This window comes from Corynebacterium liangguodongii, assembly GCF_003070865.1.
Classification (GTDB): domain Bacteria; phylum Actinomycetota; class Actinomycetes; order Mycobacteriales; family Mycobacteriaceae; genus Corynebacterium; species Corynebacterium liangguodongii.
In genome coordinates this window covers 2,095,984-2,211,326 of sequence record NZ_CP026948.1, presented here as the reverse complement: position 1 = coordinate 2,211,326, position 115,343 = coordinate 2,095,984, and the positions used below count along the sequence as shown (strand labels likewise).

Genomic DNA, 115,343 nt, shown 5'->3' with positions numbered 1-115,343 from the left:
AGACCGAGCGTTTACGTGTTGCGACGCGGCTCGTCGGGATCGATGTAGCCGGTGTCTCCCAGGCCGTGCTCGTGCTTCGGTCTCTGCGCTCCGATCGGACGGAACGCCGCGCCGGCAACCTCCGCGCCGATCCCGATGAACACGGCTGTCGAACCGGTCAGAAACTCAAAGGAAAATGAGGCGACGAGAACCAGGATGCCCCTGATAGAGAAGTTGGCAGCAGGGGTGTTCGTCATGGCCATTCAAAATATAGGTTTATGCTGCGGATGATTGGGACGCCGTATTCGCAATGGGCTCGGTAGTCGGCATCGAGGAAGGACTCACCGTATGGTTGACTCGTTACACATGGGGCGGTACTATCGAGTAGAAACTGGCGACAAGTCCTCCAGGGGAGGACTTCCTTCCTATAGGGAGGGATAGCCAGTTTCCTTGGTCTCAGGCGTTCCCCAGGGTGCGAATGTAGTGGCTAGCGTTGGCTTGATGCAGGGCTCAAACCAAGAGCATTTTTTCCTTCTAACGTGCGCTGAATTGCCCACAGTCCATAGTCAGCGACTTGCAGACCCCAGGCTGATTGGGAGGTCCACACGCATAATGTTATATCCCGATCAATTTGTTGGCATACCTCTTCAACGGCTTTAACCGCCGCTCTCTTCGTGCTCTTGGTTCCAAATTCAGCAACAATTACGAAAAGTTCATCCTCAGGTCGGGAAACGCGTAGTGCGATCTCCTTAAGATGCAAGAACCAGGCCATCTTGTATAGCCTCATCGGCCCCTCTCGTTTGACCCTCGGATAAGCGTTTTCCTTATAAAGGAACGTTGCATCAAAACGTGGTGCCTGTTTCTTGATTTCGGAAAACATTTCACTGCGTGTCTTAGCGGAATCATCAACAGCATGAAATCCGCGCTCGAGCTTTATGCCTTCCTTGGCGCAGTGCGCTCGGAGGTGAAGCCCTTCGAGTAGATCCGAGCCATGGTCTGCGGTGTTAAAAGTTGCGGTTCCGAAACCAAAGTATGTGGACGCACCCCCTCCGCGTGGGTTGGGGGATCCGTTGTAGTCCAAGTTCCCCGTTTCATCAGCATAAAGGTATATGCGTTGTGTCATCCGCGAACAATCCTTCCGTCCGGTTGTTAGCAGCACACTGTATGTCACGATTGCCAGAGTGCCGAGTTTTACAAGGAATGGACATTACCTCGTTAACGCCCGTAACGAGCCCGTGCATAACGCTTCCACGCTCAATATTTTCTAGCTTGGTGCCGACTACCCGCGCGCCGGGGAAGTGTCGGGCCTCGCCACCTACTAGTGTTAATTCACCGAGACCACCAGTCGAACCGAAAGAGAGATTCGTGAGCGCCACATTGGCAGTCGACGTCCTCCAGCGCGTGCTCATGCCCCGTAAGGGCGAGCCGCGCGACGTGCAGATGCTCTACCTCGTCGAGGGCGAGCTGAACAAGGCCCGCCTGAGGTGGCCCGACCGCACCAGCCTGAGCGTTCCGGAGGGCGCCGAGGTCTCCTTGGAGACCTACTTCAACGCCTTCCCGGCGTCCTACTGGCGGCGCTGGTCCCAGCTCGACCGCGTGATCCTGGCCATGGACGTCGAGGGAGCGGCGACGATCTCCGTCTACCGCTCGAAGCAGGACGGCGTGCGCATCTCCGTGCTCAACGTCGAAGCCAAAGACGAGCACGTGGAGATCCCGCTTGAGCTGCGCAACTTCGAAGCCGGCGGCTGGCTGTGGTTCGACGTCACCGCCGAGACCGGCGCCACCATCGCGAACGCCGCCTGGTGCTCCGACCGTCTGCCGGAGGCGCAGACCATGCCCGACGGCACCACCACCGGCCCAGAGGAGAAGATGGTGGCTGTGGGCATCCCCACCTTCAACCGCCCGCGCGATGCGGTCAACGCCCTGCACGCGCTCGCCGAGGACCCGGTGGTGCTCGAGGCGATCACGGACGTGCTCATGCCCGACCAGGGCGACCAGCACCCGGCCGACGAGCCGGACTTCGCCGCCGCCGAGGCCGCGTTCGACGGTCGCCTGCGGATCTTCCCGCAGGGCAACCTCGGCGGCTCCGGCGGGTACTCGCGCATCATGTACGAGGCGCTGAACAGCACCGACGCGCCGTTCATCCTCTACATGGACGACGACATCGCCATCGAGCCGGACTCCATCCTGCGCGCCGTGCAGGCCGCGCGCTACGCGAAAAGCCCGATCCTCGTTGGCGGGCAGATGCTCAACCTGCAGGACCGCGCCCAGCTGCGCACCACAGGGGAGGCCGTCGAGCCGGCCACCTTCATGTGGGGCCCGGCCGCGCACGCCGTCTACGATCACGACTTCGCCCGCTACCCACTGGGGTATATCGGGTCGAAGGAGGACCACCTCGACCCGAAGAAGTACGATTCCCGCGCCCTGCACCGGCGCATCGACGTGGATTACAACGGGTGGTGGATGAACCTGTTCCCGCGGGTCGTCGCCAAGCAACTCGGCCTGCCGCTGCCGCTGTTTATCAAGTGGGACGACACCGAGTACGCCCTGCGCGCGAAGCAGGCTGGCTTCCCGACGGTGACCTGGCCGGGTGCGGCAATCTGGCACATGGCCTGGGCGGATAAGGACGACGCGATCGACTGGCAGGCCTACTTCCACCTGCGCAACCGCCTCATCGTCGCCTCGGTCTACGGCCCCGAGGATCCCCGCGGGATCCTGCGCAACATGATGAAGTCCACCTACAAGCACCTCATGTGCATGGAGTACTCCACCATGGCGATCCAGATCGAGGCGATGAAGGACTTCCTCAAAGGGCCCGAGCAGCTCTTCGACATCTTGGAGTCGACCCTGCCGCGCATCCAGAACATCCGCAAGGACTACGCGGATGCACAGGTGATCCCATCGGCCGCGGACCTGCCCGCACCCACCGGCGCGCCGGGCGTGCCCACCAAGAATGTCGGCGGGCGCCTGGGCAAGGTGAAGAAGCTGCCGTGGGCGGCAAAGTCTCTGCTCCACCTGAGCAAGCCGGAGGACCGGGCCCACTGGCAGGCACCGCAGCTGGGCCTCACCGCGGAGGAGGCGCGCTGGTTTACCCTCTCCCGCGTGGACTCGGCCACCGTCTCCACCGCCGGCGGCACGGGGGTAGCCTTCCGCAAGCGGGACAAGCAGCTCGCCAAAGACCTGCTCGCGCAGACGAAGGAACTTCAGACGCAGATCCGGCGGCGCTGGCCGGAGCTACAGCGCTCCTACGCCGGCGCAATGGAGGAGCTGACCAGCCGCGAGAACTGGGGAAGGATTTTCGATGAGCAAGCGTGAGGCCGACCTCTTAGTCGCCATTCAGAACAGGCTGCTCACCGATCAAGCAGCGACCATCGCGCGGGGCTTGAGCCACTTCGGTGAGCACGACCTGGGTTGGCTGGCGATCGCGGCGGTGGGAGTGGGCGTCGATAAGCAAAGGCGCCGAAAGTGGCTCGCGATGGGCGCGGGTACCTTCCTCGCGCACGCGGCCTCCGTGGTGTTAAAACGCATCGTGCGCCGCCAGCGCCCGCACGATGCGCGCATCACGGTCGGCGTATCCACGCCCTCGCGGCTGAGCTTCCCGTCCTCGCACTCCACCTCCACCGCCGCTGCCATGGTGCACCTGGCCGATATTTTCGGCTCGAAGCTGCCGTATGTCGGCATTCCGGTGATGATGACATCGCGTATGGTGCTTGGCGTGCATTACCCGACGGATACGTTGATCGGGTCCCTCATCGGGGCCGGCGTGGCCAAGACGGCCATCGAACTGGAGAAGGAGACGCGTTGAGCGAGTCGCACGAAGAGCCGTTTCTCAAGTCCGAGCCCCACACCGAGGGCGTCGACGTCGCGCGGAAGAAGACCCCTCCGAAGAACCTCCCGGACGCGATGGTCAAGGGCCTGCGGCCGAAGCAGTGGGTGAAAAACGTCCTCGTGCTCGCCGCCCCGCTCGCCGCGGGCCTCGACGAGCTCACTGGGCGCTCGCTTATCGACGTCGCCATCGCCTTCGTCGTCTTCTGCTGCGGCGCCTCTGCCATCTATCTGGTCAACGACGCGCGCGACGTTGACTCCGACCGCGCCCACCCCACAAAGCGCTACCGCCCGATCGCCTCGGGAATGCTGCCGATCAACCTCGCCTACGCCATGGCGGCGGTCCTTATCGCGGCCGCGATCGGCCTGTCGTTTTTGGCCACCAACCCGGCACTGGCCTGGGTCATCGGAGTCTACATCGTCTTGCAGCTCGGCTACTGCTTCGGCTGGAAGCACATCCCCGTGATCGACATTGCGCTGGTGTCATCCGGGTTCATGCTGCGCACGATGGCTGGCGGTGTCGCCGCGGGCATCGAGCTCTCCCAATGGTTCCTGCTCGTCGCCGCCTTCGGGTCCCTCTTTATGGCCTCCGGCAAGCGCTACGCCGAGATGCTGCTCGCGCAGGAAACCGGGGCGAAGATCCGTAAGGCCCTGGAGGGGTACACGGCGACCTACCTGCGGTTTGTGTGGACGCTTTCGGCCACCGCGGTCGTGCTCTCCTACGCGCTGTGGGGCTTCCAGCTCTCCAGCCAGGTCGGTGGCGGGGCCGCGATCTGGTACCAGATCTCGATGGTTCCCTTCGTCATCGCCATCTTGCGCTACGCGGCGAAGGTCGATTCCGGTCACGGCGGGGCGCCCGAGGAGATCGCCCTGGAAGACCGCGTGCTCCAGCTCCTCGCCGGGCTGTGGATCGTCTGCATCGTCATGGCGGTCTATGTCATCCCGGCGGTCGCCGCCTAAAATACTCCGAATGACTCACAACGCTCGCCTCTCGCTGAGGGTATCGATGCTGGTGGCGGGCGTTTTCGCGCTCGCTGGTGGATGGGCGCAACGCTGGATGAGCGACGACGGGCTCATCGTGCTTCGCACCGTGCGCAACATCCTCGCCGGGCATGGCCCGGTGTTCAACGCCGGGGAACGCGTGGAGGCAAACACCTCCACCCTGTGGCAATACCTCATCGCGCTCGTCGGCTGGATCACCGGGGCCAGGTTGGAGAGCGTCGCGCTGTGGCTCTCACTACTCCTCACCGCGGCGGCCTGCGTCCTAGCTACGTGGGCGGCCGGGCGCTACTGGGGGCAGACGGTGCTGCCCTTCGGCGTCATCATCTACCTCGCCCTTCCCCCGGCCCGGGACTTCGCCACCTCCGGGTTGGAATGGGGCCTTTCGCTGTTTTGGTTCGGGCTGTGGTGGGCGCTGCTCGTGCGGTGGGCGCAGCCCCCAAGGACCCACGCGCCCGCCCCGGTGGGCTACTGGCTGGCCGTCTGGAGCGGGCTGTCCTGGCTGGTTCGCCCAGAGCTGGCGCTCTACGGCGGGGTGACCGGCCTGCTGCTGCTCGCCGCCACCCCGCGAGCCTGGTGGAAGATCCTCCTCGTCGCACTTCCCATCCCTGCCGCCTACCAGGTCTTCCGCATGGGCTACTACGGGCTTGTGACGCCCCACACCGCGGTGGCGAAGTCCGCCTCCGACTCCGCCTGGGGTGAAGGCATGGCATACCTGTGGGATTTCGCCGGCACTTACGCGCTGTGGCTGATCGCCGCGGCGGCGCTCGCGGTGGGTGCTATCGCCGCCCGAACGAGAGCCGCCCGGACCGGAGCGCGCGCGATCACCGCCGAGGCGGTCTTGCCTCGGGACGAGGTGAGCCGCGGCACCGCGATCGTCGCCCTTGCGCTCGGGTGCGGGTTCCTCCACGTCCTCTACGTGTTGCGCGTGGGCGGGGACTTTATGCACGGGCGCATGCTCCTGCTACCACTTTTCGCCCTGCTCCTGCCGGTCATGGCGGTGCCGCTGACGAAGCGGATCACCGCGGTGTGCCTCGCGGTGTTCGTTTGGGCCACCGTCGTGGTGGCCAGGGGGCATGCCTTCGAGCCGCTGCCGCCGGATTCGAAAGCGCAGCTTGGGGTGGTGGACGAGCGCGGCTTCTGGGTGTGGGCGACGACCGGGCAGCTCGGATCTCGCGGCCGCGCCCCCCTCTACGCGGAGGACTTCTTGAGCTGGCGGCTCATGAGCAACTACCACGAGGCGATCGCGCAGGCGCAGCGCTCCGGCGCCGCGCAGATCCACCTCGTACAGGTCGCCGCCGACCCCGCGGCGCCCGGCGCTTACGAGTGGCTCCCGCGCCCGCGCACGCCGGAAGCAAGTGATCTAAACGTCCAGCCGCTCACGCTCTACCTGGTCAACCTCGGTATGACCAGCATGAATGCGGGACTAGACGTGCGCGTGCTCGATACCGTGGGCCTGGCCACGCCCCTTGCCGCGCGGATGCCGCGGCTACCTGACGCGCGCATCGGCCATGACAAGCTCTTGCCGCCCGAGTGGCAGATCGCCGATACCGGCGTCGACGTCGCCGCGCTGCCGGAGCCGGCCGATCGCATTAAAATCATGCAGGCGCGGGCCGCGCTGCGCACACCCGAGATCCGCGAGCTGCTCGCGACCTCGCGGGAGCCGCTGAGCTGGTCGAGGTTTATCTCCAACATCAAGTTCTCTCTCACGGCAGGTCGGCACCTCTCGCTTGACGACGACCCCGCCGCCTACCTCGATGAATCCACGCTGAGTCGGATCAACGCCGGCGAAGACGTCGGGCTGGTGGGCCCCCGGGTCGCCTGGCCCCGGGATCTCTAGCGGCCTTGACGGATGTCGATTTATTGGCGCGGATGACAACGACTTGATAACGTAAACATCACTATTCCATGACAAACCCGAGGGGGTCCTGTGAACGCGAGCATTTCTTTCAAGCGCGCCGTGTATGCGCTGCTCGTCATCTTTGCCCTGGCTGCGTCATTGGTTGTCGCGGCGCCGAAGGCGCACGCGACGAACCGAGACTGGCTGCGCCCAGACGCCACCGGAGCCTGCGAGTGGGACCCGGGTGTTGCCTACTGGGTCCAGCGCTGCGACGTCTACTCGGCGGCGATGGGGCGCATCATCCCGGTGCAGATCCAGCCCGCCGAGCGCGGCGGAAACGCCGCACTCTACATGCTCGACGGCCTGCGCGCCACCGAGCGCTCCAACGCGTGGGTCAACGACGTCAACGCCGCGAAGACCTACGAGCACTCGAACATCACCCTCGTGATGCCGATCGGCGGGCAGTCGTCCTTCTACGCAGACTGGCGCGCGCCTGCCACCTACGACTTCAACAACCCGGTCGTCTACAAGTGGGAGACCTTCCTCACTAGCGAGCTGCCCGCATACCTGGAGCAGCACTTCGGCATCGCGCGCAACAACAACTCGATCCTCGGCCTGTCCATGGGCGGCACGGGCGCGATGAACCTCGCAGCGAAGCACCCGGATCAGTTTCGCCAGGTTCTGTCGTTCTCGGGCTACCTCACCACCACGCTGCCGGGCGCGCAGACCTTCATGCGCTTCGCCCTGCTCGATGGGGGCGGCTACAACATCAACGCGATGTACGGCTCGACGTTCAACCCGCGCCGGTTCGAAAACGACCCGTTTTTGAACATGGGCAACCTGCGAAACACCGACGTCTACGTCTCCGCCGGTTCCGCGGTGCCTGGCCCGGCCGATGCGCGCTACCGCCCGGAGCACGTCGCTTCTGCCGTGGCGCTGGAGACCGCAGCGAACTTCACCACCCGCCTGTGGGCGCTCAAGGCGCGGGCGAGCGGGCTGAACTTCACCGAGGTCTTCACCCCCACCGGGGTGCACAACTGGGAGCAGTTTGGTAGCCAGCTCGAGGCGACCAAGCCGCGCGTGCTCGATGTCATGAACGCCTGGTAGTGGGTGTCGCTAAGAGCGAGGTGAAGCCGCTCGCCGTCGTCACCGGTGCCAGCTCCGGCATCGGGCGCGCGACGGCGCAGCGGCTTTCTCGCGATTTCAGAGTTGTGGGCACAACCCGCGATGCCTCCGCTGTGCGCGATCGCCTTGAGGGTGTGCGGTACCTCTCGCTCGACCTCGCGGATCCTGCCTCCATCGCGCGGTGTAGCGCGGATATCCTCGCGCTAGGCGCCCCCGCGGTTGTGGTCAACAACGCAGGGGAGTCGCAGTCCGGGCCCTTCGAGGAGCTGCCGCGCGAGGCTATCGAGCGGCTTTTCCAGGTCAACGTCATCGGCCAGGTGGACTTCACCCGCCGCCTAACCCCGGCCATGCGCGCGGCTGGGCGCGGGCGCGTCGTGATGGTGGGCTCGATGTTGGCGAGCTTCCCGCTGGCCTACCGCTCGAGCTACGTCGCCTCCAAGGCCGCGATCAAGGGCTTCGCGCTCGCTGCGCGCCGCGAGCTCTCGCCGTTCGGGGTGTGGGTGTGCGTGGTCGAGCCCGGGGCGATTGCGACAGGTATCTCCGCCCGCCGCACGAAGTACGTGGACGATGCCGGGCCGTTCGCAGACGAGTTCCGCGTGATGCAGGACAGGCTTGATGGGAACGAGGCTGCCGGCATTCCGGCGGAGCGGGTGGCAGAGGTGATTTGTCGCGCGATTAGGGTGCGTAGGCCCAGGCCCGTCTATGCCCAGGGGTCTTCGGCACGCGTGGCGTACCCGCTTTCCCGGCTCGTGCCGCAGCAGTGGATGCTCCGCATGATCTCGCGACGGCACGGGCTGTGAAAGAAATGTGAGTGTTGTGGCACATGTGGCGGCGTGTCCTCTTGGCAAACTCTCAAGTACAACTTAAGATTTCGGGTACCGTAACAACGACAGTGACGTGACCGATAGATCTGCTGTGCACGTGCACCGGGGGAGGGGAACCCTCGGTGCGGCGGTGCGGCAGTGAATATTCGACTCGACAAATGACAAGAAGGCAGGACATCCATGCGTGAACTTCGTTCCCCGCGACCCTTCAAGGGCCGCAATTGGCTCATCGCGGCAGCGCTGCCGACCGTGCTGGTCGTCGGCGCCTCGGCTACCCCGGCCAACGGCCAGAGCAGCATCCCCGGGTTGTCCAGCTCCGGGTTATCCGACAACATCCGCCCGTCGGACCCGCCGAAGCGCACACCGATCGAAGTTGACCGAAACCCGCAGATTCCTGGCCTGCCCGCGGGCGTCTCCGTTGACCGCATTGAGTGGCTGACCAACCGCCGCGTCGCTGTCTTTATCCGCTCCGCCGCCATGCCGGAAGAGCTCATTCAGGTCCAGATCCTGCTCGCCCGCGACTGGCATTCCAACCCGCAGGCGAAGTTCCCGGAGGTCTGGGCGCTTGACGGCCTGCGCGCGCGAGATGACGAAAACGGCTGGACCATCGAGACCAACATCGAGCAGTTCTACGCCGACAAGAACGTCAACGTCATCCTCCCCGTAGGTGGCGAATCCTCCTTCTACTCCGACTGGCAGCGCCCGAACAACGGCAAGAACTACAAGTGGGAGACCTTCCTCACAAAGGAACTCGTGCCGGTGCTCGACAACGAGTTCCGCTCCAACGGCAAGCGAGCGCTCGTCGGCCTGTCCATGGGTGGAACCGCCGCGGTCAACCTCGCCGAGCGCAACCCGCACCTGTTCAGCTTCGTCGGATCCTTCTCCGGCTACCTCGACACCACGACCGCGGGCATGCCGCAGGCCATCGCGGCCGCGCAGTTGGATGCGGGCGGCTACGACTCGACCGCCATGTGGGGCCCGGCCGGCTCCCAGGACTGGATCGACCACGACCCGAAGCTCGGCATCGAAAACCTCAAGAACATGACGGTCTACGTCTCCTCCGGCTCCGGCCGGGACGATTTTGGCGAGGCAAACTCCGTGGCGCGCGGCCGGGCGAACCTGGCCGGTGTTGGCCTCGAGGTTATCTCGCGGATGTCCACCCAGACCTTCGTGAGCCACGCCGAGAAGGCCGGCGTGGAGCCGATCGTCCGCTTCCGCCCCTCCGGCGTGCACTCCTGGGAGTACTGGCAGTTCGAGATGACCCAGGCGTGGCCCTACATCGCCGACTCCCTCCAGCTCTCTCAGGCCGACCGCGGCGCGGACTGCCTGCCCATCGGCGCGATCGCCGAGGCGACGAAGTCCGGCATCATCGGCACCTGCGTGAACAACGAGTACGACGTGCCCGGAGGCAAGGCCGAGGACTTCCGTGGCGGAACCGCGTACTGGAGCCCGGAGACCGGCGCGCACGCACTCTTTGGCGCGATTCTTGCGCGCTACGCCGAGTTCGGCGGCCCGCAGGGCTGGCTCGGTTTCCCGCTGACCGGCGAGACGGTCGCCCCAGATGGGAAGGGCCGATTCGTGCACTTCCAAAACGGCTCCATCTACTGGACTCCGGAGACCGGCGCGCACGCCATCCCCGGCGACATGTTCAAGGAGTGGGGTCACTCCGGCTACGAGCGCGGCCCGCTGGGCTACCCGGTCGAGGAGGCCAAGCAGGTCGGCAACGGGTTCGTGCAGAAATTCCAGGGTGGCTACCTCACTCGCAACCCCGATGGCAGCAACGCCATCGTCCACGGCGCCATCGGCGCGAAGTACGCGGAGATGGGCACGGCGACCTCCGAGCTCGGCTACCCCAAGGGCGGCGAGCGCGCGGTGAGCGGCGGGTTCTTCCAGGAGTTCGAGAAGGGCAACATCTACTGGTCGCCGTCGAGCGGGGCCCACGCTATCTACTACGGCGAGATTTTCGATGCCTGGGGCAAGGAGCGCTGGGAGCAGGGCCGCCTCGGCTGGCCGACCTCGGATATGAGGGCGATCCCGGCCGGCGGGCTCACCATCGACTTCCAGCACGGCTCGCTTGACCAGGTCAACGGCCGCGTCGTTGAGCGGGGGCGGTAGGCCATGGCGCGGACCCGCGCACCATATGCCGCCGCGCTAGCGCTCGCGGCAGCGACCCTGACCGCGTGCGGCTCGAGCACGGTGGAGAGCTCCGAGGTGGCCGGGACGACGGCGAGCGCCTCGCCGTCGGCGGAGACGCCGGCGCCGGCGTCAACTGGGGCGTCGTCAAGCACGGCACCCTCGAGCAGCACATCGAGTAGTCCCCGGTCGAGCGCGGCGCCGGCACCTGCGGGGGCGGACCAGCCCGCCCAGGAGGTCGACTCCGTGCCCGAGCAGGCCTCGGCCTACACGCCGGAGGAGCAGGCCTACCTGGAAGCGCTCAGAAATAACGGAATCAACGTCGACGGCGTTGAAGACCAACTCACAGGCACGGGGTTTAGTGTCTGCGAAGGAAATACCATTACTCGTGACGCGGTGTCGGGCCAGCTCGTCGAGCAGCGCCGTACCGACCAAGCGTTCGACGCGTTGAACAAGCTTATCGACGACTCCGCGCACGAGCACCTCTGCTAACCGCGGGCCCCGCCCGCCTGTGTAAGGAGCATTCGTGCGAAAGCTGCTCATCGTGGTCTCCGCCATCGTCGTCATCGCGCTCATCGCCGTCGGCATCGCCCAGTGGCGCGCGGGGCGCGGCCCCGGCGTCGAGCCGCCGACGGCGCAGCCCCCGGCCCCGGCGCCTGAGGTCCCCGCGGAGCCCGAGTGGTGCCCGGCCGTGCAGTTCGTCGCCATCCCGGGCACGTGGGAGAGCTCGCCTGGGGACGACCCCTTCAACCCCCAGGCGAACCAGCTCAGCTTCATGCTCTCGATCACCCGCCCGCTCCAGCAGGCCTACGACATCAACCGCGTGAGGGTGTGGACGACGCCGTACACGGCGCAGTTCCGCAACATCCAGACCGAGCAGGGGCGCCGCGAGATGTCGTACGACGACTCGCGCAACGAAGGCACCGCGCGCACGAACGGCGAGCTCGAGTTCGTTGCAGCGACGTGCCCGACGACGAAGTTCATCATCGCCGGGTTCTCCCAGGGCGCGGTGATCGCGGGCGATATCGCCAACCAGATTGGTACCCGCCAGCACGCCGTGGCCCCGGAGCGGCTGCTCGGGGTGGTCATGATCGCTGACGGCCGCCGCGAAAACGGGGTGGGGATTAACCCCGGGGCGCCCGTGGGCGGAATCGGCGCGGAAATCGCCATGAAGCCCCTGCAAGGGCTGGCCAAGGCGGTCACCCCGGGGGCGACGATGAGGGGCCCGCGCCCCGGTGGGTTCGGGGAGGTCTCCGACCGCGCGTTTGAGATCTGCGCGCCGAACGATTCGATTTGCGACGCACCCCAAGATTTGGGCACGCTCGCCGCGCGCGCCGGCGATTTGATGCTGGCCAACGGCATCCACGCCCAGTACGCGACCAACCCGGATGTGATTCCCGGGACAACGGCGCCGGCATGGACGGTAGATTGGGCGCGTGGGGTGATCGACGCCCAGTAACACGTTTTACCGAGAAACAATATACTTACCGGGCCGCGCGCGGCCCGAGAGCACCCGCAACCGCACCGACCGAAGGAGTTTCATGGACCTCGATGTGATCATCCAGCGCTTTATCAACGAAGACGGCGACATTGTGCTGCCCGACAACTTCACCATCCCGGCGCTCGCCGAGATGCTGCACTTTATGGGCGCCCAGATGGGCAAGCTGGACGAGCCCAACATCAGGTACTGGGACTATTCGGGCAGCTCCGAAGGGGAGCTGCGGATCTACTCGCGCCGGGAGGTCAACACCCGCATCAAGGCCGTCGCGGCGCGCCTCATGCAGGTGGGCCAGCCCGGCGACCGCGTGGCCATCCTCGCCCCCAACTCGCCCGAATACCTCTTCGGGTTCATGGGCGCACTCTACGCCAGCCAGGTGCCCATCCCCCTCTACGACCCGAACGAGCCCGGCCACGGGGAGCACCTCAAGGCGGTGCTGGGGGATTCGCGCGCAAAGACCGTGCTCACGAACAAGGCCGGGGCGCCCGCGGTCCGCGCATACTTCGCGGAACAGCCGGCTGCCCAACGCCCGCGCATCCTCTCGGTCGATTCCCTGCCCGATTCGCTTGCGGAGTCGTGGGTGCCCATCGAGACCCCGGAGGGCACCGATACCGCACACCAGACGTCTTTCCTGCAGTACACCTCGGGTTCGACCCGTATGCCCGCCGGCGTGGTATTGACCAACCAATCCGTGGTCACCAACGTCATTCAGATCTACACCGCGGCGAAGCTCAAGCAACCGCTGCGCGCCGCGCTGTGGCTACCGCTGCACCACGACATGGGCATCATCGTCTCCATGCTGCTCGTCGTCTTGGGCAACGAGGTGGAGATCATGGCGCCGCGCGATTTCATCCAGCAGCCGAAGCGCTACATCGACCAGCTCTCTCGCCGCGAAGACGATCCGGAGGATATCCACGTCTACTCCGTCGTGCCCAACTTTGCCCTCGACCTCGCGGCGCGCTACGCCCGCCCGGGCGAACCCGAAGATATTGACCTCTCCGTCGTGGAGGGGCTCATCATCGGCTCCGAGTCCGTTACCCAGGCTGGCGTGGACGTGTTCATGAATGCCTTTGGGCCCTCCGGCCTGCGCTTGGGCGCCTTGCGCCCAGGCTATGGTCTGGCGGAGGCGACGCTGATTGTCAACCTCGCCGACGAGCCGCGCTTTACCACATTCGACCGCGCCGAGCTTGCGGCCGGGAGGATCGTTGAATCCGCGGACGGGATCCCCATGGCCTCCACGGGCCGCCCGGTAAAGTGGATGCACTTGGCCATCGTGGACCCCGAGACCCGCAACGAGGTGCCGGAGGGCGCGGTCGGCGAGCTGTGGATCCACGGCGCTAACGTCGCCGGCGGCTACCTCGACCGTGATGAGGAGACCCGCGAGGCCTTCGACAACACCATCAACGAGACGATCCAGCCGGGCCTGCCGAAGGAGAAGTGGCTGGCCACCGGCGACCTCGCCGCCGTCCACAACGGGGAAGTCTATATCACTGGCCGCCTCAAGGAGCTCGTCGTCGTCGCCGGGCGCAACCACTACCCGCAGGACATCGAGGCCACTGTCATGGGGGCCAGCGACCACGTCCGCCCGGATTCCGTGGCGGCGTTCGCAGTGCCGGGCGAGGACGTTGAGCGACTCGTCATTTTCGTCGAGCGCGCGGAAGAGGCAGGGGAAGACGGCGACGCCGCGGCCGAGGACGCGATCCGCGCGGCGGTGACCTCGACCCACGGGATTTCCCCGGAGACCATCGAGTTCTACGCCCCGAACGAGATCGCGCGCTCGTCCTCGGGCAAGATTGCCCGCCGCGTGAACATGAAGAAATTTCTGGAGCGATAGGCTGAATGCTTGTGAATGACACCGAACTGACTACCTGGCTGCGTAAGTGGATCGCCGGATCCACGGGACTAGACGTGGAGAAGGTCGATCCGACCCAGCCCTTGGAGTCGTTCGGGCTGTCCTCGCGCGACGCGGTGGTCATGTCTGGTGAGCTTGAAAACCTGCTGGGTAGGCGCGTCGACCCGACCATCGCTTACCAGTATCCCACGATCGCGGCGCTCGCCGAGGCGCTCACCACGGCCCCGCCCGATCGGGGGTTGGGGGCGTCGGTGGGGCGTCGATACGCGAGCGCGGATCCCGCCGAGCGCGACATCGCGATCGTGGGCACCGCGGGCCGCTTCCCCGGCGCGGCGAGCGTGCCCGAGTTCTGGAACGTGCTTATCGACGCCACAGTGACCACTGGCCCGCTGCCCGAGGGCCGCTGGTCCGAATACGACGGCGACCCCGTCGTGCGGGCGCAGCTGGCCGAGGCCAACACCGCGGGTGGCTACCTCGCCGACATCGCCTCGTTCGACAACGAGTTCTTCGGGCTCAGCCCGCTCGAGGCGACGAACATGGACCCGCAGCAGCGGATCATGCTCGAGCTGGCCTTCGAGGCACTCGAGGACGCGCACATCCCGGCAAGCCGCCTGCGCGGCCTGCCCGTCGGCGTTTTCGTCGGCTCCTCCAACAACGACTACGGCATGCTCATCTCCGGCGACCCCTCGCAGGCGCACCCCTACGCGCTCACGGGGTCGTCCTCCGCCGTCATCCCGAACCGCATCTCCTACGCGTTCGATTTCCGGGGCCCCTCGGTCAACGTGGACACGGCGTGCTCGTCCTCGCTGGTCTCCACCCACCACGCGGTGCGGGCGCTGCGCGACGGCGAATGCGATGTCGCGCTCGCCGGCGGGGTCAACATCCTGGCCAACCCGTTCGCCTCGTTGATGTTCTCCGAGCTCGGCGTGATCTCCCCGACGGATCGCATCCACGCCTTCTCCGACGACGCCGACGGCATCGTGCGCTCGGAAGCGGCCGGGTTTGTCGTGCTCAAGCGGGTGGCGGACGCCATGCGCGACGGCGACGAGATCCTCACGGTGATCAAGGGATCCGCCACGAATTCCGACGGCCACTCTAACGGGCTGACCGCCCCGAACCCGGACGCGCAGGTCGACGTGCTGCGACGCGCCTACGCCGACGCTGGCATCGACCCGGCGCAGGTCGACCTCGTTGAGGCACACGGCACGGGCACCATCTTGGGCGATCCGATCGAGGCCACCGCGCTCGGCACGGTCCTCGGCCACGGCCGCACGTCGGCCACCCCGCTGCTGCTGGGATCGTCGAAGTCAAACATCGGCCACTCCGAATCCGCCGCCGGCGCGGTGGCGCTGATCAAGGTCGTCGAGGCCCTCAAGCATGACACCATCCCGGCCTCGGTGAACTTCGCCGGCCCCAACCGCTACATCGACTTCGACGCTGAGCACCTCGAGGTTGTGGAGGATCCCCGCGAGTGGCCGCGCTACTCGGGCCGACGCATCGCGGGTGTGTCCGGATTCGGCTTCGGGGGGACGAACGCGCACGTCGTGGTCACGGATTTCGACCCGGCCGACTACGCCGGGGGTGATGCGCAGGAGGCCGCGCCGGCCGGAGAGCTGGCAGACGGCTCGGGCGTCGCCCTTGCGGTCTCCGGCCACCTGCCGTCGCGGCGCAAGGACGCGGCCGCGGCGCTCGCCGACTACCTTGAGGCGCACCCGGAGGCGGACCTCCCCTCCGTGGCGCGCTCTCTGGCGCGGCGCAACCATGCCCGCTCCGCTGCCGTGGTCCAGGCCAAAGACCGCAAGGAGGCAATCGCCCGGCTCCGCCTCGTTGCCGAGGGCAAGTCCGCCCCCGGCATCGCCGTGGCGGACGCGCCGACCGCGATGGGGCCCGTATTCGTCTATTCCGGCTTCGGCTCGCAGCACCGCAAGATGGCCAAGCGGCTCATCGAGCTCTCGCCGCTCTTCCGGCGCCGAATGGAGGAGCTCGACGAGGTGGTGAAGTTCGAATCTGGCTGGTCGATGCTCGAGATCATTGCAGACGACGAGCGCACCTACGACACTCAGACTGGCCAGGTCACCATCACCGCGATCCAGATCGCGCAGACGGACCTGCTGGCAAGCTTCGGCATTACGCCCGCGGCGACGATGGGCATGTCGATGGGCGAGATGGGCGCCGCCTACGGTGCCGGCGGGCTCACCGCCGAGGACGCCGTGCGCGTCGCCTGCCACCGCGCCCGCCTCATGATCGAAGGCGAGGAGCAGATTGCGGGCACGGATGCGGAAGGCGCGATGGCCGTCGTCGAGCTCGGGCGGCAGGAGCTCGCCGAGTTCGTGGCGGGCCACCCCGAGGCCGCCGGCGTCGAGCCGGCCGTCTACGCCGGTCCCGGCATGACGACGGTCGGCGGGCCTGCGAAGGCCGTCGACGTGCTCGTGGAAGCGCTCGACGGCGCGGGGAAGTTCGCGCGCAAGCTGCAGGTCCGCGGCGCCGGGCACACGAGCATGCTCGACCCCATCATGGGAGACCTCGCCGCCGAGCTGGCCGGGCTCTCCGGGAGCCCGTTGCGCGTCCCGCTGTATTCCTCCGTCGACCGCGGCGTGGTCTACCCCGCGGGAGCCACGGTGCACGACGACGAATACTTCCTGCGGATGACGAACAAGCCGGTCTATTTCCAGGACGCCACGGAGGCCGCGCTTGCGGCCGGCCACACCACCTTCATCGAAATCGCCCCGAACCCGGTGGCGCTGATGGGGATGATGAACACCGCCTTCGCCGCGGGCAAGCCCGATGTGCAGCTGCTCTACACCACCAAGCGCAAGGTCGACGAGGTGGAATCGCTGCGCGAGATCGCCGCAAAGCTCTACGTCCAAGGCGTGGATGTGGACTTCAGCGGCTTCTTCGGGCCGGGCCGTCGCCTCGCAGCTCCCGCAACGCGGTTCAAGCGCAGCCACCTGTGGACGCAGGCGCGCCCGCTCTCCGCGGCGGAAACCCTGCTGGGCAAGAAGGTTGTCTTGCCCACCGGGGAGTCGGCCTTTTCCGTGAGCGCCGACGCCGTCTTTAGCCCGCAGCAGCTCATCGAGGCCGTGGCGGGCGAAGCACATAAAGGCGCGGGTGCGGGTTCAGTTGCGGTCAGGGAGCACGGGGTGCTGCCCGCGCGCGGCGAGCTCACCGCCATCGCCTCCCCGTCGCTCGGCGGAACCGGCGTCAAGCTCTATCACGGCGCAGAGCTCGTGGTGGAAGGCTTCGTCGCCGCGAGCGCAGCGGGTACCGAGGAGAGCACTGCGGAAAACACCGTGGAAAACACCGCGGAGAACACCGCGGCGCAGCCCGCCCCGTCTGCTGCAGGCGGGGCCGGTGGGGGCGACGGCATCGAGGTCGTGCGCTGGGACCCGGCCTCCGGGGAGAGCGTGGAGCAGCGGCTGCGCGCCATCGTCTCCGAGACGATGGGATACGACGCCGACGACCTGCCCGACGAGCTACCGCTGATCGACCTCGGGTTGGATTCGCTGATGGGCATGCGCATCAAAAACCGCATCGAGAACGATTTCCAGATCCCGCCGCTGCAGGTGCAGATGCTGCGCGACGCCTCCGTTGCCGACGTCATCTCCGTTGTGGAGCAGGCGGTTCAAGGCCGCGAGGCGGCCGCGCCGATGGCATATAACTCAGACCACCGGGACCCGGCTTCCGAGGTAGCGAAGGCGAAGGCGGGCGGGGTCGGCGTCGCCCCGCGCGACGCTTCCGAGCGGATGGTCTTCGGCGCGTGGGCGAAGTACGCCGGCGCCGCAGCGGCCGGGGTGACCTCGCCGCTGCCCGAGATCAGCAGCGAGGTGGCCGGGCAGATCGCCGCGCACCTCAGCGAGCGCTCGGGCATCGAGGTCACCGCCGAGCAGGTGCGCGCGGCCGAGACGCTGGAGCCGCTGGCCAACGCGGTCCGCGAGGGGCTGGAGACCCCGGTGGACGGCAATGTGCGGGTGTTCAGGGAGCGCGGCGAGGGCGTCGATAAGCCGAGCGTGTTCCTCTTCCACCCGGCGGGCGGGTCGAGCTCCGTCTACGAGCCGCTCTCGCGCCGCCTCGCCGCCGACGTCCCCGTCTACGGCATCGAGCGGCTTGAGGGGCCGCTGGAGGAGCGGGCTGCGGCCTATCGTGCAGACATCGAGCGGCTCTCCGCCGGCCAGCCCGTGGTGCTGGCGGGCTGGTCCTTCGGCGGAGCGCTGGCCTACGAGGTCGCCCACCAGCTTGGAAACGACAAGGTGGCCTTCATTGCGCTGCTGGATACAACCCAGCCGGCCCACCCGAGCCCGAACACGCCGGAGGAGACGCGGAAGCGCTGGGGGCGCTACGCGCAGTTTGCGAAGGAGACCTACGGGCTCGAGTTTGAGGTGCCCTACGAGCTGCTCGACAGCGCAGGGGAAGACGCCGTGCTCGCCATGCTCGGTGAGTTTCTAGCCACCACGGATGCCTCCGAGCACGGGCTCGCCGCGGGCGTGCTCGAGCACCAGCGGGCGTCCTTTGTGGATAATCAGATTCTTGGCAACCTCGATATGACCCGTTGGGCCGACGTCGAGGTCCCCGTGCTGCTCTTCCGCGCGGAGCGCATGCACGAAGGTGCGATCATGCTCGAGCCGGCCTATGCCGAGATTGACGAGGACGGGGGCTGGGGCATTATCGTGGATGACTTGGAGATCGTCCACCTGCCGGGGGATCACCTCGCGGTGGTGGACGAGCCGGCGGTGGGGATCGTCGGCAAGCATATGAACGATTGGATTGATAATGTCAACCGCCGCTAAGCTCGCCGACCTGCGGGCACGCCTGGACAAGGCACAGGACCCAGGCTCGGAACGCGCGCGCAAGAAGCGTGACGACGCCGGGCAGACCACCCCGCGCCAGAGGATCAACGCGCTGGTCGACGAAGGCAGCTTCGTCGAAATTGGGGCGCTGGCCCGCACCCCGGGCGACCCCGATGCGGTCTATTCCGACGGCGTGGTCACCGGCTACGGCCGAGTCGACGGCCGCCCCGTCGCGATCTACGCTCACGACAAGACCGTCTACGGCGGCTCCGTCGGCGTGACCTTCGGCCGCAAGGTCACCGAGGTGATGGAGATGGCGATCAAGATCGGTTGCCCGCTCATCGGTATCCAAGACTCCGGCGGCGCCCGCATCCAAGACGCCGTGACTTCGTTGGCCATGTATTCGGAGATCGCGCGACGCCAGCTTCCGCTCTCCGGGCGCTGCCCGCAGATTTCCATCATGCTGGGCAAATCGGCCGGAGGCGCGGTCTACGCGCCGGTGACGACCGACTTCGTCGTCGCAGTCGATGGACAGGCGGAGATGTATGTCACCGGGCCGGCCGTGATCCGGGAGGTCACCGGCGAGGACATCAGCTCCGCGGAGCTCGGCGGGGCCGCGCAGCAGGAACTCAACGGCAACGTCTCCGCCGTGGTTGGCACGGAGGAGGAGGCCTTCGACTACGTGCGTGATCTCCTCTCCCTCCTGCCTACCTCGACGTTCGATGACTCGCCGGTGGCCTGGGCGCCCGCGGACGACGAGCTCGACGACTCCGCGCTCGATACCTTCATGCCCGACGACACCAACGCCGGCTACGACATGATGGATCTGCTCGTCCAGCTTGGAGACGACGACGACCTCGTCGAGGTCCAGGCGAACTACGCGGAGAACATGATCTGTGCCCTCGGGCGCATCGATGGTCGGACGGTGGGGTTCATCGCGAACAACCCCATGCACTATGCCGGTTGCATCGACGCCGATGCCGCCGATAAGGGATCGCGCTTTATCAACATTTGCGACGCCTACAACATCCCGTTGATATTTGTCGTGGATACCCCCGGCTACCTGCCCGGCGTGGAGCAGGAGCGGGTCGGGCTCATCCACCGCGGCGCGAAGTTCGGTTTCGCCCTGGCCACGGCCACGGTGCCGAAGATCTCGCTCATCGTGCGCAAGGCTTACGGCGGGGCGTACGCGGTGATGGGGTCGAAGAACCTCACCGGTGATATCAACCTTGCCTGGCCCACGGCGCAGATCGCGGTGATGGGCTCGGCCGCGGCTGTGGTGATGATCCAGGGTAAGCAGCTCGCGGCCGTGGAGGATCCCGCGCAGCGCGAGGCGATGAAGAAGATGTTCATGGACTTCTACGACGAGAACATGACCTCGCCGTACGTTGCCGCGGAGCGCGGGTTCATTGACGCGATGATCCAGCCTTCCGACACGCGCCTTGCTTTGCGACGCGCCCTGCGCCAGCTCTCCACCAAGCAGGCCTCCGACCTGCCGAAGAAGCACTCGATCAGCCCGCTCTAACCGATGTAACGAATCGTTTCGGTGCGGCGATGTAGGGGGAGATTGACATTGCCCACTTCCCAGAAAGGCCAAGCATCCATGCTCTCTAGCGCACTCGATATCGCGGGCGACCTGATCAACAACGTGATCTGGTTCATCGGCGGTCTCTTCTCCGGCAACCCGTTCTACAACTGGGGTTCCTCCTTCAAGTAAGGACCTCGCGAAAAAGAGGGGCAGGGGTTTCCTGCCCCTCTTTTTCGCGCCCGCGAGATGGCACCGGGCAGGCGTGAGCTTTCCGGGTACAGTCTCATAAAGGTGTACCTATTCGGGGTCCTGCGCGGTTCGGCACCCGCCCCCCGAGACGTCGTCGTTGTGTAAGGAGAGTTGTTGTCTTCCACCGCGCCTCACGCAAGGCCTGTGCACGCGAAAGTGAATTGGCCGGTGTGCGCGACCACCGGCGCGCTCGTCGTAGCGTTCGTCGTGTTCTCGGCCGTTTTTCCAGAGCAGGCGGAGCGCTGGATCTTTGGTTCGATGGACTTTATCGCCGCCAACCTCGGGTGGTACTACGTCTTGACGGCAGGCGTCATCGTCGTCTTCGTCCTCGCCGTGGCCCTGAGCCGGGTGGGGGAGACGCGCATGGGGCCGGACCACTCGCGCCCCGAGTATCGTCTCTTTACCTGGACGGCGATGCTGTTCGCCGCGGGCATCGGCGTTGATGTCATGTTTTTCTCCATCGCGGGCCCCGCCACGAACTTCCTCACTCCCCCGGATGTTGCTCCGCTGTCGGAAGAGGCCGCCCGGATGGCCACCATCTGGACGATGTTCCACTATGGCATCCCGGGGTGGGCGATGTATGCGCTCATGGGGGTGGCCTTGGGCCTCACGTCGTACCGCTACCACCTGCCGTTGTCGATCCGCTCGGCGATCGCCCCGCTGTACGGTTCGCGGGTGAAAGGGGCCGCGGGGGACGCCGTGGACGTCGCGGCCACGCTCGGCACGATGTTCGGCATCGCGACATCGCTGGGCATCGGCGTGGTGTTTCTCAACTACGGGCTCACCGAGCTGATCGGGCTGCCGCACGACCTGGGCGTGTGGGCGGCTCTCATCGTCATATCGGTTGCCGTCACGTGCATCTCGGCGGTCTCGGGCGTGGACAAGGGTATCCGCAGGCTCTCGGAACTCAACGTCTGGCTGGCTATCGCGCTGCTGGTCTACGTCCTCCTCGCCGGCAAGACCGCCACGCTGCTCAACCAGCTGGTACAAAACATCGGGGATTTCTTCAGCCGCTTCCCCGGCATGCTTCTGAACACCTTCGGCTACACCGAGGGGCTGGCCGAATACCCCGCGGCGCAGTGGCAGCAGGACTGGACGCTGTTCTTCTGGGCGTGGTGGATCGCGTGGGCGCCGTTCGTCGGGTTGTTTTTGACGCGCATTTCGCGGGGGAGGACCTTGCGCGAATTCATCCTCGGGGTCCTCCTCATCCCGTTCGGGTTCATCGTGCTGTTCATCTCGATCTTCGGGAACTCAGCGCTCGGCTTCTTCCGCGCCGGCAACGCGGAGTTCTTGGAAGAAGCTGTCGCGCAGCCCGAGTCCGGCTACTTCAACCTCTTGAGCCAATACCCGGGCTCGACGGTGCTCATCGCCTTGGCTGTGATCGTTGGCTTCTTGTTCTACGTCACCTCCGCCGACTCGGGGTCTCTCGTGATGGCGAACATGACCAGCCACGCGAGCCTCGAGGACTCCGACGGCGCCCCCTGGCTGCGGATCTTCTGGGCCGTCGTGACCGGCGCGCTCACCTTGGCGATGCTGTTTATCAACGGCGTCTACACCCTCCAGGCGGCAACGGTGCTCATCGGCCTGCCTTTCTCCGTCGTTCTCTACCTCCTCATGGCCAGCGTGGTGAAGGTGCTGCGCACGGAGCGCAAATCCCTCGAATCCCGGTACCGCTCCTTTTCGTACCTGATCGGGGACCGCACGGCCTCCCAAGAGGCCCTCTCGTGGCGCCGTCGGCTCTCCCGTGGGATGACCTTTCCCACGGCGAAGAGGGCCAGCGAGTTCCTGCTCGAGACCGCGGCGCCGGCCGTGGAAGAGGTCGGCGCGGAGCTCGAGCGCCTCGGCACCCGCGCGACAGTCACGCGTGGGACCGCGGAGGATACGGGCCTGCCGTACATTGACCTTTCGGTGAGCTTCCCGCAGCAGGAGGACTTCAAATACCAGCTCGCCCCGGTGGCGCGGCCGATGCCCAGCTACGCCCCCCGCGTCGATGCCGGCCGCGATGTGTACTACTCCGTCGAAGTTTTCACGGCGCGAGGCACGCGCGGGCGCAACGTCATGGGGTATACGAAGGACCAGATCATCGCCGATGTGATCGACGATTTCGAGCGCCACGTCGCGTTCATGGACATCAACGGCAGCGACGGGCCGCTGCTTGCCGACGCCTCTGCGCCGCCCCCCACCACGTGGTGGCAAGTCGGGGAGCCCGTCTCCGAGCAGGCGGGTACCGTGGACCCCGCACAGCAGCCCAGCGAAGCGGAGAAGGAACACAGCTACACAGCTAAGGAGTGGCATTCTTGACAAGCAACAACGCAGAGACGCTGTTTATCGACGGGGCCTGGGCCCCGGCGGAAAACGGCGCGACCCGCACCATCATCTGCCCCGGAACGGGGGAAGAGGTCGGGACCGTATCGGAGGGAACCCCCGCCGATGCGCGGCGCGCCGTCGCTGCGGCGAAGCGCGCTTTCGACGACGGGGCCTGGCGTAGGACCCCTGCGGCGGAGCGGGGCGATTTCTTGCTGCGGGTGGCGGCGGAGATGGGGCGTCGAAAAGCGGAATTCGCGCGAGCGGAGGCCTTGGACACGGGCAAGCGGCTGGTCGAAGCCGAGGCGGACATGGACGATATCGCCTCGTGCTTCAGGTATTTTGGCAAGATCGCCGATTCCCACCCGGGCCGCCTCGTCGATGCGGGCAACCCCGCGGTGATCAGCCGAGTCGTCTACGAGCCGGTGGGGGTGTGCGGGCTGATTACCCCGTGGAACTTCCCGCTCCTCCAGGCGAGCTGGAAGATTGCCCCGGCGCTCGCGGCGGGCAACAGCTTCGTCATCAAACCCTCGGAGCTCACTCCGCACACGACACTGCTGATCGCCGAGGTATTAAACGATCTTGGCCTGCCGCGCGGCGTTGCCAATGTGGTGACGGGGACCGGGGCGGATGTCGGCGCCGTGCTCACGTCGCACGAGGATGTCGGCATGGTCTCGTTCACCGGCGGGCTTGCCACAGGGCGTGCGATCGCCGAATCCGCCGCGAAGACCGTGAAGAAAATCGCCCTCGAGCTCGGGGGGAAGAACCCCAACGTGATCTTCCCCGACGCCGACTACGACGCCGCGCTGGATAACGCGCTCAACGCCGGATTCCTCGATTCGGGCCTCGTGTGCTCGGCGGGGACCCGGCTTATCGTCCACGAGTCGATAGCGCGGCGCTTTGTCGATGATCTCGTGGAGCGGGCCAACTCCATCGTGATGGGCGGGCCGTTCGACGAATCCGCGCAGACCGGCCCGCTCATCTCGAAAGAACACCGCGACAAGGTCACGGACTACGTCAACCGCGGGGTGGCGGCCGGGGCGCGCCTGCGCTGCGGGGGTCACTGGGGTGGGGCCGAGCACGAGGCGGGCTTCTTCTACGCCCCGACGGTGCTCGATGAGTGCACGCGCGATAACCCCGCGGTGCAAGAAGAGGGCTTCGGCCCGGTGATTACGGTGGAGACGTTTCGGACGGAGGAAGAGGCCATCGCCATCGCCAATGATACGATGTATGGTCTGTCTGGGGCCGTGTGGACTACCGATATGGCGACCGCGAACCGCGTCTCTCGGGCGCTGCAGCACGGCACGGTCTGGATCAACGACTACCACCCCTACATCCCCCAGGCGGAGTGGGGAGGGTTCAAGATGTCCGGCATCGGCCGTGAGCTTGGCCCCAGCGGACTTGAGGAATACCAGCAGGCCAAGCACATCTATCACAACACGGAACCGGCCGTGACCGGCTGGTTCCCAAAGGCCTAGGAGCGCGAAAAAGGAGAGATGATACGTATGCGTGATTCCTACGATTACATCGTCGTCGGGGGCGGGTCGACTGGGGCAGTGATCGCCGCCAGGCTCTCCGAAGACCCCTCCGTCACCGTCGCGTTGCTGGAGGCGGGGCCGGACGACGCCGACTGCGAAGAGGTGCTCTCCCTCAAGCGATGGCCCGATCTGCTGGAATCGGGCCTCGATTGGGACTACCCGGTCGAGCCGCAGGAAAACGGCAACTCCTTCATGCGCCACGCGCGCGCGAGGGTGCTCGGCGGGTGCTCCTCGCACAACTCCTGTATCGCGTTCCACCCGCCCGCAGAGGACCTCCAGTTGTGGGAAAAGCTCGGAGCGACGGGGTGGGGGCCGAACGAGATTCTGCCGCTGATCAAGCGGATGGAGTCAAACTCGCGCGAGGGAGATGACTATGGGCACGAAGGCCCGGTCGAGCTCATGGACGTGCCGCAGACGGACAAGGTCGGGCTTTCGCTTCTCGACGCCTGCGAGCAGGCGGGCATCCCCCGCCGCCAGTTCAACACGGGCGAGACGGTAACAACGGGCGCAGACTTCTTCCAAATCTCCTCCCACGCAGACAACACGCGCTCGTCGTCCTCGGTGTCCTACCTCCACCCGATCCGCGATCGCGAGAACCTCGACATTCTTACCGATACCTGGGCCACCCGCGTCCTTTTTGACGGCACCGAAGCGACCGGGGTCGAGTACCGCAAGGACATGTTCAACCGTAAGGCGAGCATCCGCGCCGAGCGCGAGGTCATCATCTCCGCCGGCGCAATCAACTCGCCTCAGCTCCTCATGCTCTCGGGCATCGGGCCGAAGGAGCACCTGGAGTCCTTCGGTATCGAGGCACTTGTGGATTCCCCCGGGGTGGGCTCCAACCTGCAGGACCACCCGGAGGTGGTCATCCAGTTCGAGACGAACGTCGAGATGGTGCGCGATTCCACACAATGGTGGGAAATCGGCATCTTCGCCCAGATCGACGCCGACGCCAGCGACGCCGGCCTGCCGGATGTGATGATGCATTACGGCTCGACGCCCTTCGACATGCACACCGCCCGGGCCGGGTACCCCTTCGCCGATGAGGCCTTCGCGCTCACCCCCAATGTCACCCACGCACGCTCCCGCGGGACCGTGCGCCTGCGCTCGGCGGACTACCGCGACAAGCCGCGGGTCGACCCGCGCTACTTCACGGACCCGGAGGGCTACGACATGCACATCGCGGTGGAGGGGATCAAGCTCGCCCGCAAGATTGCCTCCCAGCCCGCGCTCGCCGGGGTGATCAAGCGCGAGCTTTCCCCGGGGCCGGGCGCTCTTAGCGACGCCGATATCGCCGCCTACATCACCAAGACCCATAACACCGTCTACCACCCCGCCGGCACGGTGCGCATGGGATCGCCCGATGACGAGCTCTCCCCGCTCGACCCGGACCTGCGGGTGAAAGGCGTTCATCGCCTGCGCGTCGCCGATGCCTCCGTCATGCCCCAGCTCACGGCGGTCAACCCCAACATCACCTGCTACCTCATCGGCGAGCGGGCGGCACAGCTCATCGCGGGCGCCCGTTAGCGGGCGCCCGCCCTACGGCGCAGGGCCAGGCGGGCGAGGCCGCGCCAGCCGAGCATGAGCGCGGCGGAGACGGTGGAGGCGACGATGACAAACGAGATGTGGGGCAGCTTGTCGCGGTAGAAGCCCCAGATGACCAGGCCGACGGCGACGGTGATCAGCCAGATCAGCACCCCGCGGTCCCGGCGCAGCACGAGCCATGCCAGGGCGAGCCCGGTGGCGAAGGGAAGAAACGTCTCGAGCCAGCCGAGGAAGGTAAACGGCATGTCCTCGGATTGGTGCGCGGCGCGGGCAAGCAGAGCGAAGGCCGCGATGGCGACGTAGTCGGCCGCGACGGCGTAGCTTTTCTTCATCATGGCCTCAACATTAGCCCCCGCCCGGCGTAGGCCACGAAGTAGACGACCCAGCCGGCGGCGGTGATGAAGGCGAAGGATATGGCGCGGTAGATCAGGGTGGCCGCTGTGGCGTCGACAAGCGAAAAGCCGCTGGCGACGAGCGAGGCGGCGGCGATGGACTCGACCGTGCCCACCCCGCCCGGCGTGACCTGCGCGGAGCCCGCCAGCTTGGTTATGATAAACGCCAGAGTGACCGCGCCGAGCGGTGCGGAGGGCACGATGGCGAGGCAGCACAGCCAAAACACCGAGAGGTCGAAGAGGCGATTGAGCAGCGAATACATGGCGGTGAGGGTGAAGCGGGTGCGCGTCATGCGGATGCGGGCGACCTGGTCGATGACCTCGACGAGCTTCGCCCGGGCGCGCTCGGGGGCCAGGGCGGCCCAGCGCCGCAGCCGCCCCGGGTGGCCGGTGGCCCACCACAGCGCCGCCATGGAGAGCAGGGCGGTGGCGAGCGAGGCGGCCAGGGCGGCGGGGGAGAGCTGGGCGCCGAAGAGCAGCGCGGTGGCCACGCCGATGAGGATGAGCCACACGGTAGACAGCGCGCCGGAGAGGACGAAGAACCAGCCGCACACGCCCTCGGTCGCTCCCCAGCTGCGCTGCACGCGGTAGGTCAGCCAGGCCGAGAACGCGGGGCCGCCGGGTAAGGTGGTGGACCAGGAGTTCGACGCCAGGGTGATCGCGGTGCACGGCCAGATCCCCGTGACGCGGCGCTCGACGTTTAAGAGCAGCTCCATCACCGCGGCCATGGCGAGAATGGAGGCCACAGCGCAGGCGAGCGCGGCGGCCACCGGGCCGGGGTCCGCCCGCCCGAGCGCGTCAAAGGCGTCCGCGATAAAGCCCAGCTTGTCCCGGAAGATGAAGGCGATGACCGCCATGACGGCCAGCGGGGCGCCCCAGCGCAGCCATTGGGCAGCGGAGATCTTCACCGGGACATCCACCCCCTCTAGCGGTCTCTGGATTCGTTCGAGAGCCGTTTGATGAGATCTTCGAAGGCGATGAGCTCACGGTTTTCTTCGATGCTCACGCCGCCGCGCACCGGGGCGGCGTCGACGACGGTGTCGGCGACCATGAGCTCGCGCTGCTTGCGGTGCCCAGGCGGCAGCGCCAGGGGGGAGCCGTCGGCGGGGTCAGAGTGTTCGCCGAGGATCGCGTAGGCGCGTTTGACCCACCGCGGCGCCCACCAGTTGTCCTCGCGCAGCAGGTGCATCACGGCGGGCACGAGCATGAGGCGGATGATCGTGGCGTCGAGGGCGAGGGAGAAGATCATGCCGTAGGCGATGTATTTCATCATGACGATCTCGCTCATCGCGAACGCCGCGGCGACGACGATCATGATCGCGGCGGCGGCGGTGATGATCCCGCCGGTGTGCGCGGTGCCGTAGGCGATGGCCCCGTCCGTGGAGGCGCGGTTGTGGCGCGCTTCCACCATGCGCGAGACGAGGAAGACCTCGTAGTCGGTGGACAGGCCGTAGAGGATGGCGATGATGAGCACGAGCACGGGGCTCATCATGGGGCCGGGGGTGAAACCGAGGAGCCCGGAGCCCAGGCCGCCAACGAAGACGAGGGTGAGGAACCCGAGCGTCGCCCCGATGCCGAGCAGGTTCATGATCACGGCCTTGGCGGGCAGGATCAGCGAGCCGAAGAGCAGTGCCATGAGGATAAACGTCGCGGCGACCATGTAGAGCGCCATCCACGGCAGGCGCCCGAGCAGGGCCTCGATCGATTCGACCTCCATGGCGGGTGTGCCGGCGACGTAGAGCTCAACGCCCTCGGGCGCCTCGATGGCGCGCAGCTGCTTGACGACGTCCGCGCCGGCGTTCCGGTCCTCCAGCGGCGCTGCGAGGATCGTGGTGCCGTCCTTCGTCGGGTGCGACGGCGCCAGCGGGGACGCCAGCCCGGTGACCTGGCGCGCCTGCATGACAACGTCTACCAGTTCGTTGTTATCCGCTCCCGTGACCACGAGCTTGACGGGGTCGGTGCGGAAGGCGGGGAAGGCCTGGTTGAAGGCGTCCTGGGCCTGGCGGGTGTCCTGGCTCGGCGGGAGGTAGGACTCGTTGATGCCGCCGAAGGAGATGCCGACGACCGGGATGGTCAGCAGCGTGAGCGCGAGCGCGGAGCAGGCGACGACGGCCTTGGCGTGGCGCATTGCCCAGCGGGGGGCGCGGTACCACACGGAATCTTCCACCTGGCGGGCGCGCCTTGAGGTCCTGCGCACCGCCCACATGTCGATGCGGGAGCCGAGCAGGCCGAAGAGGGCGGGCAGGACGGTGACCGATATCAGCGCGGCTAGGGCCACCGCGGCGATCGCGCCGTAGGCGACAGATTTGAGGAAGGCCTGGGGGAACATCAGCAGGCCGGAGAGCGCGACGCCGACCATGAGGGCGGAGAAAAACACGGTCTTGCCCGCCGTGGCCGTGGTTACCGCGACGGCTTGCTCGACGTCTCGGCCCCGGTCGAGCTCCTCGCGGAAGCGCGAGACCATGAACAACCCGTAGTCGATGGCGAGGCCGAGGCCGAGCAAGGTGATGACGGATTGGGAGAAGACGTTGACCTGCTGGTACTGGGCCAGGATGGAGAGCAGGCTCAACGAGCCGCCGATGGAGAGCACCCCGACGATCAGCGGCATCGCCGCCGCGACGACGCCGCCGAAGACCCACAGGAGGATCAGGGCGACGAAGATCAGGCCGACCTTTTCGGCGCGGGCGATGTCGTTGGACATGCCGTCGTCCAGCGCGTCGGCGACGGCGGTGGCGCCCGCGATGCGCGCGTTCGCGCCCTCGGGAAGCTCGATGTCGCGCAGCGCGGGCTCGATGGTGCGGAAGTCCTTCAGCGTCTGCTCGCCGTCGCCTGCCAGGCTGATCGCGGCGAATGCCTGTGTGCCGTCCGCCGTGACCTGCTGCTGGTTGGGGGAGTCGAAGTAGCTCGAGATGGAGTCAATCTCGGCGGGGAAGCGCTCCTTGAGCTGGGAGATCTGCCGGTGCGCCTCGTCGAACACGGGGCCCTTGGTCACCCCATTGGGGGAGCTGACGAGCACGATGACGTCGCCGGAGTTGTCGCGGCCGAAGGTCTCGAGCTCGATCGCCGCCGCGGCGGTGGAATCGGCCCCCGGGTCCTCCCAACCCTCCTGGGAGAGCCGCTCGGCGAGCTTGGAGCCGAAGAACACCTGCATCACGACGATGAGCGTGATCACGACTACCGGGATGACCCGGCGGTGCCGGTGGGCGAAGATGCCCCACGTATAAAACATGCTGCGCTCGCACCTCCCCTCTAGGCGTGGTTCGCGCCGCTGCGGGAATTGAGCAGCGAGCTCAGCGGCCTAAACGGCTGCAGCCATGCGCCCTCGTCGGGCAGTGCGTCGAGGTTGACGCGCGGCAGCGGCTCGCGGAACACGCCCGGGATGTCTTCGAGGTCAACGAAGTCGAACCGGGGGTTTGTCACCGCCCAGGAGGCGTGCTCGTGGAAGCCGATGACGGTGACCGGGATCGAGTCCTCAAGCAGGTCCTCGATCATGGGCTGGAAGTTCTGTCCGTCGGCGGAGGCGACGACGAGGCCGCGCAGCACCCCCTCGTCGCGCCGGCGCGTGATGTGGGCGAGCATGTCCTTATCGACGTCGGAGGCGTCGTCGATCTTCGGCTTGGCAAAGACGGCGAAGCCGACGTTGCGCAGCGCCTCGACCCAGGGGCGCACGACGTCCGCGCCCTGCGGCGCGATGTTGGTAAAGACGGTCGCCTCCGGTTCGACCGGCTCGCCCTGGGCCGCGGCGGCCTCGTCGGCCTTAGAGATGAGCCAGCGCCCGATGGCGTCGAAACGCGGGCGGTAGGCGGCGGTGGGCCGGCCGCCGAGGATGGCCCCGAGCCCCATGTCCAGGTTGGGGGCGTCCCACACCAGCAGGTAGCTATCGGGCCCCTTCTGGGCGCCGGGGGAGTACGGGTGGGTGATTTCGTGGAGGTCGTTCATGCTCATAATCCTGCCTACTTTTTCGTCCAAAGGTACTCGCGGATGGTGTGGTCTTTGTCGAGGCCCTTGCCCTCGAACTTGGTGATGACTTGGCGGTCGGTGAGGACGGGGGCCTCCGGCCACGGCCACCCCTTGTACTCGAGCAGCGGTTCGACGTGGGCAAGCTCGTCGATCCAGGCGGCATAGTCGGCGTGGTCGGTGGCGACGTGCAGCACGCCGCCGGGCTTGAGGCGGGTGGCGATGAGGTTGAGCGTGCCGGATTGGATAATGCGGCGCTTGTGGTGGCGGGCCTTCGGCCACGGGTCGGGGAAGAAGATGCGCACCCCGTCGAGCGATGCGGGCTCACACATGCGGGCGAGCACCTCGACGCCGTCGCCGCGGATCATTCGGACGTTGTCGATTCCTTCGCGCACGAGAGAGCCGAGCAGCTTGGCCAGGCCAGGTTTGTAGAGCTCGACGGCAATAATGTTGGTATCGCGCTCGAGCGGGGCCATCGCGGCGGTAGATGTGCCGGTGCCCGAGCCGATCTCGACGATCGTCGGGTGGCCCGCGCGCCCGAACCATGCGTCGACGTCTATCACCGTGTCCTCCAAGACGCGGCCGAGGCGGGGCCAGTGGGCGTTAAAGAGCGCCTCCTGGTTCTCGGTGAGGGTCCCGCGGCGGAAGGTGACCGAGCCGAGGCGTGGGTAGTCGAGGCCGGTGTCGAACTCGGTTTGGAGCGGCCGGCCGGGGGGAAGTTCGCCCGTTGCTGGGCGGGAAGTTTGAGAAAAATTAGAGTTAGGCATCACGTTAATTGTCCATATGACGTGGGCAGATGCAAGTTTGGGTAGGGGCGGGCCTCGGGTCTGTACTTGACGGGCGACATTACCCCTATGTGGGGGTAGAAACCGGTCATCGAGTGCTCCGGGAAATGTTTGACCCGGGCGAGTTTCCCGTTTTCCCTGGGTGGGTGCCGTTTCCCGTGGTCGCGGCCGGTGGGCTCTACCCCCATCCGGGGTTACGGTCCGGGGGTAGACGGGGCCCGGGCCCGTGGGATGCGTCACTGGTTATACCCGTATTGGGCGCGGCAACGCGCGCGGTTGTTCCAGCGAGCAGACGTTTTCGATAGTCTGGTTACCTACGGAAAAACTTTCCGCGTGACGGATCCGGAAATAACCAGTCGGGGCGCCAGTGCCCCGGCGTAAGACGCGACGACAAGTACGGGAGAGCACTATGACCGCCGCTATCAAGGGGTTGACGCAGGACGCGCCAACCGACAACGAGCACCTGATTTCCTGGGTGGCCGAGGCTGAGGAGCTGTTCCAGCCCGACAGGGTGGTCTTCGTCGATGGGTCCCGAAGCGAGTGGGATGCCTTCGCGGCGGATCTGGTGGAGAAGGGGACGCTCATCAAGCTCGACGAGGCCAAGCGCCCTAACTCCTTCCTTGCGCGCTCCAACCCCTCCGACGTCGCCCGCGTCGAATCGCGCACGTTCATCGCCACCGAAGAGGAAGCTGATGCGGGCCCGACCAATAACTGGATGAAGCCCGAGGCCCTCAAAGAGGAGATGCGCGAGCACTTCCGCGGCTCCATGAAGGGGCGCACCATGTACGTCGTCCCGTTCTGCATGGGGCCGATCACGGACCCGGAGCCGAAGCTCGGCGTCCAGCTGACGGACTCGGAATACGTCGTGATGTCCATGCGGATCATGACCCGCATGGGCACCGAGGCACTGGAGAAGATCGAGGGAGATAACTTCGTCCACTGCCTCCACTCCGTCGGTGCGCCGCTCGAGGCGGGCGAAGAGGACGTCGCATGGCCGTGCAACGAGACGAAGTACATCTCCCAGTTCCCCGCGACCAAGGAGATTTGGTCGTTCGGTTCCGGCTACGGCGGCAACGCGATCTTGGCCAAGAAGTGCTACGCGCTGCGCATCGCCTCCGTCATGGCCAAGGAGGAGGGCTGGATGGCGGAGCACATGCTCATCCTCAAACTCACCTCCCCGGAGGGGAAGAGCTACCACATCGCGGGGGCGTTCCCTTCGGCATGCGGCAAGACCAACCTGGCCATGATCACCCCGACGCTGCCCGGCTGGAGCGCCGAGGTTGTCGGAGACGACATCGCCTGGATGCACCTGCGCGAAGATGGCCTCTACGCCGTGAACCCGGAAAACGGTTTCTTTGGCGTCGCCCCGGGCACGAGCTACGGGTCCAACCCGATTGCCATGCGCACGATGGAGGCGGGCAACACCTTGTTCACCAACGTCGCGCTCACGGACGACGGCGACATCTGGTGGGAGGGCATGGACGGCGAGGCCCCGGCCCACCTCATCGACTGGCGCGGCAACGACTGGGAGCCTGGCTCCGGGCGCGACGCGGCCCACCCGAACTCGCGCTACTGCGTGCCCATCGAGCAGTGCCCGACGGCCGCGCCCGAGTTCAACGACCCGCGCGGGGTGAAGATCGACGCGATCCTCTTCGGCGGTCGCCGGCCCGATACCGTCCCCCTGGTGACCCAGGCCCGCGATTGGGAGCACGGCACGACCATCGGCGCGATGCTCTCTTCGGGCCAGACCGCCGCCTCGAGCGAGGCCAGCGTGGGCACCCTGCGCCACGACCCGATGGCGATGCTGCCGTTCATGGGCTACGCCGTGGGCGACTACTTCCAGCACTGGCTTGACATGGGGGCCAAGGGCGGCGAGCGCATGCCGGCGATCTTCCTGGTCAACTGGTTCCGCCGCGGCGACGACGGCCGCTTCCTGTGGCCGGGGTTCGGCGAGAACTCCCGGGTGCTCAAGTGGATCGTCGACCGCATCGAGGGCACCGTCGGCGCCGAGGAGACCGTCGCGGGCTACACCGCGCGGGCCGAGGACCTTGACCTCGAGGGGCTGGAGACCCCGCTTGCGGATGTCCAAGAGGCCCTCTCCGCGGACCCGGAGGCCTGGTCGAGCGACGCCAAGGATTCCCGCCGCTACCTCGAGGGCCTGGGTGGCCGCGTGCCGCGCGAGATCTTCGCGCAGCTCGACGCGCTCGAGGCGCGCATCGCGGCGGCAACCGGCAACTAAGCCGGGCCGCCGCTGCCCCCGGGCGCGCGCAGCACCACCACGAGGTTGGAGGTGGCAAATTCGCGCAGGAGGGGCACCTTTGCCACCCACCACGCCCACCGCGGGTGGTAGCGCGGGAAGGCGAATCGCATAAGCCCCGTGGAGCGCGCCCAGCGCAGGCCGTCCGCGGCGCTCACGGCGAACAGCGAGCTGCCCCAGACGTTTTTCGGCTCTCGGCCGTGCCGCCTCTCGTAGCGGCGCCGCGCGAACTCGCCGCCGACATAATGCGGCCACAGCCCCGTCTCGTGGCCGCCGAACGGGCCCAACCAGACGGTGTAGCTGAGCACGACGAGCCCGCCGGGGGAGCACACCCGGATCATCTCCTCGCCCATCTCCCGCCAGTTCGGGATGTGCTCGGCGACGTTTGAGGAGTAGACGACATCGAAGGAGGAATCGGCAAAGGGGAGGGCCGCGCCGTCGCCGCGCACCGCGCCGTAGCCGCTCAGGCCGGCCGCGGTGAGCTCGGATACGTCCGGTTCGAGGCCGACATAGGAGGCGCCGAGCCTGGCGAATTCTGCGGCGTAGTAGCCGGGGCCGCCGCCGACGTCGAGGACGGAGGCTCCCGGCAGGCGCGAGCCTGTGAGGTCGGTCCACAAGGCGTCGATAAGCTGCGCGGTATCGCGCGCTAGCCCGCCGTAGAAGATGCCCGGGCGATACTGCTCGTAGCTAAACGAGCGCAGGAGGCGAAGCGAACGGGAAAGCGTGGCTAGCCGACGGGTACGGTACACACCTATGAAGATACTGCTGCTGTGCTGGCGCGACATGACCCACCCGCAAGGCGGCGGTTCCGAGCGCTACCTCGAGCGCGTGGGCGAATACCTCGCCGCCAGGGGCCACGACGTTGTGCTGCGCACCTCCTTGCACACCGACGCACCAAAGCGCAGCAGCAAAAACGGGGTGCGCATCGAGCGCGCCGGGGGCAAGTACGGGGTCTATCTCGCCGCGCCGTTTTCGGTCTGGCGCCACCGCCCCGATGTCATCGTGGATACCCAAAACGGCATCCCGTTTTTCGCCCGGCTCTACTCGCGCGCGCCCGTGGTGCTGCTCACCCATCACTGCCACCTGCCGCAGTGGCCCGTGGCCGGCCCGGTGATCGGCAGGCTGGGCAGGTTCTTGGAGTCCCGGGTCGCGCCAAGGGTCTATCGCGGGGCGCGCTACATCACGGTCTCCGATGCCTCCCGGCGGGACCTCGTGGGCCTCGGCGTGCGGGAGGAGGGTATTGAGGTGGTGCACAACGGGGTTGACCCCGTGCCGGCGCGCACCCCGATTCTGGCCGAGGACGGGCGCGTGCACCTGGTGACCTTGTCGCGGCTCGTGCCCCACAAGCGCATCGAGCAGGCGATCGATGCCGTGCGCGGGCTCGACGGCGTCGTGCTCGACGTGATTGGCTCCGGGTGGTGGGAAGACGAGCTGCGCGCGTACGCCGCGGGCCTCGGCGACACGGTGGTCTTCCACGGGCACGTCAACGACGACTACAAGCACGCCGTTCTCGCCCGCGCCGCGGTCCACCTCATGCCGAGCGTGAAGGAGGGCTGGGGGATCGCGGTCATTGAGGCCGCGCAGCACGGTGTGCCCACGATCGGCTACCTCAGCGCCGGGGGGCTGCGCGATTCCATCATCGACGGGGAGACGGGCCTGCTCGTGGGCGGCGAGGCGGACTTCCGCGCGGCCATTGTGCGTCTGCTTGACGACGCCCCCTTGCGCGCCCGCCTCGGCCGCGGCGCCGCCGAATGGGCGGGGCGCTTCTCCTGGGAGGCCACCGGTCGGCGCTTCGAGGAAATCCTGGCGGGCGTCGCGCGGTCGGCGGGGGAGCGCAGGTGAACACCCCAGCGGATCTCCGCTGGGGTGTGGTATTCGGTGAGCCGGGGCTGGTGTTAGGTTGCGCCCTCGAGATCACTCGTGCGCAGGCGCTCCTTCATCTCCGCCTCGACGAGGACCGGGACGAAGTCTTCGACGACGGCCTTGGTCTTGTGCTCGGTCTTGACGGTGTCGAAGGTCTCCTGGATTGCCTCGGCCGGGTAGGTGTTGCCCCACTCGGTGACGAGGTCTTCGCGGATGTTGCGCAGGGCGCGCTCGCGGATGATGCTGAAGTCGATGTTGTTGTTCATGGTCTTTCTCCTTAAACGGTGTGGGTTGTGAGGTTGTGTGTGATGTGGGGCGCTAGCCGCGCATCTGGGTGAAGACGGAGGCTGCGATGAACGCGCCGAAGGTGTCGATGAGCCCTGCCTTGGAGGCCTTGCGCTCCGGCTGGTCTGCCTGTCGAGCCTCGGTCGAGGCGAACGCAGCAGATGGGGCGGAGACGGTGGCCCGGTTGTGCTCGGTGGCAGTCGCGCCTTGTGCTTCAGCGGCGTGATCGGCCTGATCTGCGAGGCGGGCGGGGGTGATCTTCTCCAAGAGTGCCGTGGTCATATATGCTCTTCCTTTCCGCTCTGAGCGGCTACACCTGACGTGTAACCTTTTGTTCAACTGCCGTTAACTTTAAGTGCCGGTCTAGGCGGTGTCAATGCACCTTACGGTTGGAGCGTCCCATTAATGGGAAATGTCCAACTAAAGCGATTAAAAGCGCTGGTAGAAGGCGTGCAGGGTGTCCGTAACCTGGAAATGTGATCTGTGTCACGCCGCGTTTTTACGCCTGAAAACCGGCGCTACTCGGAGTTAATCTTTCGTTAACTTAAGGCGGCTGGCGAGGGGAGCGACGCACCACAGCGCGAGCAAAGCAAGGCCCACAGGCTCCGGCCCGCGGGCGGGCGCCCCGGTTACAACCACGCGCCCGTCGGGGTAGACCACGACACCGATGCCAAGGTCAGCGAGGTAGTCGAGGTCCCCGGGCCGCGCCTGCGCGGCCTGCCAGCGGGGGGAGGGGGCGTCGACGACGCGGGCGTCGATACGCAGCTCGCCCGACTCGACGACGTTGAACGCCTTCGTCGCGGGATCGACCACAGGCACGCCGTCGGCGCGGGAGAGCAGGCCGGGCCTATCGACGAACAGCACGTCGCGGCCGCGATCGTCGATGGCGGGAAGCTCCACGCGCGCGGGGCGCAACTGGCTTACCGCGGCCGGCGCGTCGGGCACCTGGAGCAGCGCACACGCGCAGGCCACGGCGGCGACGCGCGGGCGCAGCGCCCCGGCGGCCGAGACGAATGCGGGGATGGCAAGAATGAGCCACTTCTGCCCGTCGCGCAGCAGCCCCGCGCCGGGCAGCCACCCGATCACGAGCCCGACGAGCCCCAGCCAGGACGCCACGGCGAGGGCGAACCCAACCACCGCCAGCACGCGCAGGCGCGGCGACACGGCGCGCCACCCGCCCGCAAGGACGATAGCCAGGACCACCCCGAACACGGCGAACCCGGCACCGCGCGAGGCCGGGCTGGCCTCCGCATTCCATATCCCACCAAGCCCGGCCATGGCGCCGAGGGTGCCCACCCATCTCTCAGCGCGCGGGGCGAAGGCCGTGCTCGAGGCCGGAGAGGCCGTCCCCGTCCCGGTAGCGAGAAAGCCCGCTATTACCCACGGGGCGCAGCACAGCGCGCAGGCCAGCGCCTGGCCCCGCGTGCGCGCGAGCGCTAGGGCGGCAAGCGCCCCGGTCGGGGTGAGCGAGGCAACCCATGAGCCGACGATGGGGCCGATCCCACGCGCCGCGAGGGCGATAAACGGCACAAGCCACGCCGCGGCGGCTAGCGACCACTGGCCTTGGAGCAGGCGCTCAACGACAAAGGGGTTCCACACCGCGACCGTCATCGCGGCGGCGCGGCCGAAGGTTGAGGTCCCGGCACGAAAACCCGCGTAGGCGGCCGCACACGCGGAGCCGATGACGATGGCGCGGGCCGCGAGCACGGGCCACGGCACCAGCGCCAACACGGCGTCTTGCGGCACGTTGCGCGCGGGCAAATCCCCGAAACCCAACGCCGCATGGGTCAGCGCCATCTCGGGCACCACCACCATGTCGCGTAGTGCGAACGCCTCCCCGGGGACCATGAACGGCCAGGTCAGGGCGATGACCAGCGCGGCGGCGTAGGCCCCCAACGCGCTAGCGGCGCGCAACCGCCACCGCCAGGTAGACCAGCGCCAGCAGGGCGATCCACCGCGTCACCCACGCCAAGACCTGCAGGCCGCGCAGCACCCGGAGCTCGACCACGCTCCGCTGCCGGGCCTCGGCTCTTGAGGCCTCCGAGAGTCGAAACAGGCCCGTGGCCGGGCCCCGCGCCACCGACCACGTCTCGTCTAAGACCTCGCCGGTGGCCACCTGGACGTCGATAATCCGCTCGGCGGAATAGCCCTCGGTGGCCACCTCGGCGCGGTATTGATAGGTATCGAGGCCGCCGACGTTGCCCGGGCCGACGTAGTCCAACGCGACGGGGTGATCCGAGGTCTCCGGCGCGAAGGGGTCGGTATACGGGTAGGACAGCCGCTCCGGGCGGTAGGGAAAGAGGTAAGTCAGCCCGCTCCTGCCGGCGGCCGGCAGCGCTGAGGACGCAGTGGCGGGGTAGCTATCCACGGTCACCCCGCCGTCGAGGCCGCCAAGCTCGGTGCGCCCCGTGATGGTGACCTGGTCGTCCCCCTCACTCGTGCCCACAGTGACCGTGGTGGAAAGGGGGGTGGGCCCATCGAACACGCGGGTGTGTTCTTCGCCGGGGTGGAGCGTGCGCTGCTGGGCGATGACGACGGGGGAGATGAGGTTGAGCGCCGCGCACGTGGCCACCACCACAGCGCAGCGCACCAACGCCCGCTTCAGCCCTACCCCTACACTGTCCATATCGCTACCACTCTACTTCCCGAACTCGCTGGCCTGCGCGCGGTTGCCGCCCTCGGCATCCTCACCACTCATGTCGCCTTCCAAACGGCGACGTATCACCCGGTGCTCGAGCGGCTCGACTACTTCGTCGCGGTCTTCTACGCGCTCTCTGCCTTCCTGTTGGCGCGCGGCGGGTTGCGCCCGGGCTACTACCGGCGCCGCCTCGCCCGCCTCGCCCCGGCCTACCTCGTGTGCGTCGCCGTCGTGCTGGCGAGCCTGCCCGAGCTTGCCGGGATCTCGTGGTCCCAGGCGTTGGCCCAGGTTTTCCTGGTCCAGATCTACGTGCCCGACGGCCTCGTCGCCGGGCTGACCCAGATGTGGTCGCTGTGCGTCGAGGTCGCTTTCTACCTCGTCTTACCGCTCTATCTTCGCTTATCGACGCCCCTGCGGACCCTCGCCCTCGCACTATCCATCCCGGCCTCTCTCGCCTGGCCCTGGCTCGTCGCGGGCGTTGATGCGGTCAACCTGCAGATCTGGCCGCCGTCCTACGTGTTGTGGTGCGCCGTTGGACTCATCCTCGCTGAGCTCGAGCGCCTCGGCATACGCTACCGCGGCCCGCGCTGGCCGGTCGCGGCCCTGGGGCTGCCGGTGGCCTGGATCGCAGGGGTCCTCGGCCCGGAGGGGCTGGCGCACCCCTCCCCGGCGCAGTTCAACGCGCGCATCATCCTCGGCGCGGCCTTCGCGGCGCTCATTGTGGCACCCTTCGCGCTCGGCCCGCGCTCGCGCGGTGTGCTTGCCTCCCCCGTGGCGGTGGCGCTGGGGAGGTGGTCGTATTCCCTCTTCCTCTGGCACGTGTGGGTGCTCGCACTAGTGTTTCCCGTCCTCGGGGTGCCGGTGTTCGGCGGGCACTTCGCGCTCGTGTGGGCCGCGACCGTTGCGGGCAGCGTGGCGCTCGCCTACGTCTCCTACGAGCTCGTGGAGGTACCGGGCGCGCGGCTCGTGCGGGGGTGGCGGCACGGCCGCTTCCCCCTCAACTCGGACACCCCGAACTAGGTCCGGGTTTACGGTGAGCACCCGCATTCTTAGGCATCCGGGTTTGGGGTGAAGGGCACGCCAGCGCCGCTACCGCGAGGCAACCCGCGAAGGTCACCAGCACGCTAAAACCGGCGTACCCCGCCGCCGGCCACGGCGAGCGCGCCAGCCACAGCCCCATGAACGCAGCGGCGCCGGCGCTTAAAGCGCAGGCGGGGATGAGGGTGTAGCGCCTCACCACCCAGCACAGCGCCACCGCCGCCGCGCCGGGGGCGAGGCCGACGCACAGTGCCGCGAGCAGCGGGGATAAGGGCGTTGAGCCTGTAGACGGCGCCCAGTACTCGGTGCGGCGCCACGGAACCCAGAGGCAGGCGGCGACCGTGAGCAGGGAGATCACGGAGCCGAGTAAGAGGCTCCAGCGGTAGGCGGCCTCGCCGGCGAAGTGCATCTCGAAGCGGCCGGTGACCCCGGGTGGGACGCTAAAGGCCTGCGCGCCTGCGTCGATACGCAATGAGGCGAGCTCCACCCCGCCGACGCTCGCGCGCAGCCCCTCGTTGAACGCGCGGGCGGTGAGGATGAGCCGCTCGCCCTCGCCCGGGCCCACCTCGCCGTCGAAGGCTTCCCACGCCGCGGTGAGGGGTTTGGCGCGAGAGATGGTGATGGTCTCGGCATCGGTGAGCACCTCGTGGGGCCCTGCGGCCAGATGCACCCGGCCGGATGCTGGCTCGCCGTCGATGGTGGCCGGTGCGCTCAACTCCCACTCGCCGTCGGAGGCGGTGGTGAAGCGGCGCTGCACCACATCGGTTGCGGGGAATAAGCGCTGGAAGAAGTAGGTATCGGCCGTCCCCGGCACCTCGACGACGCGGCGCACGCCGGTGCCTAGCTCCGCGATGCCGACGCGCTGCGTGAGCTCGACGCGCACGTGGTCGCCGCCCGCCCGCACCGTGCGGGGCTCGCCTCCGACGAGGGAGATCTCGCGGGCACCGTCTCCCGTGGCCACGCGCACCACGGTGTCGTCGGTGGCGGTGATGGTGATCGACCCGCCGGAGACCGTCGAGGAGAGCCACGCGGTGTCGTCTCCCGGGGCGGGCCACCACGCGGTGTCCTCAAGGCCGTCGAACGCCGCGGTGAGAGAGGTCGAGGGCTTCGCCCCGCCGAAGGCGGTGGCATCGGCGGCAGAGCTGGAGGCCGCGGCCTCGCCGCCGGTCATGGACACGCCGACCCGGGAGCCGGCGGAGGGGTAGTCCGGCACGCGGTTGTGCACGTCGCTACCCTCCGCGGGAGAGGCGAGCTGCGCCGAGAGGGGGGAGTCCAGCGTGCCGTAATTGCGTACCGCGGCGGCAGGGGTATCGGTGATGATCTGGGCCCCGGAGTCGACCAGGCGCGCCGGGAAATAACCGTAGCGCTCCCACAGCAACGGCAGCACCTCTCCGCCGCCGTCGACGGCGACGGGCTCCGAGGCGGTGATCATCATGTCTCGAGCCGGGTCGCGCAGGAAGATCTCGACGTCGCCGAAGCGGGCGGTGGGCTCGCCGAGGTCGGGCACCTCGGGCCCCGCGGCGAGGTCACGCCGCACGACGACGGCGCCGACGCCGATGGAGCGCAACGCCTCCCAATCCACGGCGCTGACCTGCCCGTCGAGGCCGCGGATCGCCTCCGGATCGACCAACGGGATGGCGTCGCGCGCCGCGAACCGGGAGGCGGACACGGCCTGGATCGGCTCATCGCGGGTCCACCCCCACGTCTGCCGGGCAAAGGAGGATTCCGGCACGACGAGGGTGCGGGTGCCCGAGGCGTGTTCGTCAAGCCACGCACCCGCGGCGACCCAGTCGGGGGAGATCTCGGTCCACGTGCCTTCGGGAAGCAGCCGCAGAGACCAGGCGGGGGCGAGCGCCACCGCGCTCACGAGCGCGACGCCCACCACGGCGGGCCGGCGGAGGCGGGATGCGCACCAGCCGACGCCTAAGACGAGGGGCAGGCGCACGAGGGGGTCGAACTTGTGGAGGTTGCGGAAGGCGGCCAAGGGGGCGTCGTATAACGGCGCGAGAGCGTGCGCCGTGCCCAGCAGCGCGAAGCCGAGGCAGAAAAGGGTGACCACGTACCCGCGCCACGGCATGTCTCTGCGCGCCAGACCCGCGAGGCCGAGCGCGGCGAGTACCGCGGTGGCCAGCACGAAGACCGGTTCGGAGACCAAGAGGAAACCGGCGGTGCGCTCGGTGTCAACAAACGGTGCCCAGCTCGTCGTGCCCCGCAGAATTTCCGCCGGGTTGAGCCAGTTCGTGGTCACGAACGCGGACTCGATGAAATCCGTAAACGGCGGGGAGTATCGCCCGAGGACGACGAGCGGGCCGATCCACCAGGCGCTGACGAGGAGGCAGCCGAGGAAAAACACACCGGCCTGCGCGGGGCGGCGCCGCCACAGCAGCAGGATAAACGCCGGCACGCAGGCGGCGATGGTGGCCGCGGCGTTGACCGCGCCCATGAGTGCCACGGGGATGAGCGCGGGGGCGAGCTGCGGGCGCCGGCCCACAAGCGGCACGAGCGTCCACGGCACGAGAGCGACGGGCCATGCCTCGGAGGAAATGGCGGTGAGCGTGGTGAGGATGCGCGGGGAGAGTGCGTAGAGCACGGCGGGCAGCAGCCCCGGGATGCCCATGCGGCGCGCGAGCGTGAGCGTGCCGGAGAACGCCAGCCCGAGCAGCAGGGCCCACCACACACGCTGGAGCACCCAGTCGGGCAGGGGGAGGAGGAAGAACGGGCCCTGGGGAAAGAGGTAGCCGTAGGCCTGGTTTTGCAGCTGGCCGAGGGTGAACTGGTCCGTCCACGCGTGGGTGGCCCCGGCGATAAACCGCCCCGGATCCACGGTGAGGTTGAGCTTCGTGTCCGCGGCGACGCGCCCCGGGGGCTGCGCGAAGGCTAAAGCGGTAAGCAGCACCCAGCCGATCGCATGCGCGGCGAGCGGGTGCCTGATCAGGCCGCTCATGGCGGCGGCTAGCTGCGCGAGCCGTACTCCGGGCCGCCGAGAACGGCCTGGTCGGCGGTGACAGCGTTGCCGGCCGGCACGGTGGATTGCCCCGAGAACGCGGCGATGCCGATCACACCGACGATGCCGAGGACGATGCCCACGACGGCGCTAGCCAGAAGCGGGGTAGCGGGGCCGCGCTCGAGGGCGTCAGGGAGCGTGAAGGCGTGGGACATGGGCCAGATTTTAGCAGGATGGTCAGCGCAGGGGCAGTGCCGCGGTATTGTAGGCACGGTGTTTGGCAAGAATGCGCGCCCCGCGGTGGCGGCTGGCCTGCTCGTCTGCCCGCTCGCCGCGGTCGGGTGCGCCGGGGTTGCGGAGGGCCCGGAGGTGGCCACATCTACCCTCACCGTGACGCGGACGCACACCACCACGGCTCCGCCGCCCGTGCCGCCCGCGCCCTCGGCGGCGGACCGGGTGCCCGAGGACCTGCGTCAGAAGGTTGCCTCACTGATGGTGGTGGGGGTGTCCAACTACGATCAGGCCCGCTTCGCGCTCGATCAGGGGGTCGGCGGGCTGATCATCCCGTCGTGGGCGGACCCGGCGTTGCTCACGGAGGAAGGCCGCAATATCAACGCGCTGCGCGCCGAGTATGGGCGCCCCTTTAGCGTCGCGGTCGACTTCGAGGGCGGCCGGGTGCAGCGCCATACCCAGGTCTTTGGGGAGTGGATGCCGCCGCGCGGTCTGGCCCACCAGCCCGATGGCGTGATCCGGGGCACGGGCTACGATATCGGGCGTTCGCTGCGCGCCCACGGGGTCAACGTGGACTACGCCCCCCTCCTCGACCTCGATGTCGCCTCTCTCGACATCGTGGGCGATCGCTCCTTCGGTACCGACCCGGGCGAGGTGGCGCGGGTGGCGGGCCTGTTCGCGCAGGGGCTTGTCGACGCCGGGGTCACCCCCACCTTCAAGCACTTTCCCGGCCACGGCCGCGCCTCCGGGGATACCCACCTCGCGCTCGCCGTCACGCCCGTGCTTGCCGATCTCGAGGCGCTCGACATGCTGCCCTATGCCACAGTGCTGCGGCGCCACCCAGGAGCGTCGGTGATGATGGGCCACGTCATCGTTCCCGGCCTCGGCGGCGGAGACGTGCCGAGCTCACTCAACCCGGAGGCCTACCGCATCCTGCGTGAGGGAGACTACCCCGGCGGCGTGCCTTTCGACGGGGTGATTGTCACCGACGACCTCTCCGGCATGCGCGGGATCACGGACTATCGCCCCACCCCGGATGCGGTGCGAGACGCGATCGCCTCCGGCGCAGACCAGGCACTGTGGTCCTCGGGCGCGGACATCCCGCTAATCATCGACGGGGTGACGGCCGCAGTGCTCGCCGGTGCCATCCCGGCCGAGCGTATCGACGCCGCGGCGGAGCGCACCCAGCGCCAACTCATCGCCGTAGGCTTGTAGCCGTGCGTATCGCTGCCCTCGACTACTCTTTACGGGGTGACTACGGTGAATGAACCTCAAGGTCGTGCCGGCGGGCGCGTGGGCAAGATCCTGCTCGGGGTCATCGTCGGCCTGTTCGCGATCCTGACAGCGATCTACCTCGCCGACCTCGCCTTCAACCGGGGTGACGTGCCCCGCGGCACCGCCGTCGGCGGCGTGGACATCGGCGGGATGAGCCGCGAGGAGGCCGCCCGCGCGCTCGAGGGCGAGCTCGGCGGCCGGGCGGAGAGGCCGGTGGAGGTCCGCGCGGCGTCGGAACGCGCCACGCTTGTGCCCGCCCAGGCCGGGCTCGGCATCGACTGGGACGCCACGGTGGCCAGCGCAGGCGAGGAATCGCTCAACCCGATTCAGCGCCTCGCCGGGCTGTTTCGCACCCGCGAGGTCGACATCGTCTCCACCGTCGATCAGGCGCGGCTCGCCCCGGAGGTCGAGCGCGTCGCCGGCGAGCTGCACCGCGACCCGGCGGATGGCACCATCGCCGTGGAGGCGGGGGAGCCCAAGGTGACCGACCCCGTGCCGGGCCAGGAGGTCGACCGGGCGGTGCTCGCCGAGGAGCTCTCCTCCGGCTGGCTCAACCCGCAGGGCGTGGAGGTCACGCCGAGCGAGCTCCAGCCCGCGATCAACGCCGAGGTGGTGGGGGCCGCGCTCGACGGGCCGGTCAAGGCCGCGCTGTCGGGCCCGCTGAAGATGGAGGGCAAGGACAACGTCACGGCCGTGATTGATAAAAACCAGCTCGGCGAGGTCGTCTCCTTCCCCAACGTCGACGGCAAGATCGCCCCCGAGGTCAACGTTGATCGGGCCCAAGAGATCTTCGCCGAGCAGCTCGCGCCGACGGTGACGGAGGGCAAAAACGCCCGCGTCCTGCCCGGCGGCGGAGTAGAGCCCAGCGTCGACGGGGTCGTGGTGGACTGGGAGAAGTCCATGGGCGGCTTCACCGACCGCGTGCTCGGGTCGAAGGAGCGCGCGTGGGCCGCCGAGTACAAAAACGAGCCGGCAACCTTTACCACCGAACAAGCGCAGAAGGCGACGTTTGACGAGGTCGTCGGGTCGTTTACCACCGGCGGCTTCTCCTCCGCCTCCGGTACGAACATCAGGCTGGTGGCCAACACGGTCAACGGGGCCATCGTCAACCCGGGCGAGACCTTCTCGCTCAACGGCTACACCGGCCCGCGCGGCACCGCGCAGGGGTACGTCGAGTCCGGCATCATCCTTGACGGGCACTCGGACACCGCGGTCGGCGGCGGCATCTCCCAGTTTGCGACGACCCTGTACAACGCCGCCTACTTCGCCGGGATGACAGACGTCGCGCACACCCCGCACTCCTACTACATCTCCCGCTACCCGGCCGGGAGGGAGGCCACCGTCTACGAGGGCGCGATCGACCTGCAGTTCCGCAACGATTCGCCCCACCCTGTCAAGATCGTGACAAACGCCGGTGGATCCGAGCTCACGGTGAGCCTCATGGGGGTGAAGACGGTCAACGTCGAATCCGTCAACGGCGGGCGCTGGGCGCAGACCTCGCCGCGGCCGATGACCGTGAGCGGCTCCAACTGCGCCCCCTCCGGCGGGGCGCCTGGGTTTACCACCTCGGATACCCGCATCATCACGGACCTCTCCGGCCGGGAGCTCTCCCGGGAGACCCAAACAACGGTCTACGACCCGCAGCCCATCGTGCGCTGCGGCTAGCTCCCCGCGCGGCCCCGGGACACCGTCCCCGCCGCAATCAGTGTTGTGATCGGCACCGCGAGCACAAGCGCCATCGCGCCGATTGCCGAGCGCAGCAACTCGGTGGCCACCACGTCCGAGGACAACACCTGCGTCAGCGGACGGTTGGTCACGCTCAACAGCACCGACAGCGGCAGCGCCGTGCCCAGGTAAGCGAGTACCAGGGTGTAGACCATCGAGGCAATGTGGTCTCGACCCACGCGCATCGCGGAGGCAATCACGGATGCGGGGGAGGCGCCGGGTGAGGCGTCGTAAAGCTCGCGCACGGTGGATGCTTGGGCGATGGTGACGTCGTTAAGCACGCCCAGCGTGCCGACGATAAAACCGGCCATGAGCAGACCCGTCACCGAGACCTGCGACAGGTATAGATGGATGAGCAGGTTGTCCTCGTTGCCCAGCCCGCGCAGCTGGGCGGAGGAGACCGCAAAGTTGCCGAGTGCCGCCGAGAGCGCCATCGTCACCAGCGTGCCGGCCAGCGCGGAGGCGGATTTCCAGCTCACACCGTGGACGAGGAAGACCACCGGGAACAAGACCGCCGCGCCCGCGGTGAGCGCCGTCGCGGTCGGGGCCTCGCCGCGCAGCAGGGCCGGGATGAGGAAGGCGAAGACAACCAGCAGCGTCACGCCCAGCCCGAGGAGGCCGAGCGCGCCGCGCCGCGCACCGACGGCCACGATGAGAAGCACGGTGGCGCCGATCCAGAGCCAGATCACCGAGCTGCGATCCATGTCGAGGAAGGTATATGTGGTGCCCGCCTCGTCGGTGGTCATCGCCAGCGAAATCCCCTCGCCCTCCTCGAGCACCACATCGCCGGCCATGCCCGAGCTAGAGAGCAGCGTCCGCTTGCCGACGTCCGGACCCGAGGCCAACTCAACAATCGCGAGCTCACAGGTCGGATCGTGCGCGATGGTGCCAAGGGGAACCGGCTTGGCAGGTGCAGGCCGCGGCTCGCCGTCGAAGACCTTGCCCACATCCGGGGACGCACAGCTGCCCGTGCGGCGCTCAACGACCGTGCCTCCTACCGCGTTCGCCGCCATCGACTGCGATTGGGCGAACCCGGGCTCCGGCTGCGGCGCCGGGCCGGTGGGCCACAGCGCGACCAGCGCCGCCAGCGTGGCCACCGCCGCGGCCGCCAGCGCGACCGCGAGGAGCGTGCGCGGAATGTTCCGGGGTTGTTTGGCGGCGGATTCTTGCGTGGTTGGAGTCGTCGAGTGTTTGCCCACGGGCTAAGGGTACCCTTAGAGGGGTTGGTCGCACCATCGGGTGGGGGTGGCTGGGATGTCACATTTTCGGGGTTGTTTGGTATGGCCACCTGGGGAAACGCGCCCCGAAAACCGTTCGATGTGACATTCAGACCAGCCCCGGTCAGTGAGTTGATTCCCGCTCCAGTCCCCACAACGTCAACTGCGCGACGTAGGGGTCGCCCGGCATCCGCGCGTGGGAGACCCGGGCGGCCCCGGGGTACTTCTCGGCGAGGTTGATGTTGACGACGTCGGCACCCGCGTCGGTCGGCAGCATGGAGGCGGAGTTCGGGGTGACCACGTGGTCGGCGGGGGAGTAGATGGTGGTGTAGACCACGCCTGGGTCGACGACGGGGAGGTCCGCCACGGTCTCCCAGAACGGCGAGCCCGCGATCTGTTGGAGAGCGCCGGGGCCGGCGACGCGGGAGGCTAGCGACGGGAGGCGCTCGGCAAGCGGGAGGATCTTTTCGGCGCGTCCTCGCAGGTCGGTGCCGTGGAAGTTGGCTCCGATGCCGACGACCCGGCGGATGTTGGCGCCTCCGCCGCGCGCGATGTAGATCCTGGTGAGCAGCCCTCCTTGGGAGTGGGCGACGATGTCGACGTGCGGCGCACCGGTGGCGTCTTTGACGTGATCGATGTTGGTGGACAGTTCGTCGACAAGCGAATCGAGCTCCCCGAACCCGTTGATGCCGGGGATCCTGCCGGCGATGCTGGCGATGTCCGTGGCGCCGTAGTTGTAGCCCCAGGTCCAGTAGCCGTGCTGGCGCAGCAGGCGGGCGTTCGGGTTGAAGCCGGCGAGCGCGCTGGCGGCGCCGTGGACGTAGAGCACGGGCGTGGGGTGGCGGGGCGTGAACGAGGCATCGTTGTAGGGCGAGGCCGGGCGGCCTTTCACGCCGAGGTAGGCGCCGGTGGCGATCATCGCGAGCAGGGCGGCTGCATCAAACCTCATACGCTCAGAGTGTACCCGCAGCTAAAATAGACCGAGCTGTCTGTTGCGCGCATGCTTAACGACGACTGGACACCCGCAACCCTCGATAACCCCCACGGCTCGACGCACGAGTACGCGCAGCGGCCCCCTCGGCGGAGGTGAAAAAATGGAGCCGGCGACGAGAATCGAACTCGCACTCTCAGCTTGGGAAGCTGACTTTCTGGGCTACAATGGGATCCATCGAACCGCGTTTATGCAGGTCGCGGATTACCGCTAAATGTTACCCATGGGAAGCAAAAGGAACCGAAAGGAACCGGCGGTGCATGACCTTCTGCATGACCTGCATGACCACCAACGAGAAGGGACCCCATGGCCACTGTCGGCGACATCTACTACAAGAAATCCACCAAACGCTGGGCTTTCATGGTCAACGCCGGAGTTGACTCCACCGGCAAACCACAGCGGCGCGAAATCACCTCAACACGCAAAGACACAATCGCAAAAAAGCGCCAGCAGATCCTCCGCGACCTCGCCACAGGAACCTACATCCCAGGCACAACCCCCACCCTCGCGGCCTGGTGGGACCACTGGTGCGAGACCATCGCCTCCCAGCGGGTACGGCCCCGCGTCCTCGCCAACTACCGCTCCTACGGACGCTGCCACATCACCCCCACGATCGGCGGCAAGAAACTCGACGCACTTACCGTCGACCACATCCGGGCCCTGCACGCCGCCATGCGCGAAAACGGTGCTAGCAGCCGCACAGTGGAGGCCGTCCACAACACCCTCCACAAAGCCCTCGCAGACGCCGTGAGGGAGGGCAAGATCGCCTACAACGTGTGCGACCGCATGGACAGGCCGCGGGTCGTCTCGAGGCAACGGGAGGCGCTCTCTGCCGCCGAGGTGAAGGCATTGCTCACAACCATCGACGGGGAGCCACCCATGTGGCGCGCCAGGTGGCTCATGGCACTACAGCTCGGCGCGAGACAGGCGGAGTGCCTGGGCCTGGAATGGTCGCGCATCGTCCTCACACCGGGGGAGGAAGCAGTGGACATTTCGTGGCAGTTGCAACGCGTCCCGTGGCGACATGGCAGGGAGTGTGGGTGTGACGGCACGAGAAGTGCGGCTCGGTGCCCGAAGCGCGAGCCGGATGTGCGGGAGGACTTCGAGCTACGCCCCTGCTACCTGGGGATGTGGTTCCAGCGCCCGAAAACATCGGCGTCAATCCGACTTACGCCTATGACGCCTGCGCTGGCGCAGGCAATGCGGGCATGGAGGGAAGAATCAACAGGGGAGGGGCTAGTGTTCGCCGATAGTCGCGGCAGGCCGTTTACGTCGCGGGCTGATACAGAGGCGTGGCGCGAACTCTGCTCGAGGGCCGGGGTGAGTGTCGTTGATCTGCACTCTGCTCGTCACACGATGGTGACGGGGTTGCTTGAGGCTGGGGTGGACCCGGAGATCATTAGGCAGCTGGTGGGGCACTCGACGTTGGTGTCGACGCGGCATTATCTGCATGTTTCGCAGGATGCGGCGCGTGCTGCTCTTGATGTGTGGGGATCGTGAGTGTGGAGGTGATGGTGGTGTGGCCGTTGATGATGTGTGCGATGGCCACAGTCCATTTAGCACCGGTTTTCGATTGTGTGGGCGTGTTGCCGTAGGCGAGCCAGGCTTCTTTGGCTTCTTTGGCTTGTTTTGCTGTGAGGTGTGCGCCGGGGATGGTGAGTCCTGCTTGTGGGATGATTAGCAGGTCATGGGTGCTTGTGTTGATGGTTGAGGTGTTTGAACTCATTGATGGCTCTTTCGATGATGTCTTGTTGTTCGAGGGTTAGACTAGTGACGTCAACGACTCGAACACTATCAAACATCGAACGATAGTTCGATAGATCGGGCCATTCTTGCGGAGCAACACGCCCAGCACGCAGCACACTCAACGGATCCACACCAAGCACAGACGCCAACTTGATGGCGATGTCCCCATCGAGCGTGATCGGCTCCGCCCGATCATCCCGCCAACCCTTCTCGACGCGCACGACCCAGATCCGTGACCTGCCTAGTGCGCTCGCGAGCTGATCTTGCGTCATGCCGAGTTTCTTGCGGGCGTCACGCACGAGATTGGCCAACTGGTGATTGGGGGATGTGGCGTATTCCATGCGCGTGATGTTACCCCCAGAAACCGCCGTTGACCAGCGGAAATAAACCACACGTGTGTAATTTATGTAGCCCGAAGTGGCCCACATAACTAGCGGTGGAACACGCCTCTCGCGCACGAACATTGCCCCAAATGTTGCCCTATGTAACCCATGTGGGGTACACTGGAAATCACCGGAAACGAGCGGAACCGAGAGGAACCGAACGGAACCGAGAGACCTACCAGCCACCCGGGCGGCTGCCACCGCCCCCTGCCGAAAGGAACACCATGCAAGCCACACCCCACGACTACGCCACCAGCCTCTGCCGCACCATCAGCGCACTCAACGCCTGCCACGCCGCTAACTGGGCCGCAGGAATCCGCGACTGCCAAAACCAAATCACCACCATCGAAGACATGATGCGCCGCGACGGAATCACACTCGACAGTGACCTTCACGACCTGGCCTACAGCGGCGACATCAGCCAGTTCGCCAGCGCCTAAAAAGAAAGGGATGACACGATGGGCAACCTCGACTACATCACGACCTCCGAGTTCGCCCGGCGCATCAGCTCGAGCGAGAAATACGTCACCAACAACATCAAGGCCGGACGCATCGCAGCCGTCAAACTAGGCCGTGCGTGGCGCATCCGCGAAGACCAGGTCGACGCCTTCATGGAGACCATCGCACTCGAAAACGAACTCCAAGCCACCGCATAAAAAGCGGGTGGCCGCGTGACGCTGGGTCTGCCAACCCAAAAAGCGCGACACAACGACCACCCAATGCACAAGCCCTACCAACCAGGAAGGAACAGCATGCCGCACCACCCTAACACGGTCACAGTGCTGCCGAAAACCACTGACCGCGGCGCATGGATCGGGCAACGGCGCCACGGTCTCGGCTCCTCCGACGCCTCTATCATCATGGGCTTATCCCCCTGGGAATCCCCCTACAGCCTGTGGGAGCAGAAAACCGGCCGTGCCGCCCTCGACCCACCCGTTGACCACGACACCGAGGAACTCCGCGAGTGGGGAAACCGGCTCGAACCAGTCATCCGCGACGCCACCGCCGAAGAACTCGGCGTGACGATCATCAAGCCGGACGAAGCCTGGGCCAACCGGGAGCGCCCCTGGCAACGCGCCAACCTCGACGGGCTCATCCCCGACACGTCGACGTTCTGCGAGTTCAAGAACTCCACCGCCTGGAACGCCGACAAATGGAAGGGCCAAATCCCTGACCACGCCGAAATCCAAGTCCACCACATCGGACTCGTCACCGGCTGGCGTGATGCGATCGTCGCCGGACTTATCGGCGGCAACCATCTCTCCATTCACCGCATCACCCTGAACCAGAACATCCTCGAAATGATGCAGACAGCGGAGGACGAGTTCTGGCGTCACGTCGAGGACGACACTCCCCCCGACGTCGACTGGCACGAACGCACCCGCGACGCCCTCTTCACCGAATGGCGACAGACCCGCACCACCGGCAGCCAGGAAGTCGACCCCGACGAAGCACGGAAGTGGGTGGAGCAGGCCCGCGAAGCCAAGGAAGCCGAGGACGCCGCGAAGCGACGCCGCGCCGAAGCCATGAACCATCTCCTCAAGATGATGGGCGGGCATGAGCAGATCGCCACCGGCGACACCGTGTGGGCCAGAGTCCGCCACGGACAACTCGACAAGCGACGCTTCCAGGACGACCACCCCGACCTGTGGGAGCAGGCACAAACCATGAAACCAGCGGTCGACACAGCCTGGCTGAAAGAGCATCACCCAGACCTGTTCCGCGACTACCAGCACATCACCATCACCATCCCCACCACGTAAGGAGAACAGCAATGAAAGACCTCGAGACCCGCATGGCCGCCAACCAGCAGCCCGCGCAGCAGCGCCCCACCACCCTCGCCGACCAAATCCGCGGCATGGAGCAGCAGTTCGCCCTCGCCATGCCCAAGGGGGCGGAAGCATCCCAGCTTGTGCGTGACGCACTGACCGCACTGCGACAGGCCCCGAAGCTCGCCCAGTGCACTCCACAGTCCGTGCTCGGGTCGCTCATGACCTGCGCGCAGCTCGGGCTGCGCCCCGGCGTCCTCGGGCACGCCTACCTTATCCCGTTCTACGACCGGCGTGCCGGCGGCCTGGTCGCCCAGCTTGTCATCGGCTACCAGGGGTTGGTGGAGCTCGCCCACCGCTCCGGCCAAATCAAGTCGCTGATTGCCCGCACCGTCTACGAAAACGACGTGTTCGACGTCGACTACGGGCTGGAGGACAAGCTCGTGCACAAGCCCTACATGGGTGGCGACAAGGGCCAGCCGATCGCCTACTACGCGGTGGCGAAGTTCACGACCGGCGGGCACGCGTTCTACGTCATGTCCCACCCGGAAATGCTCGACTACCGGGCGCGCTTCGCTAAGAGCGCGGAGCGTGGCCCCTGGGTCGACAACTTCGAAGCGATGGCCTTGAAGACGTGCGTGCGGCAGCTCTCGAAGTGGATGCCGAAGTCGACGGAGCTGGCGACGGCGATCGCCGCGGACGAGTCGGTGCGTGTCGACCTGACCCCGGATGCGATCAACTACCCGGAGCACGTGGATGGGGAGGTCGTCGACGCCCAGGGCACGACCGAGGACACGGCAGGGGAGGGTGAGCAGTCCGCCTAGGAGCGGTAACCGGGGTGGGGTATCCGGTTATCACACCCCCGCGCACCAAGCGCGCACGCTCAACCGTGACCTGCGGAAACACGAAGCGGAAAAGGGAAAACCGCAGGTCAAATATATCGCGCAAAGAACACGAAAACCAGGCGGCTGCCACCGCCCCCAACCATCAACCAGGACATGACACGACAAGCCACGAAATGCCGAAGCCCCCGCTGCAACAACCGCTCATGGCGCGCCGACGGATGGTGCAGCAAGCACGCCCAACACCTCGGCCTGTCAAGGCCAAGTGTGAACGCAGAAGACACGCGCAAAGCCCTCACCCGCCTCTACGAAGATGGGTGGACACAACAGCAGGTCGAGAACGCTGCAGGGGTGAACACCAGAACACAGCGTTTAATCGTCAACCATCGACAAGACACCGTGCGCCATACCACCCACGCCAAAGTGCTAAGCCTCATCGGCAAGCACCCACAAGGCGGGGGTAAGACCATCGCCTGGCCATCGACCCGTAGAATCCAGTCGCTCCAAGCCGCCGGGCACAGTGGACGAGCACTCGCGGCCATGCTCGAGATGTCACCGGAGTTCATCTCCCGCCTCTCCCTCGGCCGCCAAGACACCATCACCACAGTTGCCGCCGACCGCATCCGCGAGCTGTGGGACAACCTCGCCACCAAACCCGTCGCCGGTCCACCAACTGCAACAGCAAAGCGCCTTGGCTGGGCCACACCACTCGATTGGGACAACATCGACAACCCCGATGAACACCGCCCACCACTAGGAAAATACATCGACCTCGACGCTGGGCACAGGCGCGCAGCAGCCTTGATTCTCCGCCACTTCTCCCCAGAAGAACTCCCTGACCACGCCCCTACTCGTAGGCATCTCACACAGATCGCAGACGGACGAGCGGACCGAACGACCGTCAAGTTTTCCCAGTTTCTCTACCTGTGGGGAGAGCGCGCAAACACCCGCAAACGTCACCTTAAGGAGCGCCATGATGCAGCATGACATCGACGTCCGTGACGTCGCCTACTACGCCGAGATCGCGATCCATCGCGGGTGGGATTCTGCCGCGCAGGTTGCGATGAACCACCTTGCGGCTACCGGCAGGCCATTCACCGCGGATGACTTCCGCCGACTCATGGTCGATGCCCCCGACCCGCACCACCCCAACACGATCGGGTCGTTCTTCCGTCGTGCTCACGCCGATGGCCTCATCACACCGACCGGTCGTGTCGCACAGGCAACCACAGCGTCGCGTCACGGCGCGCTGATCCGCGAGTGGATCGGCACACCGCAGCTTGCGGTAATCGATGCCGCCTAGCCCATAAAAACCTGTAATTACACCCACCAGATTCCAAGGAGCACCCATGGCACGAATCCGATCCATCAAGCCGGAGTTCTGGTCATCCCCAAAAATCGGGGAGCTGGACCCATACTGGCGGCTGCTTTTCATCGCCATGTGGAACTGGGCGGACGACTTCGGCCGCGGCACATGTGAACCGCGAGAGCTCATGGGTTTCGCCTTCCCTCACGACGACGACATGACAGTCGGAGAGTTCCGCCGAGGACTCGGGGGAATCCATCGAGTGTTCGGAGTGAAGTTCTACCGTGTCGCGGGACGTTCCTACTACGTCATCCCAACGTGGGAACGGCACCAGAAAATCGACAAACGCGCCAAGGCATCGAAATACCCGGCACCAGACGAAGGTGAACCGTTCGACCCGGAAACGTGGCAGGTCACAAGCGAATCGGGAAATCCCGCCGAATCCTCGGAGGAACCCGCCGAGTCCTCGGGGGAACCCGCCGAGTCCTCGGGGGGCTACTCCGAATCCTCGGTGCTGGAACAGGGGAACAGGGGAACAGGGGAACAGGGGAACAGGGGAACAGACACTCTCGATCAGGCTTCGCCTGATCTCGAGCGTGCGCGTGCGACTGACCCAAGCAAGTTGAACCGGGTGCTTGAGCCGGATCCGGCCGAGTCGATCCCCGACACGTCTCGTGGCTACCCGGATGGGTTCGAGCGATGGTGGGCGACCTACCCGCGTCGGGTCGGCAAGCGGAAGGCCTTCGAAGCCTGGTACCGCGCCATCGGCACACGAGTGAACATCGGGGACCTCCAGGCCGCGACAGAGCGCTTCGCAGCCTGGCACGCCCAGGAGGGCACCGACGAGCGCTACATCCCCCACCCCACCACCTGGCTAGGCCGCGATGGCTGGCACGACGACCTCACACCACGACGAAAACAGGGCCCAGCAGCCCGCCTAAGCGACGAACAGGTACTCATGCGTGTCCTTGGCCCAAACGGCAACTCCAATGCGCCAGACGGCTTTGTAGACGGCCAAGTGATCAACCAAAAGCAGATCGGATAACCACATGCAAACCCCAGAACAAAAAACCGCCATCGCCGTCCGCGTCCTCGGCATCGGCAAACGCCTAGCCCCCGACCGATTCCCCGCCCACACAGACCGCAGCGGAAACATCGACCGCGACCTCGTACTCCAATGGGCCAAAGCCCTCGGAGCCAAAACCTACCCACTCGACCTATGGGAAGAAGCCGTCGAACACTGGGTCAACCACATCGACCACGGACGCATGGCCACCACCGGCGAAATCCTCAAAGCCGCCAAAGCCGTCCGCCAAAAATGGGAAGACGACCCCACCCGGCGCGAACAATTCAAAGCCCTCTACGAGGCCAGGGAAGCCGAACGCGAACGCCAATGGCGCGAAGGCACACTCGCCACAACCCGCGGACACAAACCAGCCATCCAACAAAAACCCCACCCCATCCCCAAAAACGTACTGAACCGCCTGCAACAAGTCGCAGAAAGGAAACGAGCATGAAACCACGAATGACCTACATGCCATCCAGCCTATGGCTCAACCAAAAATTCAGAGCACTCACCATGCCCGCCCAACACCTCCTCCTGCACGCCTACACCTCCCCGCTAACCAACCAAGCCGGAGTGCTGGACTGGCGACCCGCCAGGATCGCCGCCCACACCACCGGCCTAGACGCCAAAGACATCGAACACGCCGGAGCAGAACTCCAATCCACCGGGTGGCTAATCGTCGACGAAGAAACAGAAGAAGCAGGGATCCTGTCCTGGTTCTGCACCACCATCGTCATCAAACAACCCATGGTCATGCAAAACGCGCTGAAACTCGTCGAAGAAACCGCCTCCACCAAGGTGCGGCAAGCTCTCATCAACCAGATTCACGAAATGGACCAAGTCGAACCACCACTCAACGGGCTACAAACCGAGCACGCACGCGAATTCCTCGCCATGTATCCCGAAAAGTAACCCGCACAAAATACCCCCTGGGGGTATATCAGTATACGGGGTGGGGTATTGGTTTGTGCTGGTGAACGCGCATAAACTGTAGAATGTGATGTAAAACACACTATCTAGCTGGCGTCAAAAGTTGCCCGAAGTTACCCAAAGGGGTTACACTATCCACATACCAACCGGCTGCCACCGGAACACACCAACCAGGAAGGACACACCATGACCCCCGCAATGACCGCAGACCGCATCCGCCAAGCCGAACGCGCCGCAGGCGTCTACAACAACGACACCATCACCGGGCTCATCGTCGCCACAACCACACTCACAGTCCCCGGGGCTACCGCCGACGAATGCGACAACGCATTCATCACACGCTACGGGCAGGCCGCCTTTGACCTCATCATCGAAACCGCTCTCGCAAGCGACCACTGCACCTACGTCATCGAAGAAGGTTTCGAACTCTCCTGCGACTACAGCATTGGCGACGCCATTGAGCTTCTCGAGGACGCACTGCCACGAATCAACAGCGAGTGGACAGTCGAATGCGACTGTGAACCGCTCGCCACCATCACCTACTAATCCACCCGTCGCCGCTGGTCGAGAGATTCACCGGCCCACACCACAAAGGACCACCACCATGAACCGGACAGACCTCAACATCCTGATCGAAACCAACGACCCTTACACCACAATCAACGCCCTCTCCTACGCCTACGGCAGTCTCGCCGCAGCGCACGGCGAAAACGTGGCCGCCGACCTCGTCGACTTCTTCACCGCGGGCTTCGCCGCCGCGGAACGCATGCGCAAGGACCTAGCACTGTGACTGCACGCAACACGGCCTACACGGTCATCGTCGCCGGGCTCACACTGCTCGCACTCGCCTTCGTCGCCACGTTCTGCTGGCTCGCTATCAGCGTCGGCGGTGGCCTCCTCGTCCCCCTCGTCCTGCTCGTCACCGCCTGGGTCGCCCGTGACATCTGGGTCGACGTCCTCGGCGGCACCGCACACACCACACACGAAAGGTAATACCCATGTTTGATGTTCAGCCCCTCCTCGACCTCCTCCTCGCAATCCTCAACCTCACCGACGCCATCATCACCGCCATCTACGGCCTGTAAAGGACAACCATGCCCGAACCCACCTGCACCTGCACGCAAGACTTCGACACCCACGCAGACCAAGCACTCACCATCGCCAACGACGAAAGGACCAACGCATGATCGACTACCAATACCTCGCCGGGGGACTTACCGACACCCCGGAGGTTCGGTTCACCCCGTCGGGACGGGGCGTGGTGAATTTCACCCTCGCACAATCAGACTCCCGCAAGAACGACGCCGGGGAATGGGAGACCACCGCCAACAGGTACGTGCCCGTCACCCTGTGGGACACAGACCGCATCAGGTGGACCGATGCCCTCTCCGGACTCGACAAAGGCACGAAGATCGTCGTCCAGGGCAAGCTCATCACCCGCACCTGGGAAGCCAAAGACGGCACCAACCGCTCAAGGCTGGAGTTCCAGGCCCGACACGCCTATGTGGACGCCGCAGCAGGAGCGTCCGCACAGCAGCCGGCGCAACAGTCCGGGGGGGTTGCGCAGGACACACGAGGTGGATTCGGCGGGCAGAGCGAACAGGAACCACCATTCTGATGAAGATCGGATCGTTGTTCTCCGGTTACGGCGGTCTCGACCTGGCTGTGGAAGCCGTCACCGGGGCCAGGCCCGCCTGGTTCTGCGAGTGGGATGCCGCACCGTCAAAAATCCTCGCACATCACTGGCCCGGAGTCCCAAACTTCCGCGACGTCACCAAGGTCAACTGGTCACAGGTTGAACCCGTCGGCATCATCACCGGCGGCTCACCATGCCAAGATTTGTCCGCAGCTGGCAAACGCGCAGGCATGACCGAGGGCACACGTTCGAACCTTTGGGTGAACATGCGCGAAGCAATCGCAGCAATCAGGCCGCGCCTTGTGGTGTGGGAAAACGTACAAGGAGCACTCAGTGCAAAAGCAACAAGCGACAGCGACATGGAACAAGACGGCCGACCGATGGGAGACGGGGGAGGTGGACATCTTCGGGCACTCGGTCGCGTACTCGGAGACCTTGCCGAAATCGGGTACGACGCGAAATGGACGACTATACGAGCGTCCGACATTGGAGCACCCCACCACCGAGCCAGGGTTTTCCTCATTGCCTACCCCCGTACTCCCAACACCAGTAGTCAACGACATGGGAGCGGCATACACCCCCACGACGTGGGACGAGTGGACAACCAAAATGAAACAAAAACACGGCAACAGCAACGGACACGGCAAGTCACTGAACATCGAAGTACAACGACTACTGCCGACACCGGCCGCGTCGGACTGGAAACGGGACGACTGCCCGGCGGACAGGAACCGCAACACCCCCCCCATTAACAACAGTCTCCGTGTACTTTCCGACACCGCGAACAACCGACATGAACGGCTCAGGGAAACACGGGAGCGGAGGGGAGGACTTGAGCCCCGCCATAACCAGTTTGTCGAATGGGGCGAGTACGCGCCCGCTGTTCGACGGTGGGAGAGCAAAGTTGGCCCGGCACCAGACCCAACCGAACTAAACAGCAAGGGTAACCCTAGGCTCGCGGCCCCGTTTGCGGAGTGGATGATGGGCCTGCCCGCCGGGTGGGTCACCTCCCCGGAGATCGGACTAACCAGGGCGCAGCAACTCAAAGCCATTGGCAACGGCGTGTGCCCACAGCAGGCGGAAGTGGCGATACGGCACCTACTGAAACCCACCGACTAACCCCCGGCTGCTGGGTGTGCCAGCACGGCACCTACCCATGCAACTGCCCAGACAAGGAGACACAATGCGACTGCCTGACAGGAAGAAACCCGCAGGCAAATACGACAAATTCGTCCAAGACCTCCACAAAGCAGCCGTAGGCGACCCACAACTCTGGTGGCTCCCCCTACCCGGACAACGAGCACTCTCACCAGGCACACGAGCCACCTACCGCGCCCAAATCAACAACGGTGAACGCCTCGGCGAAGGTCTAGAAGCCTGCACACGCGCCGGGTGGCTCTACGTCCGCGTCAAACCATGAGAAAGGAACACCAATGAGTAACCAACTCACTCCTGAAAAGTTGGCCGAGATTCTGGCCGAGAACAATGACGAGTCGCTGCGCGCAGCGCTGGAAGCCTACGCCAAGAAGCCCTACCCGGAGCACCTGTTGGGCGTGTGGGCGAAGCACCCGGAGTACGGCGACGTGATGTGTCAGTGGGATAGGCCGAGCGTTGATGGAGACATGCGGGTTTCCTGGCGTGATGACCGTACCAATATTGGTACGAAAGTGGCTTTCATTTACGTTTCCGACCTGACTTTCCCTCACCAGGCCACCAAGCCGGAGGATGTGCCAGCGGGCGAGGCGTGGCTGGTGAACGTGAACGACGGGCACGACAGCGGCGAGTGCGTTGTCGCGCTGAAATACGAGGAAGACTCCTGGTGTACCGGAGATGGTGTAGTAGATGGCGAGGACTGGTGGGAAGATAGGGATGTCACTTTGATCGCCCCCCTCACCCCATGCCCGGCCCCCGCGCAGGAGCCGGAGCACCCGCGCACGCTGTCAAGCGCTGAGGACTACGAGACCGCCCCGGTGGGAACCATTGTTGTGGGCGGGCCCAGCAAACCTTGGTGCAAACTCTCTACAGACTTCTGGAGTAATTCAGGTTCCCGCCCGAGCGAAAGCAACTTCGCCTTATCACAAATGGACGCACAGGGGGTGGGGCTAGTGAGTACCGAATACAGGATCGTGCACAGGACGCCCAGGGCAACGTCACCAATGACGGTGTCAAGCTTCGACGAGGCACGCGCCGAGATCGACAAGGCACGCAGACTCGACCCGGTATTCGCCAACGGTCTAGTGATCGAGTCACGCGAGGTCACAGACTGGCAGGAGGTGGAGCTGTGACGTTTCCAAAGCAGTCCAAGACCATTGAGATGGGGATAGCGTATGGCATGCTGTACGAGATTTGTATGGGGCCGTTCTCGATCAATGGGTATTTGCAGTTGCCGCCCGGACACCCGTGGATAGGCAGTGATTTGGAGCGAGACCACGACATTAAGGTACACGGGGGTATCACCTACCGCGCAGGTCGCGTGATCGGGTTTGATACCGCGCACGCTGGCGACGGATACCACCCGGATGCGCCTATTAGCAAAGCCAAGAAGCTCGTGACGTTCCTCATGTCGGGTCACGTGTGGGAGCTGGAGGAAGTGCGGGAAGAGCTTTTCCGCCTGGCGGTGCAAGCCCACGCGGCGGAGGTGGTGGAATGAGCGACCGCATCACCCCAAGCAAACTGACCGAAAACGACGTGGAAATGCTGAAGCGAATCGCCTGGGAGGGAGGAGCTTTTGAAGCGCTCGAATACGGCATTGAGGTCGGTGTCTTCGAGCGCCCGGAGTTGAAGCGGCTTTGGGAGGCACTCTCAGCAGATTTCGCGTCGTTCCGCCTCAAAGAGATGGTTTTAGAGGCCCTGATTGAGGAGATTGAGTAATGGCCGAATACATCACCCCGGAGCAGGCGCGGGAACTACTGGAGGACACGACCCCAGGCCCGTGGACGCTGCGCAAAACCGTTGATGGGGAGGACACCCCCATCGTGGTCGCCGAAGGCGTTAAGCGCCACATTATGACAGCCGACCCAGCAGACTCCGCAGATCGACAGCAGGCAAACGCGAACCTGGTTGCTGCCGCCCCCGACCTGGCCACCATGATCGCCTGGGGGCGGGTGGAGTTCGCGCTCGCACGGGACAGCGACTACGGGTGGGCCGAGTATTTCACACAGTGGGGCGGGTGGACGGTGGAAAAAAGCGCCGCGTGGTGGCACCCGCACCGCGACTTTATGGAAAGGCGACGAGACGGCGGCACGCGCATCGTCTCCCGCTTAGTCATCGACCTGGAGGAGGAAGACGAGTGAGACCTGACTATGACCCGCCCGAGGGTATGCGCTGGACATTCAACGACGAGTACGGCTGGCATTGGGTGCCGGTCGAGGAACCGAGTGTCCAAACCTTCCACGAAGCATTCACATTGGAGGAGGAATGGTGAGCAACATTGACCGCACCATCACCGTCACACTGCCGCGGCCCTACTTCTCCGACGAGTGGGAAACGATATTCACTACCCACGAAGACGTTGCCTGGGAAAATACCGAGCTTGAGCGCCAGCGTACGACGGCGGTGTGGCGCGAAGAACCAGGAACCGTCGGTATAGGCATTGGAAATGCAGACTTCTTCATGCTCGACCATGAAGCGGAATCGGTAGCACTCGCACTACTCGCACACGCAAGGAGGAACACATGAGCATCCACGACGACCTGCGCAAATACATCGGCGACCTCCTCGCGGGAGAAATCTACTGCTACGGGCAAGATGCCCCACTCACCCGCGATCAGCGTGAAAGCCTCGCCTACGACCTAACCCGAATCCTGAAGGAAAATCTGGATGCGAGGACACAGGATAGAACCATCGAGGTGACGCTACCCGAGCCGGACCGAACAGTGGCCGGTTACGAGGCGTATTGGGAGCATCGAATGATCGACCCGGAAGACTACGTCTATGCCATCAAGGGCGGGCACGTCTTAATGTCGCTAAAACAAGGCGGGGTTATTCCTCCAGGGCAGGCGCGCCACCTGGCGTATGCCCTTCTCGCAGCAGCCAACCACGCGGAGGTACAGGAATGAACAACCAAGAAAAAGCCCGCAGCATCATCGAGCGCACCGTGCTAGGCAAGCAGACAACAGCCACCAGCACCGCACTCGCCATTACCCAAGCCCTCGCCGACGCGGGCCTACTCATGCCGGAATTGCCGGAGCCGGGCAGGGCATGGGCAGATGATGACGCGCCCTGGCTGTGGAAAGTCGCGGAGATGCAAAACTCCTTAGCAGTAACGCTCGATACAAGGTACCGACAGCCGGTAATCGGCATTGAGGACTTTAATCAGGAGTTCAAGCGCCTAATCCCCGCCCAGGCCCGTGACCTCGCGCACTCCCTACTCGCAGCAGCCCAATGGGCGGAAGGAGACACCAATGACTAAAACCCTCGCCGACATGACACCCGAGGAGCGGGCGGAATGCGTCGGCATGTGGTGCCACTATCCGTCGACGCGTAACCGGCTCGGGGTACTCTACAGAGTCGAAAGTGGTGGAACCCCATACGTTCTTCGTTTTAATGTTCGGATCGAGGTGCTCGGGTTCTCCGCGGAAGACGTCATCCCACGCTTCGACCTCCCCCGCGCCTGGCAGCCGGACGGGACACCGATTCGCATGGACATCCAGACCGAGACCATCGGGGAGCACGGCGAATACGAGGACGAGTACGGCTTCCCCGACCTGCCCGCGGGCACCATCGTGAAGCGCCACGTCACCCCGTGGGAGGTCGAACGTGACTGAAGCCCTCGCCGACATGGCGCTAGAGAAGCATTCCGAGTGCATCGGGATGTGGTGCGAGGCAGGCGGCAAGCTGTCGGTCATCCGTGGCGTGTACCACTGGAGCGACGGCGGGTTGCGCTTCCGACTCATCAACCCAGCAACCGACACATTATCACGCTTCACTCCGATGGAGGCTGTCACGCTCCGCCCCGACCTACCCCGAGCATGGGAACCGGACGGGACGCCGTGGGAGGGGGAACATGACTAACGCAACCACCACTGCCCCAATACTCGACGTGTTCATTCCCGGCAAACCCATCCCCAAAGGATCCATGCGCCACATAGGCCGCGGCGTCATGGTGCACGACAACCCCGAACTCGCACGATGGATGGACACCATCCGCCTCATCTGCCATACCCGGTACCATGCTGATCCCGTGGACGAGCCGGTCGAAGTCCATGCCGTGTTCTACCTCCCCCGCCCCAAACGCCCACGCTTCCCACTCCCAGGCACCAAACCAGACAGCGACAAACTCGCCCGCGCCATCGGCGACGCACTCGAAGGCATCGTCATCGCCAACGACTCACGCATCACAGACTGGCACACCAAGAAACGCTACGCAGACGAGCAACACCCCATGGGTGCGCACATCACAATCAGAAAGGCCACCGAATGACCAACCTCACGCACAAACACGTCGAAGAACTGGAGCGACGCATGGAACAGCCCCGCGTCATGCGCCTCCACGAAGCAGCCCTCCTACCCACCCGGGCGCATGAGTGGGACGCTGGGTGGGACGTGCACGCCGACGAAACCGTAGTGATCCGCCCCGGGGAGACCGTCAAGGTGCGCACAGGTATCGCTGTCGGTGTGCCTGTCGGGCAGGTGTGCGACGTCCGCTCCCGCAGCGGACTGGCGTCCCGCGGGGTAGTGGTCGCCAACAGCCCGGGCACCATCGACGCTGGATACGTCGGGGAAGTGTGCGTGCTGTTGCACAACCAGGTCCGCGAACTCCACCGCGTCAACAGGGGCGACCGCATCGCCCAACTCGTGTTCCTCCCCATCAACACCACACCACTGCGCGAAGTTAACGCTCTCGACGAGTCGGAGAGAGGAGGTGCTGGGTTTGGCAGCACGGGCAAATGACTGGCGCGCACACCAAAGACTTTCTGCAACCGACGTAGCAAACCTCATCGGCTACAGCCCGGCCACCATCTTCAGCTGGCACCACGCAGGCAAAATGCCACCACCAGCCCCACCAAAACGCCTCGAATGGTACGCCGCCGACATCAAACGGTGGATCGCTGAAAACTTCGACACCGACACAGCATGACAAACGTATCCCGAAGTGTCCCAATTGGGTGACATATCGGCTAGGGTTGAGCGCATGACACAGGCGTGTTCCCCGCCATCATGCGGGGCTAAAACCCTCATCACCACTTGCCAGTTATCTTGTCGTGCGCGGCGGTTGGAGCGTGATTCGCAGGCGATGCACCGCACGCTGAAGCACGTGATCCCTGGCCCGCACCTGTGGGGTGTGCCGGAGCATGGTGTGCTGGTTGTGCAGCACCAGGAGCCGGTGCACTGGCCCACTGCCATGCCGGGGGTTGTGGATCACTCCCACACGGTGGAGGTCACGACACCTATCACCGGCGCTCCTATCACGTGGGCGATCATCGCCAACCCCACCCGAGCCATAGCGCAGGGTATGGGGAAGCGGGGCAAGCGGGTTGCTGTCACCCCGGACGGGTGGAAACGCTGGATTGGGGACAGGCTCGAGGGTGCGATCAACATCCGTGACCTGGACGCGGCTGGACTGCCCGTGGCTCGGGGGAAGCGGCACGAGATGCGCACTACCCATCACCGTGTGCTGTACACGGGTACCGGCACGGTCGCCAACCAGGCCCGGTTGGCGGAGCTGCAGGCGACCGGCATTGGCCGCGGTAAGGCCTACGGGTGTGGGCTGCTCATCGTGCAGGAGGGGATCGTATGACCGCGGCGCAAACACTGATCTGGGAGACCGCCGGACGGCCCGGGGTGACCGGGGCGAAAGGAAAACTCCTCAAACCCGAACCGGCCATCTGCGCCATCACCGGGGAGTATTGCGAGGTCACCGCCGACGCCACTCGCGCACTGGGGGAGAATTTCACCGACCAGTCCCTGTGGCGTGCCCACACCGGGAGGGTGGGGCAGGCTGCCCTGTGGTGCTGCTCGGGTAAGGGCAAGGACTCGCCGCGGATGTGGTCGTGGGTGTGCGCCCCCGGGCATGATGTGCCGGACAGTGTGGAGAAAGCGCCCCTGCATGTGCCGGGGCTGTGCCAGACGAACCGGGGAAACACGCGCCCGATCATTGACACGCTCATGAGCCCGCCTGCGGGTGAGTGGGTCGTGTGCGTCGCAGTATCCGGCCAGAAGCACGTCCTGCCGTATGCCACCACAAACCGCGGCGTGGGGGAGTGGACGATCCGCATGGAGGACACCACCATCACCGCCACACCCACCCAGTGGCGAACCGTCTTCGAGTCGGTGCTGGCACTACGCCGCCTCGGGATCCCCGCGGACAGTATCAAGACCGGACGCCCCGACCACATCAAAACCCTCGAGAAGCTGCGCTGGTGGCAGGAATACCAGTCCACCCTCGCCCCCTACCAAACCTCACCCTTGGTCGACCTGGCCCTGTGGTGCATCACGAAACCAATCATGGAGGACAACATTGTCTACACCTACAGCCGATGAACTCGACTACGCGACCATCAAGCTGATCTTCGCGCTGCGTGACAGCCTCACCCAAGACGGGCCCTCCCGCCTCGACTTCTGGAACACCAGGGTTACCACGGCGATTGAGACCGCCGCCGCCGGATCATCCACCGCCGGGCAAGCAATCACCACCGCGGCCCGCAAACTGCAAATCCCCGCCCTGGGCAAGGATCCCTCGGCTCATGCCGCGGACGCCGCGGCAATCATCGACCAGGACTACGCGGCGTGGGCACGCCACATCGCCCAGAACATCGTCTACATCGTCGCCCTCGCCCGCATTGAAAACACCGAGCTGCAGGCCGCTAAGACCGCACTGAAGGAGACCCGCTAATGACCACCATCACCCCCACCGCACCGACCACCGTCCACCTGTCTGCTACCCTCACATCCCCCTTCCACCACGGAGCTGGCAGCGCCGGAAACACCAGCCTGCTGCGCACCCAGGACGTCCTCCAGCCCGACGGCACCGTCGCCCGCGTACCATTCCTCTCCGCCGCGAGTGTGCGCCACGCCCTGCGTGACGCGTTGGCGTGGGAAACCGCCCGCATCATCGGCCTCGAGCCGGGCAGCCTCACGAAGCAGGCCGTCGACCTCCTCTGGGCCGGTGGGGCCGTGTCCTCCACAGGGGCACGCACCGACCTGGAGATGATGCGCCGCGTCGAGGAGCACTACCCGACGTTGGCGATGCTCGGCTACGCCGCCAAGTCGGACATCATCACCGGCACGCTACGCGCCAGTGACATGATCCTCGCCTGTAGGGAAAACGCGCACCGCCTTAACACCGACCCCGACGAGCTCCGCCCAGCCGCCCACTACCGGTCGGAGGAGTTCGGTACCCGCCACGACCAGGCCAGCAGCCCCGCGGGCCAGTACATTCGGCTTGCCGGGGAGGTTGAGACCACGCAGATGATCTGGGACACGCAGGTCCTCATCCCTGGGGCTGTGCTGTGCGGTGAGGTCTCCCTCACCCCCGCGGCCACCCGGGCGCATATCGACGCGCTGGGGGCCGCACTGCACCTGTGGGCACCCGATGGGGTGGTGCGCCTCGGTGCGAAAACCGCGCAGGGCTACGGCACCGCCACCCTGTCCCACCAGGACAACCTCGCGGGCTGGGACACCCATTACGGGCTGTGGGCCGAGCACGTCGCAGACCACGCCGACGACATCCGCTCCCTCCTCGCCGACCTGGGGGAGTAGTGCCGTGGACGTGACCATCACTGCACGGCTTAGTACCCCCGTGGTGGGTAGGGTAGGCCCCCTCGACGGCCCGTTGGCGTGGGCAGCATGGCAGCACGCGGCAGCCGCCGGCGAGACGCTCGACCCGATCACCGACGACCAATGCCCGGATTTTGACCTCCCCCTCGCACGGTGGGAGCAGGACGGCTACTGGGGGTGGTGCGTCTCCAACCCCATCGGGGAGCCTGTGCATCACAGTGCTGTGGAGATTCGACGCCGCCCAGCCTCCACAGCGATGGCCGCGTACACGCAGGCGCGGGAGCACCACACGGGTCTCGGCCCGCTCAAGGCGAGAAACGTCACCCTCGCAGCAACCCACTACACCACGATCAGCTGGCACGCCACCATCACCGACAGGGCACGGCTCGACACGCTGCTCGGCCACATCACCCACCTGGGTGGCAGGCACAGGAACGGGTATGGCCGGGTCGCTGGCTGGGAGGTCCAGCCAGGCCCGGCAGGTGGGTGGAGGAAGCGCCCTCTCCCCGCGGAGGGTGGGCGGGTGATGCGGGTACGCGCCCCCTACTGGCACCCCACAGAAAGAACAGCATGCGCCTAACCACCGTCATGCCCACAATCCCAGAGCGACGCACCTGGCGAATCCCAACCATCGCCCAGCTCGACGCGCTCGGACTCACCCCCACGGTCGTGGAGCAAGACCCAGCCCTACCCATCGGCCACGCCTCACAACTCACCACCGCCCAAAAGGCGTTGACTGCTGGGCTAGAGTCGGGCGCTAGCCACATCCTCTACGCCGAAGACGACATCGACATAGACCCCACCATCACCCGATACCTCGACGAACCGGGTGAGGGGATCCTCACCTTCTGGTACCGGCGCAGGTTCACCCCACGCCCGGACGGGCTCATCCCCAATCGGCTACGCTGGATCAGCTCGCTGGCCTTCCTCTGCGACCGAGCTACCGCCCAGCGTCTCGCCGCCTACAGCGGCAAACCGGGTATCGACATGGCCATGCGCCACGACCAGGCCCCCCTCTACGCCACACCCCGCCCCATGGTGGAGCACAGGGCCGTGCCACGCGCAGCCTCCACCGGCAGCCACATCACCAGCGAAGGCGACTACCAAGGCCCCAACTCGCACCACATCCTCACCCATGTGTGGGAGTGGCTTCCCGCCCGACGCGACCGCAAACGCGTCACCACACCAAGCATCGCCGCCAACGCGCTGGGGATTACCCCGCATGAGGTCACCTGGGCGTACCAAGCACTGCTCACCATGGGCTGCGTCATCAGAGACCCATCCGGCTTCCACCGAGCCGCACCACCCCCATGGCACACCACACAACCCACCGAGGAGGACCCACAACTGTGGTAAACATCGCCCACGGATACCGAGACAGCGACGGCAAGTGGCATGCCGACAACCCCGAGGACTACCCACCCATGGACATCCATGGGCAGCTGCCATGGTCCGTCCTCGACCAAAGCGCTGGGCACTGGCGAGCACGAGTGAAATGGTGGCGCAACCAAGGCGTGGACGACATCACCCCGCGCCTTCACGCCCCCGCGATGATTAACACTGGCCGCCACGGCCGCAACTCACAGGGAGTCTCCCGGTTCGACCCGTTCCTCACCGAGCTGCTCGTCACCTGGCTATCAGCACCAGGAGACCTGGTCTACGACCCCTGCGCCGGAGGCCCCGTGCGCGGCATCGTCACCACCCACCTAGGCCGCGAATACACTGGCTGCGACATCAACCACGACCAAATAGAAGCCAACCGCGCCGTAGCTAGTAGGTGGGGACTAACCCCAGAATGGCTCCACATGGACGGGAGAGACCAGGCCGTCGAGCCACAAACACAAGACTTTGTGCTGACCTGCCCGCCTTACCACAACCGCGAACGCTACAACGTAGGCGACGGCGACCTATCCATGATGCGCTGGGAAGAATTCACCAAAGCGCACCAGGACATGGTGCGAGCAGCCACCTACACACTCAAGCCAAACCGCTTCCTCGCGTGGGTCATCTCCGACGTCCGTGACTCCAAAGGTCACCTCCGTGGCTTGCCCGAGCTCGCCACCACCCACATCAAACTGGCTGGGTTGCACATCACCAACCAGCTCATCCTCGCCGAACCAGGCGGCCTGCGGGTTAAAACCATGCGGGTGCCGTGGACAGCAGCCCGCACCACCACACGCCGCCACCAACACATCATCATCGCCGTCAAAGGCGACCGCAAAGCAGCAACCAAGAGGATCACCAATGCTCATTGATTCTCCCCGCCTCAAACACGGGGACAGGGAACACTGGTCCCGCCTCGAGCGCTATGACCAGGCAATCGGCACCCGCCTCGACCGCAAAGAAGAACAAGCCATCACCCGCATCACCCAGTGGGCCGCGGCAGGTGACGGGGTGTGCTCCGTCTCCTGGGGCAAAGACTCCACCGTCGTGGCACACCTCCTCGCATTGTCTGGTGTACGCGCACCGATCGTGTGGGTACGCTCCGACCCATTCGAAATGCCAGAATGCGACGACGTGAAGGACGCATTCCTCGCCACCCACACCGTCGAATACGTCGAAAAACGAGCAATACTCCGCAACCCCAAGCGTGGTGAAGAAGGCTACGAAACCCACCACACCAACCCGAACAAAAAGCACCAAGACGTCCTCAAAGAAAACATCCGCGGCCGCTATATCTCCGGCGTCCGCGCCCAAGAATCACGCATGCGCCAACGATCCGCCCGCTGGCACGGCACGGTCTCCAAAAACACCTGCCGTCCCATCCTCGACTGGACCGCCGAAGAAGTCTTCGCCTACATGTATCGCGAAAACCTCCCCGTCCACCCCGCTTACGCCATGACCTACGCAGGCAAACTGGATCGCCGCTGGCTCCGTGTCCACCCCCTGTGCTCCTACCACGAGGAGTCCAGCGTCCACGGCCGGGACATGGTCTCCTGGGAAGACGACTACTACGCAGACGCAATCCACGCAGCCATCCAACACCGATTGATAAACCGATAAAAGAGGTGACAATGTGAGTGACCCCATCAACCCTGACCACTACCAAGGGTTCACATCTGGCGCGCAGGCCATCGACATCACAGAGCATTTAACGTTCAACGGTGGTAACGCCGTCAAATACCTGGCCCGATCATGCCGCCTCGATGGACACAACAAAGGTGACGTGCTGCAAGACCTACAGAAGGCAGCCTGGTACGTGCAGCGCGAAATTGAGCGCATCCAGGAAAAACACGCATCAGACGTGTAGCCCAAAGTAACCCACGTGCACTAGTGTGATTTAGTGTGCGTCCACCGTGTGAAGGACACAGTGTTTTCATCAACCCAGCCCAGGCGTCGGAGCAGGAACGTGCCGACGCCATCGAGATGTGCCAGCACTGCCCCATCCAACGCGAATGCGCTGTGGATGCACTCACCGCCGGAACCACCCTTGACAAGGAGCGTGTCACCGAAGCAATGGACGTCATCCAAGCCGGTGTGTGGCTTAACGGGCGAAGGCAACAAATCGCACACCTGTACAACATCGTAGGGCTCACACCACAAGAGAGAGCCGGGAAGCGACCCCCGACGCCACGAGTCTGCTTGGACTGCGGGCGGAGGATGATTCCCCGCGACAAGTCGATTCACCTCACACCCGAAATCATCACGCACGCGGCCCGCGGCTACTGCCGAACCTGCTACGCCCGCCGCAAACGCAAGGGCCTCCTGCCGGAACTGAAACAGAAGCACCAAGCCGTTCTCGGGTGGCCGGAGCAACATACACGCAAGGACGGTAAACCGTGAACGAGTTTGAGCGCTGCAAACGCAAGGCTCGTAGGAAGCCTACGCTACAACGGGGTGTTTTGGTACCGATGAACGTGTGGGAAGCAGTGCGGCGCAAAGCGCTTGAGGTGAGAGCAAGGATCGACATGGGGCGCTTCGATGTGGACGCGATCTATCCCATCGTCATGCAGCGCGGTAACTATGTTGTTGACATGGGTAACGAGCGCAGCGCGTGGTACGACGTGACACCGGTTGTGAACGATGACGTGACTGTCACGATGTTGTCTGGCGGGTACGTTATCGGTTTTGTCCGCGAGTTCGACAACATTGGGATGTTCACTGGGGAAAGTGTCCAAATGTAGCCCAATCATGGTGTAGGATGACAGGCACGTGATTCAGTGTTTAAGGGCTACTCATGACCCTTCCCCTTTCGGGCGAGGTAGTACCTGCACGGGGTTGCTAGTCATACTGGGTTGCATTATTGTCCACGTGCGGCTCGGCTTGGCGAATGGCTCGAGCAAGGGTTGGATGTCCCCTTCATTGATCCCTGGCCACGGGGGGTAGAACTCGAGCAAGACTGTGGCGGAGCGTGAGTAGCATCCCACCTTGGTGCAAGGCCAGGGCACGCACGAGACATGCACCAAACGGTGTATGTCCTATCGAGGCTGGGCTAGTGCCAGCGTTACGCAAAACTAGCCACCGCAGTAAGGCGTAGCTCAACTGGTAGAGCGCTGGTCTCCAAAACCAGTGGTTGCAGGTTCAAGTCCTGTCGCCTTAACGTAGTTCCTTGTGGTGTAAGTGGCAGCACACGAGGTTTTGGCCCTCGAAGCCCAGGTTCGACCCCTGGCAAGGAAGCATGGCCCACGTTCCGTTGAAAGACATCGCCTACTACCCTGGCAACGCTCGCCGCGGCAACGTTGACATGATCGCCGACTCCCTCAAAACCCACGGCCAGTACAAACCCATCGTCGTCAACCGCGGCACACAAGCCCCCGAGCTCGCAAACACCGTCATCGCCGGAAACCACACACTGCAGGCCGCGGCACTGTTGGGTTGGGACACGATCGACGTGCACTACATTGATGTCACCGCCGACGAAGCACGCCGAATCGTCCTCATCGACAACCGCACCCAGGACAAAGCCACCTACGACGTCGAGGCCCTCCTCGACCTCCTGACAGAAACCCCCGACCTCGACGGCACCGGGTTCACCCGCGACGACGTCGACGCCCTCCTCGAATCACTCGACGAGCAGGAAACCGACGACGACATACCAGACATGCCCGACGAACCGGAACCCGCGGTATGGGCCGTCCTCGTCGAATGCGACAGCGAAGCCGACGCCCGCGACCTCAAAGCCCGCCTCATCGCCGAAGGCTACCAAGCAGGAATCGCCTAGCCGGACAACCCCCACACAGCTGTAACCTGACCGCCCGAACCACGACCCGGGAGGTCACCGCATGCCACAAAAACACGTCGACCACTACAAACTCCACATCGCCGAACGCTCACGCAAGGCAAAAGACATGCGCGTCCTGGGCTACACCTACCCACAGATCGCCGAAGAACTCGGCGTCTCCGTCCTCACCGTCCGCAACGACATCAAACGCTACACAGAAGACCTCCCCCGCGAACACGTCGAAGAACAACGCCAGCTCCAACTCGAGCAACTCTCACTCGTCATCCGCAAACTCTCCCCACGCGTCGCAAAAGGCGACTACAAAGCAACCGACCTCTACCTGAAAACCTTGGACCGCATCTCCAAACTCACAGGCACCGACCAACCCGCCGAAGACCGCAGCGGAGAAGCAGTCGCCCGAGAAGCACTCACCGCCATGATCGAAGCAATCAAAGGGAGCGTCGACTAATGGGCGAGACCGTAGGAATGAGCGTAAAGCAGCGCCAATCGGTGAAGCACTCCACGCGGCGCGTCAACATCTTCGACGGATCCGTGCGTGCCGGTAAAACATTCGGCTGGCTGTGGATCATCCTCAACGAGTGCGCAACCTACACCGGGGCTGGCAGCGTAGTGATCTTCGGTAAGAACCGCGACAGCATCTTCCGCAACGTGTTCGAACCAATCGAAAACGTCGACGTGTTCGCACCCTTCCGCCCCTACGTGCGCTACCGGCAGGGCTCCGGCACGGCGCACATCCTCGGACGCCGCGTCCACGTCATCGGAGCGAACGACGAGGGCAGCGAATCCCGCATCCGTGGCATGACCATCGGGCGAGCCTTCGGCGACGAGATCACAGTTCTGAACAAGTCGTTCTTCAAGCAGATGTTGGCCCGCATGTCCGTCGACGGGGCGAAACTATGGGGCACCACGAACCCCGACTCCCCCGCGCACTGGCTGAAAGCGGACTACCTGAACAAAATCCCAGGCTCTGTGCATTACGACGACGCCACACCCGAGGGCGACCAGCTCACCACGTGGACGTACTGGCACTTCACCATGGATGACAACCCGTCTCTGTCGGACGAGTACCGCGACGCCTTGCGACGCGAGTACACGGGCCTGTGGTACAAGCGGTTCATTCTCGGCCTGTGGGTGTCAGCGGAGGGGGCTATCTACCCCATGTGGGACGAAGACAAGCACACGATCCGCCCGGAAAGCATTCCCCAGATATCCCGCACATTGGCACTGGGCGTTGACTACGGCACCACCCACCCCACCGCGGGCATGCTCCTCGGTGTCGGCACTGACCACGAGGGGATAACCCGCCTGTACGTCCTGGACGAGTGGGCACCAGCAACCGGCACGACCGACGCGAAACTGTCCGCCGACCTCACCCGCAAACGCGACGAGTGGCGGAAAAAGTGGCCCGAACCAGAATGGACCTACGTCGACCCCGCCGCGAAATCGTTCTACACCCAACTGTGGGAGGACAACCACCCCGACCTCGCGAAAGCCGACAACGCGGTACTCGATGGGATCCGTACAGTCGCCAGTCTGCTGGACAATGGGGACCTCCTCGTATCCAAGACGTGTACCAACCTCATTAGAGAACTGCCCGGCTACCGGTGGGACGACAAGAAAGCACAACGAGGCGTGGAAGCACCAGTCAAAGAACAAGACGATCACGTCGACGCACTCCGCTATAGCGTCTATTCGTCCCGGTGGGAGTGGGCACGCCTCCTCAACCGCGAATTGGAGCACCCGTAATGCCGTTCCCCGCCCCCAACACCCCATGGCCACTCCCGCAATGGGAACCCGTGCGCACCATGGTCGCCGAAGCAGCACTGTGGTGGGAGGGCAACACTGCCCAACTCGCATCCACCTACCACACCCAATACCGCCCCTCCCAGTTCACAGGAGGAGTCGTCGGCGGCGTATCCCGCTGGTTCTGGGGAACACCTGATACACAGCAGCGCCGCCGCGTCCACCTCCCCCTAGCCGCGGACATCGCAGCCACGTCAGCAACTCTCCTGTTCGACCGCGCCCCCACATTCACCCACCCCAACCAGGACATCAAGACCTCCCTCGACACGCTGGTGAACCCAAACACGTTCCCCTCCGAACTGCTGGTCGCCGGTGAATCCTGCGCAGCACTCGGCGGTGTGGGCTGGCGCATCATGTGGGACACCACTATGAGCGACCACCCCTGGATCGACTGGGTTGACGCTGACATGGTATTCCCCACCTTCCGCTACGGAAGGCTCGAGTCTGTCATGTTCTGCGAGCAACTCCCCGCGATCCCGATGGACAAGCATGTCTACCGCCTGTTCACAGAACACGAACACGGGCGCATCACTTACAGGCTTATGGCAGGCCACGCCAACAACGTCGGCCGCGTCGTCTCGCTTGGTGACCACCCTGCAACGATCCCGCTCATCAGCCTGGTCGACGCTGACAGCGCGCAAGAAACAGGCCTCAACGCGCTTACCGCCGGGTACATCCCGAATGCACGCCCCGTTGTCGGCCTCCGACGTGACGGGCAACTCCGCAACATCGGCCGCCCAGACCTCACCCCCGACCTCTTCCCCCTCTTCGACGCGCTCGATGAAGTGTGGACAGAGATCAGAGCAGAACTCCGCTTGTCGCGGAAGAAAATCATCGTCCCGGACTGGATGCTCGAGACCCGCGGCTTCGGGGCGGGCACAGCGTTCAACGACGATAGGGAAGTGTTCTCCCCCGTGCGTGGACGCCCAGACTCCAGCCAGGGCATCGAGGTCTACGCCCCGGACCTGCGCGTGGATGACATGCTCACCGCGGCGTCTGCGTGGGCCGAGAAGATCATCCAACGCGCCAATTACTCCCCGGCATCGTTCGGGATGGACACCGCGTCGATGGGGGCAGGGACACCAACCGCAAGGGAGATAGAAGCCCGCTACGATGCATCGTTGCGCACGTGGTCGGCAAAGTCAGCGTACTGGCTCACGGGTTTGCAAGAAGCGGTGAACGTGCTCGTGCAACGCGACAGGTTCATGCACGGGCAGGCGACCATCATCGAACCTATCAGCGTTCATATGGAGCGCCCCGTGCAGGAAACGCTCGCGGACAAGGCGCAGACCATTCAAGCGTTGGACGCGGCACGCGCCATCTCCACGGGTGAGAAAGTCGCAATGCTGCGCCCCGAATGGGACGATCAGCGCCAGGCCGACGAGGTTGAGCGCATCATGCAGGAACAAGGAGTGGTCACAGACCCGTTTGGCACAGCACCGGACCAACCAGTCGACCTGTAGGCTAGGCAACTGTGTACAACCCGGATGTGCTCGACACCATCGGCGGGAGCATCGTGTCTACCTATGAAAAGGCGGAGCTCTACCTGATCCGCATCATCCGTGATGCTCTTCTACGGGTGGGGGAGGAACCGAACTGGGCTGTGACACAACTCCTCGCGATCAGGCAGGAACGTCACCGGATCCAGGGGTTGATGACCGTCTTGCAGCGCAGGTCGCCTGTTCTGTGGGCCAGTGTGGTGGATGAAGCGTACACGTCTGGTGTGTTGCAGGCGGAGCGGGAAATAGGGCAGCTCGAGCAGGCGGGTTTGTTCCAAGCAGCCCCCGGGTCCACGGTTGTGAACGATGCTGCGGTGACTGCCCTGGCTTCCGAAGGAGTGACGCAGATGCACAGGGTGCATGCGAACATTCTGCGCCGGACCGAGGACGCCTGGCGTCGGATCGCGGCAGATGCCGCAGGGTTCACCACCACGGGAGCCATGACGGTGCAGCAGGCCACGCAGCGGGCGTTTACCCGCATGGCCCGCGATGGCATGGGGTTCTTCGTTGATGATTCTGGCCGCAAGTGGGGGTTAGACACCTACGCCCACATGGTGGTGCGTACTGCCACCACACGGGCATTGCTGCAAGGCCACACGGACACCATGCTCGACCGTGGTGTTGACCTCGTTGTCGTTTCCTCCCACCCGCGGCCAGCACCAGTATGCGCCCCCTATGAGCGGAAGGTGCTGTCGCTGACGGGGAAGTACCCGCGGGGAACGCACCGCATCGGCGATAGTATCGTGCGTGTGGAAGCGACACTCCGCGAAGCGGAAGCGCACGGTCTGCATCACCCTAATTGCCGCCACAGGCATTCCGCCTACGTGCCCGGCATCACCAACACCACACCACCGCAGCCCAACCCCAACCACGAGGGGTACAAGGCCACGCAGAAGCAGCGCCGCCTCGAGCGTGAAATCAGGGCGTCGAAACGCATGGAAGAAGCCGCACTGTCGGAGCAAGCACGCATGGACGCACGCCAACGCACCCGCACCTACCAGCAGAAACTACGCGAACACATCGCACAGCACGACCTACCCCGCTACCGCAAACGCGAACAACTCACCAAACCCGGCGGAATCATCGCAGACTTCTAGCCGAGGCACATTTCTCTCTGGATGATCGTCGCGGCCTGGCGGTAACCGTCCTCGTCGACGGGGTGAACTTTCTCTACCATTTCATTGGTGTCAAGGCCGTCGTGTTTCATGTCGCAAATCTGCAGCGCCGCGTCCTTGTCGAGCGTGATGTCCATGTCCCACAACTTCGTGAACACGGACATGTAGCGGTCGGCTTCCTTAGCCTGGCGCTCTTCATCTGACATTCCGCATGCGGTGAGGGTGATAGCGAGCGTGGCGGCGGTCGCTACAAGTGCTTTTCTCATGCCGGTAACCCTACTGGACAACGCGACGTTTTGTGCACGGTGAGCGGGAACAACTTCCCCGATCTAGGAGCATCGAGTGTCCGAGAACGTCCAGGCGACTAACCAGACCGCAGCAGCCGCATCAGCGGAACAGGCCGCAGCAGCATCAAATTCAGCAGCGGCAGCAGCACAACAGGCAGCAACCCGCACCCCGGCGAATATGCCACCCAAGCAGCAACCCGCCGACCAGCCCAACAGTGTTGACGCGCTGCCCGACTGGGCGCAAAACATGGTGCGCGACCTCCGCGAGGAAAACGCCAAGCACCGCAACAAGGCTAAGACCGCCGCGGAGGAAGCAGCAAAGCGCGAACAAGAACAAGCACAAGCCGCCCGCGACGAACTCGTCCAAAACATCGCCCAGGCACTCGGACTCGCCAACGACCCAGACGACCCGCAGGCACTCCTCGAAGCCGCGAACAGCAAAAACAGCGAGTACGAACAGCAGGTTAAGGAACTCACCGACCAGATCAACACCTACCGCCGCAACGACGCCATCGACCAAGCAGTAGGCGACCGACGCGTCAACAAAAACCTGCTCAAAGCGGTTCTCGCGCAGGACAACGCCTACCGCCAGATAGACGTTAACGCAGACAACTTCGCAGACCAGGTGTCCGAAGCAGTCAACAAAGCACTCGACGCCAACCCCGAACTCGTCCAGGCGACACGCGGCCAATCCGGCATCGACACATCGAACACCAAAAACGGCGACCAGCCCCTCACCCGAGACGACCTGAAAACAATGTCCGCCGAGGACATCAACCAGGCCGTGCGAGACGGGCGACTCGACCACCTTCTCAAACGATAAGGAGCACACACAGTGTCTGTAGAAACCTTCATCCCCGAGGTCTGGAACGCGGCCATCAAGGAGCCGTACGAAAAGAGCCTCATCTTCGGCCAACCGTCCATCGCATCGTCCGCATGGATGGGTGAAATCACCGGCATCGGCGATACCGTCCACATCAACCACCTCTCCGCCCCCACGGTGCGTGACTACACCAAGGGCACCCCGGTGGAGGTTGAAGAACTCAACACCACCAAGACCACCCTCACCATCGACCAGGGCAAGTACTTCGCGTTCCGCGTCCACGACGTCGACAAGGTGCAGGCCGCTGGTGATTTCCAGGGCCCCGCGACCCGTTCCGCTGGTGTTGAGCTGCGCGACAACGCCGACAAGTACATCGCTGGTCTGCTCAAGGACGGTGCGCTGTCTGCGAACAAGATCGGCACCGTCGAGGTCATCGACGACGACCCGTCTAAGGCTGGTGCCGAGTACTCGGCGTACAAGGTGCTGGTTCAGCTGTCGAACAAGCTCAACCGCCAGTCCGTGCCGACGATGGGCCGCTACGTTGTGGTCGGCCCTGACACCTACTCCGCACTGTTGATGGATCCGCGTTTCTCCCGCGTGGATGCGTCCGGTGATGGTGAGGGCCTGCGCAACGGCATCGTCGGTCGCGCTGTTGGCTTCGAGGTTCTCGTGTCCAACAACACCCCGCTTGTTGCTGGCCGTGAGGTCGCTATCGCGGGCGTTCCTGACGCGTTCGCGTTCGCCTCCCAGCTCGTAGAGACCGAGGCTCTGCGCGACCCGGCCCACTTCGGTGACATCGTGCGTGGCCTGAACGTCTACGGTGCCGCGGTGACTCGCCCGGAGGGTATCGCCACCGCCGAGGTGAAGATCGTCGCACCGACCGCACCGTCCGAACCCGTCGCTGCCTAACAGGTAGTTGACGGCAACTAGGCCGGGGCCGTGACAATACGGTCCCCGGCCTTTCGCCAATCCAAGGAGAAAACATCGTGCTGTTGTTCGCTTCGGAAGACGACTTCGAAAAGTACGCCGACATGGAAGCCCCGACGAACATTGACCGCCTGCTCGGGTTGGCGTCGTCCTGGGTACGTGACGCAGTACGTCGCGCCCACTTCGACACCACCCCGGCAGGTTTACCATCCGACCTGGAGGTGGAGGAAGCGTTGCGCGACGCCACCTGCGAACAAGTCCTCGTGTGGGTACAAAACGGTGTAGAGCCGGGCAAAACCCCAGAACGTGGCCCCGTCTCCTCGTCGTCCATAGGTGATGCTTCACTGTCCTACGAGACAGCGAGCGTGGCCGAAGCTAGAGCACTCGCCGCCATAGAGCTCGCCCCCACAGCTCTGGCGATCCTCGACGCTGCTGATCTGACAGGGGGCCAGCCATGGGTTCTGTAGAAGATGATCTCGCCACCGAGTGGTTCACCCATGATGTGGTTTTCCATGTCGGTGCCGGGGAGTCACCGTACGGGCCGAGCGCTGGTGATGACGTGCCGGTGAAGTGCCATGTGCGGCAACAAGTGCAGCGAGTGGAATCCCCGCAGGGGCAGCAAATCGTTACCGACACCATCGTCTACGCTCCCTTGCGGGTCATGGCAGAACGCGGGGACACGCTCACCCTGACCGACCCTTTTGAGCCTGGTCCGTGGCAAATCATCGCTAGGAGCGTGCACCACGGGGCTGGTGTGAACCTGCCTAACCATCTGAAATTCGTGTGCGATGTTCCCACGTCGCCAGGAGTAGAGACGGCAGGCCCGTATGGCTGACCTTGATTGGAAAGGCGACGACATCGTCCGCGGCCTGGAGCAGGCGGTGAACAACGCTGCTGAAGCCGCCGCCGAACACTTAGGTGATGAAGCGGTGCAACGCACCCCAGTGGAAACCGGCACACTTCGCGCCAGCATGAAGGTCACCACCGACGGTGAGGGCACCAGCGCCGTGTCTTACAACACTCCCTACGCCGCCCGCCAACATGAAGAAATCGGGTGGCAACACCCCGGCGGTGGGGAAGCGAAGTTCCTCGAGAACGCCATGACCGCAGCCGCCCCGGCGATGCGTGAAGCCATCGCCACCGAACTTAGAAAGGCCTTGAAGTGACAACCGTGTTCGATGTTTTAGCCAGCCACGGCATCGTTGGTGACGACGCGACCACGATGCTGCGGGCCGTGTTCACCGCGATGATGGATGACCGGTTTGAGTCGAAGCGGGACGCGCTGGGTCTTGGCCCGTTCTACGGTGACTTCCGTGACCTCGCGGTGCAGCTCTCCCATGCTCGCCTCGAGGTCGGCTCCACCGTGTACCAGCAGTGCGTCACCGACCTGTTCGGCAGCGACGGTGTGCGCTTCGCCATGCTCGCCCCCCAGATTGCGGAGGTGGCACGATGACCCCACCGCCGCCGATCTTCCCCGATTTCCTCCCCGACCTCGCCCAGCACCTCGCGGGGTTGAAGATTGGCCAGTACCGGGGCGACGGGAAGTACACCACGTTTACACCCCCGGCTATCTACTTCGGAACCATCCCCGACGAAGCCGGGTACTCCATCGCTATCAACCAGTACGACCACATCACCACACTCGGCAGGTCAACCAGTACACCAGCGCTCAAAGTGCAGTTCAGGGCGCGAGGAAACCAACACCCGCACAGCCCCGCACAAATCCTGGACCGCATCTACATCGCATTGCACGAGCAGACACACTTCGACCTGGACAACTCAACCACCGTCCTACATTGCGCACGTCACCTCCGAGGACCGGAGGAAAAGGACACGCAGGGCCGCTGGACGCGGGCCGACTCCTACACATTCACCCTCAATCCTCAAGGAGCGTAAACAATGGCAGTTGCCAAGGCACCTTCCTCCAACGACCTTAACTCCACACTCGCCCGCGACTGGGCACTCCAAGTCCAGGACCCCGAAGACAATTCCACCTGGGTGTTCGTCCGCGGCCTCGCAAAGTTCGCACCCAAGACCGAGCTGACGATGAAGGACGACTCCGACATCGACTCCGAGGGCTACAAGTCCAACATCGCCACCGCCCTCCAACTCACCTTCGAGGGTGAGGGCTTCCGCAAGGGGCAGCTCGCTGGCGACAAGTTCACCCAGGACGAGGGCCAAGCTATCCTCCGCGAAGTGGGCCGCAACATGGGCCTACGCAACGTTATCAAGGCTCGAGCCTGGCGCACCGATGGTGTTGACGAGGGCTACGAGTCCAACTTCTCCGTCGAATGGACCGACACCGACGGCGGCAACGAGGACCTTGACCAGTTCAGCTTCACGATGATGTCCCGTGGCAAGCCGACGCGGATCAAGCCGGTCGAAACGCCGACTGGCGCGTCCGTCCCGGTGAGTGAAGCCGGTGGCTCCACCATCCCGGAGGGAACCGGGGCCTAGCGAACCTAGGTAGACAACGGGCGGGCAGTGGCATCCTCACGGTGTCATTGCCCGCCCTAGTCAATTTTGGGAGCCATCTGGTGAAAGACCTCCGCCAATTCCACGACCCCGACCTGCACCTCCCCATCGGCGGGAAGGTGTACACCGTTCATGCCCCCAACGCACAGGACGGGCTACGGCTCAAGGCGTACGTGCTCGCCCCGGAATCCGCGGACATGACCGTCACCGGAAAAGCCAACATCGACATGATCTCCATCGTTCTGGGAGCCACCTACGACCCAGCCACTGACACCATGACCGGTGGCTTGTGGGACGAGCTCGTCGCCGACGGGATCCCTCTCGAGGAGGTCTACCACGTGGCGAACACGGCGATCGCGCACTTCGCTGTGGGTGAAGCGTTCGGGGAGTTTTGGTGGGAGAACCGCCTGGGAAAAGAGACACAGCCCCTGGTTCCGGAGGCGACCATGGGGTGGATGGAGCAGACAGCGCAGGCGGTGGAGAAGAAGCCGTCCCCGGCGATGATGCCGAAGAAGCGCACCTCCTAGACGGACCCTACGGACCCTACGATCCTCGCCCTGGTGCTTACGGCCCACGCGACCCTGGTGGTGGCCCTTACGACCCCGGCACGGGGTTGCGTGACTGGTACGCTGCGCCGAGCGCAGCGAACGCTGACGGGCCGGAGGACAAACCGCTCGTCAAGGTGGAATGGTCGTGGCTCCTCGACCAGTGGGCGCTCATTGAGTGCGATCTGCACGAAAAGTTCGGTGTCGACGTGGAATCGGGCATTCTGCGCGAACGCACTTGGCGGTGGCTCAACCTCCGCATCAACGACTTGATTACCCAACCGTCCCGGCTGCGCACAGCTGTGGCATCACACTACGGCCCGGAGGTCTAAATGTCCCTCGATCTCGGTACGCTCTCCGCCAAGGTTCGCGTCGACGCGTCCGGTGTTTCGTCTGAACTTGGTAAGGTCAAACGCGACCTTAACGACGTGAAGAAGGAAGCCGACAAGGTTTCCTCAACGAAGCTGCGTGTTTCCCCGGAAGGGGAAGACAAGCTTAAATCCGCGTCGAAGTCTGCCCAGCAGTTGGGCTCCGATTTGGAGAAGGCGTCGCAGTCTGGGGCGCGTCTGCGCGTGGGGGAGCAACCAGCCCAAGAGTTGGACAAGGCTGCGAGTGCTGGCCGTGGCCTTGGTGAAGTTCTTGTCGGTTTAGGCAACGTCGCTCCACTGGTGGGGTTGGCGGCTGCTGGTGCTGGTGTGGCTGGAGCGTTCCAGGAAGCGTTGAAGCTCGGCAACGAGTTCACGAACCAGCTCAACACGGTGCGCGCCGTCTCTGGTGCGACCGAGGGACAGCTGGCGGCGGTGTCGCAGCGCGCCCGCGAACTCGGTAAGGACACCTCGTTAGCGAACACGTCGGCCTCCGACGCAGCGCTGGCCATGTCCGAGCTCGCGAAGGGCGGGTTCGAGGTCGACCAAGCCATGGCCGCCGCAAAAGGCACCCTGCAGTTGGCGGCGGCGGCGCAGATTGATGCGGGCACAGCGGCAACAATCCAGGCGCAGGCGCTCAATTCGTTCGGTCTGGAAGCCGACTACGCCGCGAAAGCCGCGGACGTGCTGGCGAACGCCGCGAACGCGTCAACGGCGGAAATGACGGACATCGCCGCCGGGTTGCAGCAGTCAGGTGCCGTTGCCCACCAGTTCGGGCTGTCGATTGAGGACACCGCCGCCGCCCTGGGTATGTTCGCCAACGCCGGTATCACCGGTTCCGATGCCGGTACCCTTCTCAAAACCGCTCTGCTTGCTGTCACTGACCAAGGCAAGCCAGCACAGCAGGCCATTGAAGAACTCGGCCTGACGATCTACGACGCGAACGGCAAGTTCGTGGGCATGCACTCCCTGATGGCCCAGTTAGGTGATGCTGCTGGCCGCATGACCGATGAGCAGTACCAGGCCGCGACAGCAACCCTCTTCGGTAGTGATGCGATGCGGCTCGCGGGTATCGCTGCTACGGATGGGTCGTCTGGGTTTGACCAGATGCGCGCCGCCGTTGATCGTGCAGGGGCAGCGGCCGATGTAGCCGCGGCGAAAACCCAGGGTCTACCCGGCGCGATTGCAGCCGTGCAAAACAATGCCGAGGAACTCGCCCTGACTCTCTACGACCAGTTCTCCCCCGCGCTTGAAGCAGGGTTGACACACCTCGCGGGCGGGCTTGATCTTCTCGGCCCGGCCATCGAAGGGGTGGGTGGGGCGATGCGTGCTATCCCCGGCCCCGTGTTCACGGCCATGTTGGCTGCCGCCGCGACGAAGATGCTTGACCTGAACACGCGCATGACATCAGGCATCGGGGCGATCAACGGGTATGCGAACACTGTGCGCACCCAGTTCATGTCGGCCTTGGGAACGGTCCGGACTTCATCGGCTGAAGCGTCCTCCCTGCTTCGGCAGCGGCGTGCTGACTTGGCGGCCACTGCCGCGGCTGAACGCTCCTACGCTGCCACGGTAGGTAGCGCTCACGCTTCTGCTCTGGCGACCTCTAGGGCGATGGATGCGGAGTGGCGCGGTCGACTCACAGGAATGCAGACCGCAGCCGTGGCGTTCGCTGGCGGAACCCGCGGAGCCCTGGAGGTCGGGTTCAACGGCATCAAAACCGCCGCCGGTGGACTTATGGGGTTCCTTGGCGGCCCGTGGGGGCTGGCATTCACCGCCGCCGCGGGTGTCGTATCCCACCTCGCCAACAAGCACATGGAAGCCAAGCAGGCGGAAGAGCAGCACCAACAGCAACAGGGACTGCTCAAGGACTCGTTGGACCAAACCACCGGCGCGATCACAGCACAAACCAACGAGCTGCAGCGCAAAAAGGCGGAGGAGGAGGGCTGGTTGGACACAGCCCGCCAACTGGGCGTGTCCTCCGAGGATGTCGTGTCCGCGATGAACGGAAACGAAGCGGCGATGCGCCGTGTCCGCACAGCGACAGATGAGGCAACCCGCTCGGTGATTGAGGGGTCCGCGAAGTGGCAGGAATCCAAGGACAGGTACGCGGAAGCTGGTGTGTCGCTCGACCTGCTCACCAGTGCAGTCAACGGCAACAAAGACGCGCAGCAGGAACTCGCCAGCATCATGGGGTCGGACGGTGACCTGAACTACTGGGCCTCGGCAGTCGACGACGCGACCGAATCTGCCCGCGGGCTGCGCGACGGGGTGACCGGTGCCGCTGATGATGTGGCGAAAATGCAGGACGCGCTTAAGGCCGACCAGATCAACAACATGGCCAACGTCGCCAACCAAACCCGTGAAGCGTTCTACCAGCTCGGCGACTCCATCAAGAGCGTTCCTGATGACAAGTCCATCATCGTCACCTCCATGGCCCCGGAAGTGCGCGAACAATTCCGCCAATTGGGTGCCGAAGTCGAAGAAGGCGCAAACGGCGAGGTGAAACTCACCTTCCCCGACGGCATGAACATCATGGCCATGCTCGACCAAATCGGGGCCAAGGCCACCACAATGCCTGACGGGCGTGTCAACCTCTCCGACAACACCCCCGAGGTTAAGCAACGCCTCATCGACCTCGGCCTGGCCAAGGACATCAACGGCCAGCTCGTCATGACAGACAACCTCTCCGAAGTCATGAACAAGCAAATGGAACTCGGTGCCGTCGTCCGTGACCCCCTGAACGGGGAGCTGAAGGTCAACGACAACATCGGGTTCGTACGCACAGCACTGGCAGAATTGGGTGTCCAGACAAGGAACCTGCCTGCCGGGTCGGTGCGCATCGCTGATGACACCCCCAAGGTGCGCGGCGCGCTCACACAGCTGGGGATTCAGACCACCACGCTGCCGGGCGGGCATGTTGCAATCACTGACACAACAGCGCAGAACCTCCTGGCTTTGCAGGACCTGGGGGTGAAAACACAGTCACTCCCCCCGGGGCATGTGGCAATCACTGACACGACGCCGGAAAACATGGCACGGCTCAACGAACTGGGGATTAAGACCACGACCTTGCCGAATGGTCAGGTCATCATCTCTGACAACGCGAATGAAACCGCGAACCACGTGAAGAGCACGCTTGCACCGGAGCGGGTCAACACGTTCTCGGATCACACGGTAAACATCGTGCGCCGAATCACGGACATCTTCACCCGCTCCCGGGAGGATCGCGATGGTGGAGTGTATGACGGTGCGCAGCGGGCTGTGGCGTTCGCCGACGGCGGCACCACACGCGCCCTCGAACAGGCTTACGCGGGGCCGCGGAAGGAACCCGCGCATGTAGCCACCATCACCCCACCCGGCACCTACAGGGTGCATGGAGAATCGGAGACCGGCGGGGAGGCTTACATCCCGTTGGCGGAATCCAAGCGTGACCGCTCCACCCGCATCCTCAACACCGTCGCGCAGCGCTTCGGCTACAACCTCGTCACCAACGAGGGGCAAGCCGTAGCCCTTGCCAACGGTGCGATCCTGCCCGGCCCCGCGGTCGCGGAGAAACTGCGCTACATGGACGGCACGCCCTACATTTTCGGCGGTTGGTCACGCGCCGGCGTCGACTGCTCCGGTGCCGTGTCCCTCGGCGTGAACGCAGCTTTGGGCCTGGACGAGTGGGACTCCCGCACAGCAACAGCCGGGGAGGGAGACTGGCTGCGCAACAAGGGATTCCAACCAGGCAAGGGGCAGTCCGGCGACATCCGCGTCGCCTTCCTCAACGGAGGCCCCGGCGGTGGACACACCGCCATGCAGCTGGACGACGGAACCTACATCGAATCCGGCGGAAACACCGGCGGGGGGTTCACCATCGGCAAAAAAGCAGGCCCGCTCGAGGGCCGCGGCTTCACCGACTTCTACCACCTCTCCGGAGCACAACCACTCGACCCAGGCGTTGGACTGGAGTACTTCGACAAGCTCGACGGGGCCGTCGGAGCCCTGGCGAAGCGCGCAACAAAAGCCGCAGGCGACTTCGATGACACAACCCCAGCGAGCACAGAACCGAAGCGTGAACTCAACGGAGGTGCAGGCCCCCTCCTCAAAGACGGCAGCGTCCTCGAACTCGTCGCCGCCCTCCACTCCGCACGCACTGGCACCCCCATGGACGACGACGTCGTCTCCTGGGGCCAAGCAATCGGCCTGTACTCCGAACTCGCCGACAAAGACGCCGCAAAACTCGAAAAAACACAGGGTAAAGGCGTCGACAAACTTACCAAGAGCATCGCATCAGACACAGAGAAACTCGACGCGAAACGCGCAGACCTACCACTGGCAGAGGAAGACCTGCGCATCGCCACGATGAAGCGCGACGAAACATACGGCAGCGAGAAAGCAACGGACTCACAGAAAGCCGCCGCAGATCAGCGCGTCGCCAAGGCCGAGGATAAGGTCAACACGCTCAAGGCGGAGATCGAGCAGCTCGAGCAGAAGATGCGGGACCAGCAGGAGGAACTCGCCCGCATCCGCGGAGACGTCCTCACACCAACCGGCGGGCTAGACAAGATTGGGGGGACAAGCGGAAACCGATACGCCGACGAGATCATCAAGGAGGGACGTCGCCGGGGTATCAGTGACCGTGGTGTTCAAATCGCACTGGCAACCGCACTGGTGGAGTCCGGGCTGAAGATGTACGCGAACCCGCAGGACCCGGAGTCGATGCAGTTACCGCATGACGCTGTCGGCTACGACCACGACAGTGTTGGCCTGTTCCAGCAGCGCAACAACGGGGCATGGGGTACAACCGCCGACCGCATGGACCCAGCACGCTCTGCTGGAATGTTCTACGACGTCCTCGATGACGCCGACTACAACCAGGGCGACCCCGGCGCGCACGCACAACGGGTGCAGCGCTCCGCGTTCCCAGGCCGCTACGCGGAGAAGATGGGCGAAGCGCAACAGCTACTCGAACGCTACAACAACATGCCCTCCATCACGGCCATGGCCAACGGCGGATTCCTCGGCAACGCCCGCCAAGCCTCCATCAACGAAGGATCCGCCGTGCTCTGGGCAGAAGCCGGGCCAGAAGCCTACATCCCCCTGTCCTCCAACAAGCGTGAACAATCATTGGAAATCTGGGCCGAAACAGGCAAACGCCTCGGAGTGGATGTGCTGTCCATGCTCAACCTCATCGGCGCAGGGCTTCCGGGCCTTCTCCAGGGGAAGATCAACATCTCCGGCGGTCAATCAACTTCCCTTTCCGCGCTCGGGTTGAACATGGAAGCCTTAGCCTACCGCGGGCAGCGCGGCGCACAAGACGCCGTGCAAAACGCTGTCGGCGCGGTCTTCAACGGCCCCGTGCAAATCAACGACCCCAAACAGTACCTCCAAGGCCAGCTCGACAACGCCGCCCAGCAGCTAGGCAATGCAATGAGGAGTGTGATGCTGCGATGAGCCTGATTCGAACGGTTGGTGGTGTTGGTGGCCAGTGGGCGCGGCAGGACTTCCTGCGCTTCTACCTCGTCGGTGCTGACCACGCCACCAGGTGGGCATTTGGCGCACCAGACTCACCAGTGCGACTGGCGACTATCCCCACGGGGTTGCAAGGTGCGGGGTTCAAGCACGACTACCAGGAGTTCGTTGGAATCGACGGAGGTTTGTACCGGGGGACGACTGACCAGCGGGCCAGTATCACGTTGAAACTGTGGGTTGCTGACCCGCGGTCATCTGCGTGGGCGCGCCGCCAACACACGCTGTGGCGCGAATCATTAGGCCGCGGGAAAACCCCGGCCCGCCTCTACGTCATCTCGAAAGAGTCCGGCTACTGGTGGGTCGACGTGCGGCCTGAAACCATCGCCGAAGTCGACTACATGGCCGAGTCCGACGTCCCAGGATCCGTAGGGGAGATTGGGGAGGTCGTCACATTCACGACCGACCGTTCCTTCTGGACACGGTTTGATGAGATCCGCGAGTTCACTCCAGCGACCGGGTTCACCGCAAGCCTGCGCAACCTCGGCGACCAGGAGGCATGGCTGCGCTGGTCCATCACGGGCGCGCACAACGGTGTGGAGATCGGTATCGGCGATGACACACGCCTGCTGCCAGACCCCCGCACACTGCGCAAATACAGCGACTTCTTGGCCGGGAAAGACCCCATCTACGGGTATCTCATTGATACGGATGAGACGTGGCCGACGATCATGTCGACAAGCGGGGAAGACCTCCAACCGTTGTTCCCCATGGTGTGGTGGTCGAAGCCTCTTCCGCCCCGGGGTGTTGAGCGTGGCAAGTCAACACCGTTGACGATTTCTCCGAAGAATCCCGGCCCGGACTTCAAAGTCGAGGTGGCCTACACTCCCCGGACGGAGCAAGCATGGTAAACCGCATGGGCACGAACCCGCTCAACATCACAGTTCACAACAACACCTACACGGAATCGAAGCGGATCGGCCATTACATTTCCGCGAAGTTCACCGAGGAGTTCGGGTTCACCGCCGGGACGGGCGAGCTCGTTGTGGAGGCTAACCATCCACTCGCCCCACGTCTTATGCAAGCAGATCGTGACGTTGTTCCCGTCACCGCAGAGTACAACGGCTGGCTGTGGACAGGCCGGGTCCACTCCTATGTTGCCGCGGGGAAACCTGGGCGTGAAACACTCACTGTGAGCCTCATTTCCGACGAGTTCCAGCTGGCGAATCTCCTGGCCTTTTCCTCGCCGCGTATCGGGTTGTCTGTGCAGAAAAAGCGTGACTACCAGACAGGGCCGCTTATGCAGGTTGTCTACCACTATCTTGCGGAAAACCTTGCACGTACTGACCTGCCAGCCTACGTGTTCCTGCCACCTCCGAAGAACAAGGACAAGTCTCCGAAGGTTGACGCGTCGGCGCGGATGACGTACCTGCCCGATCTTCTGCGTGACGTTCTTGACGAGCATGACTATGGTCTTGTCGCCCGCATGTGGTGGCCTGGTCAACCGTTCCCCGACGGGAAATTCGTCCCCCTGAATATCGAGCAGCAGACCAGGCTCGAAGTCTCCCGCCTCGACCCGGACGCGGAGATCACCGAGCAGACCCTCGAGGTTGGGGAGAATTCTGCGAGGATCCGTCGGGCAGAGGCTGATAACGCTATGAACCCGGATCAACCTGGAATGTTCACTCCCACGAGCCCAGGGTTGCTTATCCAGGTCACGACGGTTCGTGACCGGCAGCATGTGCGGTTCTCTACGAGTTCTGGTGAGGTCGAATCAGTGACCTTGTCTGGGAAAGCAGCTGGCCCTGTGCGAGCTGTTGTCGGGGGGAAGTCAGACGAGTGGGTTGGGGAGCTTGTGGGGGCTGGTATCGACATTGCTGTCCAGGGCATTACGACGGCGGTTTCTGGTGGTGTGGGGGCTGCTGCTGGGGCCGCGTTGGGTGCCGCGGCAGGTCCTGTGGGGATGGCGACCGGGGCGATTGTTGGTGCGATCGCTGGTGGTGTCTTGCGGGCGCAGACGGAGGATACGATTTTTGCGTTCACTGACAGGGTGGATGTGAAGCGGCGTGCTGCCGAGGGGCCCTTCCATTTGCGTGAATCGTTCACTAGTTCGAGCGCTGGTGTCTTCACGTACGACACGGCGGCGTTGGCCGAGCGAGCCCTGCTGGACGCGCAGGGAGGCCAGACCATTGAAATGACCTTGGTGGATGGCAGGTCGAAAATCCTCGGTGATGACGCTGTGGCGAGGAATGGCAAGCCGATCCACGGCTACCGTGTGGGTGATCGTGTGCAGATTCATGAGCACCTGTCTGGGGTGACGTTGTCGGACATTGTGACGGCTGTTGAGATTAGTGACGCGGTGGGGGCGCGTGCGCGGGTGACGCCGCGGGTGGGGAAGAAGAAGAACACCTCGAACCCGTATTTGAAGATGGTGGAGGGTATTAACCGGGTCGGGGCGACGATTAGGGATTTGGGCCTATCAACGTAGGACAACGCGCTATGCGGGGGAGAGTGCATGTCGATTCATTGAGTGGCCGATGTGGCTACAGGGCGAGAGTGCCGAGAGGAGGAGGCGCATGGACGCACAGACTCTGCGTGAGGTGATGGGGAGTACCCTGCCGGACGGCGGCTACACGCGGTTGATTGACGGCTATAACAACGCTATGCGCGCAGCGAACGTCACCACCGTGGAGCGTGCCGCTATGTTCGCTGCGCAGCTCGGGCACGAGTCCGTCGGCCTGAAATACATGCGCGAAATCGCCAGCGGGGCAGAGTATGAGGGACGCCGTGACCTCGGCAATATCTACCCGGGGGACGGGGTGCGCTACGCAGGCCGTGGACCCATCCAGCTCACCGGACGGAATAACTACCGCGCATTCACCCGGTGGGCGCAGGCAAACGGGCACACGACCATTGATTTCGAGGCCAACCCGGAGCGCCTGGAGGAGCCGCACTGGGGGTTCCTCGCGGCCTCCTACTACTGGGTCGCGGCCCGCCCCCAAATCAACTCGCTGTGTGACCGGCGCGACCTGGAGGGCGTCACCCGCGCCATCAACGGCGGCCTAAACGGGCTGTCCGATAGGCGTGCCCGATACCAGCGTGCCCTGACCTACGGGGCGCGACTACTCCCCGATGGAGGTAAACCACCCGTGGAAAAAGTTCTCGACTACTCCCGAGATCAAGTAACTCAAGACACCTTCTACTACTGCGGCCCAGCGTCGTCGCAGACCATCATTCGGTCAGCCACCGGCAGAGTCATTGCAGAGCGTGACCTCGCCGCGCAGCTGGGCACCACAACGAACGGCACCGATTGGATCGGACTTTTCCCCGCGGTGCTCAACCGGCATCTGCCGGGGGCAGGGTACAGGTCGGTGGAGATGCCGAATGATCCGCCGAGCGGGGAGCAGAAGGAGCGCCTGTGGGCGTGACATTGTGGCATCCATCGACGCCGGGTACGGGGTGGTGGCGAACATCGTCGCCCCGCCCAGCAATTACCCGCGGGCGGTTGCCCCATCCACACAATCACCCGCCTACCGGGGCGGCACCCGTCTACCACTACATCGCACTCATGGGCTACTCGGACGGGGGAGGCCGCCGCGTATGGGTCGCCGACTCCGGCTTCACCCCCTACGGCTACTGGATTTCAATTCGACCAGCTCGCAAGCCTTATTCCGCCGAAAGGCTACGCATATTCAACCGCCCCCGCACGGGGTTCAACCAGAATCACACAGGAGGAAGATGACATGGCCCTTTTCGGCCCAGACCAGGTTGGCGCGCTCAACGAGGCGAAACTCGACTCACGCGCCGCCGTCGAAAAACTCGACCAGGTACTCACCGCACTCACGGAGATTGAGCGGCGAGTCCACCTCGTCGAAGACCAGCTCATCGGCCCGGAGCAGTCCTCCTGGCCGGTGGAGCAACGCAACCCCAACGGTGGCCGCGGCTGGCCCCAGTTGGGTGTGAATGACCGGGGCCAGTGGCTCACCGTCGTCGATTTCCTCCGTACCCTTGGGCGAAAGGTAGGCTAAACAATGTCCCAGATCACCAGCGCAGTACACGGTGAGGTTAAGGCGCAGCCCTTCTGGCTGCGGTACAAGGCCTCCATCATCATCGTCGGAAGCGGCCTTGTGTCCATCATCGCGCAGCTCGCGGCATCTCCTGACCTGGCGGGAACCCAGGCAGCCACGGTGCTGACCATTGTTGCCACCGCCGCGGGCTTCCTCATTAACCGCTTCACCCGCGACGGTATCACCCCGTCGATGGCTCCCCGCCTGGAGGCACAAATCACCCTTGGTGGCACCTCTGCACCCACCGAGCACACCCCCCAGCACTCGACCGGCGGGCCCGCCTACACGCTCGGCTCAAGCACACCAGCGGGGGAGTAATCACATGAGCCGCGCACAGTGGACACCAGGGGCACTGATCCCCGGGAATGCCCTCGCAGCCCAGGTGGCGCTGCTCGCCATCGCCATCATCCGCGGCCTCGACTACGGCACCGGCGAATCCGAGGACACAGCCCGCCGACTGGGTGCCGTGGAGCAGGCTGCACCGATGTGGCTCTGGGGGCTACTGTTCACCACCGCGGCTGCGGTCGCATTCTGCGCGATGGCGTGGCGCTGGTCCGCGGGAATCGTCGCAGGCCACACCGCCCTGGCCGGACTCTACGCCGCGGTCGGCGTCGGCATCGTCTTCGACGTACTCGCACGCTCCGAGCACTCCGGTGGGCAGCCAACCTGGTTGCTCATCATCCCCGCATGCGCGACCACCATCGCCATCATCGGGGCGAGACACCACCCGCACGAGCTGACGAACACCGTCCTCGGGGGAGTATGCGCCGCACTGCTCATCGGGGCGGTGACCATCAGCCTCGATGGGCTGCGCAACGCCACCGTGCTGCTCGGCCTCGCCGCGCTGCACGCGATCATCGCGGTGGGCACCGCGCAGCTCGCAGCACAAGACGACATCCGGAGGACACGGGGAGGAGGCCGCATGTGGAAACAGCCGTAGACCAACTCGTCGCCGCTGGCGCACCAGTGTGGCTGACAATCATCGTCATCATCACCCCCATGCTGCTGACCTTTTCCAAGGCAGCGGGCCGTCTGCCTGGTGTGCTCGGTGCCGCGTCACGCTGGTGGCAGACACGCCAGCTCCGTGAGGTGGAGCGCGCCGAGGATCTGGATAAGGCCATCGACGCCGCGGTGAAACGCCGTGTCGAGGAGGAGCTCGCCCCTATCCGGGATCGGATGCGCCGCATGGAGGAGCGGCTGAAGGTGCAGGAGGACGAGATCGCGCTGCGCGATGAGTACATTTTGTTGCAGGCGCGGCATGCGCGGAACGTTGCAGAGTGGGCGATTGAGAATGGCCACGAGCTGCCGCCGCCCCCGGCACCGCCGCGTTTCACGCAGTGGGTGATTGACAGGAAGCGCCGCCCTGGGGATCCGCCACAGCGGGAGTAAAGCACCGCGAAGCATCTGCGACGCAAAAGCCCCCTACCCGTGATGGGTGGGGGGCCTTTTTTGCGTTTCTAGAGGGTGATGTTTCCGTCGGCCAGTGCTTCGGCTGCTTCGCGGCGTGTGGCGTAGGTCGGGAAGCGTCGAACTTGTCCGAGTGCGGTGCTGGGGATGGCTTTCCACATTCCGTTCTTGGTGCGCTCGACCTCGCCTGCGAAGTTGATGTTCATGGGCTCCGGGTACAGGTCCTTGGCGGAGTCGCGGAAAATGTGGGCGTATCCGGCTGCGATGGTGACGATCTTCATGGTGTTGGTCCTTTCGGTCGGTGTCTTCCTTGCTGACATCACTAACATTAGTCTATCGCGCTATACATGGCAAGCCGACTATCAAACGGGGGTAGTAAACGGGGGTAGCGGGGTTATTTCTCCCTCCACACCTGCACAGATGGCCGCTCATCCACCGGAGCGTCAGGATTCCCAGCCGTGTGCGGAGCAATGAAAACCGGTTTCCGGAAAGCCCTCCCCGGCCCCCACGGCTGCTGTCGCCAATGCCCCCGCACCCACCAGCGTGAGCTCGCCTTCCTCCCCGACTCCCCACCCCTCCCAGGTGTGGCAGGTGCGGCGACCAGGGTGCGCACAGACACCCGCACCGGAGATTTCACCAGTCTCCCACCCGCAGGCTTTTTCACTCTCGCAACCACCGCCGGGCCCTCCGCGACGACACGCGACTGCGTCATGAGCAGCCACAGCGCCCCGACGATGGATTGCAGCTCACCCGCCGGGGTGGCGTAGACCTGCTCGTCAGAGGTCCCCAGCATTCGCACGTGCTCGATGCCACCGTCGATCACAGCCTCACGCGGAATCGTGAGACCCATCAGCTCCTCAAGGTCAAGATCGCTCCGCAGGGGAGAGCGCGCACCAGGCGGGACGTCTCCAGCCCATGCCCAGGCCGTCAATCGGACGTGCGTCGCGCCTGCTCTCCATCCGATAACCCGCACGGGAACACGGCTCACCTCGTCGTCGTCGGCGTGCTCATAGGGGGCCTCCATGATCGGATCGTGGAATCCGACCAGCCCAATGTCGCCCGGCATGCACGCCGATGGTGTCCACTCCGGCACCCGGGCGGACATGTCGGCGACCAGCTGGCAGAAATCACGCTCGATCCACGACAAGGGGGCCGAGGCGAGCATGGCCGCGGAATCCTCCATCAACACCCGATAATCGTCGGCCCGATCAACATCCTGCGCGGCCCAAAAGTCAGCGAGGCTCGCGTAGGAGCGGCGCGCCCGCTCGACCAGGAACGGAAAATCATGCGGAGACCACGGCATCATGCCCGCCTGATTTGGTCGAGGCGTGCGCGGGACAGGCCGGTGATTTCGATGATGTCTTTCGGCCTCACCCCTGCTCGTGCGGCGGTGAGGATCGCGGCGTCACGCACCTGCCGGGCCGTCTCGAGGTCGTCGGAGGCGCGGGCGAAATCCGCTGCCGCCTCCTCCAGGGCAGCGGTCTCGCGGGCACCGAGGTCCCCGGAGCGCTGCGCTGCCCTCACCGCGTCGGTGAGGAATCCAGCATCATCGTCGCTGATGTCGTCCGGGTCGATGGTGCGGCCTTCGAGGGCCTCGATCTGGTCGCGGTAGGTCTCGAGCGCGGCGTGGGCGGCGTCGTCGGTGATGCCGAGCGCCCCGGCGGTACGCAGTGCGAGGTCGTGCATTGTGGTCATGGTGATAGGTCCTTTTCTATGGGGAATGCCCCACCGCAGTGGGGTAGCACGATGGGGGTGGGATTAGTCCTCGAAGCAGATACGGGAGACGACGTCCCAGAAGTCGACACCTTCGCGCTCCACTAAGCCGGAGCGGTTGAGGTTGATGTTGCCGCGGTCGTCGATTTCGTCGTGCCAGACGAGCATTTCGCGAGCGATGTCCTCGGCCTGGTCGTCGGTGATGGGGTGGTCAAACCCGCCGTTGTAGATGTTCTCGGTGATGTAGTCCTGGATGGAGGTGTAGATCTTCATGGTGTTGGTTCCTTTCCTGTGGGCTTGTCTTGCTGACACCACTAACATTAGCCTAGCGTCCTATATATGGCAAGCCCGGTAGCAAACGGGGGTAAAAACGGGGGTAGTGTAGGTATGGCCCACCCGTGCTACCCTCGACGCTGTCCGCACCACCCCCCAGGTCGGACACCACAGCGCCCCGCGGAACGCCACCCCCCAGGCCCCGCGGGGCGCACCCACACGGACAACCCGATCCGCACGCTCCAATAGACCACGTCTAGACACAAAAGGAGCCACAGTGACCGTCCCCACCTACCATGACCTCGAGACAAAGCTCATTCTTCGATGGGTCGACACCGAAGACGTCATGGCCACGCAACGAGCCATCATCGAAGTCACCCCCGAAGCCGCCTACCTCGAGTTGCCCCGCGGGCTCCGCGGCGAGAAAGGCGACAAGGGCGACCCGGGCCCCGGATTCTGGTTCCGCCAACTCATCACCAACCGAAACCAACTCCCCACCAACCTCCGCGATGTCGACCGGGGTTCGGCTTTCCCTGACACCACGAGCAAGTCTCTGTGGGTGTGGGACGGCGCAGACTACTTTGAGATACCCAACTTTATTGGTTTGCGCGGCGAACCCGGCGTGACACCGCGGGTGCAGATCGGCAAGGTGGAGCCCGGCGGTGATGCAGCCGTCTCGGTGAACCAGGCCGCCTCAACGCCGGACACCTTCGTCCTAGACTTCACCCTGCCGCAGGGACCTGTCGGCCCTCCGGGGAAGAAGGGGGACACGGGGACCGCGTCGAACGTGTCCTCCTCCCCGGACGTCGATGTGTCCCGCCCCCCAGCCGTCGGCGAAGCATTGACGTGGAACGGGTCGAAGTGGGCTCCACGGAACGTCCTTGCTCCGATTGGGCCGTTCCAGATGGGGCCGAATGATTTTCAGTCGTTCTCGCAGGATCTGATTGGCTCGAGTGACCTGTCGGAGAAGCTGATTGGGTCGATGACGGTGCCGGGGTTGCCGTTTGATTGGCGTCCTGTTGTGTTGGGTGGGCATTTGCAGTGGCAGACTGATTTGGGGATTCAGTGCAACGTTGATGTGCGTGTGGGGAATGCGCAGCGTGGTGACATTGTGGGGCATGGTGTTGGCGTGCGAAATGGGTTCATTTTGCAGCATGTTTCTTTGCACCCGTGGTCGACTGGCCAGGTCGTGCCTGGTTCGACGTATGGGGTGGTGAAGGCGAATACGGCGACGACGATTTACGTTGTCATGTCTAAGGTTTACGGGTCGGTGGGGCGGTGGGACTTCACTCGTCAGAATGCGGGGTTGACGTTCATGGCGATGCCTGCGGTGATCGTGTAGGAGGTTTGTTGTGACTAATCCTGATTTTGTGCCGTCGGAACAGGTGGATGGGTTTCCGCAGGGTGGTGGGCCTAATCCGCACAATTCGTTGACTCGGGCCGATACGTTCGGGATTCGCCCGGATTTGTTTTTCCGGTTGGCGGACGTGGTGCCGAAGCGTCCGGAGATGGAGCAGCTGATGCAGCAGCAGAAGGCAACTGCTGATCGTGCGGAGGGGTTGGCGGGGGAGATTTCGGAGGCAGTGACGAAGGCTGATTTCGCCGAGTATGACGGTGATTTGCAGGCTCGTTTGTGGGGGGATCAGGGGGAGTTTAATAAGATTACGGCGCAGTTTCAGCAGAAGCAGGTTGAGATTGATGCTGCGCAGAACAGGTCGATCCAATTGTTGTCGCTGTACAACCACGGTGCGCTGTACATCCAATCAAGTTATGTGCTTGAGGCTAAGACGTGGAAGGTGCTTGATTTTTCTGGGGTTCGCGGCAGGCTGATTGGGTGCGAGCCAATTTCTGTTCAGATGGGTGGTGCGTCTGGGATGGGGTTGCGGTTTTTGTCTCCGGGTGATTGGGATGTGGACTTGCGTGTCACGCTTCCCCCTGGGAATACCGTTGCTGGCACGAGCACTGCTATTGGGGTGAGGGCGATTGCTCCTGGGGGGCAGGAGATAGGCGCCGCGAAGGCTACTAGCCGCAATGACGGATATGACGAAACTTTGGTGTTGCGCACAACTGTTTCGGTTCCGGAGGCCGGGTCTTTTGTTTTTGCGCAGGCTTATGCGTCAACTACCTCCGGGGCATCGGGGTGGTGGCCGTCTGATACTGGTCCGGAGTTGACGGAGTTGTCGGTGCGGCAGTTATCGGTGGCGGTGTAGGACAACGATTTTTGTGTGGGACTCTTCCTGGCAGGATTTAGGGAGGCTTGTATGCAGTTCACGACGGTGAAGCGTGCTATCAGGGCGGTCATGCTTGATGGTGATGATGTGGATCAGGTGCCGGAGGTTCGGCAGGTTCAGGGGCAGGTCACGTTCACGCCTGTGCTGGGGGCTGGGGATAGTGTGCAGGTGGAGACGGTGGAGGGGCCTGTCACTGTGGTGTTGTCGCCGGTGACGGTGCGTGTTTCTGATGGTGTGGTGATGCACCGGGGCAGTGTGGGTGTGCAGTTGTTTGCGGGTGGGGAGGGGTCTAATCCGCCGTTGATTCGGTGGCGTGCGTCGTTTTCTGGTTTGCAGGCGCAGGGTGTGCCGTTGGCGCTTCGTGATGTGGTGTTTGATGCGGTGCCTGGTGGGGAGGTGGATTTGACGAATGTGGCTCCGTTGGCGAATTTGGTTGAGCCGGTTGTGCGTGGGCCGCAGGGCACGTCGATTGGGCGGATCACTGTTGAGGGGGGTGATCTTGTGGTGTGGGGGCGGATTGAGTCTGGGGCGGAGGTTCGTTTGTCGACGATTCCGATGCGTGAGTTGACGGAGGGGGCGGCGGAGGATGCTGCGTTGGTTGCGTTAAATTCGACGCGGTCGACGTTGGAGGGGTTTGTGTCGCAGGCGTCGGCTTCTGCTGCGGCGGCGAAATCGTCGGAAACGGCTGCGGCTGGGTCGGCGTCGGCTGCCGCGTCGTCTGCTTCTTCTGCTTTGGCCTCGAAGAACAGTGCCGCGTCGTCTGCTTCTTCGGCAACGAGTTCTAAGAATGCTGCGGCGACGAGCGCGACAAATGCTGCTGGGTCGGCGACGACGGCGGAGCATTGGGCTGCTCACTCGTTGGCGTCGAAGAACTCTGCAGCGACGTCGGCGACGAATGCTGCTAATTCTGCGACTGCGGCTGCTGGGTCTGCGTCGTCTGCGAAGGCGGATGCGGATCGGGCTGCTGCGGAGGCGTTGAAGGCGACGGGCTTGCCACTGTCCGAGGTTTCGGCTGATGTGAAGCCGGGGACGGTGCCGCGTCGCACCACATCGGGCACTATCAACGCGGCTGATCCGCTGAATCCGGCGGAGGTGGCGACGAAAGGGTATACGGACGGCAAGTTGGCTAATAAGGCTGATCTTGTGGGTGGCCTTGTCCCTACGTCGCAGCTTCCTGCGGTTGCGTTGACGAAGCCGCACGTGGTGGCTAGCCGCGCTGCGATGCTCGCCCTGCCCGCCCAGGAGGGCGACGTCGCGGTGATTACGTCGGGGGCGGATAAGGGGACCTACATGCTCGGGACGGGGTCGCCCTCGGTCTTCACCTCGTGGGTGATGCTTGTCGCCCCCACCGATGTGGTCACCAGCGTGAATGGGCAGATCGGGGCGGTGAACCTCACCGCCGCCAACGTGGGGGCCGCACCATCGGCGCACACGCACACCATGTCACAGGTGACCGACCTACCAGCCTTGGAAACCCCCATCCGTGAGGCATACGACAGGGCCAACAAAATCGCTGTGCGCGACAGCAAGGGCCGTCTCCTCTCGCAGAATTACGCGTCGGCCGCGGAGGTACTGGCGACCGAAACCGAACTGCCGCACACGCTCGCCTCACTGTGGGCGGCGCGGCAAGTGGCTGGGGATGTGCTGGCTAAGAGCACGATCCCGCAGTCTCAGGTGGTCGGCCTACAGTCCGCCCTGGACGGCAAGGCCGCTGCATCGCACACTCACACCACCGCGCAGGTCACAGGACTCGACACCGCACTAGCAGGCAAAGCCGCCGCCTCGCACACGCACACCATTGCGAATGTGACGGGCCTACAGTCCGCCCTGGACGGTAAGGCGAATACAGCGACCGTGTCTCAGCGCCCCGCGCTTTTTTCCGGCGCTGGTGCCCCACCCGCGTCGATTCCTGGCGCAGTGGTGGGCGACTGGTGGCTAGACACCGACACTAAAAACCTCTACATAATCACAGGAGTTTAAGCATGGCTATTACAGCAGCAGTCGTGACCGCCCTCGGCGGAGGGAAAGTTGACTACGTCCCCATAACTGCCAACACGAGAGAAATCACGGTCACACTGCCCCCCGGAAGTTGGCTTGTACAGGTGGAAGTCGAGAACTCGGCCGACTCGCCGCAAACTGTAGTTCTGGGAGGGAAACAAACCACGATCCCTCCCAGAGTTCCATTTCTGGTGACTCGATTTGTACAAGGCGGGGTACTTACGGGCAAGGGAACCTTATACACCGCCTATAGCCACGGTATCGCTATCCGACTCGGCGACTAACCACCCCACCAACCACACAACCCGTATAAGGAGCACCTTATGGCTATCACTACGCAACTCATCGGAACCCTCGCGGGGGGGGGGGTAAAACCTTCGCAGGACTCATAACCACCACGGGAACACGAACGTTCGGCGAAGCAGGCAAAACCTACACCGTCGCCGTGCGCTCGAAAAGCATTTCCGGAAACGTCAACGGCATATCATTTTCAACTAACTTCCCAATCGATAACTGGTACACCACGAACGGGCCAATTGTGGTAACCGTCGGCACTATTCTCACGGGTAGTGAGCTGTACATCTACGCAACAGAAGCCGCCCCTATCTAAACCCCTCAACCCCCTGACCGCCACGGGCCAGGGGGTTTACTCATGCCAGCAGAAAGGAGGAAGCGCATGGCGGACACTAGTGGTCCTCGTCGGAACCAACTTCCTCCAGGACGAAGTTAATTACCCGCCCATCTTCTCCAGCCTGACCCATTTCCAACCGGGCTAACGCCCCGGCAATGTCGAACACCAAGCCGCGAATCTGCTCCACAAGAAGGGGTATCACGTCCTTAACGTCGTGAGTTCCAGCCAGGGAACCAAGCCGCGTGAAAGCCTGATCCATGAACTCTGCCGCCAATGGTGCACCAGCCGCCGACAACGCGGCATGAACATCATCAGCCGCAACGCCGCCATTAACAACCTTGATGCGGATCTCTGTCTCATCCATGCCGACCACGATACCTGGACAAATCTCACCGAGCAGCCGTACACTCGCGCCAGTAGAAGGTGCATGACCTACTGCATGACCACTGGGTGCATGACCTGCAAAAACACTGGTTTACGTGGAGCCGGCGACGAGAATCGAACTCGCACTCTCAGCTTGGGAAGCTGATGTTCTACCACTAAACTACGCCGGCAGTGTCGCTCACTTTAGCACCTGTGCCCGCGGGAATAAAAAACGCCCAGGGAAGTAGACTAGGGGCGTGCTTTTATCGGACCAAGACATCTGCGCCGCCGTCGATTCGGGCCACCTCGGCATCGAGCCTTATGACCGGGGGTTGGTTCAGCCGTCGTCAGTCGACGTGCGTATGGACAAGTTCTTCCGCGTGTTCAACAACTCGCGCTACACCCACATCGACCCGAAAGAGGAGATGCCGGATCTGACCACGCTCGTCGAGGTCACAGATGGCGATGCCTTCGTCCTCCACCCCGGCGAGTTCGTGCTCGCCTCTACCTTGGAGATGTTCACGCTGCCGGCGGATTTGGCGGGCAGGCTTGAGGGCAAGTCCTCGCTCGGCAGGCTGGGTCTGCTCACGCACTCCACCGCGGGGTTTATTGACCCAGGCTTCTCCGGCCACATCACCTTGGAGCTCTCGAACGTGGCCAACCTGCCGATCACGCTGTGGCCGGGGATGAAGATTGGCCAGCTCGCGCTGTTTAAGATGACCTCGCCGGCGCAGACTCCCTACGGCTCGGGTGCGCTGGGGTCGAAGTACCAGGGGCAGAGGGGTCCTACTCCATCCAAGGCGTATTTGAACTTCTCCGACTAAGCTCTGCGTCATGCGTATGACGGTTATTGGCACCGGTTACCTCGGCGCGACCCACGCCGCCTGCATGGCCGAGCTCGGCCACGACGTGCTCGGCGTGGATGTGGACGTGAACAAGATCGAGCTGCTCAAGGCGGGCAAGGTCCCGTTCTTCGAGCCGGGCCTGCCGGAGGTTGTTGAGCGCAACATCGCGGCCGGGCGGCTGGATTTCACCACCGACTACGCCCGCGCCGCCGAGTTCGCGGACGTGCACTTCATTGGCGTGGGCACCCCGCAACAGCGCGGCTCCTATGCCGCCGATACCCGCTACGTCGAGGCCGTGATCGATGATCTCGTCCCCCACCTCACCGGCAGCCACCTCATCCTGGGCAAGTCCACTGTCCCGGTGGGTACCGCCGCGGCGCTGCAGGAGCGCGCTGACGCGCTAGCGCCCGAGGGCGCGGAGGTCGAGGTTGCCTGGAACCCCGAGTTCCTCCGCGAGGGCTACGCCGTCAAGGACACCATCGAGCCGGATCGCCTGGTCCTGGGCACCCGCGAGGGGTCGAAGGCGGAGGCGATTGCCCGCGAGATCTACGCCACGCCGCTGGCCAACGGCACCCCGTTTATTGTCACGGACCTGCAGACCGCGGAGCTGGTGAAGGTCTCCGCCAACGCGTTTTTGGCCACGAAGATCTCCTTTATCAACGCGGTGAGCGAGGTCTGCGAGATCGTTGGTGCCGATGTCACCCAGCTGGCGGACGCGATTGGTTACGACGACCGCATCGGACGGAAGTTCTTAGGCGCCGGCCTCGGCTTTGGAGGCGGCTGCCTGCCCAAGGACATCCGCGCGTTCATGGCGCGCGCCGGCGAGCTCGGCGCCGACCAGGCGCTCACCTTCCTCCGCGAGGTCGATGCCATCAACATGCGGCGCCGTCAGCGCGTCGTGGATATTGCTCGCGAGGAGCTCGGCTCGCTCATCGGCAGGCGCGTCACCGTGCTGGGTGCGGCGTTCAAGCCGAACTCCGACGACGTGCGCGACTCGCCGGCGCTTGCCGTGGCCGGCCAGCTCTCCCTCGCCGGCGCGGCCGTGCGCGTGTTCGACCCGGAGGCCATGGACAACGCCCGCCGCGTCTTCCCCACGCTCGATTACGCATCTTCGCTTGACGACGCCTTAACAAACGCCGAACTCGTCATCCTCGCCACCGAGTGGCAGCAGTTCCGGGACATCGACCCGGCCGCCGCGGGCGAGCTCGTGGACCAGCGCCTCATTATCGACGGCCGCAACGTCCTGCCCACCGAGGCCTGGCAGGCCGCGGGGTGGAAGATGCGGGCGCTAGGGCGTGGGTAGTTGATCGCGGCGGGTGCCGCGTAAGCTCAGCGACGTGCGGGTCCCGTGTGAGCTGGATGTGGCTCACCGGCGGAAAGGGGAGGGGGTACGCCTCATCCAGGTTGATGTTCACCACGTCGGTGGTGGTGTCGATGCTTTCCAGGATTGACGCGTTGGAGGAGGTGACGGTGCGGTCGGCCGGATGTGTAGATCGAAGCGTACACGAGGTGCGGATCCGAGACCTTGATGTTCGGGTTGTCATCAACGAAGGTAGAGCGCCAAATGCTGCAGCGCCCCGACTCCGGCAAACGCCTTGGCCAGTCTGGGCGGCCGGGCTATGAGGGGCTCGAGCCGCTCGGCCAGCCCGCTGGGGTCGGTGTCGGATGGCCACGAAGCGGCGCACGTATTCAGCCATACCCGTGCCGATGCAGAGCCGTGTAAGCAGACCCCTTTGCGAGTGCGCGATGATGCCCGCATTGTCAAAGTCTGTGGCAACGTTCACCTTCTCCACTTTCTGCGCAAGTTCGACGACCAGGTCGTTTAGGTCGCCCAGCCCGTACAGCAAAGGGATTAGCCCGGTCAGGCCTGCGCGACCGGCGACCCCCGTAGTCCCAACCCCACGTCCAGTAACTGTGGTGCCGCAGACACCGGGAGTTGGACGTGAGGCTTACCGCGTAGAGCGTGAAACCGTGCACGTATTGCACTGGGGTGGGGTGCGTCGGGTGAAGAGACCGGATCGTTGAAGGGGAATTTCGGGAGGGACGCTATTTCGCGGCGAAGCCCCCGGCGATCATGGCCGCAAATTCCAGGTAGGTGAGCCTCATAACACTCAGCCTACGAGCACTTTTCCCGCTTGCCCGCGCCGCGGGGCACGGCACGGACGGCAATCGGGCTGGGGAGCGAGCACCGCGGAACAGGAGATGTGCAAGTATGCCAAGCATTCGGTAACTCCATCGCTTACGCGCTTACGACGAGGAAGGCATCGCAACCTGGAACGTTTCCGACGAACAGTGGGAATCGAAGCTAGAAGGCGCAGGTTTTATCGATGTATTCGTGAGCCTCAAAAGCGCTGATGTCGATCCAGACGGAGATTGTGTCCGCCATTGTGATAGTTCTGCAGTTGATACGGTACGAAAGAGGTTGCGTTTGGCATCTCGGGTCCGTCGCGGAGCGCCACATGGCACCCAGAGACATGGCTCGAAAAGCTGACGGCCCCGGAGAACCCGTGCTACAAGCAATAGTCTCGTTCGGATGGTGCGCATCCGAACGGGTCCTCCGATTGGAGTCGACGACGAGAATCGAACTCACGCTCTCAGCCTGGGGAGAAGCTATTCTGCCATTAGACTACGTCGAACTTGATACACTGGTGACGGCTAACACCCGCGCGAAAGATGGTGTGATTTGTGCCGGTAATGTGCGGAGTTTGTGGGAGTGGAGGAAGCTAGGGTGGAGGCAGACGGCTGATTTGGCGTTGCCCAGGATGGGTAATGCCGCTAAGAAAATCAGCGAAAGTATGCGGATCTCCCTCGCGCCGATATTACGATCCTTCTAGCTGTGCTCAGTCTATGACCAGCGAGCGCTGCACGCGCGTCAAACTTCACACCCCATTGAGGAGCACGATGAAGCTACCATCTTCCACCGTCGAATTCGCCGCTACCGCCCAGGACTGGGTGAATGACCGTTCGCCTCAGGCTCGCGCCCTGTGGGCGAAATCCGGCGACGAGACCGGACACTTGACCCTTCCCCAACATTTGCTGGACACGGCCTGCGCAGCTGCGGCGGTCTACGATCTGTGGGTACCGGACACGATGAAAAGGTGGTTCGCGGACAAGCTGCGGGTACCCGAGGGCGACGTCCGCGCGATCTACATCTTCTTGGCGGGTGTTCATGACGTTGGGAAGGCCACGGTCACCTTTCAGTGCCAGGGCTTCCGTGCCGAGTTCGAGGCTCTTTTCTCGGCTGTGCGCGACGCGGGACTTCCGGGTGAGATGAACGTGAAAGAGCGCGAGTTACGCACGTTCCCACACGGCGTGGCCTCCGGGATCATCGTCGGCAATTGGCTTTCCGCGCACGGGTGCGATCCGCGGTTGAGCCAGGTTGTCGACGCCCACCACGGCGTTGCATCCTCAGGTGACCTCAGCACCGAGAAATGCGCCTTAGACAGGTACCCCCGGCCGTGGAAGGATGTGCACGAGGAGCTTATTGGGGCGATGGCGGAGCTAACAGGCGTGGAACCTGCGCTAGAGCGGGCGTGCGGGAGCGCCGCACGACGCATCAGGGTGCCCGTCCTGCAGCTGCTCACCGGCCTCGTGGTCATGGCGGACTGGATTGCCTCCGATCAGGATGCCTTCCCGATGGTGGTAGATGCTTCCCAGGTCGAGCGCCTGCGTCGCGGCCTCGAGCTCACCGACCTCACAGGCCCCATTGCGTTTCGTGGCCTACGCGAGTCGGCGGACCAAATCTTCAACCGGTCCTTCGGCTTTTCTCCCCGCACGGTGCAGCGCGAACTCTACCGCGCAGCCGCTGCACTGGACGGGCCCGCAATAGTAATTCTCGAGGCGGAGACCGGGGCGGGGAAGACCGAGGCCGCTCTCGCAGCGACGGAAGCGATGGGGATCCGCGCGCAGGGCATCTACTTCGCCGCACCAACAATGGCGACGGCGAACGGACTGCTCGAGCGCGTGATGGACTGGGCGGCGCGGTTGACAGAGGGCGGTGAGGTCTCGTCTCTCTACCTCGCGCACTCGAAGAATCAGCTCTCCGAGCCTTTTAGGCACTTGCGCTATTACGGCGTCGGGCGCGATCACGGGGACGCCGGCAGCGTGGTGGCCAGCACGTGGATGAGTGGACGCCGCCGCGGGCTCTTATCCAACATTGTCGTGGGCACAATCGACCAGGTCTTGATGATGGCGTTGCGGCAGCGCTACTCCATGCTGCGACACGTGGCGCTGGCGGGGAAAGTCGTGATTTTCGACGAGGTGCACGCCTTCGACACCTACACGTCGGACTACCTTGAGCGGACCATTCGCTGGCTGTCGTACTATGGGGCGAGCGTTATCATCATGTCGGCGACGCTGCCACCGAGTCGTCGTCAAGCGTTGGCTCGCGCTTACACGGAGGTACCGCTCCCCGAGGTTCCCGACGCCGCCTACCCCCTCATCACCGTGGCAACGGAAGACTCCGCGCGGGTGATCCCGGTGGAGCCTGCGCCCACGAATCTTGCGGCGCGAGTGCGGATCATTCCCGATTCCCTAAGCGAACTCGTGGCTGAGCTTGAGGGATTACTCGTGGACGGCGGGTGCGTGCTCATCATCGCCAACACCATCGAGCGTGCCCAGGAAACCTACCGCAAGTTTAAGGAACGCTACCCGCAGGACGTGGAGCTACACCACGCAGGTTTCATGGCGTTGCAACGTGTGGCCAAGGAGGACGCGCTCCGCGCAGCGCTGGGCCCTACGAGTCACCGCGGCTCGGGCAGGCCGCATCTGCGCATCGTCGTGGCCACGCAGGTCGCCGAGCAAAGCCTCGATATCGACGCCGACGTGCTCATCACCGACATCGCGCCGATGGATCTTATTGTGCAGCGCATCGGGCGCCTGCACAGGCACAAGCGCCCAGACTCCGACCGACCGGCGAAACTGCTTAACCCGCAGGTCTTGATCCGCGGCGTGGTAAAGCGAGGTCCGGTCCCGCAGTTCAATTCCGGGGCGGCTGCCGTATACGGCCGCAAGCTTCTCCTGGCAACGCTGGCCAACCTTCCCGAAACGTTCCGACGCCCCGACGACATCGCTGGGCTAGTTCGTACCGTGTACTCCGACGGCCCGGAGATCCCTTCCGAGTGGCGGGACGCATGGGAGGAGGCAATGCGCGAGGACGACCAGCGCGTCTCCACTGCGCACGGACGAGCGGCAACGTTCATGATTCCAGAGCCGGAAGATACAAAGTACTTTTCCGACATTTTCTCTCTTCCGAATTCAGAGTTAGCTGAGCTTGACTGCGAGGAAAAGGGGAACGCCCAGGTGCGCGATGCCGAACCCACCGTGGAGGTCATTCCAATACGCAGGAGCGGAGAGGGGAGCGATGTCTACTACGCCTGCGGCGGAAATTTCGGCGCTCTCGTTGAGAGCGAGGAACCTTCCTATCCCGTTGCCCGCCACTTAAGTTCGAGTACGGTCCGCCTTCCGGCCCGCGTGACCAGGTTTAACCGCGACTTCGAGGCGGTAGTGGGCGGCCTAGAGGAGCTCACCCCGGTGGGGTGGCGGGAGAGCAACCTGCTGAAGGGACAGCTCGCATTGCCGCTTGATCCGGACGGTGAGATCACGCTCGGGCGCTTCACTTTGCGCTACACGGACGAGCTTGGAATCGAAATTGCGAGCGATGATTCGCTGAAAAGTGTCTAGGAGCTCGTGTATGGTGCAAGCACCGCCATTCAAAAGGCGGGAGCAAGCACACGGCAAGAAAAAATCAAGAAAAAGAAAGGAGGACCAGAGCTTGGAAGAAGCGCAATTCAACTTGGTTGATGACCCGTGGATTATCGTGCACGACACGGTGGGAACGCCCCACACGGTGGGAATACGCTCGCTTTTCGACGGATCCGTCCAGGCGGTCTCGATCGTCGGCGATTCCCCCACCCAGGACTACGCGCTGTTGCGCGTCCTGCTGGCCATCTTCTGGCGCGCCCACCACGACGCGCTCGCCCCGCAGCTGGCTACCAGGAAGGGCAGGGACGATTTCGAGTGGAACGAGTGGTTCGCCCAGACCAGGCAGCGGCTTGCGAAGGACGGCCGCGACGACGCGGTCCTGGAGTACCTGGAGAAATACCGCGATAGGTTCGAGCTTTTCGACCCGGTGGCCCCCTTTATGCAGGTTGCGGATCTGCATACGGAGAGTGGGGAAACGAGCCCGATATCGCGCATTGTGCCAGAGCTGGCGCAGGACCACTTTGCGCTGCGCGCCGGAGAGGCACGAGAATCGCTCACTTTCGCAGAAGCCGCGAGGTGGCTTATTCACACCCAGGCATACGACCACGCCGGCAACAAGACTGGGGCCGTCGGGGACCCCCGTGTCATCAGGGGAAACGTGAATTCGAAAGGACCTGGTTGGACAGGGCAAACGGGTGGGACGGTGGTACTGCGTCCCACGCTCCTCGAGACCCTTCTTTTTAACACCACAAAGGAGGCCGTTTTCGCCGGAAACGACGACGATCATCCCGTCTGGGAGCGCGAACCGGACACGTCTGCAGGGCGCGAGGAAGCTGTCCCGAAGGGGTCGGCGGACTTGGCTACGTGGCAGGCACGGCGTGTACGTCTTTTCCCCAACGACGGAAGAGTCACGGCTTGTCTACTTACGACGGGTGAGCGAATTGTTGGCGCTGGGAAAAACGTCTTCGGTGACCCAATGACGCCCTACAGGTTCAGCAAGAACAAATCGACTGAAAATAATTCAGCCTATTTTGCTCAGCAGTACGATCGTTCCCGAACGATGTGGCGCTCGCTGGATCCGCTCATCGCAACTCAATCCGACCCTGGATTCGATGACAAGACTAGGGCACCCATCCGGCCGAAAACGCTGGAGAACCTTGGGGACCTTGCGAGAGAGGGGACCATTGAAAGAGACGTTCTTAATCTTCGCATTGTGTCCATGGGGTACGGGTCGAACGCCTCTGTCGTCGAGACAGTGGTGAGTGCAAGCATTAACCTTCCCGTCGTCTTCTTCGAGGACGACGAGCTGGCCAAAGAAGCACGTTCGACGGCCCGCAGCGCCGCCACAGCGACGACGGACGCTGCCGAGAGCATTGGGTGGTTCGCCGGGCAGCTATACGTTGCGGCCGGCGGAGAATATGTCTTCGGCTCCGACGCAGCGGATCGCTTCTTGGCTCGCCTCGAGCCGCAGTTCAACCAGTGGCTCGCCGCAATGAACTGGGAGAACCTAGATGAATCGGCAGAGCGCTGGCAGCAAGTCGTCTTGGCGGAGGCGAAGCTCCAGGCGGACGAGCTGGTCGCCGGTGCTGGTCCGAAGGCGCTGGCCGGCAGGGTGGTCCCTCCCCGCAACGAGGGAGATAAGCCCATCGTGCTGAGCGCGGGCGGCTTACGCGACGCGCTGGCGCGTCGGCTGCGCAAGAACCTGCCGCTCGTCCATCCGAAAAAGACCTCTACGCACAAGGAGAGTGCATCATGACGGCAGAACCGTCGCACGACGTCGGGCAGCAACTGCGGTTCGCCGTCGGCCACACCGCCACACGCCTCCAGGAGGCGTACCTGGGGGCCAGCGGAGACCGCGAGGCAGCGAGCGCGCGAGGAGTACTCGCCGGGCTTCGCGCCAACGGCTCCCGCCCCCTTCAAGAAAACCCGCTCGGCCTGCAGGAGACCCTCCTGGTCTTATCGCCGCCGGCGCCGGAGGAACCACTGCGCCGGGGGAAGGAGTTTTCGGATTCCGAGTACGCGGCCTACACCGCTTTGTCTCTTTTTGCTCGACACATGCAAAGCGCGAAAGCACCCGTCCACACCGAAGAACGTTCCTTCGCCCAGGCCTGCGGGCGCCTCGTTGCGCTGAGCGACTCCGCCTCCATCAAGCCGCGTTTCGACGCGATGCAGCTCGCCGCGACCGAGGAAGCGCGCGCAACGCACCTTCGCTCGTTGGTTGACCTGCTGAAGGCGCATGAGCTCGCGTTCGACTACGGCGCATTCGCCCGCGACCTGCGCAGCCTGTCCTCGCCGAAGCGGAAGAACTCTGTGCTGCTGCGTTGGGGCCGAGAGTTCTCTCGCGGTCTGATCAACGCCACCGCAAACGGCGACACCACCGAAAGCACTAGCACCTCTGGCACCTCTGACACCACAGAAAAGGAAAACTAACCATGTCTCTCGTCATCGACGTCCACGCCCTCCAGACCGTCCCCCCGTCCCTCATCAACAGGGACGACACCGGCGCCCCGAAGTCCGCGATCTTCGGCGATGTGCCTCGTCAACGTGTGTCCTCGCAGTCCTGGAAGCGCGCCATCCGGCGCTACTTCAAGGAAAGCGGCGCCGCCGAAGAAATCGGGGCGCGCTCGCTCCGCAATCCCGAAAAGATCGCTAAAACGCTGCAGGAACGGGCCGGCTGGGATGAGGTCACGGCCATCGAGCGCGTGCAGGCACTGTTCAAGGCGGCGGGGATCACAACCGAGATTGCTAAAGCGAAGAAGCCGAAGAAGGGCGAGGAAGCCCCTGCAGAAGTGTCGCCGTACCCCCGCACCAAGTACCTGCTCTTTTTAAGCCCGCAGCAGATTGACAAGGCCGTGGAGCTTCTCATCGAGGCAGGCGGAGACAAGATCGAGAAAGCGGACGCGCGGGGAGTACTCAACGCCGAAAACTCCGTTGACGTTGCGATGTTCGGCCGGATGGTGGCGGATGATGCATTCTTCAATGTCGACGCGGCTGTCCAGGTGGCGCACGCGTTGAGTATCCACGCCGCGTCGCCGGAGTTCGACTACTTCACCGCTGTCGACGACCTCGCAGAAGATCAGGAGACCGGCGCCGGGATGATTGGAACCGTGCAGATGATGTCCTCTACGCTCTACCGCTACGCCGCGGTCAACGTGGAGGGGCTGGAGGAAAACCTCGGTTCCGCAGAAGCGGCGCGTGAGGCAGCAGTGAACTTCATCGAAGCCTTTGCAAAGTCCCTTCCGACCGGCAAGCTGAATACGTTTGCCAACCAGACGCTGCCTGAGCTGATTTACGTGGCCGTGCGCGATACGCGGCCGGTGAGCTTGGTCAACGCCTTCGAGGAACCGATTGAGACGGACGCGGAGAACGGGCGTCGTCAAGCGGGGGCGGCCGCCCTCGCGCGCGAGGAGCAAGAAATCGAGCGAACCTACGGGTTCCGCCCGCGCGCGGCGTTCGTCGCCGCGCTGGGCAGCTTGGGAGAGCCTTTCCAGGAGATCGCACAGAATGTCACCCTGGCGCAGCTGCTTGACCAGACTCGCGACGCGCTTTCCGCCGCGCAGGGGGAGTAGCCGTGACATCTTCCCTCTTGCTTCTCCTGAAAGGACCATTGCAGTCCTGGGGGGACGAATCGCGGTACAGAACGCGTGCGACAGCTGCGACACCCACCAAATCCGGGATCGTCGGGCTGCTCGCGGCGGGGCAGGGCCGGCGCCGGACGGATCCCATTGAGGACCTGGCGGAGCTCACCCTCGCCGTTCGCGTCGACCAATCCGGCAGCCTCTTGCGTGACTACCAAACGGCATACACCGGTAAGAAGACAATGCTGTCCACGCGCTATTACCTCTCGGATGCCGCCTTCGTCGCCGCAGTCGAGTCGCCGCGGCGAGAGGTGCTGGAAGGGTTGGCGGAGGCGCTCCGTGCACCGGCCTATCCGCTCTTCCTGGGGAGGCGATCCTGCCCGGCCCCTCCGAATCTTGTTATGGGCGTGCGCGACCTCCCCGCCGAAGAGGCGCTCCTTAGACATCGCGAGTGGCACGCGACCAGAACACACAAGAAGGAGCGTGAGCGGCACGTGAAGTTACCCATCTACAGGGATGCGGCACCGGGCGAGGCGGGATCCGTTCCGCGCCAGGACGTGCCCCTGTCATTTGACCAGCGGCACCGGAAGTACGGATGGAGGAATGTCATCTTGTCCAGCTTTGCCGAATTCGACAACGAGCTCGGTCGAGGCGACGACGACTTCTTTAGCGCGGTGGTGTCGGCATGACGGTGTTCACACGAGTATTGCTCAACCCGCGGACACGCGGCGGGGCGAAACTGCTCACCAATCCGCAGGCAATGCACGCCGCCGTCCGCGCAGCCTTTCCGCCGGACGTGGACGAGACGAACGGTCGCGTGCTCTGGCGCGTGGACAAGCACGAGCATGAGCGCGTGCTCTACATCGTCGGCCCGGAAAAGCCAACCACTCGGCACATCGTCGAGCAGGCCGGATGGAAAACCCGCCCAGGCGACAGCGCGGACTACGGACGGTTTCTCGATTCATTGCGAGAGGGCCAGCGCTGGCGGTTCGAGCTGGTGGCCAACCCCACCTACGCGGAACACACGCCCGGCAAGCGCGGCACCGTGAAGGCACACGTGTCTGCGGCGCACCAGCTCGGTTGGCTGTACAAGAAGTCAGCCGGTGCCGGGTTTCTCCTTGCCCCTCGCGACGGCGGCGATAACAGATGGACCGAGGCCGATATTCCGATGGTGACGGAGCGTGGCACTGACCATTTCTATCGAAATGCCCAACGTAAGGGGAGGCCTGTGCAGATCGCGAAGGCACGCTTTGCGGGAGTCCTCGAAGTCGCTGACGCCGAGCTCTTGCGGCGCACGCTCGTTCACGGCATCGGACGCGCGCGGGCCTACGGATGCGGTCTGCTCACCTTGGCTCCGGTGAAGCAGAGATGACGACGCCTGGAGAAGTTTCCACTACGCGAAAAGAGCTTACGCGTATGGGCGATCGCATTAGTTTCCTCTATGCGGAGCGATGTATGGTGAACCGAGATAACAACGCCCTGACCGTCACCGATCAGCGTGGGACCGCCTACGTTCCTGCGACGGCGATCGCCGTGTTGCTGCTCGGCCCGGGCACGCGGATCACCTACGCCGCGATGGCACTGCTTGGCGACGCCGGCTGCTCCGTCGCCTGGGTCGGGGAGAGGGGCGTGCGGTTCTACGCTGCGGGCCGCCCACCAGCGAAATCGTCTCGAATGGCGGAGGCTCAAGCGGAGATAGTCGCGCATCAGCGCAAACGGCTCGATTGTGCGCGCAGGATGTACGGACTGCGTTTTCCTGATGAAGACGTCTCGGGCCTCTCCATGGCGCAACTACGTGGGCGCGAAGGCGCGCGAATGAAACGCGTGTACGTGCGTGAGGCTGAAAGGACGGGAGTGGAGTGGAACCGGAGGTCAATTCACCCTGGCGATTACAATTCCGCCGATCCTATCAATCAAGCGCTCACGTCGGCGTCCGCGGCGCTGTACGGGGTAGCGCACGCCGTCGTTGCAGGTCTCGGATTCGTTCCATCCTTGGGGGTTGTCCACAACGGTACGGATCGATCCTTTGTATTTGACATTGCTGACCTGTACAAGGCCGAGATTGCGATACCTGCGGCCTTCGATGCGGTTGCCTCTGGTTCACCGGACCCGGGCGTCGAGGCACGGCGAAAGGTTCGCGACCAGGTAGTCGAGCACCGACTCATGCCGCGCATGGTGGCGGACCTGAAATACGTTATGGACGTCGACGACTCCGATCTGACGAGCGATGTTGAACTCTTGCTCTGGAGCGAGTTGGAAACGGTCGCGGCCGGAGTGAATTGGGCGGAGGAACCATGATGGTCCTGGTGATTACGGCCTGTCCCGCAGGTCTCAGGGGAGACGTCACTAAGTGGCTCCTTGAGATCGCGCCAGGTGTATTCGTGGGCCGACCTACGGCACGCATTAGGGATCTCCTGTGGGAGCGGACGATTTCCTTGGTGAAGGATGGGAAAGCTCTGCTCGTCTACTCGTCCGACAATGAGCAGGGAATGGAGTTTCTAACGCACCGGCACGATTGGACACCGCAGGACTTTGACGGATTGACGCTCATGGTCCGCCCCTCGCCTGGAGCCTCCAAACACTCAAATCAACGGCGCAAGGGGTGGAGCACGGCCCGGAGACAACGAAAGGCTTATGGAAGCCGTTAGTTGCGAGGGGAGTTGCACGTATACTGTCATCAAGGCTCGTATTTCCCCTGTTCAAGAAGCGTGCTCCCCGCGCTAGCGGGGATGAGCCCCTCGGCCTGTGCGATTTCGTGCGCGAGGATGGCGTGCTCCCCGCGCTAGCGGGGATGAGCCCGAGAAGAATGTTCTTGCAGCGAGCCGTCTTTTGTGCTCCCCGCGCTAGCGGGGATGAGCCCGATTTTGAGTTTTTGCACTCGATGGTTGTGAGGTGCTCCCCGCGCTAGCGGGGATGAGCCCAATTCCGAGAACGATTTTGAGCAGTCCGAGTAGTGCTCCCCGCGCTAGCGGGGATGAGCCCAATCACGAGCACGAGCACGACAATCACGAGCAGTGCTCCCCGCGCTAGCGGGGATGAGCCATATTGCAGACCGTCTGATTGGTGACGAAGAGGAGTGCTCCCCGCGCTAGCGGGGATGAGCCCCGTCGTAAGAATGTCGATGGTTTGGGGAGGGGGTGCTCCCCGCGCTAGCGGGGATGAGCCCTGGTTATGGCGGGGCTCAAGTCCTCCCCTCCGGTGCTCCCCGCGCTAGCGGGGATGAGCCGATCATCAAGGAGGGACGTCGCCGGGGTATCAGGTGCTCCCCGCGCTAGCGGGGATGAGCCCAGCTACTCGAACGCTACAACAACATGCCCTCCGTGCTCCCCGCGCTAGCGGGGATGAGCCCATGGTGTGCGTGTGCGCCGATGGTGCGGCCCCGTGCTCCCCGCGCTAGCGGGGATGAGCCCCCACGCATCGGTAATGTTAGGCGATGCGGATTGTGCTCCCCGCGCTAGCGGGGATGAGCCCTTAGCAAGTCTCATGTTGGGTGCCGCGTTTGGGTGCTCCCCGCGCTAGCGGGGATGAGCCCCTATTTGCCAACATCCTGAACACACTTGCACGGTGCTCCCCGCGCTAGCGGGGATGAGCCCCAGCGGCCAGCCCAATCGACAACGACGTCTGCGTGCTCCCCGCGCTAGCGGGGATGAGCCCTATGACGCGCGGTATCGCATCTTCATCGCGTCGTGCTCCCCGCGCTAGCGGGGATGAGCCCTGTAGGCCCGTCACATTCGCAATGGTGTGAGTGTGCTCCCCGCGCTAGCGGGGATGAGCCCTCGAACCTAGTTAGATCGGCGTGTCTGACCTGGTGCTCCCCGCGCTAGCGGGGATGAGCCCCAACACCATGAAGATCTACACGTCGATAACGGGTGCTCCCCGCGCTAGCGGGGATGAGCCCTAATGTTAGTGATGTCAGCAAGACAGGCCACAGTGCTCCCCGCGCTAGCGGGGATGAGCCCTAATGTGGAGCGTATCGAAAAATACTCCAAAGGTGCTCCCCGCGCTAGCGGGGATGAGCCCAATGGCGGCGAGCGCAGGGAACAGCACTTGAGGTGCTCCCCGCGCTAGCGGGGATGAGCCCAAGGCGGATAAATCGTTGCGTGCGTGCGCGAGGTGCTCCCCGCGCTAGCGGGGATGAGCCCAAGCATCACCCACGACGAGAACGAGGTCGGGGGTGCTCCCCGCGCTAGCGGGGATGAGCCCGCTAGAGCGCGACGAGGACGGCGAGATCGACGGTGCTCCCCGCGCTAGCGGGGATGAGCCCGAGAATGACACGCTCGCCGACCTGATCCACACGTGCTCCCCGCGCTAGCGGGGATGAGCCCACTGTAGAGGCTGCTTCTGGCGCGGTTGCGCCGTGCTCCCCGCGCTAGCGGGGATGAGCCCCACCAGGCTGCCACACATCGCCAGTCACACGGGTGCTCCCCGCGCTAGCGGGGATGAGCCCATCCCCATGCCCATCGCGGAAGTCATGCCGCAGTGCTCCCCGCGCTAGCGGGGATGAGCCCGTCGTGGCCCCGCCTTCGCGGAGTTCCCCGGCGTGCTCCCCGCGCTAGCGGGGATGAGCCCGTCACCGCCTGCACCACACCATCAACAACAATGTGCTCCCCGCGCTAGCGGGGATGAGCCCCTAGGCTGCTGCTTGCGCGTCGCAGTCATACGGTGCTCCCCGCGCTAGCGGGGATGAGCCCTTACCGACACCCCGGAGGTTCGGTTCACCCCGGTGCTCCCCGCGCTAGCGGGGATGAGCCCCACTCACCCCGAGGCTGGCTCCCCGCAGTCGGGTGCTCCCCGCGCTAGCGGGGATGAGCCCATCCCCATGCCCATCGCGGAAGTCATGCCGCAGTGCTCCCCGCGCTAGCGGGGATGAGCCCGTCGTGGCCCCGCCTTCGCGGAGTTCCCCGGCGTGCTCCCCGCGCTAGCGGGGATGAGCCCGTCACCGCCTGCACCACACCATCAACAACAATGTGCTCCCCGCGCTAGCGGGGATGAGCCCCTAGGCTGCTGCTTGCGCGTCGCAGTCATACGGTGCTCCCCGCGCTAGCGGGGATGAGCCCTTACCGACACCCCGGAGGTTCGGTTCACCCCGGTGCTCCCCGCGCTAGCGGGGATGAGCCCCACTCACCCCGAGGCTGGCTCCCCGCAGTCGGGTGCTCCCCGCGCTAGCGGGGATGAGCCCCTCGCTGGCGTCGCAATGCGCAGTGATTAGGCGTGCTCCCCGCGCTAGCGGGGATGAGCCCCGTAAAAACTGACCCGGTGATCGGCACCTACTGTGCTCCCCGCGCTAGCGGGGATGAGCCCCCCATGGCCACTGTCGGCGACATCTACTACAAGTGCTCCCCGCGCTAGCGGGGATGAGCCCACCAGCGCTCGAACTAGTGAACGATTCACGCAGTGCTCCCCGCGCTAGCGGGGATGAGCCCGCACGTCCGATTGACGGCCTGGGCATGGGCTGGTGCTCCCCGCGCTAGCGGGGATGAGCCCAGGGTGCGCACAGAGACCCGCACCGGGGATTTGTGCTCCCCGCGCTAGCGGGGATGAGCCCGTTGCCTAAACCGCCAAGAACTTCACCAAGGCGTGCTCCCCGCGCTAGCGGGGATGAGCCCGTTGCCTAAACCGCCAAGAACTTCACCAAGGCGTGCTCCCCGCGCTAGCGGGGATGAGCCCACCCCGCCGTCGCCCGCGCCGTGTACGCGTTAGTGCTCCCCGCGCTAGCGGGGATGAGCCCAACGCGCTATGCGGGGGAGAGTGCATGTCGATGTGCTCCCCGCGCTAGCGGGGATGAGCCCTTGATTGGATGTACAGCGCACCGTGGTTGTACGTGCTCCCCGCGCTAGCGGGGATGAGCCCGCTTAACGCGCAGCAAGGCGCGCTTAACGACGGTGCTCCCCGCGCTAGCGGGGATGAGCCCGCAGCCGCGTTCTTCGAGGCCAAAGCGGAAGAGTGCTCCCCGCGCTAGCGGGGATGAGCCCCGAGACCATCGGGGAGCACGGCGAATACGAGGGTGCTCCCCGCGCTAGCGGGGATGAGCCTGTCATG

At 64.5% G+C, this 115,343-nt stretch carries 117 protein-coding genes, 2 tRNA genes and 1 CRISPR repeat array (2 of these 120 only partly in view); of the genes, 95 read left to right on the top strand and 24 right to left on the bottom strand.

Annotation, left to right across the window (positions count from 1 at the left end; all coding sequences use genetic code 11):
* A protein-coding gene (gene glf, locus C3E79_RS10520) for a UDP-galactopyranose mutase (protein ID WP_108405178.1) crosses the window boundary here: on the top strand, window positions 1–2 show a 2-nt sliver of it. The gene continues 1,177 nt to the left of window position 1, outside the view; only 2 of the gene's 1,179 nt are visible here; its start codon lies beyond the left edge, outside the window; its stop codon straddles the left edge of the window (only 2 of its three bases are visible, at window positions 1–2).
* Window positions 3–11: 9 nt separating this feature from the next.
* Here glf and C3E79_RS10515 read toward each other — a convergent pair whose 3' ends face one another.
* Together C3E79_RS10515 and C3E79_RS10510 are read right to left on the bottom strand one after the other, a co-directional pair.
* The gene (locus C3E79_RS10515; RefSeq protein ID WP_108404857.1) at window positions 12–236 is read right to left on the bottom strand and encodes a hypothetical protein; all 225 of its coding nucleotides are present in this window, start codon (window positions 234–236) and stop codon (window positions 12–14) included.
* A gap of 230 nt (window positions 237–466) precedes the next feature.
* Window positions 467–1,102, bottom strand: a complete 636-nt coding sequence (locus C3E79_RS10510) for a DUF3800 domain-containing protein (RefSeq protein ID WP_235840680.1) — start codon at window positions 1,100–1,102, stop codon at window positions 467–469.
* 242 nt (window positions 1,103–1,344) lie between these two features.
* On the opposite strand from C3E79_RS10510, the gene C3E79_RS10505 reads away from it, so the two are divergent.
* From C3E79_RS10505 to C3E79_RS10435, 15 genes are all read left to right on the top strand, one after another.
* Window positions 1,345–3,294, top strand: a complete 1,950-nt coding sequence (locus C3E79_RS10505; protein ID WP_268876073.1) for a glycosyltransferase — start codon at window positions 1,345–1,347, stop codon at window positions 3,292–3,294.
* Complete coding sequence (locus C3E79_RS10500) at window positions 3,281–3,784, top strand: phosphatase PAP2 family protein (RefSeq protein WP_108404856.1); 504 nt, start codon at window positions 3,281–3,283, stop codon at window positions 3,782–3,784. Before C3E79_RS10505 ends, C3E79_RS10500 begins: the two co-directional genes overlap by 14 nt.
* Entirely contained in the window at window positions 3,781–4,764 is a 984-nt protein-coding gene (locus tag C3E79_RS10495) for a decaprenyl-phosphate phosphoribosyltransferase (protein ID WP_108404855.1), read from the top strand. Before C3E79_RS10500 ends, C3E79_RS10495 begins: the two co-directional genes overlap by 4 nt.
* A gap of 10 nt (window positions 4,765–4,774) precedes the next feature.
* Entirely contained in the window at window positions 4,775–6,643 is a 1,869-nt protein-coding gene (locus C3E79_RS10490; RefSeq protein WP_108404854.1) for an arabinofuranosyltransferase AftB family protein, read from the top strand.
* Window positions 6,644–6,733: 90 nt separating this feature from the next.
* On the top strand, window positions 6,734–7,750 hold the full coding sequence (locus C3E79_RS10485; protein WP_235840679.1) for an alpha/beta hydrolase: 1,017 nt from the start codon (window positions 6,734–6,736) through the stop codon (window positions 7,748–7,750).
* Window positions 7,750–8,568, top strand: coding sequence for an SDR family oxidoreductase (locus C3E79_RS10480; protein WP_235840678.1), 819 nt, complete (start codon window positions 7,750–7,752; stop codon window positions 8,566–8,568). The genes C3E79_RS10485 and C3E79_RS10480 overlap by 1 nt, the downstream gene beginning before the upstream one ends.
* 204 nt (window positions 8,569–8,772) lie before the next feature.
* Window positions 8,773–10,707, top strand: coding sequence for an alpha/beta hydrolase-fold protein (locus C3E79_RS10475; RefSeq protein ID WP_108404853.1), 1,935 nt, complete (start codon window positions 8,773–8,775; stop codon window positions 10,705–10,707).
* Between the two features lie 3 nt (window positions 10,708–10,710).
* Window positions 10,711–11,217 carry a hypothetical protein gene (locus C3E79_RS10470; protein WP_108404852.1) on the top strand — a complete coding sequence of 169 codons (507 nt, stop codon included), beginning with the start codon at window positions 10,711–10,713 and terminating at the stop codon, window positions 11,215–11,217.
* 34 nt (window positions 11,218–11,251) lie between these two features.
* On the top strand, window positions 11,252–12,184 hold the full coding sequence (locus C3E79_RS10465) for a cutinase family protein (RefSeq protein WP_108404851.1): 933 nt from the start codon (window positions 11,252–11,254) through the stop codon (window positions 12,182–12,184).
* A gap of 82 nt (window positions 12,185–12,266) precedes the next feature.
* A complete protein-coding gene (locus C3E79_RS10460; RefSeq protein WP_108404850.1) occupies window positions 12,267–14,057 on the top strand; it encodes a FadD32-like long-chain-fatty-acid--AMP ligase in 1,791 nt (596 codons plus the stop codon).
* Between the two features lie 5 nt (window positions 14,058–14,062).
* Complete coding sequence (gene pks13, locus C3E79_RS10455) at window positions 14,063–18,859, top strand: polyketide synthase Pks13 (protein WP_108404849.1); 4,797 nt, start codon at window positions 14,063–14,065, stop codon at window positions 18,857–18,859.
* Complete coding sequence (locus C3E79_RS10450) at window positions 18,843–20,384, top strand: acyl-CoA carboxylase subunit beta (protein ID WP_108404848.1); 1,542 nt, start codon at window positions 18,843–18,845, stop codon at window positions 20,382–20,384. Before pks13 ends, C3E79_RS10450 begins: the two co-directional genes overlap by 17 nt.
* A 396-nt stretch (window positions 20,385–20,780) precedes the next feature.
* A complete protein-coding gene (gene betT / locus C3E79_RS10445; RefSeq protein WP_244280435.1) occupies window positions 20,781–22,937 on the top strand; it encodes a choline BCCT transporter BetT in 2,157 nt (718 codons plus the stop codon).
* The gene (locus C3E79_RS10440) at window positions 22,925–24,418 is read left to right on the top strand and encodes an aldehyde dehydrogenase family protein (RefSeq protein ID WP_412778872.1); all 1,494 of its coding nucleotides are present in this window, start codon (window positions 22,925–22,927) and stop codon (window positions 24,416–24,418) included. Before betT ends, C3E79_RS10440 begins: the two co-directional genes overlap by 13 nt.
* A gap of 27 nt (window positions 24,419–24,445) precedes the next feature.
* Window positions 24,446–26,005 carry a GMC family oxidoreductase gene (locus tag C3E79_RS10435; protein WP_108404845.1) on the top strand — a complete coding sequence of 520 codons (1,560 nt, stop codon included), beginning with the start codon at window positions 24,446–24,448 and terminating at the stop codon, window positions 26,003–26,005.
* Here C3E79_RS10435 and C3E79_RS10430 read toward each other — a convergent pair.
* The 5 genes from C3E79_RS10430 to trmB are packed head-to-tail and all read right to left on the bottom strand — an operon-like array spanning window position 26,002 to window position 31,139.
* Entirely contained in the window at window positions 26,002–26,358 is a 357-nt protein-coding gene (locus C3E79_RS10430) for a DUF3054 domain-containing protein (RefSeq protein WP_412778871.1), read from the bottom strand. The genes C3E79_RS10435 and C3E79_RS10430 overlap by 4 nt on opposite strands.
* On the bottom strand, window positions 26,355–27,323 hold the full coding sequence (locus C3E79_RS10425; protein ID WP_235840676.1) for a lysylphosphatidylglycerol synthase transmembrane domain-containing protein: 969 nt from the start codon (window positions 27,321–27,323) through the stop codon (window positions 26,355–26,357). Before C3E79_RS10425 ends, C3E79_RS10430 begins: the two co-directional genes overlap by 4 nt.
* Before the next feature lie 17 nt (window positions 27,324–27,340).
* Entirely contained in the window at window positions 27,341–29,644 is a 2,304-nt protein-coding gene (locus tag C3E79_RS10420; protein WP_108404844.1) for an MMPL family transporter, read from the bottom strand.
* 20 nt (window positions 29,645–29,664) lie between these two features.
* Window positions 29,665–30,354 (bottom strand): NYN domain-containing protein, encoded by a 690-nt coding sequence (locus C3E79_RS10415; RefSeq protein ID WP_108404843.1) that lies wholly within the window; start codon window positions 30,352–30,354, stop codon window positions 29,665–29,667.
* A 14-nt stretch (window positions 30,355–30,368) separates the two neighbouring features.
* On the bottom strand, window positions 30,369–31,139 hold the full coding sequence (gene trmB, locus C3E79_RS10410; protein WP_108404842.1) for a tRNA (guanosine(46)-N7)-methyltransferase TrmB: 771 nt from the start codon (window positions 31,137–31,139) through the stop codon (window positions 30,369–30,371).
* A gap of 427 nt (window positions 31,140–31,566) precedes the next feature.
* Between trmB and C3E79_RS10405 the strand changes: the two genes are divergently transcribed.
* On the top strand, window positions 31,567–33,396 hold the full coding sequence (locus tag C3E79_RS10405; RefSeq protein ID WP_108404841.1) for a phosphoenolpyruvate carboxykinase (GTP): 1,830 nt from the start codon (window positions 31,567–31,569) through the stop codon (window positions 33,394–33,396).
* Here the strand turns inward: C3E79_RS10405 and C3E79_RS10400 are convergent.
* On the bottom strand, window positions 33,393–34,163 hold the full coding sequence (locus tag C3E79_RS10400) for a class I SAM-dependent methyltransferase (RefSeq protein ID WP_108404840.1): 771 nt from the start codon (window positions 34,161–34,163) through the stop codon (window positions 33,393–33,395). The two genes, C3E79_RS10405 and C3E79_RS10400, sit on opposite strands and share 4 nt — an antisense overlap.
* 4 nt (window positions 34,164–34,167) lie before the next feature.
* On the opposite strand from C3E79_RS10400, the gene C3E79_RS10395 reads away from it, so the two are divergent.
* Entirely contained in the window at window positions 34,168–35,256 is a 1,089-nt protein-coding gene (locus C3E79_RS10395) for a glycosyltransferase family 4 protein (protein WP_108404839.1), read from the top strand.
* Window positions 35,257–35,309: 53 nt separating this feature from the next.
* Here C3E79_RS10395 and C3E79_RS10390 read toward each other — a convergent pair whose 3' ends face one another.
* The 4 genes from C3E79_RS10390 to C3E79_RS11710 all read right to left on the bottom strand — a co-directional run bounded on the left by C3E79_RS10390 (window position 35,310) and on the right by C3E79_RS11710 (window position 38,188).
* A complete protein-coding gene (locus tag C3E79_RS10390; RefSeq protein ID WP_108404838.1) occupies window positions 35,310–35,543 on the bottom strand; it encodes a three-helix bundle dimerization domain-containing protein in 234 nt (77 codons plus the stop codon).
* Window positions 35,544–35,595: 52 nt separating this feature from the next.
* Window positions 35,596–35,844, bottom strand: coding sequence for a hypothetical protein (locus C3E79_RS10385; RefSeq protein WP_108404837.1), 249 nt, complete (start codon window positions 35,842–35,844; stop codon window positions 35,596–35,598).
* Window positions 35,845–36,090: 246 nt separating this feature from the next.
* Complete coding sequence (locus tag C3E79_RS10380) at window positions 36,091–37,476, bottom strand: MmpA family trehalose lipid delivery protein (RefSeq protein WP_179948284.1); 1,386 nt, start codon at window positions 37,474–37,476, stop codon at window positions 36,091–36,093.
* Entirely contained in the window at window positions 37,463–38,188 is a 726-nt protein-coding gene (locus C3E79_RS11710; RefSeq protein ID WP_146183410.1) for a porin PorA family protein, read from the bottom strand. Before C3E79_RS11710 ends, C3E79_RS10380 begins: the two co-directional genes overlap by 14 nt.
* Here C3E79_RS11710 and C3E79_RS10370 point away from each other — a divergent pair, their 5' ends adjacent.
* On the top strand, window positions 38,189–39,220 hold the full coding sequence (locus tag C3E79_RS10370) for an acyltransferase family protein (protein ID WP_235840687.1): 1,032 nt from the start codon (window positions 38,189–38,191) through the stop codon (window positions 39,218–39,220).
* Here the strand turns inward: C3E79_RS10370 and C3E79_RS10365 are convergent.
* Window positions 39,198–42,182 carry an alpha-(1->3)-arabinofuranosyltransferase domain-containing protein gene (locus tag C3E79_RS10365; protein WP_108404836.1) on the bottom strand — a complete coding sequence of 995 codons (2,985 nt, stop codon included), beginning with the start codon at window positions 42,180–42,182 and terminating at the stop codon, window positions 39,198–39,200. The genes C3E79_RS10370 and C3E79_RS10365 overlap by 23 nt on opposite strands.
* Before the next feature lie 8 nt (window positions 42,183–42,190).
* Window positions 42,191–42,397 carry a DUF2613 domain-containing protein gene (locus tag C3E79_RS10360; RefSeq protein ID WP_108404835.1) on the bottom strand — a complete coding sequence of 69 codons (207 nt, stop codon included), beginning with the start codon at window positions 42,395–42,397 and terminating at the stop codon, window positions 42,191–42,193.
* Between the two features lie 58 nt (window positions 42,398–42,455).
* Between C3E79_RS10360 and C3E79_RS10355 the strand changes: the two genes are divergently transcribed.
* Together C3E79_RS10355 and C3E79_RS10350 are read left to right on the top strand one after the other, a co-directional pair.
* Window positions 42,456–43,628, top strand: a complete 1,173-nt coding sequence (locus C3E79_RS10355) for a glycoside hydrolase family 3 N-terminal domain-containing protein (RefSeq protein WP_235840675.1) — start codon at window positions 42,456–42,458, stop codon at window positions 43,626–43,628.
* Between the two features lie 45 nt (window positions 43,629–43,673).
* Complete coding sequence (locus tag C3E79_RS10350) at window positions 43,674–45,353, top strand: VanW family protein (RefSeq protein ID WP_235840686.1); 1,680 nt, start codon at window positions 43,674–43,676, stop codon at window positions 45,351–45,353.
* On the opposite strand, the gene C3E79_RS10345 is transcribed toward C3E79_RS10350, so the two are convergent.
* Together C3E79_RS10345 and C3E79_RS10335 are read right to left on the bottom strand one after the other, a co-directional pair.
* Window positions 45,350–46,612, bottom strand: coding sequence for a YibE/F family protein (locus tag C3E79_RS10345; RefSeq protein ID WP_235840674.1), 1,263 nt, complete (start codon window positions 46,610–46,612; stop codon window positions 45,350–45,352). The genes C3E79_RS10350 and C3E79_RS10345 overlap by 4 nt on opposite strands.
* Before the next feature lie 142 nt (window positions 46,613–46,754).
* On the bottom strand, window positions 46,755–47,579 hold the full coding sequence (locus C3E79_RS10335) for an esterase/lipase family protein (protein ID WP_108404833.1): 825 nt from the start codon (window positions 47,577–47,579) through the stop codon (window positions 46,755–46,757).
* Between the two features lie 348 nt (window positions 47,580–47,927).
* Here C3E79_RS10335 and C3E79_RS10330 point away from each other — a divergent pair, with 348 nt between their 5' ends.
* Window positions 47,928–49,121 (top strand): tyrosine-type recombinase/integrase, encoded by a 1,194-nt coding sequence (locus tag C3E79_RS10330; protein WP_108404832.1) that lies wholly within the window; start codon window positions 47,928–47,930, stop codon window positions 49,119–49,121.
* A gap of 185 nt (window positions 49,122–49,306) precedes the next feature.
* On the opposite strand, the gene C3E79_RS10325 is transcribed toward C3E79_RS10330, so the two are convergent.
* Entirely contained in the window at window positions 49,307–49,708 is a 402-nt protein-coding gene (locus C3E79_RS10325) for a helix-turn-helix transcriptional regulator (protein WP_158268505.1), read from the bottom strand.
* 266 nt (window positions 49,709–49,974) lie between these two features.
* Here C3E79_RS10325 and C3E79_RS10320 point away from each other — a divergent pair, with 266 nt between their 5' ends.
* From C3E79_RS10320 to C3E79_RS10120, 42 genes are all read left to right on the top strand, one after another.
* The gene (locus tag C3E79_RS10320; protein WP_108404830.1) at window positions 49,975–50,190 is read left to right on the top strand and encodes a hypothetical protein; all 216 of its coding nucleotides are present in this window, start codon (window positions 49,975–49,977) and stop codon (window positions 50,188–50,190) included.
* 18 nt (window positions 50,191–50,208) lie between these two features.
* On the top strand, window positions 50,209–50,406 hold the full coding sequence (locus C3E79_RS10315; protein ID WP_108404829.1) for an excisionase family DNA-binding protein: 198 nt from the start codon (window positions 50,209–50,211) through the stop codon (window positions 50,404–50,406).
* A gap of 96 nt (window positions 50,407–50,502) precedes the next feature.
* Window positions 50,503–51,513 (top strand): YqaJ viral recombinase family nuclease, encoded by a 1,011-nt coding sequence (locus C3E79_RS10310; RefSeq protein WP_158268504.1) that lies wholly within the window; start codon window positions 50,503–50,505, stop codon window positions 51,511–51,513.
* An 11-nt stretch (window positions 51,514–51,524) separates the two neighbouring features.
* Window positions 51,525–52,343, top strand: coding sequence for a recombination protein RecT (gene recT, locus C3E79_RS10305; protein WP_108404827.1), 819 nt, complete (start codon window positions 51,525–51,527; stop codon window positions 52,341–52,343).
* Between the two features lie 285 nt (window positions 52,344–52,628).
* Window positions 52,629–53,348: a hypothetical protein gene (locus tag C3E79_RS11450; RefSeq protein WP_146183409.1), complete on the top strand. Its 720-nt coding sequence runs from the start codon at window positions 52,629–52,631 to the stop codon at window positions 53,346–53,348.
* Window positions 53,335–53,664, top strand: a complete 330-nt coding sequence (locus tag C3E79_RS10300; protein ID WP_108404826.1) for a hypothetical protein — start codon at window positions 53,335–53,337, stop codon at window positions 53,662–53,664. The genes C3E79_RS11450 and C3E79_RS10300 overlap by 14 nt, the downstream gene beginning before the upstream one ends.
* A gap of 46 nt (window positions 53,665–53,710) precedes the next feature.
* Window positions 53,711–54,712 carry a hypothetical protein gene (locus C3E79_RS10295; RefSeq protein ID WP_108404825.1) on the top strand — a complete coding sequence of 334 codons (1,002 nt, stop codon included), beginning with the start codon at window positions 53,711–53,713 and terminating at the stop codon, window positions 54,710–54,712.
* 4 nt (window positions 54,713–54,716) lie between these two features.
* Window positions 54,717–55,184, top strand: a complete 468-nt coding sequence (locus C3E79_RS11445) for a hypothetical protein (RefSeq protein WP_146183408.1) — start codon at window positions 54,717–54,719, stop codon at window positions 55,182–55,184.
* Window positions 55,181–55,645 (top strand): hypothetical protein, encoded by a 465-nt coding sequence (locus C3E79_RS10285; protein WP_146183407.1) that lies wholly within the window; start codon window positions 55,181–55,183, stop codon window positions 55,643–55,645. Before C3E79_RS11445 ends, C3E79_RS10285 begins: the two co-directional genes overlap by 4 nt.
* Window positions 55,646–55,849: 204 nt before the next feature.
* A complete protein-coding gene (locus C3E79_RS10280; protein ID WP_108404822.1) occupies window positions 55,850–56,209 on the top strand; it encodes a hypothetical protein in 360 nt (119 codons plus the stop codon).
* A 58-nt stretch (window positions 56,210–56,267) separates the two neighbouring features.
* Entirely contained in the window at window positions 56,268–56,453 is a 186-nt protein-coding gene (locus C3E79_RS10275) for a hypothetical protein (protein ID WP_108404821.1), read from the top strand.
* Window positions 56,450–56,656 (top strand): hypothetical protein, encoded by a 207-nt coding sequence (locus C3E79_RS10270; protein ID WP_108404820.1) that lies wholly within the window; start codon window positions 56,450–56,452, stop codon window positions 56,654–56,656. Before C3E79_RS10275 ends, C3E79_RS10270 begins: the two co-directional genes overlap by 4 nt.
* 190 nt (window positions 56,657–56,846) lie before the next feature.
* Window positions 56,847–57,281 (top strand): single-stranded DNA-binding protein, encoded by a 435-nt coding sequence (locus C3E79_RS10265; RefSeq protein ID WP_108404819.1) that lies wholly within the window; start codon window positions 56,847–56,849, stop codon window positions 57,279–57,281.
* Window positions 57,281–58,051 carry a DNA cytosine methyltransferase gene (locus C3E79_RS10260; protein WP_108404818.1) on the top strand — a complete coding sequence of 257 codons (771 nt, stop codon included), beginning with the start codon at window positions 57,281–57,283 and terminating at the stop codon, window positions 58,049–58,051. Before C3E79_RS10265 ends, C3E79_RS10260 begins: the two co-directional genes overlap by 1 nt.
* A 681-nt stretch (window positions 58,052–58,732) precedes the next feature.
* On the top strand, window positions 58,733–59,584 hold the full coding sequence (locus C3E79_RS10255) for a hypothetical protein (protein WP_108404817.1): 852 nt from the start codon (window positions 58,733–58,735) through the stop codon (window positions 59,582–59,584).
* Complete coding sequence (locus C3E79_RS10250; protein ID WP_108404816.1) at window positions 59,581–59,949, top strand: hypothetical protein; 369 nt, start codon at window positions 59,581–59,583, stop codon at window positions 59,947–59,949. The genes C3E79_RS10255 and C3E79_RS10250 overlap by 4 nt, the downstream gene beginning before the upstream one ends.
* Window positions 59,946–60,170, top strand: coding sequence for a hypothetical protein (locus C3E79_RS10245; protein WP_108404815.1), 225 nt, complete (start codon window positions 59,946–59,948; stop codon window positions 60,168–60,170). The genes C3E79_RS10250 and C3E79_RS10245 overlap by 4 nt, the downstream gene beginning before the upstream one ends.
* Window positions 60,170–60,592, top strand: a complete 423-nt coding sequence (locus tag C3E79_RS10240) for a hypothetical protein (protein WP_108404814.1) — start codon at window positions 60,170–60,172, stop codon at window positions 60,590–60,592. Before C3E79_RS10245 ends, C3E79_RS10240 begins: the two co-directional genes overlap by 1 nt.
* A gap of 127 nt (window positions 60,593–60,719) precedes the next feature.
* Window positions 60,720–60,977, top strand: a complete 258-nt coding sequence (locus tag C3E79_RS10235; RefSeq protein ID WP_146183406.1) for a hypothetical protein — start codon at window positions 60,720–60,722, stop codon at window positions 60,975–60,977.
* Entirely contained in the window at window positions 60,974–61,357 is a 384-nt protein-coding gene (locus tag C3E79_RS10230; protein WP_108404812.1) for a hypothetical protein, read from the top strand. Before C3E79_RS10235 ends, C3E79_RS10230 begins: the two co-directional genes overlap by 4 nt.
* Complete coding sequence (locus tag C3E79_RS10225; RefSeq protein WP_108404811.1) at window positions 61,354–61,710, top strand: hypothetical protein; 357 nt, start codon at window positions 61,354–61,356, stop codon at window positions 61,708–61,710. The genes C3E79_RS10230 and C3E79_RS10225 overlap by 4 nt, the downstream gene beginning before the upstream one ends.
* Complete coding sequence (locus C3E79_RS11440; RefSeq protein WP_146183405.1) at window positions 61,703–62,065, top strand: hypothetical protein; 363 nt, start codon at window positions 61,703–61,705, stop codon at window positions 62,063–62,065. Before C3E79_RS10225 ends, C3E79_RS11440 begins: the two co-directional genes overlap by 8 nt.
* Complete coding sequence (locus C3E79_RS10215) at window positions 62,058–62,312, top strand: hypothetical protein (protein WP_108404809.1); 255 nt, start codon at window positions 62,058–62,060, stop codon at window positions 62,310–62,312. The genes C3E79_RS11440 and C3E79_RS10215 overlap by 8 nt, the downstream gene beginning before the upstream one ends.
* Window positions 62,305–62,721: a RusA family crossover junction endodeoxyribonuclease gene (locus C3E79_RS10210; RefSeq protein WP_108404808.1), complete on the top strand. Its 417-nt coding sequence runs from the start codon at window positions 62,305–62,307 to the stop codon at window positions 62,719–62,721. The genes C3E79_RS10215 and C3E79_RS10210 overlap by 8 nt, the downstream gene beginning before the upstream one ends.
* Window positions 62,718–63,191, top strand: coding sequence for a dUTP diphosphatase (gene dut, locus C3E79_RS10205; RefSeq protein ID WP_235840673.1), 474 nt, complete (start codon window positions 62,718–62,720; stop codon window positions 63,189–63,191). The genes C3E79_RS10210 and dut overlap by 4 nt, the downstream gene beginning before the upstream one ends.
* A gap of 241 nt (window positions 63,192–63,432) precedes the next feature.
* Window positions 63,433–64,038 carry a type I-E CRISPR-associated protein Cas6/Cse3/CasE gene (locus C3E79_RS10200; protein ID WP_108404807.1) on the top strand — a complete coding sequence of 202 codons (606 nt, stop codon included), beginning with the start codon at window positions 63,433–63,435 and terminating at the stop codon, window positions 64,036–64,038.
* Window positions 64,035–64,781 (top strand): hypothetical protein, encoded by a 747-nt coding sequence (locus C3E79_RS10195; protein WP_108404806.1) that lies wholly within the window; start codon window positions 64,035–64,037, stop codon window positions 64,779–64,781. Before C3E79_RS10200 ends, C3E79_RS10195 begins: the two co-directional genes overlap by 4 nt.
* Entirely contained in the window at window positions 64,759–65,133 is a 375-nt protein-coding gene (locus C3E79_RS10190) for a hypothetical protein (RefSeq protein WP_108404805.1), read from the top strand. The genes C3E79_RS10195 and C3E79_RS10190 overlap by 23 nt, the downstream gene beginning before the upstream one ends.
* The gene (locus C3E79_RS10185; RefSeq protein ID WP_108404804.1) at window positions 65,133–65,999 is read left to right on the top strand and encodes a hypothetical protein; all 867 of its coding nucleotides are present in this window, start codon (window positions 65,133–65,135) and stop codon (window positions 65,997–65,999) included. Before C3E79_RS10190 ends, C3E79_RS10185 begins: the two co-directional genes overlap by 1 nt.
* A 10-nt stretch (window positions 66,000–66,009) precedes the next feature.
* On the top strand, window positions 66,010–66,597 hold the full coding sequence (locus C3E79_RS10180; protein WP_244280434.1) for a hypothetical protein: 588 nt from the start codon (window positions 66,010–66,012) through the stop codon (window positions 66,595–66,597).
* Window positions 66,588–67,373: a hypothetical protein gene (locus C3E79_RS10175; protein ID WP_108404802.1), complete on the top strand. Its 786-nt coding sequence runs from the start codon at window positions 66,588–66,590 to the stop codon at window positions 67,371–67,373. Before C3E79_RS10180 ends, C3E79_RS10175 begins: the two co-directional genes overlap by 10 nt.
* Window positions 67,367–68,272, top strand: a complete 906-nt coding sequence (locus C3E79_RS10170) for a class I SAM-dependent methyltransferase (protein WP_108404801.1) — start codon at window positions 67,367–67,369, stop codon at window positions 68,270–68,272. The genes C3E79_RS10175 and C3E79_RS10170 overlap by 7 nt, the downstream gene beginning before the upstream one ends.
* Window positions 68,262–69,020: a phosphoadenosine phosphosulfate reductase domain-containing protein gene (locus C3E79_RS10165; RefSeq protein ID WP_108404800.1), complete on the top strand. Its 759-nt coding sequence runs from the start codon at window positions 68,262–68,264 to the stop codon at window positions 69,018–69,020. Before C3E79_RS10170 ends, C3E79_RS10165 begins: the two co-directional genes overlap by 11 nt.
* A 13-nt stretch (window positions 69,021–69,033) precedes the next feature.
* Window positions 69,034–69,267, top strand: coding sequence for a DUF3310 domain-containing protein (locus C3E79_RS10160; protein WP_108404799.1), 234 nt, complete (start codon window positions 69,034–69,036; stop codon window positions 69,265–69,267).
* Between the two features lie 35 nt (window positions 69,268–69,302).
* Window positions 69,303–69,800 carry a WhiB family transcriptional regulator gene (locus tag C3E79_RS11860; RefSeq protein ID WP_108404798.1) on the top strand — a complete coding sequence of 166 codons (498 nt, stop codon included), beginning with the start codon at window positions 69,303–69,305 and terminating at the stop codon, window positions 69,798–69,800.
* Window positions 69,797–70,141 (top strand): hypothetical protein, encoded by a 345-nt coding sequence (locus C3E79_RS10150; protein ID WP_146183404.1) that lies wholly within the window; start codon window positions 69,797–69,799, stop codon window positions 70,139–70,141. Before C3E79_RS11860 ends, C3E79_RS10150 begins: the two co-directional genes overlap by 4 nt.
* Before the next feature lie 343 nt (window positions 70,142–70,484).
* Window positions 70,485–70,557 (top strand) — tRNA-Trp (locus tag C3E79_RS10145).
* A gap of 78 nt (window positions 70,558–70,635) precedes the next feature.
* Window positions 70,636–71,178 carry a ParB N-terminal domain-containing protein gene (locus tag C3E79_RS10140; RefSeq protein WP_108404796.1) on the top strand — a complete coding sequence of 181 codons (543 nt, stop codon included), beginning with the start codon at window positions 70,636–70,638 and terminating at the stop codon, window positions 71,176–71,178.
* Window positions 71,179–71,239: 61 nt separating this feature from the next.
* Window positions 71,240–71,647, top strand: a complete 408-nt coding sequence (locus C3E79_RS10135) for a sigma factor-like helix-turn-helix DNA-binding protein (RefSeq protein WP_108404795.1) — start codon at window positions 71,240–71,242, stop codon at window positions 71,645–71,647.
* Window positions 71,647–72,945 (top strand): PBSX family phage terminase large subunit, encoded by a 1,299-nt coding sequence (locus C3E79_RS10130; protein WP_108404794.1) that lies wholly within the window; start codon window positions 71,647–71,649, stop codon window positions 72,943–72,945. The genes C3E79_RS10135 and C3E79_RS10130 overlap by 1 nt, the downstream gene beginning before the upstream one ends.
* A gap of 59 nt (window positions 72,946–73,004) precedes the next feature.
* A complete protein-coding gene (locus C3E79_RS10125) occupies window positions 73,005–74,465 on the top strand; it encodes a phage portal protein (RefSeq protein ID WP_235840685.1) in 1,461 nt (486 codons plus the stop codon).
* Between the two features lie 11 nt (window positions 74,466–74,476).
* Window positions 74,477–75,598, top strand: coding sequence for a phage minor capsid protein (locus C3E79_RS10120; protein WP_108404792.1), 1,122 nt, complete (start codon window positions 74,477–74,479; stop codon window positions 75,596–75,598).
* On the opposite strand, the gene C3E79_RS10115 is transcribed toward C3E79_RS10120, so the two are convergent.
* Window positions 75,595–75,882 (bottom strand): hypothetical protein, encoded by a 288-nt coding sequence (locus C3E79_RS10115; protein WP_108404791.1) that lies wholly within the window; start codon window positions 75,880–75,882, stop codon window positions 75,595–75,597. The two genes, C3E79_RS10120 and C3E79_RS10115, sit on opposite strands and share 4 nt — an antisense overlap.
* Before the next feature lie 76 nt (window positions 75,883–75,958).
* Here C3E79_RS10115 and C3E79_RS10110 point away from each other — a divergent pair, with 76 nt between their 5' ends.
* From C3E79_RS10110 to C3E79_RS10030, 18 genes are all read left to right on the top strand, one after another.
* A complete protein-coding gene (locus tag C3E79_RS10110) occupies window positions 75,959–76,726 on the top strand; it encodes a hypothetical protein (protein WP_146183403.1) in 768 nt (255 codons plus the stop codon).
* 12 nt (window positions 76,727–76,738) lie between these two features.
* Window positions 76,739–77,635 (top strand): major capsid protein, encoded by an 897-nt coding sequence (locus C3E79_RS10105; protein ID WP_108404789.1) that lies wholly within the window; start codon window positions 76,739–76,741, stop codon window positions 77,633–77,635.
* A 77-nt stretch (window positions 77,636–77,712) separates the two neighbouring features.
* On the top strand, window positions 77,713–78,120 hold the full coding sequence (locus tag C3E79_RS10100) for a head-tail connector protein (RefSeq protein WP_108404788.1): 408 nt from the start codon (window positions 77,713–77,715) through the stop codon (window positions 78,118–78,120).
* Window positions 78,108–78,488 (top strand): hypothetical protein, encoded by a 381-nt coding sequence (locus C3E79_RS10095; protein ID WP_108404787.1) that lies wholly within the window; start codon window positions 78,108–78,110, stop codon window positions 78,486–78,488. Before C3E79_RS10100 ends, C3E79_RS10095 begins: the two co-directional genes overlap by 13 nt.
* Window positions 78,481–78,819 carry an HK97 gp10 family phage protein gene (locus tag C3E79_RS10090; protein WP_108404786.1) on the top strand — a complete coding sequence of 113 codons (339 nt, stop codon included), beginning with the start codon at window positions 78,481–78,483 and terminating at the stop codon, window positions 78,817–78,819. Before C3E79_RS10095 ends, C3E79_RS10090 begins: the two co-directional genes overlap by 8 nt.
* On the top strand, window positions 78,816–79,106 hold the full coding sequence (locus C3E79_RS10085; protein WP_108404785.1) for a hypothetical protein: 291 nt from the start codon (window positions 78,816–78,818) through the stop codon (window positions 79,104–79,106). The genes C3E79_RS10090 and C3E79_RS10085 overlap by 4 nt, the downstream gene beginning before the upstream one ends.
* Window positions 79,103–79,549: a phage tail terminator protein gene (locus C3E79_RS10080; protein ID WP_108404784.1), complete on the top strand. Its 447-nt coding sequence runs from the start codon at window positions 79,103–79,105 to the stop codon at window positions 79,547–79,549. The genes C3E79_RS10085 and C3E79_RS10080 overlap by 4 nt, the downstream gene beginning before the upstream one ends.
* Before the next feature lie 3 nt (window positions 79,550–79,552).
* Window positions 79,553–80,110: a phage tail tube protein gene (locus C3E79_RS10075; RefSeq protein ID WP_108404783.1), complete on the top strand. Its 558-nt coding sequence runs from the start codon at window positions 79,553–79,555 to the stop codon at window positions 80,108–80,110.
* 80 nt (window positions 80,111–80,190) lie between these two features.
* A complete protein-coding gene (locus C3E79_RS10070) occupies window positions 80,191–80,655 on the top strand; it encodes a DUF7426 family protein (RefSeq protein WP_108404782.1) in 465 nt (154 codons plus the stop codon).
* An 86-nt stretch (window positions 80,656–80,741) separates the two neighbouring features.
* Window positions 80,742–81,005 (top strand): hypothetical protein, encoded by a 264-nt coding sequence (locus C3E79_RS10065; protein WP_199219509.1) that lies wholly within the window; start codon window positions 80,742–80,744, stop codon window positions 81,003–81,005.
* Window positions 81,006–86,480: a phage tail tape measure protein gene (locus C3E79_RS10060; RefSeq protein ID WP_108404781.1), complete on the top strand. Its 5,475-nt coding sequence runs from the start codon at window positions 81,006–81,008 to the stop codon at window positions 86,478–86,480.
* Complete coding sequence (locus C3E79_RS10055) at window positions 86,477–87,406, top strand: hypothetical protein (RefSeq protein WP_108404780.1); 930 nt, start codon at window positions 86,477–86,479, stop codon at window positions 87,404–87,406. The genes C3E79_RS10060 and C3E79_RS10055 overlap by 4 nt, the downstream gene beginning before the upstream one ends.
* Before the next feature lie 5 nt (window positions 87,407–87,411).
* Window positions 87,412–88,983, top strand: coding sequence for a Gp37-like protein (locus C3E79_RS10050; protein WP_108404779.1), 1,572 nt, complete (start codon window positions 87,412–87,414; stop codon window positions 88,981–88,983).
* Between the two features lie 88 nt (window positions 88,984–89,071).
* The gene (locus tag C3E79_RS11650) at window positions 89,072–89,923 is read left to right on the top strand and encodes a hypothetical protein (protein ID WP_244280433.1); all 852 of its coding nucleotides are present in this window, start codon (window positions 89,072–89,074) and stop codon (window positions 89,921–89,923) included.
* Window positions 89,924–90,238: 315 nt separating this feature from the next.
* Window positions 90,239–90,523, top strand: coding sequence for a hypothetical protein (locus C3E79_RS11480; protein ID WP_179948256.1), 285 nt, complete (start codon window positions 90,239–90,241; stop codon window positions 90,521–90,523).
* A 3-nt stretch (window positions 90,524–90,526) separates the two neighbouring features.
* Complete coding sequence (locus tag C3E79_RS10040) at window positions 90,527–90,880, top strand: hypothetical protein (protein WP_108404778.1); 354 nt, start codon at window positions 90,527–90,529, stop codon at window positions 90,878–90,880.
* A gap of 4 nt (window positions 90,881–90,884) precedes the next feature.
* Complete coding sequence (locus tag C3E79_RS10035; RefSeq protein ID WP_146183402.1) at window positions 90,885–91,502, top strand: hypothetical protein; 618 nt, start codon at window positions 90,885–90,887, stop codon at window positions 91,500–91,502.
* Window positions 91,487–91,951, top strand: coding sequence for a hypothetical protein (locus C3E79_RS10030; protein ID WP_108404776.1), 465 nt, complete (start codon window positions 91,487–91,489; stop codon window positions 91,949–91,951). Before C3E79_RS10035 ends, C3E79_RS10030 begins: the two co-directional genes overlap by 16 nt.
* Window positions 91,952–92,019: 68 nt before the next feature.
* Here C3E79_RS10030 and C3E79_RS10025 read toward each other — a convergent pair whose 3' ends face one another.
* The 4 genes from C3E79_RS10025 to C3E79_RS10010 all read right to left on the bottom strand — a co-directional run bounded on the left by C3E79_RS10025 (window position 92,020) and on the right by C3E79_RS10010 (window position 93,955).
* Window positions 92,020–92,250 (bottom strand): hypothetical protein, encoded by a 231-nt coding sequence (locus tag C3E79_RS10025; RefSeq protein ID WP_108404775.1) that lies wholly within the window; start codon window positions 92,248–92,250, stop codon window positions 92,020–92,022.
* A 113-nt stretch (window positions 92,251–92,363) separates the two neighbouring features.
* Window positions 92,364–93,275 (bottom strand): hypothetical protein, encoded by a 912-nt coding sequence (locus C3E79_RS10020; protein ID WP_146183401.1) that lies wholly within the window; start codon window positions 93,273–93,275, stop codon window positions 92,364–92,366.
* Complete coding sequence (locus C3E79_RS10015; RefSeq protein ID WP_108404773.1) at window positions 93,272–93,664, bottom strand: hypothetical protein; 393 nt, start codon at window positions 93,662–93,664, stop codon at window positions 93,272–93,274. The genes C3E79_RS10020 and C3E79_RS10015 overlap by 4 nt, the downstream gene beginning before the upstream one ends.
* A gap of 63 nt (window positions 93,665–93,727) precedes the next feature.
* Window positions 93,728–93,955, bottom strand: a complete 228-nt coding sequence (locus C3E79_RS10010; RefSeq protein WP_108404772.1) for a hypothetical protein — start codon at window positions 93,953–93,955, stop codon at window positions 93,728–93,730.
* Between the two features lie 277 nt (window positions 93,956–94,232).
* Between C3E79_RS10010 and C3E79_RS10005 the strand changes: the two genes are divergently transcribed.
* The 3 genes from C3E79_RS10005 to C3E79_RS09995 are packed head-to-tail and all read left to right on the top strand — an operon-like array spanning window position 94,233 to window position 98,166.
* The gene (locus C3E79_RS10005; protein WP_108404771.1) at window positions 94,233–95,297 is read left to right on the top strand and encodes a phage tail protein; all 1,065 of its coding nucleotides are present in this window, start codon (window positions 94,233–94,235) and stop codon (window positions 95,295–95,297) included.
* A gap of 10 nt (window positions 95,298–95,307) precedes the next feature.
* A complete protein-coding gene (locus C3E79_RS10000) occupies window positions 95,308–96,165 on the top strand; it encodes a hypothetical protein (protein WP_146183400.1) in 858 nt (285 codons plus the stop codon).
* 51 nt (window positions 96,166–96,216) lie between these two features.
* Window positions 96,217–98,166: a phage tail fiber repeat family protein gene (locus C3E79_RS09995; RefSeq protein ID WP_108404769.1), complete on the top strand. Its 1,950-nt coding sequence runs from the start codon at window positions 96,217–96,219 to the stop codon at window positions 98,164–98,166.
* Between the two features lie 704 nt (window positions 98,167–98,870).
* Here the strand turns inward: C3E79_RS09995 and C3E79_RS09990 are convergent.
* Together C3E79_RS09990 and C3E79_RS09985 are read right to left on the bottom strand one after the other, a co-directional pair.
* Entirely contained in the window at window positions 98,871–99,179 is a 309-nt protein-coding gene (locus C3E79_RS09990; protein WP_108404768.1) for a hypothetical protein, read from the bottom strand.
* A 116-nt stretch (window positions 99,180–99,295) separates the two neighbouring features.
* A tRNA-Gly gene (locus tag C3E79_RS09985) sits at window positions 99,296–99,369 on the bottom strand.
* 66 nt (window positions 99,370–99,435) lie between these two features.
* Here C3E79_RS09985 and dcd point away from each other — a divergent pair.
* The 10 genes from dcd (at window position 99,436) to cas2e (ending at window position 111,952) form a co-directional block, all read left to right on the top strand.
* Window positions 99,436–100,002, top strand: a complete 567-nt coding sequence (gene dcd, locus C3E79_RS09980) for a dCTP deaminase (protein ID WP_108404767.1) — start codon at window positions 99,436–99,438, stop codon at window positions 100,000–100,002.
* A gap of 10 nt (window positions 100,003–100,012) precedes the next feature.
* Window positions 100,013–101,326, top strand: coding sequence for a UDP-glucose dehydrogenase family protein (locus C3E79_RS09975; protein ID WP_108404766.1), 1,314 nt, complete (start codon window positions 100,013–100,015; stop codon window positions 101,324–101,326).
* Between the two features lie 1,598 nt (window positions 101,327–102,924).
* On the top strand, window positions 102,925–105,705 hold the full coding sequence (gene cas3 / locus C3E79_RS09965; RefSeq protein WP_158268501.1) for a CRISPR-associated helicase Cas3': 2,781 nt from the start codon (window positions 102,925–102,927) through the stop codon (window positions 105,703–105,705).
* 10 nt (window positions 105,706–105,715) lie between these two features.
* On the top strand, window positions 105,716–107,482 hold the full coding sequence (casA, locus tag C3E79_RS09960; protein ID WP_108404765.1) for a type I-E CRISPR-associated protein Cse1/CasA: 1,767 nt from the start codon (window positions 105,716–105,718) through the stop codon (window positions 107,480–107,482).
* Window positions 107,479–108,156, top strand: coding sequence for a type I-E CRISPR-associated protein Cse2/CasB (gene casB / locus C3E79_RS09955; protein ID WP_108404764.1), 678 nt, complete (start codon window positions 107,479–107,481; stop codon window positions 108,154–108,156). The genes casA and casB overlap by 4 nt, the downstream gene beginning before the upstream one ends.
* 2 nt (window positions 108,157–108,158) lie before the next feature.
* Window positions 108,159–109,295 carry a type I-E CRISPR-associated protein Cas7/Cse4/CasC gene (gene cas7e / locus C3E79_RS09950; RefSeq protein WP_108404763.1) on the top strand — a complete coding sequence of 379 codons (1,137 nt, stop codon included), beginning with the start codon at window positions 108,159–108,161 and terminating at the stop codon, window positions 109,293–109,295.
* A gap of 2 nt (window positions 109,296–109,297) precedes the next feature.
* On the top strand, window positions 109,298–109,993 hold the full coding sequence (gene cas5e, locus C3E79_RS09945; protein ID WP_108404762.1) for a type I-E CRISPR-associated protein Cas5/CasD: 696 nt from the start codon (window positions 109,298–109,300) through the stop codon (window positions 109,991–109,993).
* Complete coding sequence (gene cas6e / locus C3E79_RS09940) at window positions 109,990–110,676, top strand: type I-E CRISPR-associated protein Cas6/Cse3/CasE (RefSeq protein ID WP_108404761.1); 687 nt, start codon at window positions 109,990–109,992, stop codon at window positions 110,674–110,676. Before cas5e ends, cas6e begins: the two co-directional genes overlap by 4 nt.
* Window positions 110,673–111,602 carry a type I-E CRISPR-associated endonuclease Cas1e gene (cas1e, locus tag C3E79_RS09935; RefSeq protein ID WP_108404760.1) on the top strand — a complete coding sequence of 310 codons (930 nt, stop codon included), beginning with the start codon at window positions 110,673–110,675 and terminating at the stop codon, window positions 111,600–111,602. Before cas6e ends, cas1e begins: the two co-directional genes overlap by 4 nt.
* Complete coding sequence (gene cas2e / locus C3E79_RS09930) at window positions 111,599–111,952, top strand: type I-E CRISPR-associated endoribonuclease Cas2e (RefSeq protein WP_108404759.1); 354 nt, start codon at window positions 111,599–111,601, stop codon at window positions 111,950–111,952. Before cas1e ends, cas2e begins: the two co-directional genes overlap by 4 nt.
* 60 nt (window positions 111,953–112,012) lie before the next feature.
* Window positions 112,013–115,343: a CRISPR direct-repeat array (repeat unit 29 nt; unit sequence GTGCTCCCCGCGCTAGCGGGGATGAGCCC) (it continues 3,593 nt past the right edge of the window).

Coding starts and splice junctions, on each gene's coding strand:
- C3E79_RS10430 (WP_412778871.1), bottom strand. CDS start 26,358: ATGATGAAGAAAAGCTACGCCGTCGCGGCCGACTACGTCGCCATCGCG.
- C3E79_RS10020 (WP_146183401.1), bottom strand. CDS start 93,275: ATGATGCCGTGGTCTCCGCATGATTTTCCGTTCCTGGTCGAGCGGGCG.
- pks13 (WP_108404849.1), top strand. CDS start 14,063: ATGCTTGTGAATGACACCGAACTGACTACCTGGCTGCGTAAGTGGATC.
- C3E79_RS10185 (WP_108404804.1), top strand. CDS start 65,133: ATGACCACCATCACCCCCACCGCACCGACCACCGTCCACCTGTCTGCT.
- C3E79_RS09995 (WP_108404769.1), top strand. CDS start 96,217: ATGCAGTTCACGACGGTGAAGCGTGCTATCAGGGCGGTCATGCTTGAT.
- C3E79_RS11440 (WP_146183405.1), top strand. CDS start 61,703: ATGACTAAAACCCTCGCCGACATGACACCCGAGGAGCGGGCGGAATGC.
- C3E79_RS10510 (WP_235840680.1), bottom strand. CDS start 1,102: ATGACACAACGCATATACCTTTATGCTGATGAAACGGGGAACTTGGAC.
- cas6e (WP_108404761.1), top strand. CDS start 109,990: ATGACGGTGTTCACACGAGTATTGCTCAACCCGCGGACACGCGGCGGG.
- C3E79_RS10055 (WP_108404780.1), top strand. CDS start 86,477: ATGAGCCTGATTCGAACGGTTGGTGGTGTTGGTGGCCAGTGGGCGCGG.
- C3E79_RS10025 (WP_108404775.1), bottom strand. CDS start 92,250: ATGAAGATCGTCACCATCGCAGCCGGATACGCCCACATTTTCCGCGAC.
- C3E79_RS10165 (WP_108404800.1), top strand. CDS start 68,262: ATGCTCATTGATTCTCCCCGCCTCAAACACGGGGACAGGGAACACTGG.
- cas7e (WP_108404763.1), top strand. CDS start 108,159: ATGTCTCTCGTCATCGACGTCCACGCCCTCCAGACCGTCCCCCCGTCC.
- C3E79_RS10255 (WP_108404817.1), top strand. CDS start 58,733: ATGAGTAACCAACTCACTCCTGAAAAGTTGGCCGAGATTCTGGCCGAG.
- C3E79_RS10210 (WP_108404808.1), top strand. CDS start 62,305: ATGACTAACGCAACCACCACTGCCCCAATACTCGACGTGTTCATTCCC.
- C3E79_RS10405 (WP_108404841.1), top strand. CDS start 31,567: ATGACCGCCGCTATCAAGGGGTTGACGCAGGACGCGCCAACCGACAAC.
- C3E79_RS10115 (WP_108404791.1), bottom strand. CDS start 75,882: ATGAGAAAAGCACTTGTAGCGACCGCCGCCACGCTCGCTATCACCCTC.
- C3E79_RS10330 (WP_108404832.1), top strand. CDS start 47,928: ATGGCCACTGTCGGCGACATCTACTACAAGAAATCCACCAAACGCTGG.
- recT (WP_108404827.1), top strand. CDS start 51,525: ATGAAAGACCTCGAGACCCGCATGGCCGCCAACCAGCAGCCCGCGCAG.
- C3E79_RS10175 (WP_108404802.1), top strand. CDS start 66,588: ATGCGCCTAACCACCGTCATGCCCACAATCCCAGAGCGACGCACCTGG.
- C3E79_RS10225 (WP_108404811.1), top strand. CDS start 61,354: ATGAACAACCAAGAAAAAGCCCGCAGCATCATCGAGCGCACCGTGCTA.
- C3E79_RS10040 (WP_108404778.1), top strand. CDS start 90,527: ATGTCCCAGATCACCAGCGCAGTACACGGTGAGGTTAAGGCGCAGCCC.
- C3E79_RS09990 (WP_108404768.1), bottom strand. CDS start 99,179: ATGGATGAGACAGAGATCCGCATCAAGGTTGTTAATGGCGGCGTTGCG.
- C3E79_RS10050 (WP_108404779.1), top strand. CDS start 87,412: ATGGGCACGAACCCGCTCAACATCACAGTTCACAACAACACCTACACG.
- C3E79_RS11480 (WP_179948256.1), top strand. CDS start 90,239: ATGGCCCTTTTCGGCCCAGACCAGGTTGGCGCGCTCAACGAGGCGAAA.
- C3E79_RS10280 (WP_108404822.1), top strand. CDS start 55,850: ATGACCCCCGCAATGACCGCAGACCGCATCCGCCAAGCCGAACGCGCC.
- C3E79_RS10450 (WP_108404848.1), top strand. CDS start 18,843: ATGTCAACCGCCGCTAAGCTCGCCGACCTGCGGGCACGCCTGGACAAG.
- C3E79_RS10015 (WP_108404773.1), bottom strand. CDS start 93,664: ATGACCACAATGCACGACCTCGCACTGCGTACCGCCGGGGCGCTCGGC.
- C3E79_RS10245 (WP_108404815.1), top strand. CDS start 59,946: ATGAGCGACCGCATCACCCCAAGCAAACTGACCGAAAACGACGTGGAA.
- C3E79_RS10470 (WP_108404852.1), top strand. CDS start 10,711: ATGGCGCGGACCCGCGCACCATATGCCGCCGCGCTAGCGCTCGCGGCA.
- casA (WP_108404765.1), top strand. CDS start 105,716: ATGGTGCAAGCACCGCCATTCAAAAGGCGGGAGCAAGCACACGGCAAG.
- C3E79_RS10265 (WP_108404819.1), top strand. CDS start 56,847: ATGATCGACTACCAATACCTCGCCGGGGGACTTACCGACACCCCGGAG.
- trmB (WP_108404842.1), bottom strand. CDS start 31,139: ATGCCTAACTCTAATTTTTCTCAAACTTCCCGCCCAGCAACGGGCGAA.
- C3E79_RS10035 (WP_146183402.1), top strand. CDS start 90,885: ATGAGCCGCGCACAGTGGACACCAGGGGCACTGATCCCCGGGAATGCC.
- C3E79_RS10460 (WP_108404850.1), top strand. CDS start 12,267: ATGGACCTCGATGTGATCATCCAGCGCTTTATCAACGAAGACGGCGAC.
- C3E79_RS09975 (WP_108404766.1), top strand. CDS start 100,013: ATGCGTATGACGGTTATTGGCACCGGTTACCTCGGCGCGACCCACGCC.
- C3E79_RS10385 (WP_108404837.1), bottom strand. CDS start 35,844: ATGACCACGGCACTCTTGGAGAAGATCACCCCCGCCCGCCTCGCAGAT.
- C3E79_RS10490 (WP_108404854.1), top strand. CDS start 4,775: ATGACTCACAACGCTCGCCTCTCGCTGAGGGTATCGATGCTGGTGGCG.
- C3E79_RS10075 (WP_108404783.1), top strand. CDS start 79,553: ATGGCAGTTGCCAAGGCACCTTCCTCCAACGACCTTAACTCCACACTC.
- C3E79_RS10415 (WP_108404843.1), bottom strand. CDS start 30,354: ATGAACGACCTCCACGAAATCACCCACCCGTACTCCCCCGGCGCCCAG.
- C3E79_RS10195 (WP_108404806.1), top strand. CDS start 64,035: ATGACCGCGGCGCAAACACTGATCTGGGAGACCGCCGGACGGCCCGGG.
- C3E79_RS11650 (WP_244280433.1), top strand. CDS start 89,072: ATGGACGCACAGACTCTGCGTGAGGTGATGGGGAGTACCCTGCCGGAC.
- C3E79_RS10095 (WP_108404787.1), top strand. CDS start 78,108: ATGGGTTCTGTAGAAGATGATCTCGCCACCGAGTGGTTCACCCATGAT.
- C3E79_RS10475 (WP_108404853.1), top strand. CDS start 8,773: ATGCGTGAACTTCGTTCCCCGCGACCCTTCAAGGGCCGCAATTGGCTC.
- C3E79_RS10335 (WP_108404833.1), bottom strand. CDS start 47,579: ATGAGGTTTGATGCAGCCGCCCTGCTCGCGATGATCGCCACCGGCGCC.
- C3E79_RS10300 (WP_108404826.1), top strand. CDS start 53,335: ATGATGCAGCATGACATCGACGTCCGTGACGTCGCCTACTACGCCGAG.
- casB (WP_108404764.1), top strand. CDS start 107,479: ATGACGGCAGAACCGTCGCACGACGTCGGGCAGCAACTGCGGTTCGCC.
- C3E79_RS10130 (WP_108404794.1), top strand. CDS start 71,647: ATGGGCGAGACCGTAGGAATGAGCGTAAAGCAGCGCCAATCGGTGAAG.
- dut (WP_235840673.1), top strand. CDS start 62,718: ATGACCAACCTCACGCACAAACACGTCGAAGAACTGGAGCGACGCATG.
- C3E79_RS10240 (WP_108404814.1), top strand. CDS start 60,170: ATGGCCGAATACATCACCCCGGAGCAGGCGCGGGAACTACTGGAGGAC.
- C3E79_RS10010 (WP_108404772.1), bottom strand. CDS start 93,955: ATGAAGATCTACACCTCCATCCAGGACTACATCACCGAGAACATCTAC.
- C3E79_RS10390 (WP_108404838.1), bottom strand. CDS start 35,543: ATGAACAACAACATCGACTTCAGCATCATCCGCGAGCGCGCCCTGCGC.
- C3E79_RS10435 (WP_108404845.1), top strand. CDS start 24,446: ATGCGTGATTCCTACGATTACATCGTCGTCGGGGGCGGGTCGACTGGG.
- C3E79_RS10135 (WP_108404795.1), top strand. CDS start 71,240: ATGCCACAAAAACACGTCGACCACTACAAACTCCACATCGCCGAACGC.
- C3E79_RS10090 (WP_108404786.1), top strand. CDS start 78,481: ATGGCTGACCTTGATTGGAAAGGCGACGACATCGTCCGCGGCCTGGAG.
- C3E79_RS10260 (WP_108404818.1), top strand. CDS start 57,281: ATGAAGATCGGATCGTTGTTCTCCGGTTACGGCGGTCTCGACCTGGCT.
- C3E79_RS10310 (WP_158268504.1), top strand. CDS start 50,503: ATGCCGCACCACCCTAACACGGTCACAGTGCTGCCGAAAACCACTGAC.
- C3E79_RS10080 (WP_108404784.1), top strand. CDS start 79,103: ATGACCCCACCGCCGCCGATCTTCCCCGATTTCCTCCCCGACCTCGCC.
- cas3 (WP_158268501.1), top strand. CDS start 102,925: ATGAAGCTACCATCTTCCACCGTCGAATTCGCCGCTACCGCCCAGGAC.
- C3E79_RS10285 (WP_146183407.1), top strand. CDS start 55,181: ATGAAACCACGAATGACCTACATGCCATCCAGCCTATGGCTCAACCAA.
- C3E79_RS10140 (WP_108404796.1), top strand. CDS start 70,636: ATGGCCCACGTTCCGTTGAAAGACATCGCCTACTACCCTGGCAACGCT.
- cas2e (WP_108404759.1), top strand. CDS start 111,599: ATGATGGTCCTGGTGATTACGGCCTGTCCCGCAGGTCTCAGGGGAGAC.
- C3E79_RS10315 (WP_108404829.1), top strand. CDS start 50,209: ATGGGCAACCTCGACTACATCACGACCTCCGAGTTCGCCCGGCGCATC.
- C3E79_RS10420 (WP_108404844.1), bottom strand. CDS start 29,644: ATGTTTTATACGTGGGGCATCTTCGCCCACCGGCACCGCCGGGTCATC.
- C3E79_RS10320 (WP_108404830.1), top strand. CDS start 49,975: ATGCAAGCCACACCCCACGACTACGCCACCAGCCTCTGCCGCACCATC.
- C3E79_RS10325 (WP_158268505.1), bottom strand. CDS start 49,708: ATGGAATACGCCACATCCCCCAATCACCAGTTGGCCAATCTCGTGCGT.
- C3E79_RS10200 (WP_108404807.1), top strand. CDS start 63,433: ATGACACAGGCGTGTTCCCCGCCATCATGCGGGGCTAAAACCCTCATC.
- cas1e (WP_108404760.1), top strand. CDS start 110,673: ATGACGACGCCTGGAGAAGTTTCCACTACGCGAAAAGAGCTTACGCGT.
- C3E79_RS10515 (WP_108404857.1), bottom strand. CDS start 236: ATGACGAACACCCCTGCTGCCAACTTCTCTATCAGGGGCATCCTGGTT.
- C3E79_RS10395 (WP_108404839.1), top strand. CDS start 34,168: ATGAAGATACTGCTGCTGTGCTGGCGCGACATGACCCACCCGCAAGGC.
- C3E79_RS10230 (WP_108404812.1), top strand. CDS start 60,974: ATGAGCATCCACGACGACCTGCGCAAATACATCGGCGACCTCCTCGCG.
- C3E79_RS11710 (WP_146183410.1), bottom strand. CDS start 38,188: ATGGACAGTGTAGGGGTAGGGCTGAAGCGGGCGTTGGTGCGCTGCGCT.
- C3E79_RS10360 (WP_108404835.1), bottom strand. CDS start 42,397: ATGTCCCACGCCTTCACGCTCCCTGACGCCCTCGAGCGCGGCCCCGCT.
- C3E79_RS10125 (WP_235840685.1), top strand. CDS start 73,005: ATGGTCGCCGAAGCAGCACTGTGGTGGGAGGGCAACACTGCCCAACTC.
- C3E79_RS10365 (WP_108404836.1), bottom strand. CDS start 42,182: ATGAGCGGCCTGATCAGGCACCCGCTCGCCGCGCATGCGATCGGCTGG.
- C3E79_RS10275 (WP_108404821.1), top strand. CDS start 56,268: ATGAACCGGACAGACCTCAACATCCTGATCGAAACCAACGACCCTTAC.
- C3E79_RS10060 (WP_108404781.1), top strand. CDS start 81,006: ATGTCCCTCGATCTCGGTACGCTCTCCGCCAAGGTTCGCGTCGACGCG.
- C3E79_RS10500 (WP_108404856.1), top strand. CDS start 3,281: ATGAGCAAGCGTGAGGCCGACCTCTTAGTCGCCATTCAGAACAGGCTG.
- C3E79_RS10295 (WP_108404825.1), top strand. CDS start 53,711: ATGGCACGAATCCGATCCATCAAGCCGGAGTTCTGGTCATCCCCAAAA.
- C3E79_RS11445 (WP_146183408.1), top strand. CDS start 54,717: ATGCAAACCCCAGAACAAAAAACCGCCATCGCCGTCCGCGTCCTCGGC.